The organism is Streptomyces sp. NPDC005931 (assembly GCF_042871235.1).
In the GTDB taxonomy this organism is placed as follows: domain Bacteria; phylum Actinomycetota; class Actinomycetes; order Streptomycetales; family Streptomycetaceae; genus Streptomyces.
Genome location: NZ_JBIAIG010000013.1, coordinates 2,473 through 113,929 on the forward strand (window position 1 = coordinate 2,473; position 111,457 = coordinate 113,929).

Below are 111,457 nucleotides of genomic sequence, written 5' to 3' on the forward strand. Positions count from 1 at the left end.
TGTGCTCGGTGGTCCCCGATGAGCCGCTCCGGGCACCTCTCCTGGACGGCGTGGTGCGGGTGCCGTCTTTGCGGAGAGGGCAGGATTCGAACCTGCGTGGGCTTTTTACGGCCCGACCTCGAGCTGTGCTCGGTGGTCCCCGATGAGCCGCTCCGGGCACCTCTCCTGGACGGCGTGGTGCGGGTGCCGTCTTTGCGGAGAGGGCAGGATTCGAACCTGCTTGGGCTTTTTACGGCCCGACCTCGAGCTGTGCTCAGTGGTCCCCGATAAGCCGCTCCGGGCACCTCTCCTCGTTACCGGCTTTCGCTCTTCCGTGCCGGTCACGTCAACAACATTGGCAGGGTTCCCTGACAGCCCGCTGACGCCTCTCTGACGTGCCGCGGAATTCCTGTCAGGTCTTTCCTCACGGATGGCCTCGGTGCTCTACTCGGGGCGAAAGCAACCGCTCCCGGAAGGGGAAAGGAAATGACCGCGACCACGACCGGAACCCCGGTTCTCGACGCGATACGCACGCACACCGCGAGTGCGAATCCAAGCGCATTCCTGGCGCTCAACAGCGGAAACAGCATTTTCACGATGCCCGGTGAGGACGGCATCGTGGTGTACCGCCGCACGGGCCGGTACGCCGTCCAGTTCGGCGGCCCCTTCGCGGCCGAGGACGCCTATGAACCCCTCCTCGACGGCTTCCGCCGGCACGTGCGCGAGGAGGGCCGCACCCTCGTCGGCATCCAGCTACAGCGCGCCGACGCCGAGCGCTACGCCCGCCGCGGTTTCACCGTCAACCAGGTCGGCGCCTCCTGGGCCGTCAGCCTGCCGGAGTTCACCCTGCGGGGCACCCGCTTCATGCAGCTGCGCAACAAGATCTCCCGGGCCCGCCGCAACGGCCTGGTGGTCCAGGAGGTTCCGGCCGAGGGCTGGCAGCAGGCGATCGCCGCGATCGACGAGGCCTGGCTCGGCTCTAAGGGCGGTGCCCGGCCGCTGGAGTTCCTCGTCGGCCAGATCGGCGGCGAGGTGCAGGGCCACCGCCGGCTGTTCAGCGGCACCATCGACGGCAAGCCGGTCGCGTACATTTCGTACTCACCGGTCTACGGGGACCGCGCCGGCTGGATGCACGACCTGAGCCGTCGCATCCCGGACGACTCGCCGGGCCTGATGGAGGCCATCAACGCGCACGCCATCGAGGTGTTCCGGGCCGAGGGCGTCGAGTGGCTGCACTTCGGCTTCACCCCGTTCACCGGCCTGGACGCCGGCCACGAACTCGACGGGCACAGCCCGGCGTTCCAGTGGCTGATGCACGCGTTGTGGGCCGAGGGGGCCGCGCTGTACCCCGCGCAGACGCAGCTCGCCTACAAGCAGAAGTGGGCCCCGGACCTGGTCATCCCGGAGTACGTCGCGTTCGACGGTCCTCAGGCCTCGCTCCCCGGATTCGCCCACGTCTTCCGTGCCTGCAACGCCTTCTGACGGGCCGGAGCAGGCCGCCTTCCACCCTTCACCGAACAGGAGCCGTCAGCGATGAGCACCATCCCCGAGCACACCACCGAGACCGCCCCCGAACCCACCTCCGGAGCCGCCGGCGAGCCCACGACCGAGACGCTCCAGCACGCCGTCGTCGAGCAGCTCATGGCTGTCATCGGCGCCCCCGACGACCAGGACGTGGCGCGCACCGCGGACGAGGCCGTCCGGGCGCTCGACGAGCGCCTGCGCACGGCCGCCGCCTGAACCGCCGCGTCGGCCACCGGTCAGACCGGTATCAGCGCCACATCAGCGCGGCGTCCCACGCTGGACACACGTTCGCCCGGTGGCCCGGGCGGCGGAGCAGCGCGTGCTCCGGCTGCCCGGGCCACCGGACGGGCATCGCCCGCGCGTTCCTGACCGCCCGCGGGAGCACTGTCGACTCGCGGCGCCCGCAGGTCCGCGGGGCAGCGGCGCCGCCGCCCGAACCGGGTACTTCTCCCAAGGAGAGCAACGCATGCAGCGTCCGCAGACACAACAAGCCGGCGCCGTCGCAGACGCCGGGCAGCGCACCGGGGCCTCGGCGTCCTTCGCCGAACTCCTCAAACGCGTCAAGGCGGAAGGTCTCCTCGACCTCGACCCGCGCTACTACGTGGGCCGCCTGGCCCTGAACACCACACTGCTGCTGATCGGGTTCGCCGCGTTCTTCACGCTCGGCGACTCCTGGTGGCAGCTGCTGACGGCCCTGTGGATGGGCCTGTGCGGTGGTCAGTCGGCCTTCATGTGGCACGACGCCGGCCACAAGGCCATGTTCCGTGGCAAGAAGGCCGCCTCCGCCGTCGGTTACATCCACGCCAATCTCATCAACGGCGTCAGCTACGGCTGGTGGGTGAACCACCACAACCGGCACCACAGCAACCCCAACCACCTGGACATGGACCCGGACATCGGCCGGCGCACCGCGATCTTCGACATCAAGCAGTATCCGAGCCGGCGCGGCACCCAGAAGTTCGTCGTGCGCTACCAGAGCGTGCTGTTCTTCGTGCTGCTCGTCCTGGAGAACTTCAAGATGCTGCGGACGGCCGTGGTGTCCATCGCCCAGGGCAAGACCAAGCGGCCCGTGCTCGAGTCGTTCCTGCTCCTGCTCCGCGCCGCCGTCTACCTCACCCTCGTCTTCACCGTGCTGTCCCCGGGGCTCGCGATCGCCTTCATCGCGGTGCAGCACGCCTGCCTCGGCATCTACTTCGGCATGATCTTCGCCCCCAACCACAAGGGCATGCAGGTCCGCGACGGCGACGAGGAGAGCCTCGACTGGCTGGAGCGCCAGGTGCTCACCTCCCGCAACATCCGCCCCAACCGGATGGTCGACTTCCTCTACGGCGGACTCAACTACCAGGTCGAACACCACCTGTTCCCCGCCATGCCGCAGAAGAACCTGCCGCGCGCCCGGGAGCTGACCCGTGAGTACTGCGCCGAGCGCGGCGTCCCCTACCACGAGGTCGGCTTCTGGGCCTCGTACAAGGAGGTCGCCTCCTACCTGCACGAGGTCAGTGCGCCCGTGCGCCGAGGTGACGTGGAGGAGGAGATCCGGCGGGCCGCCCGGGCCGCCTGACCCGGCTCCCGCCTTCCGCTCCGTGCGCGTTCCCGGCGTCACCTCCTCGCCACAGCCCCGGATCCCCGGGCCGCTCGCCCGGGCCGGCCGGCGGCCCGGGCGGTTCCTCCCCAGGACTCAGCAGTACCAAGGAGCCTCCCCATGTCCCAGACCACCACGGCGCCGAGCGGCCTCGCCGATCCCGCCGCGATCGGGGTCCGGCTGGACCGCATGCCGATCACGCCGATGCACCGCAGACTCACCGCGGTCATCGGTGTCGGCCTGCTCTTCGACACCTTCGAGAACAACCTCTCCGGCACCATCGCCAAGGTGCTCCAGGACGACTTCGCCTTCGGCGCGACCGAGCTCAAGCTCGTCCTGGCCTCCGTGTTCATCGGTCAGTTCATCGGTTCGCTGGTGCTCGGCCGGATCGCCGACCGGTTCGGCAGGCGCCGGGCCTTCCTGATCAACCTCGCGATCTACTCGGGCTTCTCGCTGCTCGGCGCATTCTCCCCGAACGCGACCTGGCTGATCGTCACCCGTTTCCTGGCCGGCGTCGGCATCGGCGCCGAACAGGTCCTGTCCGACTGCTACCTGGCCGATGTGCTGCCCGCCAAGCGGCGCGGCCGGTACATCGCCTGGGCCTACACCCTCGCCTTCTGCGGTGTCCCCGCGGTCGGCTTCGCCGCGCTGTGGCTGGTGCCGCTGACCCCGCTCGGCGTGGACGGCTGGCGCTGGCTGTTCGTCATCGGCGCGCTGGGTTCGGCCGTGGTGTGGGTGCTGCGCCGCGGGCTGATCGAGTCACCGCGCTGGCTGGCGTCCCAGGGCCGCGTCGCGGAGGCGGAGGAACTGGTGCAGCGGATGGAGGCCCAGTCGTCCGTGCGGCACCTCCCCGCCGCGGGCCCCGAGGCGCCGCAGGCCGCCGCCGAACAGCCCCGTGTCAGAGACGTGTTCCGGCCCGGCATGCGCCGGCGCACCGCGGTCCTGTGGATCTTCTGCGTGCTGTCCGTGGTCGGCTACTACGGCTTCGGTACGCTCGCCCCGCAGATCCTCGCCGCCAAGGGCTACGACATCGTCGCCGGCCTCGGCTTCACCGCGTTGTCCTTCCTGGGCTACCCGATCGGCTCGGCGCTGGCCCTGCCGATCGTCGACCGCATGGAGCGCAGGATCCTCGTGGCCGCCTCCGCCACGGCGATGGTCGTGTGCGGTCTGGGCTTCGCCTACGCCGGATCACCCGTCCTCATCGTGGCCTTCGGCATCGCCTACACGCTGTGCAGCAACGTCTTCTCCAGCGTCTCGCACGTCTATCTGTCCGAGCAGTACCCCACCGCCATCCGCGCCACCGCCTCGGGCGCCGCCTACTCGCTGTCCAAGCTCAGTGCGGCCGCCCTGCCGTTCGTCCTGCTGCCCGTTCTCGAGTCCCACGGCCCCGGAGCCCTGTTCGCGGTCATCGCCGTCGCCATGGCCGCCCTCGCCGCCACCGTCCTGACGCTGGGCCAGCGGACCACCGGAGCCCCGATCGCCGAGACCCCGGTCTCAGCTGACTTCCCCGTCCAGAAGAGGAGTTGACGATGGCCTACGTCATCGGTCTGCCCTGTGTCGACGTCAAGGACCGCTCCTGCGTCGACGAGTGCCCCGTGGACTGCATCTACGAGGGCCGCCGTGCCCTGTACATCCATCCCGACGAATGCGTCGACTGCGGGGCCTGCGAGCCGGTCTGCCCCGTGGAGGCCATCTGCTTCGAGGAGGACGTGCCCGCCGAGTGGGGCGACCACACCGGTTCCAACGCCGCCTTCTTCACCGGCCTCGGCTCGCCCGGCGGCGCGGGTGCCCTCGGCGCGCTCGACCACGACTCCCCGCTGGTGCGGGACCTCCCCGAGGCGGTGGCCCGGACATGAGCGGACTCCTCGCAGGCAAGCGCGTCCTGGTGACCGGAGTCGTCACGGACGCCTCCATCGCCTTCCACGCGGCCCGCATCGCCCAGGAGGAGGGCGCCGAGATCGTCCTCACCGGCTTCGGCCGGCTCTCCCTGATCGAACGCGTCGCCGCGCGGCTGCCCAAGCCCGCCCCGGTGATCGAGCTGGACGTCACCGACCAGGGCCACCTGGACACCCTCGCGGACCGGGTCCGGGAACACACCGACACCCTCGACGGCCTCGTGCACTCCATCGCCTACGGGCCGCAGGGCGCCTTCTCCTTCCTCGACGGCGACTGGGCGGACGTGTCGACGGCGGTGCACGTGTCGGCGTACTCCCTGAAGGCGCTCACCACCGCCTGCCTGCCGCTGATGGAGCCGCGCGGCGGCTCGGTGGTCGGGCTCACCTTCGATGCCGCCGTCGCCTGGCCGCACTACGACTGGATGGGCGTCGCCAAGGCCGCGCTGGAGTCGACAAGCCGCTACCTGGCCCGGGACCTGGGCGGACGCGGTGTCCGCTGCAACCTCGTCGCCGCCGGGCCGCTGCGCTCCATGGCCGCCAGGTCCATCCCCGGCTTCCAGGAGCTCGCCCGGGTCTGGGAGCACCGGGCACCCGCCGGCTGGGACCTCAGCGACCCGGACCCGGCCGCGCGCGGGGTGGTGGCGCTGCTGTCGGACTTCTTCCCCCGCACGACGGGGGAGATCCTGCACGTGGACGGCGGCGTGCACATGATGGGTGCGTGAGCCGACCGCATGCACGAAGAGGGGCGGGATCGGGACGGCGTCCCGGCTCCCGCCCCTCTCGCGTCCGTCACCCGGTCGCACCGCCCGGCAGGATCCGGCGGAAACCGGTGTAGGGGACGAGCGCCTCCGGCAGCAGCACCGAACCGTCCTCCTGGACGCCCTGCTCCAGCAGCGCGGCGACCGTGCGGCCGATCGGCAGCGCCGAACCGTTGAGCGTGGCCGCCGGCGTTCTGCGGCCGTTCGGCCGCCTGACCCGGATGTCCGCGCGGCGGGCCTGGAACGTGCCGCAGTCGGAGACGGAGGAGATCTCGCGGTAGGCCCCGCTGCCGGGCAGCCACACCTCGATGTCGTACGTCATCCGCGCCGAGAAGCCCATGTCGCCCGCGGGCAGCAGGACGACGCGGTGGGCGAGTTCGAGACGGCGCAGGCACTCCTCGGCGTGGTCCACCATCAGCTCCAGCTGTTCCTGCGCGTCCTCGGGGGCGCAGACGCGTACCAGCTCCACCTTCTCGAACTGGTGCAGCCGCAGCACGCCCCGGGTGTCCCGGCCGTACGCCCCCGCCTCCGCGCGGAAGCAGGGGGTGCGCGCGGTGAAGGCGTACGGCAGCTCGCGGGCGTCGAGGAGCTGCCCGGCCACCAGGTTGGTCAGCGGCACCTCGGCGGTGGGGATCAGGAACAGCTCCCGGTCGCCGACCCGGGTGCGGAACAGGTCCTCCTCGAACTTGGGCAGCTGCCCGGTGCCGGTCATGGTGTCGCGGCCCACCAGGTACGGCACGGACTGCTCGGTGTAGCCGTGCTCCCGGGTGTGCAGGTCGAGGAAGAAGTCGCCGAGTGCCCGCTCGAGGCGCGCCCCGGCCCCGCGGGCGACGCTGAACCGGGCACCGGACAGCTTCGCCGCCGCCGTGGCGTCCAGGATGCCCAGCGCCTCACCGATCTCGGCGTGGTGGCGGGCCCCCTCCACCGGACGCGGCGCCGGGCCGCCCCGGCGTATCTCCACCGCCTCCTTCTCGGAGTCGCCGTCCGGGACCGAGTCCAGCGGCACGTTGGGGATGGACAGCAGCAGATCGGTCAGCCGGGCGGAGGCCGTACGGGCGGCCTCCTCGGCCTGCTGCACCTCGGCGCGCAGCGCCCGGGCGGCCTCCTTCTCCGCCTCGGGCGGCGGTCCGGAGCGCCGGGCCTTCGCGATGCGGTTGAGCTCGGTGCGCAGCCGTGTCACCTCCGCCTGCGCGTCGGTCCGCTCGCGCAGCGCGCCGGCCAGCGCGGCCGGGTCGAGGTCGTAGCGACGGCGGGCCAGCCGGCGTACCGTGTCCGGCCCGTCCTTCAGCAGCTCGTGGGTGTCGTGCATGGCTGACTCCTGACATGTGGGGCGAGGTGGTTGCGGTGAGGAGGAAGGCGGCCGGCACGCCCGCCGGCCGTCGCCGGGGACGAACGCGAGCGGTCCTGCCGTGGACGAGCGGCAGCCGCCCGCTCGTGATCCGTGCGGGCGGCTGCCGGTGCGTCGCGCCACCGGGGCGCGTGTCCCCCGTCCTAGGCCGGCGCGATGGCCAGCGCCGTGTTCTGGCCGCCGAAACCGAGGGAGTTGCTCAACGCGAGGTCGATCGGCATGGACGTGGGCGTCTGGGCGAGCTTGATCTCGATCCTGGGGTCGGGCATGACGAGACCCGCGATGGGCGGGACGAGGTCGTGCTCGACGCTGAGTACGGTGAACGCGGCCTCGACCGCGCCTGCCGCGCCCAGCAGGTGTCCGGTGACTCCTTTCGTGGAAGTGACCAGCGGATCCCCGCGCAGGGTCCGCCGGATCATGCGCGCCTCCGCCAGGTCGTTCAGCGGCGTCGACGTGCCGTGGGCGTTGACGTGCTGCACGTCGTCCGGGTCGGCGCCGGCGTCGGCCAAGGCCGCGCGGACCGCCGCCTCGATGCCGACGCCGTCCGGATGCGGCGACGTCATGTGGTGGGCGTCGGCGGTGGCGCCGTACCCGATGATCCGGCCGTGGACGTGGGCCCCGCGGGCGCGGGCGTCCGCGATCCGTTCCATGACGAGGATCCCGGCGCCCTCACCGGCGACGAATCCGTCCCGGTCGGCGTCGAACGGGCGGGACGCGGACGCCGGATCGTCGTGCCGCTTCGACAGCGCGCCCATCTGGGCGAAGCCGGCCATGACCAGGGGAGTGACCATGGCCTCGCTGCCGCCCGCCAGGACGATGTCGCAGCGGCCGAGGGCGAGCAGATCCCGGGCCGTCCCGATGGCGGTCGCGCCCGAGGCGCAGGCGGTGGCCACCACCAGGTTGGGCCCGGTGGCACCGAACTCGATGGCTGTCTGCCCGGCCAGCATGTTCGGCAGCTGCATGGGCAGCAGCAGGGGCGAGACCCGGTCGGCGCCCTGGTCGCGCAGCACATGGTGCTGCTCCTCGACCGTGCCCGGGCCGCCGTCGGCGCAGCCCAGCACCACGCCCACCCGTGCCCCGTCCCACGTCTGGGGGTCGAGGCCCGCGTCGGCCACCGCCTCGTGTGCGGCGACCAGTGCGAACTGCACGAACCGGTCCAGACGGTGCGCCCGCCGGGCGCTGAGCAGTCGCTCCGGGTCGAAGCCGGGTACGCGGCAGGAGATACGTACGGGGTTGTCCGCCAGCACCGGATCGAGGGCGGCGGCCGGCCTGCCGTCGCAGACCGCCGCCCAGCTCGGCCCGACCCCGATACCGCCCGGGGTGACCAGGCCGAGCCCGGTGACGGCGATGTCCATGGCGGCCATCAGACCGTCGCGCTCCGCTCCTCCATGAGCCGCACCATGTCGGCCACGGTCTCAGCCTCCATCAGGTCGTCGTCACTGATGTCCAGGTCCAGCTCGGACTTCAGCAGCAGCGACAGCTCCACCACGGCCAGCGAGTCCAGCTCGATGTCCTCCCGGGTGGCCTCCGGGCTGATGGCCTCGGGCGACACCTTGAGCTTGTTGGACAGGATTTCCTTGAGCTGCTCCAGCATGTCGGTTCCTTTCGAAAGTGAACTCGAAGGTGTACGCACCCCGTGTACTGCTCGAGTCGGGCGGGCCCGTGCGGGTGCCTGTCCGCTCGACGGGTGAGCGACGATGTGTCAGAAAACCTGGAGCGCCGGCCAGACCAGGGTGGTAGCGCCCCAGGACAGCCCGCCGCCGAACGCGGTCAGCAGCAGCCGGTGCCCGGCGCCGAGCCGGCCGTCCGCCGCTGACTCGGCCAGCAGCAGCGGCAGGGAGGCGGCCCCCGTGTTGCCGACCCTCTCGATGTTGCTCAGCCGGTGCTCGTCGGGGATGCCCAGCCGCTCCGAAACGGCCTCCAGGATGCGGGCGTTGGCCTGGTGCGCGGCGAACCGGTCGACGTCGGCCGGCCGCCAGCCCGCCCGTTCGGCCGCCTCGGCCGACGTGGCGGCCATGGTCTCCACCGCGTGCCGGTACGTCTCCCGGCCCAGCATCCTGAAGTAGTGGTCCTCCGGTGCCGCCGGCCGCCCGGACGACCGCTGCCGGGAACCCCCCGCGGGCACCTCGATGAGGTGGCTCAGCCCGCCGTCGCTGCCCAGCACCATCGGACCAATGGCCCCGGGCTCGTCGGCCCGGCCGGCGCGCAGCACCACCGCGCCCGCGCCGTCCGCGAAGATCACCGCGGTGGTGCGGTCCTCGGGGTTGATGATCGTGGTGAACGCGTCCGCCGCGATCAGCAGCACACTCGGGACGACCCCGGCCGCGATCAGCCCCGCCGCACTGGCCAGCCCGTACAGGAAGCCCGAGCAGACGGCGGCCACGTCGAACGCGGGCACCTTCCCGAGCCCGAGCCGGGCCGCGACCTGCGGTGCGGTCGCCGGGCACGGCTGGTCCGGGGTGGTGGTGGCCAGCACCACCGCCCCGGCCCGGTCGTCGCCCGCCGACTTCAGCGCCCTCAGGCCCGCCTCCACCGCCAGGTCGCCGGTCGAGGTGCCGGGGGAGACCATGTGGCGCCGGGCGATTCCGGTGCGCGACCGGATCCACGTGTCGGAGGTGTCCAGCCGCCGGGCCAGGTCGTCGTTGGTCACCACGTCGGGCGGGACGTACGACCCGATGCCGCAGACGACGGCGGCCCGGCCGGTGCTCATGCGCCCGCTCCGGGACTGCTGAGGACCTCCAGCGGCAGGCCCATGTACTTCATGCGGGCCTCGGCCATCTCGTCGGTCCACTGTTCGGCCATGTCGTAGCGCTGCTCCGGGGTGGTGTCGAGCATCCGCACACCGGGCCAGATCTCGTAGTCCCCGATCCGGTCGGCGTGCTGGAGCATCCCCTCCTGGAACAGTTCCTCACGGTGGATGACGAACTCACGGTCGGGGATCTCGTCCCACAGCCGCACGCCGGCCCGCAGGATCTCCAGGAGGCGCGGCCGGTACTCCGGGTGCGCCGCCGCGTGATCGCGCAGGATGGTGCTGGCGACGGTCAGATGGCGGATCTCGTCGATGGCGGTGCCCCGGGAGATCTCCCCGGTGGCCGGGGACAGCGGAGTCCACTTGCGCTCGCTCAGCTCCGCCGCCGGGGCCAGCACACCCTCGATGACGATCGCGAACACCGCCACACCGCCGGGGAAGTCGGCCTGGTCGCGGACGATGTCCAGGGTGAAGTCGACCACCGGGTCCAGGACCCGCTTGCGGTAGTCCCCGGCCATCTCGTCGATGTCCTTGAGCAGCGTGTCCGCGGGCATGCCCAGCTCCACCAGGTGGTTGCGGAAGACCCTGGCGTGCCGCGCCTCGTCGAGCAGCTGGGTGGCGTAGAACTCCATCTCCGGGACGCCGGGCGCGATCGACACGTAGTGGCCGAGCAGCCGGGTGGCCAGCTCCTCCGACAGCCCGCGGAAGCCGAACTCCAGCACCAGCGCCTCGCGCAGCGGACCGGGTTCCTTCAGGAAGTCCGGCACGATCGCGTTCTCGTGGTGACCGGTCACACCTCGATCGCGCAGCGTGCCCTGGGCCACCGAGGTGATCCAGTAGGCGAGGTCGCACTCCTCGGGGCCGAGGGTGAGCTCCTTCGCACCGTCCAGCAGACCGGGTGCCTCGTCCCAGTCCGCCTCGGGAGCCACGGGTGCGGTCATGATGCGGTGTCCTCCTTCGCCGGGAGCAGGGAGCCGGCGTACAGGCCGCCGGCATAGCTGAACAGGGGGAGCCCCACGTCCGCCGTGGCGCGCACGACGTGGCCCAGCAGCAGCTCGCTGTCGCCCGCCGTGTGCGCGGAGTGGAAGCGGCAGGTGTAGTGGGCGAGCGCCCCCGTGATCAGCGGGGCGTGCGCGTAGGAGTCCGCCGTCCAGGACAGGCCCGCGAACTGGGCGCTGCCGTCGGGGCGGCCGCTGTCGGCGAACCGGCGTGCCACGTCGGCCTGCTCGGCGCCCAGCACGTTGATCACGAACCGTCCCTCCTCGGCGGCCAGCCGGGCGAACGCCGAGCCCGCCCGCAGCACCATGCCCACCAGCAGCGGCTCGCGCGACACCAGGGTCACGGTGCTCGCGGTGGTGCCGTGCATCCGGTGCTCGGGCCCCGTCGTCAGCACCGACACGGGGGAGGCGAGGTGGTACAGCGCCCGCCGCCGCTCGGCCGGGTCCTGCCGCACGGGGCGCTTCGTCCCCGCCGGGCCGCGGGCCACCGCGGCCGGCGCCGGATGAGCGACCGCGCGCAGGTCCGTTGCCACGCTCATCGCACGGCCTCCCGCTCACGCGCCGGACGCGCCGGGACGTGCCCGACCGGCACCGGGTCCGCCGCGTGCCCGACCGGCTTGGGGGTGGGCAGGCCCAGGTCGTCCAGGAGCCGCAGATAACCGGGCTGGCGCACCGGCTCGAAGGGCAGTGCGAAGGACTTCATGAAGTTGCCGAACAGGCCGCGGTCGCCGAAGAGGTGGAACGGCAGCACCAGCAGTGCCCACTCCGGCTTCACCAGCCAGCACCACAGCGCGGCCACGGCGCCCTGGGTGATCAAGCTGTGCATCACGTTGTACAGGACGTAGTACGCCTTGTGGATCGGCCGCCCGCCGCTGCGCCGGAAGGCGATCGCGCCCGGGATGTAGCCGATGAGGTCGATGTAGAGGAACAGCCCGATCGCCGGGAGCCAGCGGATCTCGTCGAAGTGGGCGATGATCAGACCGGTGGTGACGGCCAGACCCACCAGGTACTCGGCGCGGTGCAGTGAGAACGTCCGCGGTGTCTCGAAGGGGTTCGCCTGGTCCATTGGTCAGCTCCTCGGCGTTCCTAGGCGCCGACGGCGGCGGGCGTGGTCAGTTCGATGCCGCCCTGGATGCGGGTGGCCGGGAACAGGCCGGTCAGTGCCCAGGCGACGGTCTCCTTGATGACCCGTTCGGCGATCGGGTCGAGGATGCCCTCCAGGCTCGGGATGCCGAAGTCGAAGTCGGCGTCGAAGCGGACCGCGACGTCGTCGCCGGCCTGCGTGATCGACCAGGTCCCCGAGAAGGAGTCGAAGTCCCCGTCGCTCTGCTCGAAGCGGATCTCGCCGCGCTCCGGCACGACGGTGTCGTCCTCCGTCCAGCGCAGCAGGCCGCTGCGGAAGTGCAGCTCCCAGCTGGAGGAGGGGTTCGCGTCGGGGTAAGCGGCGTGCACGGTGGTCGCGTTGACGTGGGGCGCCAGGTCCGGGTACCGCTCCCAGCGCCGTACGGCGTGCAGGACCGTTTCGGCCTGCTCCGCGGGTATCAGGGCATCGAGTTCTACGTGCCGCACGATCAGTTACCGCCTTCCGGCATCTTGGCCGCGCCCCGTACGAGGTCGCGAGTGGCCAGGTCGAAGGAGTTGAGGAGGAGCTCCACGTCGGTGTCGCCGAGCACGGCGGGCGGGGTGAACCGCACCACCGAGCTGCCGTTCATGGAGTGGTTGGCGACCACGCCGTGGTTGAACAGTTCGATCAGCAGCTCGCCGGCCAGTCCGGCCTCGACGAGCTCCACGCCGATCAGCAGGCCCCGGCCGCGCACGTCCACCACCAGGTCGGGGATGTTGCGGTGGGCGATCTCGGTGATCCGCGGCAGCAGCCGGGCCCCGAGGTCCATCGCCCGGGTGACCAGGCGCTCCTCCTTCACCGCCCGGATGGCGCCCTGGACCGCGGCCATCAGCACGGGCTGACCGGAGAAGGTGGCGGTGTGGACGTAGGGGTCCTTGTCGAAGGGGCGGAACGCCTTGCGGGTGGCGACGGCCGCGGACACCGGCATCACGCCCCCGCCGAGTGCCTTGCCGGTGAGCAGGACGTCCGGGACGACGCCCTCCACGTCCGCGCCCCACCACTCGCCGAGCCGCCCGAAGCCGGACTGCACCTCGTCGAGGATCAGGAACCCGTCGTACTCGCGGACCAGTTCCTCGACCCGCTTGAGGTAGCCCTTGGGCGGGATGATCACACCGCCCTCGCCCTGGACCGGCTCGAGGATCACACAGACCTCGCCCGGGTGGGCGGACAGCTCCGCCTCCAGGGCCTCGGCGTCGCCGTACGGCAGGTGCAGGAAGTCCGGCACCAGGGGGCGGAACGGCCGCTGGTAGACGTCCTTCGCGGTGGCCGACAGGGCGCCCAGGGTCTTGCCGTGGTAGCCGCCGCGCATCGACACCGTCCGCTTGTAGCCGTTCGCGCGGGCCAGCTTGAGCCCGGTCTCCACCGCCTCCGCGCCCGACAGCCCGAAGTGCACGCGGTCCAGGCCGGGCGGCAGCACGGAGACCAGCGACTCGGCCGCACGGGCCACGGTCGGCTCCAGCAGGATGCGGGTCGCCGTGGGGTGGGTGCGCAGCTGGCGCTCCACCTCCTCCATCACGATCGGGTGGCGGGCGCCCATGACGAACACGCCGTAGCCGCCGGCGTTGAGGAAGCGCTCGCCGTCGCTCGTGGTGAGCCAGGCGCCCTCGGACGCCACCTCCATGTGGCTGCCGAACAGCTCGGCGAGGGTGGCCCGGCCCTTGCTCAGGTGGGCCCGGTACAGTCCGAGGATCTCCGCCTCGGCCTCGGCGGACGATGCCGCGGGTGATTCCTGGATGACGGTCACGTGTCGCTCACTCCAAGGGTGTGGGGAAGTCGGGACGCCCGCTCAGGTCAGGACCAGCGCGTCCCCGGCGAAGTACCGCAGCAGCGGTTCGGCGGCGGCGGCGCGGGACGGCGGGTGGAAGGCGAGGGCGCGCAGCGCGGCGCCGGTCCGGGCGGGCGCGGAGTTGTTGATGAAGTCCGAGCCGCCGAGCAGCTCCAGGGCGCGCGAGGCGATGTCCGGCAGGGCGTTCTGCACGGCGTAGCGGGCCACCAGGACACGGGCCACCGACTCCTCGTCGCCCGGCTCCAGGCCCGTCGCCCGGGCCACGCCCTCCAGCAGCGCGACCGCGGCCTCCATGTCGACGGCCAGGGCGGCCCGTTCCGCGGCGCTGCCGCGCTCCCGGTCCAGCACCTGCTCCACGAGCGCCATCGCGCCGCCCGCGTACCCGGCGGAGATCAGCATCTCGAACCACACGAAGCCGGCCGACTGAAGGTCGTCGAGGCGGTGCGGATCGTCGGCGCCGGCCCGCACCACCATGTCGGCCGGCACGAACACGTCCTCCAGCCGCACCTCCTCGCTCTCCGCGCCCGCCAGCAGCTCGTTGCCCCAGAACGGGTGCACGGACAGTCCGGGCGCGACGGCCGGCACCAGGGCCAGCGCGAGCTCCGGCTCGCCGCCGTCCTCGCCGTGGATGGCGACGCTCGCGGTGAGCAGGCTCATCGAGTGGGCCAGGCTGCAGGGCTTCTTGGCGCCGGTGAGCAGGAAACCGCCCTCGACCGGACGCGCGGTCACCGCCGGCTTGAGGATGTTCTGCGCCGTCCGGCCCTCGGCCCAGCCGGAGGCCATCACCTGCTGGTCGTACACGATCCGGTGCAGCAGCGCGGTCTGCGCGTCGGTGAGCCGGCCCGACTTGACCGCCAGCGCGTAGAGCATCGCGGCGGTGAAGTGGTGCATCGACACGGCCGCGACCAGCGAGGGGGACACCGCGCCCAGCGCCAGCTGCACCCGCAGCGCGTCCAGCGGGGCGGCGCCGTGGCCGCCGTACTCCTCCGGTATCAGCAGACCGACTCCGCCGTGGATGCGGAACAGGTCGATCACCGGGCTGCCGGGCCGCTCGCGCTCGGCATGGGGAATCTGCTCGAGTTCCTTGAGCAGCCCGGGATGGAACTGCTCACAGACGGAACGGGCGGTGTCGAGGGAACGCATGGAAAACCTCCGGAAGGAACGTGCGGGCCCGCCGTCAGGCGCCGAACACCGCGTCGTACGGGCTGACGTCGCGGGCGATGCTGACCCCCTGCACGTGCGACGTCTTGAGCATTGGGTAGTTGGCCTCGCCGAAGGCTCCGCCGGTGCGGCCGGTGCCGCCGTGGCTGGGCAGGTACGGCAGGAAGCCGATGTGGGAGTCGTTCACCTTCAGCAGGCCGCCGTTGACGACCCGGCGCACGAAGGTCTCCACGACGTGGTCGGAGCGCGACCACAGCGAGTTGCGCAGCCCGTAGTCGTTGCTGTTGACGAACTGGAGGAACGCCTCCAGGAGGGCGTCGTCGTTGTCGCGCTCGGCCACCACGACCGGGACGAGCGGGAAGAACGTCTCCTCGCGGACCACGTCGTAGGTACGGGCCCGGTCCAGGCCGTCCACCCGCACCACGGTCGGCTGGAGGAAGACGCCCGTCTCCGACACCGTGCCGTCCAGCTCCATGCGGTTCCCGCCGGTGACCAGCTCGGCGCCGTTGTCCAGGGCCTGGCGCAGCAGCCGGAAGAAGCGCTCGCTGCGCCGCACCGGCGACAGCAGTACGTCCTCCTCCTCGGGCAGGCCCGGCTTGATGCCCTTGACCTGCTCCTTCACCTCGGCGATGAGCTCGTCGGCGACGTCCGGGTGGACCAGCACGTAGTTGGGCACCATGCAGATCTGGCCGGATCCGTAGAACGCCTCCGTGATGGCCTCGGCCGCCCACTTCAGGTCGGCGTCCTTCCACACCACGATGCCGTCGTTGCCCGCGAGTTCGAGGATCGGCTTCTTGCCGTGCGCCACGCACTGCTGCTCGAAGCGCAGGCCCTCCTGGCTGCCCCCGATGTAGAAGATGTCGTTGATCAGCGGATCGGCGATCCAGCGGTCCAGGGTCTGCTTCGGGTTGCTGCACACCGCGTTGAGCACTCCCGCGGGCGCGTCCAGCTCCTCCAGCAGCGGAGCCACGATGTCGCGCAGCAGCCACATGGTGCTCAGCGCGATGCTGCGCGGCGCGCGCACCACCACGGCGTTGCCGGCCATCAGCGCCAGTACGCACAGCGCGGCGCTGGGCAGCGGGGCGTTCTGCGGCGGGTTGAAGGCCACCACGCCGTCGGGCTGGCGGTGCAGCACCAGCGTGCGGCCGGCGTACTCCTTCTCCACCCGCATCTGCTTCGCGTACCAGCGCAGCGAGCCGGGCGCGTAGATCTGGAGCAGGCAGCTCAGTTCCCAGCGGGCCAGCTTCACCGGGTGCGACTCGGAGACCAGCATGCGCAGGAACTCGTCCTGGTGCTTGATCAGCTCCTCGCGGAACCGGATGCCCAGGCGCATCCGCCGCTCCAGCGGGACGGCCGCCCAGTCGGGCGCGGCGGCCGCGGCCGCCTGCGTGGCCAGGTCGATGGCGTTGTCGTCGGCGACCGCGCAACGCCCCACGACGTACGGGTGCCTGGCAGCCTCGGACTCCGGGTCCTGCTCCAGAGCGCGCTTCAGGCTCACGCTGGTGAACACGTCTTCCAGCAGGGACCGGCCGCTGACGGTGTAGACCCACCCGTCCCCGGCGACGTCCTTGCCCGCGACATAGAGGTCGTAACTCTTGAATCGGGAAGGTGCCTCGGCACTCTCCTCCTGCGCGGATTCGCGAAGCATTTTCTGCCTTTCGGATACGGCGAGTGGATTCGGCCAGTGGATTTCTTGGAGCACTGCGAGCCTGGCAGCGGAATCTGACCCCGTGCTGACACCCCGCTGACCGCGCCGATCCGGCCGGCCGCAGCGCCGCCGTGCGCCGTCAGCGGGGCGTCAGCCGGCGCTGCTTGCATGACCGCATGTCACCCGTCGACAGCACGATCCAGCGGCTGCGCGACCTTCCGCGCAGCGAACTCGCCGAGGAAATCGAGACGCTCGTCCTGCAGAAGTTCAGGACCGTCCTGCTCATGGAGGACTCCGAGGACCTCCCCCTCGACATCAGTTACTTCGATCTCGGACTCACCTCACTGCGGCTGACCGAGATACGGCAGAGCCTGGAACAGCTCCTTGACCTGTCGATCAACGTCAACGTGCTCTTCAACGAGCCGACGATCGCCCATCTCGTGGACCACCTGACCCAGGCCATCCAGGAAAGCTGAGGAGTCGCCCCATGCCGCGTACGGAATCAGAGCAGGCGCCCGAGCCGGTCGCGATCGTCGGAATCGGTCTGCGGTTCCCCGGCGGCAGCGGCTCGCCCGACGAGTTCGACGCCTTCCTGCGGGAGGGCCGCAGCGGAATCGGCCCCATCCCCCGGGACCGCTGGGACGTCGAGGCGTTCACGCCCGAGGGGCCCGACGACAAGGGCAAGATCCGCGCCTCGGCCGGAGGGTTCCTGGACCGCATCGACCTGTTCGACGCCGCCTTCTTCAACATCTCCCCGAAGGAGGCGCGCTACATGGACCCCCAGCAGCGGCTGCTGCTGGAGACCGCCTGGCAGGCGCTGGAGCACGCGGGCATCGACCCGGCCCCGCTGCGCCGCGGCAACGGCGGCGTGTACGTCGGAGCCAGCTCCATCGACTACGCCCTGGAGCTCGACTCCCTGCCGTACGAGGAGCTGGACGGTCATCTGGCGTCCGGCATCACCATGTTCCCGCTGTCCGGCCGGCTGTCGTACTTCCTCGGCTGGCGCGGCCCGAGCATGAGCGTCGACACCGCCTGCTCGTCCTCCCTGGTCGCCCTGCACCTGGCCGTGCAGGCGCTGCGCGGCGGCGAGACCGACATCGCGTTGTGCGGCGGCGTCAACGCGCTGCACCACCCGCGCATCCCGGTGATGTTCTCCAACGCCCAGATGCTCTCCCCGGACGGACAGTGCAAGACCTTCGACGAGGCGGCCGACGGCTACGCGCGGGCCGAGGGCTGCGGCGTCGTCGTCCTCAAGCGGCTCTCCGACGCCGAGCGGGACGGCGACCGGATCCTCGCCCTGGTCCGCGGCACCGCCGTGGGCCAGGACGGCGACAGCGCCGGCCTGACCGTGCCCAACGGGCCCGCCCAGGAGAAGGTCATCCGCAGCGCCCTGACCGCCGCCCGCCTCGGCCCCGAGGACATCCAGTACGTCGAGGCGCACGGCACCGGCACCCCGCTGGGCGACCCCATCGAGTTCGGCGCCATCGGCGACGTGTTCGCCGAGTCCCACACCAAGGACCGTCCCGTCGTGGTCGCCTCGGTGAAGACCAACCTCGGCCACATGGAGCCCGCCTCCGGCATCGTCGGCGTCATCAAGACGGTGCTCCAGCTGCGCTCCGGCACGATCTACCCGCACCTCAATCTCGACACCCCCTCCGGGCGCATTCCGTGGGACCTGTACCCGCTGCGGGTGCCCACCGCGTGCGAGCCGTGGGAGGCGGACGTCAGGCGGGCCGTGGTCAACAGCTTCGGGTTCGCCGGGACCATCGGCGCGGTCGTGCTGGAACAGGCTCCCGAACAGGCTCCCGCGACGCACCCCGAGCAGGCTCCCGCGGTGGACGCCACGGAGGCCGCACCGCTGTTCACCCTCTCCGCCAAGAGCGCTCCCGCGCTGCGCGAACTCGCCGCCGCCTACCGCCGGTCCCTCGACGAGCGGCCCGAGCTGCCGCTCGGCGCCCTGTGCCGCACCGCCAACGTCGCGCGCACCCACCACCCCTACCGCGTCGCCGCCCCCGTCGCCGACCGCGCCGCGCTCGCCCGTCTCCTGGACCGGGCCGCCGAGGCCGAGCACGAGGGCCCCTCCGGCCTGCGCAAGACCGCGTTCATGTTCACCGGCCAGGGCTCCCAGTACGCCGGCATGGGCGCCGCCCTGTACGAGGCCCTCCCCGTCTTCCGCGCCCGGGTCGACGAGTGCGACCGGCTGTTCGCCGGGCACCTCGGCCGTTCCGTGCGCGAACTGCTGCTCGGCACCGCCGCCGACCCCGGGGCGATCGACCGCACCGAGTACACCCAGCCGGCCCTGTTCACCCTGGAGTACGCCCTCGCCCAGCAGTGGATGGCCTGGGGCGTGCGACCGAACGTGCTCATCGGGCACAGCATCGGCGAAGTCGTCGCCGCGGCCGTCGCGGGCCTGTTCAGCCTGCCCGACGCCGTCCGGCTGGTCGCCGCCCGCGCCCGGCTGATGCAGGCCGTGCGCGCCGAGGGCGGCATGGCCGCCGTCGCCGCACCCGTCGAGGACGTCGCCCCGCTGCTGCAGGGCCGCGACGACCTGGCGCTGGCCGCGGTCAACGCCCCCGACCAGACGGTGGTCTCCGGTGCCACCGCCGCCCTCGACGAAGTCGTCGACATCCTCACCGAGCGTGGCGTCCGCGTCGACCGGCTCACCGTCTCGCACGCCTTCCACTCCCCGCTCATGGCCGAGGTGTACGACGACTTCCGGGCCGCCCTCGACGGCATCACCTTCCACGAGCCGACGATCAGCCTCATCTCCAACGTCACCGGACGCCTCGCCAGGTTCCGGGAGATCGGCGACCCCGACTACTGGGTGCGGCACATCGGCGAACCCGTCCGCTTCCTCGACGGCATCCGCGCCGTCGCCAAACGCGGCCGGCACGCCCTGATCGAGATCGGCCCGCAGGCCGCGCTCACCGCGCTGGCCCGGCGCGGCATCCAGGCCGAGGACCACCTGTGGCTGGCCAGCCTGCGCCGCCGTGACACCACCACCGCCACGACCCTCACCGCGCTCGCCGACTACTACGCGGCCGGCCTCACCGTTTCCTGGCAGGGCTACCACGCCGACCGCCCGGCACCCGCCCGGGTGGACCTGCCGACCTACGCCTTCCAGCGCAAGCGCTACTGGCTGCCCTCCGCCACTCCCCGCCGGTCCGCCGCCCGGTCCGTCGCCCGGCACCCGCTGCTCGGCACCGAGGAGCGCTTCGCCAGCGGGGTGCGGGAGTTCACCGCGGAGTTCACCGCCGAGGACCTCGGCGCGCTGGCCGACCTCGCCGACGGCGGCCGCACGACCCTGCCCGCCGGTGCCTACGTCGACCTGCTGTTCGCCGTGCAGGACGCCGTCCGCGGCCACACCCGCTCGGCCGTCCGGGACCTGAGGCTGCTCGCCCCGCTGGAGCTGCCCGCCGAGACCGTGACCGCGCTGACCACCCGCTGGCGGCCGCGTCCCGACGGCAGCGCCGAGGCTGAGGTGTTCACCGTCGTCGGCGGCGAGGAGAACCTGCACGCCACCGCCGTCGTCGCGGCGGAACGCGAACCCGTGGTCCCCGTCTCGGAGCTGGCCGAGCTGGACGCCACCCTGCCCCCGGCCGGACAGGAGATCGACGACGAGGACATCTACACCGACCTCGCGTCCGTCGGCCGTCCCCAGGGTCCGCGCATGCGTCTGCTGGTGCGCGCCGCCCGGCACGGCGACGGCCTGGTCACCGGCGAGCTGACCGGCCGCGACGCCACCGCCGTCGAGCACGTCCCGGCGGAGCTGCTGGAGGCCGCCGTCCAGGCCCTGGTCGTCCTGGACCCCGAGGGCCCGGTGTTCGTACCGCGCGAGATCGCCTCCGTACGGCACTTCCGCAAGCCGCGCGGGGAGGCGCTGCGCGTCCTCGCCCGGGTCCGCGGCGAGCAGGACCGGCGTCTGGCCGACGTGATGCTGCTGGAGAACGGCGAGCCCGTCGCCGAGCTGCTCGGCGTCCGCATGGCCCGCCCCGAGGGCCGCACCGGCCGCCGGCAGTTCCTGCACCGTCCCGAGTGGGTGCGCCGCGGTCTGCCCGCCCGCGAGGGCGGCCCCGCCCGGCACGTGGTGCTGCTCGACCCGTCCGCCGCCCGCGCCGCCGAACTCGCCGGTGAGCCGGGCCTGAAGGTGACCTGGCAGGCCGACCTCGCCGACCTCAAGGCCGTCCTGGAGGACCCGACCGTCACCGACGTCTGCCGCGTCTGGCACCGGCGACCCGGGGAGATGTCGGCGGAGCGGCTGCGCGCCGAGTGCGAGGACAACTACCGCGAACTGCTCGTCCTGCTCGGCGCGCTGGAGGCGTCCGGCACGGCCCGGCCGCCCCGGCTGTGGCTGGTCACCGAGGGCGCCCAGTGGCTGCCCGGCGACCCGGCCGGCGACGGCGGCCACCTCGGCGCCGCCACCCTGTGGGGCTTCGGCCGGGTGCTGCTCACCGAGTACCCGCAGTACCGGACCACCCTCGTCGACCTCGCCCCGGGCAGCGGCCTCGCCCCGCTGGCCGACGAGTGGCGCGCCGAGCCGCCCGGCGAGTACCAGGTCGCCCACCGTCCCGGCCGTCGCTATGTGCGCCGGCTGCTCGCCGGGGACACCACCCTGACCTGGAGCGGCGGCTTCGAACTGCGCGCCCCCGAATCCGGCGACCTCTCCGACCTCGCCCTCGCCCCGGCCACCGGCCTGGCCCCGGGGGCCGACGAGGTCCAGGTCCGTGTCCACGCCGTCGGACTGACGGCCGAGGACGCCCGCACCGCCCTCGACTCCGGCCGTGCGGAACGCCTGGAGGACGTCCAGGCCGACGAGGAGCCCCCGCCGCTGCTCGGCAGGCTGGCCCGGGGCACGGTCCTCGCCGCCGCCGACGGCACCGGTTTCGCCCCGGGCGACGAGGTCCTCGTACGCCACGACGGCACGTTCCGCTCCACGCTCACCGTCCCCGCGCCGGCCGTCGTCCACGCCACCGGATCCCCCGACGACGCCGCACCCCGCTTCCGGCTCGACGAGACCGGCGAGGCGCTGCGCACCGCCCTGTCCGACCCCACCGGGCCGGCCTGGGTGACGCTGCCCGACAACCCGGGCGAGGAGCGGGCCGACCACGTCGAGGAGGGCCCGACCCGGCTGCGCGCCGACCGCACCTACCTGGTCACCGGCGGTCTGGGCGGCCTCGGTCTGGTCACCGCCCGCAAGCTGGCCGCCCTCGGTGCCCGGCACCTGACCCTGGTCAGCCGCAGCGGACGGGCCACCGAGGAGGCCGCGCAGGTCCTCACCGACCTCGCCGCGGACACCGAGATCGAGGTCGTGCGCGCCGACATCTCCCGTCCCGAGGACGTACGGCGCATGGTGCGGCAGCTCGCTGCCGGGCCCCGCCCGGTAGGCGGGATCGTGCACGCCGCGGGCTCCTACGACAAGAAGCTGATCTCCGAACTGACCTGGGAGTCGATCGACGCCCAGCTGGCCGCGAAGGCGTACGGCGGCTGGCTGCTGCACGAGGCCGCCGAGTCCTCCTTCCCCGAGCTGGAGTTCTTCGTCGCCTACTCCTCCATCGCCTCCGTCCTCGGCGGCGCCACCCAGGGCCACTACGCCGCCGCCAGCGCGGCCCTCGACGCCCTCGCCGAGTGGCGCGGCCGCCGGGGCGTGCCGGGCCTGTCGGTGAACTGGGGCGCCTGGGCCCGGGTCGGCATGTCGGCCCGCCTGGAGGAGCACCTCAGCCAGGAGATCGAACGCAGCGGTGTGCGCTTCTTCTCCCCGACCCGGGCCCTGGACACCCTCGCCCGGCTGTGGGACCGGCCGCGCACCCAGCGGATCGTCGGCGAGTTCGACTGGGACCGCTACGTCGCGGGCAGCCTCACCGGCGACCTGTTCTACGACCGGCTCGCCCGGCAGGCCGCCGACACCGACGGCACCGGCATCGACCTGGCCGCGCTCCCCCCGGCCGAACGCCTCGCGGCCGTCACCGGCGTGGTCCGCGAGAAGGTCGCCGCCGTCCTGCACCTGGAGGAGGGCGACGAACTGGACCCGAACGCCGAATTCGTCTCGCTGGGCCTGGACTCCCTGATGGCCCAGCAGGTCAGGTCCGGTCTGGAGCAGGCCTTCCGGCTGCCCCTGCCGGCCTCCCTCACCCACGACCACCCCACGGTCCGCGCGCTGGCCCACTTCGTCGACGGGCAGCTCGCCCCGGCGCCGGCCGCGTGACACACGCAAGGGACGGGAGAACCACGATGTTCGACATACCGAGGGAGCGCTGGACGCTCCACCACTCCGCCCGGGCCCACGCCGGAAGCCGCCCGGACCACCCCGCGATCATCTGCGAGGGCCGCGTCACCACCTACGCCAAGCTCCACCGCGACAGCAACCGCGCCGCGCACGCCCTGCGCGCCTCCGGCGTCCGGCGCGGAGACCGGGTCGCCTACCTGGGCCGGGAGTCGGAGAACTACTACCTGGTGATGATCGCCTGCGCCAAGGCGGGCGCGGTGCTGGTCCCGGTCAACTGGCGGCTCACGCCGAACGAGGTGGACCACATCCTGCGCGACTCCGGCGCCGCCCTGCTCTTCGTCGACGACGAGTTCTGGGACACCGTCGCCGCCGTCCGCCACCAACTGCGCGGGCTCCAGAAGGTGGTCCGCGTCGACGGCACCGACGCCGACGGCGAACCCGCCCGCGGTGCGGGGCTCCCCGCCTGGGCCGCCGACCAGCCCGACACCGAGCCCGCTCCCGGGACCGGTCCCGACGACGCGGTCGTCCAGATCTACACCAGCGGCACCACGGGCCTGCCCAAGGGCGCGGTCCTCGCCCACCGCAGCTTCTTCACGCTGCCGCACGCCAGCCGCGAGCACGGCGTGGACTGGATCGACTGGCTGCCCGACGACGTCGGCCTGATCTCCCTGCCCGGCTTCGGTGTCGCCGGCATCGGCTGGTTCCTGCACACCTTCAACGCCGGCGGCACCAATGTGATCATGCCGCAGTTCGATCCGCAGGAGGCCGTGCGGCTCATCCGCGCCCACCGCGTCACCACCACCTTCGCCGCCCCGGCCATGCTCCAGGCGATGGCGGCCGAACGCGGCGCCGGACCCGAGGCGTTCGCCTCCCTGCGCAAGATCGCCTACGGCGCGGCGCCCATGTCGGAGACGCTCCTGAAGCAGTGCCTGGAGACCTACGGCTGCGAGTTCGCGCAGATCTACGCCAGCACCGAGACCGGCAGTGTGGCCGTCTGCCTGCCGCCGGGGGACCACCACCCCGGAAGCACCCGGCTGACCTCGGTCGGCAGGCCCTGCCCCGGAAACGAGATCAAGGTGATCGGCCCGGACGGCGAAACCCTCCCGCCCGGGGCCATCGGCCAGATCTGCGTCCGGGCGCCCTCCCGGATGCTCGGCTACTGGAACCTGCCCGAGGCCACCGCCCGCACCCTGGTGGGGGAGTGGCTGCACATGGGCGACGCCGGCTACCTGGACGAGGACGGCTACGTCCACCTGTGCGACCGCATCAACGACACGATCATCGTCGCCGGGCAGAACATCTACCCGGCCGAGGTCGAGAAGGCGCTGGCCGCCCACCCGTCGGTGGCCGACGCGGCCGTGGTGGGTCTGCCCGACGACCGCTGGGGCGAGAGCGTGCACGCGGTGGTCGTGCTCAGGCCCGGCACCAGCGCGACACCCCGGGAACTCCTGCTGTCCCTGCGCGGCCGGATCGCGGACTACAAGATCCCCGGCACCTACCACTTCACCGACTCCCTGCCCCGCAACCCCTCCGGCAAGATCCTGCGCCGCGCGGTGCGGGAGCGACTGGCGACGCCGGCCAGGGACCCCCTGAAGGCAACGGTCGTCTGACTGCACCGCTCACCGAGAAAGGAAACACGCCGCATGCCTTCCCACTCCGCCGAGCCCCCACTGCAGATCGGCATTCTGCTGCCGACCCGGGAACAAGCCATCAACGGCACCTACGCGGCAGCCCCGCTCCTGGACTTCGCCAGGACCGCGGAAGCGCTCGGCTTCGACTCCGTGTGGGCCGGTGACTCCCTCACCGCCCGCCCCCGCCTGGACCCGCTGGTCGTGCTCTCCGCCGCCGCGGCGGCGACGCGGCGCATCACGGTCGGCACCGCCGCCCTCACCCCCGCCCTGCGCCACCCCCTCATCGGCGCCAACATGATCGCGAGCCTCAGCCACGTGGCCGCCGACCGGCTGATCCTCGGCCTCGGTTCGGGCTTCCCGATGCCGGAGACCCAGGAGGAGTTCGCCTCGGTGGGTGCCAGTTTCGAGGGGCGGGTGGGCCGCCTGGACGAGATCACCGCGCTGTGGCGCACGGCCTGGCGCTCCGGCGAGGAGGGGGAACCCGCCGACTTCCAGGGCCGCCACTGGCAGGCCGAGCGGCTGGACCGCCTTCCCGCGCCCGCCGTCGCCGGCGGTCCGCCCCTCTGGCTCGCGGGCAGCGACACCCCCCGTGTCCTCGCCCGCGCGGCGACCCGCTACGACGGCTGGCTGCCGTTCCTGCCGGACACCGACGCCTACGCCCGCGCCCGGCACCGCATCGGCGAGCTCGCGGAGGAGGCGGGCCGCGGTGCCCACGCCGTCACCCCCGGCCTGTACGCCACGGTCACCGTGAACAGCAGTGAGCGTGCCGCCCGGGACGAACTCGAGCACTACATCAGCCACTACTACGGCCGCTCCCTGGAGCAGATGCGGACGATCCAGGCCTACGCCTGGGGCAGCGCCGAGAAGTGCGCCGAATGGCTCGGCGGTTACGTCCGCGCCGGAGCCCGGCACCTGGTCGTACGGATCGGGTCCCTCGACCCCGAGCCGCAGTTGAAGGAGATCGCCGAGGTGCTGCTGCCCGCGGTACGCGCCCTCGGTCCGTCCACCACCGTTGGGAGTACGCAGTCGTGACCACCGCCATCGGCACCATAGGCCGGCAGATGTCCAGCGCCGGGCAGTGGTTCCACCCCGTGGAGCCCTCGCCCGACGCGTCCGTCCGCCTGTTCCTGCTGCCCCACGCGGGCAGCGGCGCCATCATCTACCGCGACTGGGAACGTCTGCTGCCGCCGGACATCACCCCCCAGGCCGTGACCCTGCCCGGCCGTCACAACCGCCGGGAGGAGCCGACCTACGAGGAGTTCTGGCCGTTGCTGGACGCCCTGCACGAGGCGATCCTCGACGATCTCGACGAGCGGCCCTTCGCCCTCTTCGGTCACTGCCTCGGCGCGCAGCTGGCGTTCCGGCTGGCGATCCGCATGGAGGAGGACGGCGGGCCGACGCCGGTGATGATCGGCATGTCCGGCTGGTCACCCGAGGGCTTCTTCCAGCCGACGGAGGAGCAGAGCCGCATGCCGGAGCCCGAACTCGTCGAGTGGATCAAGAAGTTGGGTTCCTTCCCGGCGGAGATCTACGACAACCCGGAGATGCTCGCCCTGGTCGTACCGGCACTGCGCGCCGACTTGAGGGTCGCCGCCCAGTACGTCGACGACGGAGCCGGAGTCCGCTGCCCGCTCGCCTCCTACGGCGGTCGCTCCGACCCGCTGCAGGAGGCCCCGGACGCCATGACCCACTGGGCCGGGCGCACCCCCGCCTACCTCGGCCACAACGAGTACGAGGGCGGCCACTTCTACATCGACACCCATGCCCAGGCCGTCACCGCGCACTTCGCGCACCGGCTCCAGAAGCTGGCCGCCGAGTCGGCACGCTGACGGACCGCGCCGGCCGGCGCCGCGTCGCCAGGGCGCGGGACGGACCCGAGGACAGTCGTTCCGGGGCCGTCCCGCGCCCTTCCGCGTGCCGGGGACACCCTCCGGTGCGCACCGCCGGTCCGGCCGCCGCCGGTCGGCCCGCCGCCCCGACCGGCAGCAAGCGCCGACGCCTTGGCCGGCATCGGTCGCCCGACGCGTACGGGGCTCGCTCCCACCCCGACGCCTTGGCCGGCATCCGTCGCCCGACGCCTCGACCGGCATCCGTTGTCCGCCGCGTACGGGCATCCACCCCGAGGCCTTGGTCGGCATCGGCCGTCCGACGCGTACGGGGCTCCCACCCCGACGCCTCGACCGGCATCCGCTCCGACCCCTCTACGGGCGTCCGCGACTCCTCGCGGGCGCCCGTCAGTGTCGTATCAGCCACACGTCATTCCCGCCCCCCACGATGGCCCCACCGAAAGAACTCGGCCAATCGGAGGTTGGAGATGACCGGAATCTTGCGTTCCCCCGTGGAGGAGCCGGCGGAGTGGCCCATGGTGCGCACCGACCCCTACTCACCGCCCGACGCCTACGCCGAACTGCGCCAGGGACCGCCGGTCAAGGTGCGCATCCGCACCGGCGAGGCCTGGCTCGTGACCCGCTACGAGGACGTGCGGCGGGTGCTGACCGACGAGCGGTTCAGCTCGGACGACACGCTGCCCGGCTTCCCGGTCCGCATCCAGTTGCCGCCCGCGCCGCGGGTGATGTCCTTCACCCGCATGGACGGCGAGGAGCACAACCGGCTGCGGCGCATGGTGATGCCCGAGTTCACCGCCCGGGCGACCCGTCGGCTGCGTCCTCAGGTGGAGGCGCTCGTGGACCGCCTGCTCGACGAACTGGCCGAGGGGCCCCGCCCCGTCGACCTGGTCGCCCGGCTCTCCCTGCGGCTGCCGTCGCTGGTCATAGCCCGGATGCTCGGCGTCCCGGAGTCCGACGAGGTCGACTTCACCGACCTGAGCCAGGCCGTCCTCTCCCAGGACGCCTCGCCCGAGGAGATACTCGCCGCCTTCGTCCGGATGACGGAGTACCTGGACGGCCTGATCACCGCCAAGCTGAACAGGCCCGCCGACGACCTGTTGAGCCGGCTGGCCACCCAGTACCTGGCGACCGGCGAGCTGAGCCGCGAGGACCTCGTGGCGATGGCCCGGCTGCTGCTCGTGGCCGGTCACGAGACCACGGCCCACCAGCTCAGCCTGAGCGTGGCGGTCCTGCTGCGCCACCCCGAGCAGCTGGCGGACCTGCGCCGCGATCCCTCGCTGTTCGGCAGCGCCGTCGAGGAACTGCTGCGGTACTGGTCCATCACCCAGGACAACCAGGTCCGTGTCGCCGTCGCCGACACCGAGGTGGGCGGCGTGCGGATCCCCCGGGGCGCGGGAGTGATCCTCGCCTACCCGAGCGCCAACCACGACGAGGCCGTCTTCGCCGACGGCGGCCGGTTCGACATCCGGCGCGAGGACGCCTCGCGCCACATCGCCTTCGGTCACGGCCGGCATCTGTGCCCGGGTGCCCCGCTCGCGCGGATGGAGCTGGAGCTGTGCCTGCGGGCCCTGTTCGAGCGCTTCCCCGCACTGCGCCTGGCGGACGTGCCCGAACCGGTGGTGTTCCGGCAGAACACCATCAACTACGGCCTGACCGCCCTGCACGTCACCTGGTAATAGCCCGCCCCACCGGGCAACCGAGAGGGCCGTGCCCCACCGCGGCCCCGCCCCCCACCAGCCGCCGCCGGCCCCGCGACCGGCGGTTTCCTGCTGTCAGCACCCGGTCAGCCGCGCATCAGTTCTCCTTGGCAAAGTCATGACCAAACGCAGCATCCCCCCACCGGCTCGCACGGGACCCCGACCGGGCCCACCCGTGTGTCAGCGCTGCGTCAGTGCCGTGTCAGTGCGCTGCGCGACCGTGGGGGTGGAGCCCGTGTGCGTCACTCAGGGGACGGACCCCCCCGGTGAGCGCGCGAGCCCGCCCGTCCGGTCCGTCAGCGGAGTGAGAGTCGGTGGCGAGCAACACCATTGCCCCCCATCCCTGGAGGACGAGCATGTCTCTCGCGGACCGAACCGACGTCCTGGACTGGCCCTTCGCCCGTACCGAGGACGGCAGCCCGCCTCCGGTCCTCGCCGAGCTGCGCAAGTCGCCCCCCTGCGTGGTGCGCATCCCCGAAGGAGCCGCGGAAGCCCGGCTCGCCTGGCTCGTGACCCGCTACGCCGACGTACGGCAGGCCCTGGCCGACCCCCGGCTGAGCGCCGACGAGACCTTACCGGGCGCCCCCGTGCGCATCCAGGTGCCGCCCGGCGGGAACCCCAGCTCCTTCCTGCGCCTGGACGACCCGGAACACGCGCGGTTGCGCGGCATGATCCAGACCGAGTTCACCGCCCGCCGCGTGAAGCGGCTGCGGGAACCGATCCAGCGGCTGGTGGACGAACTCCTCGACGACCTGGAGGCCCAGCCCCAGCCCGCCGACCTGCACGCCGTCTTCTCCCGGGCGCTGCCCACCCTCGTCGTCGCACGGCTGCTGGGCGTGCCCGACGAGGACTCCCCGTTCTTCATCGAGAAGACCCGCGTCACCATCTCCCAGGAGGACCCGGCCGTCTCCCAGGCCGCGTACGCCGAGATGTCCGAGTACCTCGCCAAGCTCGCGCTGCGCAAGCTCAGCGACCCCGGTGACGACCTGATCAGCCGGCTCGCCGTCGACCACCACGCGACCGGCGCCCTCACCCTGGACGAACTCGTCGGCATCGCCCGCCTCGTGCTGGTCGCGGGCCACGAGACCACCACCAACCAGATCGCCCTCAACATCCTCGCCCTGCTGCGCGACGACGAGCTGCGCGCCCAGGTCACCGCGGACGACGGCGAGCTGATCCCCCAGTTCATCGAGGAGTCGATGCGCTACTGGTCGATCTCCCAGGACGCCATGGTGCGGCTGGCCGTGGAGGACCTCGAGATCGGCGGCGTGACCGTCGAGAAGGGCGACGCCGTCGTCATCTCGGTGCCCGCCGGCAACCACGACGAGACCGTCTTCGCCTGTCCGCACCGGCTCGACCCCCGCCGCGACGCCGGTGGCCACCTCCAGTGGGGCCACGGCCCCCACTACTGCCAGGGCGCCCCCCTGGCCCGGCTGGAGATGGAGCTGTCCCTGCGCTCCCTGCTGCGCCGCTTCCCGGACCTCCGGCTCGCCGCCGACCCCCGCACGCTCTTCCGCCGCGGCACCGTCTTCCACGGTGTCACTCATCTCCCCGTCACGTGGTGACCGCGGGAGCCCGTCCCTCCGGCCGGACACCGGCCGGAGGCACCCAACGAGAGATCAAGGAAACGGAGTCGTCATGACTTCTGAAGCAATCCCGGACATCGCCGTCGAGGAGCGTGCGAGGACGGCCCCGGACGGTGCACCGGCCGCCGCCCCCTCGGCCGGTGCCCTCCTGGTGGTCCTCGTCGGGACGTTCATCACGGTGCTGGACTTCTTCATCGCCAACGTGGCCATTCCGGCCATCAAGGCCGACCTGGGCGCCACCGCCACACAGGCCCAGATGATCGTCGTCGGCTACGGCGTGGCCTTCACCGCCGGCCTGATCACCGGCGGCCGGCTCGGCGACCTCTACGGCCGCAGGCGCATGTTCGCCCTCGGCATGGCGCTGTTCATGCTGGCCTCGGCGGTGTGCAGCTTCGCCCCCTCGGTGACCGTCCTCGTCGTGGCCCGCATCGCCCAGGGAGCCTCGGCGGCCCTGATGGTGCCGCAGGTGCTCGGCATCATCGGGACGGTCTACACCGGCGCGGCCCGCGACCGCGCCTTCACGGTCTACGGCCTGGTCATCGGACTCGCCGGTGTCTTCGGCCAGTTGATCGGCGGGGCCCTGATCACGGTCGACATCGCCGGGCTGAACTGGCGCACGATCTTCGTGATCAACATTCCGCTGTGCCTGCTCTCCCTCGCCTTCACCCGCCGCGTGATCCCGGAATCCCGCGGCGCGGGCGGCACCCGGCTGGACCTGACCGGGGCGCTGCTCGTCACGGTGACCCTCGGCCTGGTGGTGTTCGCCCTGCTCATGGGCGCGGAGCGGGACTGGCCGGTGTGGGTGTGGGAGGCGCTGGGCGGGGCCGCCGTCCTGCTGGCGGCGACCGTGTGGCACCTGCGCCGCCGGGCCGCCGCGGGCCGCAGCCCGTTGATCGCCCCGGGCATGTTCCGCTCCCGGCTGTTCACCGTGGGGCTGATCGCGATGGTGGTCTACTTCCTCGCCATGGCCTCCTTCTTCTTCGTCCTGGCCCTCTACCTGCAACTGGGCCGGGGACTGAGCCCCCTGGACTCCGGGCTGATGTTCCTCTCCGTGGGCGCGGGCTACTTCGGCGCCTCGATCGTCTCCACGCGGGCCGCCGCCACGGTGACGGCCCGCCGGGTGGCCGTCGGCCCGCTGACCCTGGCGGCCGGCTACGGCGCGATCGCCCTGACCGCGAACGGCCTGGACCTGTCAGGCTCCGTACTGTGGCTGCTGCCGGTGCTGCTGGTCGCCGGCATCGGCATGGGCGTGACCACCGGACCGCTCACCAACCTGGTGCTGCGCGGAGCGGTCCCGGAACACGCGGCCGCCGCCTCCGGGCTCCTGAACACCGCCCAGGAGGGCGGCGCGGCCGTCGGCGTGGCGATCGCCGGTGCGGTCTTCTTCCCCGCCCTCGCGGACGCGGGCGGCACGGCGAGCGCCTACCCGCAGGCCTTCGCGGTCACCCTCGTCCCGCTCGTCTGCCTGGGCCTCCTGGCCTCCCTGCTGGTACTGGCGGCCCCCGGCCGCACCGCTCGCACCTGAGCGCCCCGGCCCCGTCGGGCCACCGCGATCACGGGCTCCGGCCACGAGAAGAGAGGCAGGAAGATGCCGTACCTCACCACGCGGGACGGGACGCGGCTGCACTACACCGACTGGGGCGACGGGCGGCCCGTCGTCCTGCTCGGCCCCGCCATGGCGGACTCGCGCATGTGGGAGTTCCAGGCGCCGTTCCTCGCCGGGAACGGGCTGCGGTGCGTCACCTACGACCGGCGCGGCAGCGGCCGTTCGGACATCCCCTGGAGCGGCTACGACTACGACACCCTCGCCGCCGACCTCGCCGACCTGCTGGACCACCTCGACCTCAGGGACACCCTGCTGGTCGGCTACGCGGTCGGCGGCGGGGAATGCGTGCGCTATCTGCACCGGTACGGCTCCGGCCGGGTCGGGAAGCTGGCCCTGGTCGCCTCCACGACGCCGTTCCTGCTGCGCACCCCGGACCATCCCGACGGGCTGGAGTGGGCGCTCTTCGAGGAGATCGAAAGGGCCGTCCGCGCCGACCGGGCCGCCTGGCTGTCCGAGCTGACCGGTCCGTTCTTCGCGGGCCCCGACGCGGACGGGGCACCCATCTCCGAGCAGCTCGCCGCCTGGCTGACCGGCATGTGCCTGGACACCTCGCCCCGGGCCGGGCTCGAGATCTACCGCACCCTGTTCACCACCGACCAGCGCGCGGAGACGGCGGCGGTGCGGGTGCCCACCCTGGTCGTCCACGGCACCGCCGATCTGGCGGCACCGTACGCGTTGTGCGGGACGCGGACCGCCGGGCTGATCCCCGGCAGCACGCTCGTGACGTACGAGGGCGCCGCCCACGGCCTGTTCGCCACCCACGCGGACCGGCTGTGCGACGACCTGCTGGCGTTCGCCAAGGACTGACGTTCGCCAAGGAGCGACATTCGCCAAGGAGTGACGTCCACCGCCTCGCGTCCACCACCCCGCGTGGCGCGGCGGCCCGCGTGCCGGCGCCTCGTCGCCGTGTTCCCGTGCCGCGCCCGGAGCGCGGCGCGCGGGACCACGACGGCAGGACCACGGCAGGACCACGGCGGGACCACGGCGGGACCACGACGACGGGGCCGCGGGGCGGCATCCGCAGGGCGCGGACCGCCCCGGCGCCGTGTCAGCGCCGTGTCAGCGGCCCCCGGCACAGTGGGAGGCGCCGCGGCACCCGGAGCACCACACGGCCCGGACGCTCCGGCGCCGTTGCCGCAGCCGTTGCCGTCAGACGAAGGAGTACGCCCGACATGGCAGAGACCGCAGCCCCGGCTCCCACCCGGGCACTCGTCCTGGGCAACCCCGCGTCCGGCAGCCACTCGCCCCGACTGGTCGAGGAGGTGCGGCAGTTGTGCGCCTCCTGCCTGGAGGGCACCGAGGTGCACCTGACCACCGGGCCGGGCGACGCCACCCTCGCCGTGCGCCGGGCCCTCCAGCGGCCCGACCGCGTCCCGGATCTGATCGTCGTCATCGGCGGCGACGGCACGGTCCGGGAGGCCGTGCAGGGGCTGGTGCCCGCCACCGGTGCCGCCGCGCTCGCGGTGGTGCCCGGGGGCACCGGCAACTCCGGCTACAAGATGCTCTGGGGCGACCGCCCCTGGACCGAATCCCTGAAGGCGATTCTCACCGACTCCGGCATCGGCGGCAGCGTCCGCCTGCGCCACCTCGACCTGGCCCGCCTCGCCGAGACCCGCAACCACGTCTACCTGGGCGCCTGTTCGGGGGTCATCGCGGACGCGCTGATCACCGCCCGCGGGCTGCCGCTGACCGGCCGGGAACGCTACGCCCGCGCCTTCGCCGACACGGCCGCCGGCTACGAGCCGTACCCGGGCCGGGTCACCGTCGACGGCCGGGTCGTGCACGAGGGCCCCACGGTCCTCGCCAACGTCGGCGGCGGACGCTACCGCGGAGGCCGGTTCCTGGTGCTGCCGGACTCCCTGCTCGACGACGGCCTGCTCGACGTCTGTGTCATCGGCGGAGAGGTCGCCGCGGCCGACGTGCCCCGGCTGACCACGACGGCGGAGCACATGACCCACCCGGCGACCGTGTACGCGCGGGGCCGCCGCATCACGGTGGAGCGCACCGACGGGGGCCGGCTCCCGCTCGAGCACGACGGCGAGTACCAGGACGGCATCGGCGCCTCGGCCACCTTCGAGGTGCTGCCCGGCGCCCTCCCGGTCTGGGCGCCGGCCACCCCCGAAGCCACCACGAACCACCTGTCGGAAACAACACAGCACAACACGAGGAGAATCCCCGCATGAGCGACCTGACCACCACCGTCAACCGCTACCTGGCCATCTGGAACGAGGAGGACGCCGACAAGCGCGCCGCGGCCATCGCCGAGCTGTTCACCGCCGACGCCCCGTACATCGACCCGCTCGCCTCGGTGGAGGGCCACGAGGGATTCGCCGCGGTGGTGGCCGGCGCCCGCGACCAGTTCAAGGGTCTGTCCTTCGAACTGCACGGCACGGTCGACGCCCACCACAACCTGGCCCGCTTCCAGTGGGGCCTGGTCACCGAGCCGGGCGCCGAGCCGGTCGCCATCGGCTTCGACGTCCTGGTCACCGACGAGGAGGGCCGCGTCAAGGGCGTCTACGGCTTCCTGGACAAGGTTCCGGCCGCCTGATCCACCCCTGGACGGACCGCGGGAGCACCGACGGCCGGTGCTCCCGCGGCCGTGTCCCGCGACCCGGAGCGTACCCGCCGATGCCGGGGCACACCCGGCCCCGTAGGCAAGGAAGGCACGTCGCGATCATGACCGCTGTACTCGGCGAAAGCGTGGCCCGCGCGTTGTGCGCCGACTGGGGGAGCGCAGCGCCCACCCGTGCCCGCACCTCCTCCGACACCCCGCTGCGCGAACTCTCCCACTGGGCCTCCACCCTGCGCCCCGAGCACATTCCCTGCAGGGTGCTGAAGCTGGCGGCCAGTCAGGTGCTGTCCCAGATCGCCTCCATCCGTGCCGGACTGCAGCACCCCCTCGGACGGCGGCTGGTGGCGGCCTTCGGGCATCCCATGCAGCGCGATCCGCGGGCCGCAGCGGGCGTCTTCGCCGCGCTCGGCTCCTGGCTCAACCTCGACGACACCGCCTACGCCGGACACCTGTCGAACTCCACGGTCGCCGTGCCGCTCGCCTTCGCCTACGCCCGCCGGCTCGACGGACTGTCGCTGTTGACCGCGGTCGTCGCGGCCAACGAGTGCGCGGCCCGGATCACCGCCTCGGCGACCCTCGGGCCGTTGCGCGGTCAGAGCGCCGTGCACACCCACCTGGCCGGCGCGGTGGCCGGCCGGCTGCGCTGCGACCGGGCCCCGGCGGAGGTGTGGGAGAACTCCTTCGGGCTGGCCTTCGGCATGCCCAACTGGCCGCTGATGCGCGCCTTCCTGGCCAGCGACGCCCGCCTGTTCAACACCTTCACGCCGGTGCGCACCGCGATGGACGCCTGCGACGCGGCCTACGCGGGGCTGCGCGGCGCCTCCGACATCATGGAGCACCGCGACGGCTTCCTGGCCCGGTTCGCGACCGTGCCGCTGCCCCAGGCGGTGGCGAAGGGACTGGGCACGCGCTGGCACACCGACACGCTGTCGTTCAAGATGCATCCCGGAGGCCCGGGCATCGACGCCGCCGTGGACTGCGCCACCGAGATCCACAAGGAACTGGGCGGGCTCCGGCCGCGGGACGTGGCCGAGGTGGTGGTGGAGGCGTCCCTGTACACGCTGTTCGCGGGCAGGCGCGCCGCCGGATACGTCACCGGGCCCGGCTCCCCGCTCGGCGCCCTCGTCCTGGACGTGCCCTACCCGGTCGCCACCACGCTCCTGACCGGCGAGTTCACGGTCGACGACTTCTCCTCTCCGCGTCTGGACGACCCCGAGCGCTGGGCGCTGGCCCGGCGCATCCGGCTGGAGCACGACACGGAGATGACCCGCGAGCTCTTCCTGTCCGACGCCCCCTTCGGCGAGGCGGTGCGGGAGGCGGGGGAGGCGGCCGTGCCCTGGCTGCGCGGCTTCGGAGGGGACGAACTGGTCGACCTGCTGGGTCCGCTGAGCTCGGACGGCCGGGACTTCTCCCGGGCGACCAAGGCCACCGGCGCGCGCGTCACCGTCCGGCTGACCGACGGCCGCACGGTCTCCCGCACCCGGCTGGTCCCGGTGGGTGCGGCCGGCCCGGACACCCGGGCCCGGCACGCGGACATGGTGCGCGAGAAGTTCCTGTCGGTCGGTGGTCCCCGTGAGGTGTCCGACTCCCTTGACGGTCTTCACCGCATGCGTCCCCGCGCCGTACGCCGCTGGATAGAGACCGCCTTCCTGGACTGAGCGGCCGGGCCGGCTACGACGCCGGCAGCAGCGCGACGGCCTGCACGATCTCCTCGACCCGCTCCACGATGTCGGCGCGTTCGTTCTGCACCCAGGAGATGTGCTGCGCACCGAAGAAGGACGCCATCAGGACCCTCGCCATCCCCCGGGGCTCGACGTGCTCCGGCAGGCGCCCCGCGGCGCGGCACTCCTGGAGGAGCTCGGTGAGCAGGTCGGTGAAGCCCACGTACGGGACCGGCATCTCGGCCTTGATGTAGGGGCTCTCGATCTGCAGCCGGGCCCCTGCCTGGATGTAGGTGTCGTCGTGGAAACCGTGGGCCCCGCGGATCAGCACGTCGACCACGGTGGCGGGCGAGGAGCGGTCGCCCTCCAGCGCCGGACTGATGAGCTGGGACAGCCGACGGTAGAACTCCTCGGTCACGGCGACCGCGAGAGCCTCCTTGTTGGTGAAGTGGAAGTACACGGCTCCCTTGGTCATGCCGGCGCGGTCGGCGATGTCCTTGATGGTCACGTTCGGGAAGCCGTCCTGCGCGAAGACTTCCGCGGCCGCGTGGAGGATCGTGCGCCGGGTGCGGACGGCTCGCTCCTGCTTGAGGTGTGACGCGTCGTCGTACGGCGTCCCCACCGGAAGGTGCGTGGTCTGCGGTGTGCTGCCTTTGCTCATGACATCCATTTCGCACGTGCGTGACTGTTCCGTGCCGGGCGCCGACGCCCGGTCTGCGTCCATGGGCGGAAGGCGACTCGAGCGTCTCTCGAGCCTTGCAATATTCCTTCCCGAAGGTATATTAATTTTTCGCCGGAAGGCGCCGCACGTCTGATCGATCGCATGGTTCTGGATCTTCCAGTCCGGGGGAGGCGAATCCCAGATGTCAGTTGAGCGCAATCATCTCAGGTACCCGAACCAGCCAGCAATGGCGGCCGCAGGGGACTCCTTGAGCTTTTTGCAACCTGTGATGCGCGAGCTGGTGCATCGCAGTTCGATCGCGGAGGTGTTCATCACCGATGGACTCCGCGTCGACCAGGACGAGTTCGTGGTCGCGGCTCAGTGGCCGCGCGACCACGCCCTCTACCATCCCGACGAGAACCGCCTGAGCGATCCGATGCTGTTCGCCGAGACCCTGCGCCAGGGGATGGGGTACGTGGCGCACCGGTACCGCGGCTTCCGGCTGGGCACCGCCTTCATCGTGCGGGAACTCGGCTTCGAGATCACCGACCACGCACCGCTGCGTGTCGAGGGTGTCCCGCTCGCCGCGGTCCTGGAGGGCCGGTGGGCCTGGGACGGGACGGGCCCGCGGGGGAGGGCCGGGGCGCGCATGGACTTCGGGCTCACGGTGAACGGCCGGGCCTGCGGCCGCGGCAGCGCCAGCATGCTCATGCTCGACGAGCGCCGGTACGGCCTGCTGCGCCGGCTCACCGGGGAGGTCGCGCCCGGCGGCCACGCCGGCGGGCGCGGCGACGCAAGCCGGGTGCCTCCGCACCGGGTCGGACGGCTTCGCTGGCGGGATTGCGTCCTGGAACAGGGCGACGGTGCCGACGACTGGCTGTTGCACGTCGACCGCGGGCACGCGGTGCTCTTCGACCACCCGACGGACCACATTCCGCTGATGGTGCTGATGGAGGGTTTCCGCCAGCTCGGGCACCTCACGGTGCACGAGGCCCACGGCGAGCCGTTCGCCGACCTGTCCTTCGCCCTCTCCGGCGTCACCGTGCAGTGCCATGCCTTCGGCGAGTTCCACCGGCCGACCCGGCTGGTCGTCGAGGAGCGTGAACCGGGAGCCACTCCGCAGGAGGCGTTCCGCCTCCGGATCGCGGCGGTCCAGGACGACACGGTGCTGGCCCGGGCCGAGACGACCTGGGCCTGCGTGGGCACCCGCGCGGCGACGGCGGCCCTGGCGGCCTGGTAGCCGACCGGACGGACCGTCCGCCGGCCGGCGGACGGTCCCTCCCGGACGGCATCGCGGGCCGTCGGAGTCCGCGGCGGCTCACGCCGTGGCTCCGGTGCCCAGGGTGCGGGCCAGAATGTCCCACATCGCGGGCACGCTGGGGCCCGGCCGGTTCCGGTCCGGGTCGACGCCCGCCCAGAACGCCGTGAACAATGCCGCCACGATGAGGTCGGCCAGTGGATCGGCCGGCAGCGTGTCGTCCCACAGGCCGGCCCGCTGCACCTCGCTCACGAGGTGCCGCGCCACCTCCTGGATCCCGGTCAGGACGGGGGCCACACCGCCCGCCGCCCGTGCCGCCTCGACCTCCAGCCGCAGGGCGGCCTGCGCCCTGCGATCCGTCCCGAAGAGCGCGCCGAGCTCGAGCACCAGGGCCTCCAGGCGGCCAGCCGCCGGTCCGGACGACGCCCTGGCCGCGTCCAGCAGGGCGTGCACACCGCGGGACAGATGGTCCGTCAGCGCGGCGGCCAGCTCCTCCTTGCTCGAGAAGTGCCCGTACAGGGCGCCCTTCGTCAGGCCGATCCGGTCGGCGACGCGCTGCAGGTTCGTGTCCGCGTAGCCGAAGCGTGCGAACTCGTACGCGGCGGCGTCCAGGACGCGGTCGTGCGTCCGTAGGGCCCGCGCCTGCTTCGCCACACCGATCACCTCCCTTCATCCGGACACGGCGGTGAGGAGCCGAGCCAAGAAAGATACGTTCACGAAGGAATTCTAGTTGCCGCGCAGGGTCAGTAAAGGAGAAGTGACAGGTGAATGAGCGTCAAACCGCCTCGGCCCAGGGGGCGGGCGAGAGCATGACGGAGGCGCACAGCCGGATCGCGGACGCCGCGACGTCCGCCGGGGCCCACGCGTCCACGGCCGACACCACCGGACGACTGGCCGGGGAGACGGTCACCCTCCTCACCCGGGCGGGATTCGCCCGGCACTTCGTGCCCCGGGCCTGGGAGGGCACCGAGGGCACGTTCACCGAGCTGCTCGCCGCGGTGGCCGCCGTCGGCGAGGGCTGCGCCTCGGCCGCCTGGTGCGCGGCCCTGTGGGCGACGCACGCCAAGTACGCCGCCCACCTTCCTGCCGAGGGACAGCGTGAGCTGTGGGGCCGGTCGCCCGATGTGCGGATCGCGGCGGGGCTGCGCCCCTCCGGCTCGGCCGCACCCCTGCCGGACGGCTGGCTCCTGAGCGGTACCTGGGAGTGCGTCAGCGGGATCACGGACGCCGACTGGCTGCTACTGGCCGCCCCGGTGGCCGGAGGACCCCCGTTGCCGGCTCCCGGGATCCGGCTGTTCGCCGTCCCGGCCGCCTCGGTGCGGATACACCAGTCGTGGTGCAGCACCGGGATGCGCGGCACCGGCAGCCACACGGCGCTCGTGGAGATGCCCGTGGTCGTACCGGAACACCGCACCTGCGCCCTGACGGATGTCATGGCCGGCCTGCCGGGCCCCGGCCGGGCCCACTGCCACACCGCACCGGCGTACCTCGGCGCGGGAGTGCTGATGTGCGCCCCCGCCCTCGGGGCGGCGCGCCGAGCGCTGCGGGAGTGGACCGTCTGGGCTGCCCGGACCCGGTCCCGCACGCGGCCCGACGGGGACCGGGCCGGGCTGCACCTGGTGCTGGCCCAGGTGGCCGACGACATCGAGGCAGCCGAACTGCTGCTGCGGGACGCGGCGCTGCGCGCCGACTCGGGCACCCGCGCCGAGCGGGACGTGGTCCGCAACCGCCGGGTCGCGGCGGCCGCCGCCCAACTCCTCGTCACCGCGGTGGAACGGCTGTTCCGCGAGGCCGGTGTATCCGCCTGCGGCAGCCCGGGACCGCTGGAGCGTGCCTGGCGGGACGTGCACGTCCTCGCCGCGCACCAGGCCCTGCGCCGGGAGACGGCGGCGTTCCAGTACGCGGCTTCGGTCTTCGCCGACCTCGCACCGGCGGACGCGGGTGCGGACGGGGCGGACGCGCTGACACAGGTCATCAGCCAGACCCCCCTGCACGCCGAGGTCAAGGAGACTGCCGGTGTCCACTGAAACGCCCGCCCGCGCGACGCAGTCGCCCGCCCGTGGCACGCACGGCCGGCCCGGCCTTCCCACCGGGCCCGGGCCCGCCGAGCACGGGGACGCGCCCGACCCCCGCCCCCGGACCACCGGTCGCCCGTCCCTGGTCTTCTGCGACGTCGACGAGACCCTGATCCGCTGCAAGAGCGCCGTGGAGTTCCTCCCTCACTACTTCGAGCGGCACCACGGCCCCGACGACGCGCGTCGCGCCACCGAACTGCTCGCGGACCTGACCGGCCGCGTGGCCCGCGGCCTGCCGCGCGAGGAGGCGAACCGCATCTACCACCGGGCATGGCGGGGCTGCCCGGTGGCCCGGGTGGAGGCCGAGGCCCGCCGGTGGTACGAAGAGCGCAGCCGGTCCGCCGACTTCTACATTCCCGCCACGCTCGCCGCACTGCGCCGCCACCAGGCCGAGGGCGCACCCGTCGCCCTGGTCTCCGGCTCCTTCCCTCCGCTGCTGTGGGCCGTCGTGGAGTCGGTCGGGGCGGAGTACGCGCTCGGCGCCCGGCTGGAGCGCTGCGGCCCCGTCCTGACCGGTGAACTGATCGGTGCCCCGGCCATCGGCGAGGGCAAACGCCTCCTGGTCGACCAACTCCTCGCCCGTCATCCGCACGTCGACCCCGCCGACTGCTGGGCATACGGCGACCACCCGTCCGACCTGCCCATGCTGCACGCCGTCGGCCACGCGGTGATGGTCGCCGCCGACGGGTCCCACACACCGGTACGACGCCCTGCCGCCGTGGGCCCCGCCGACGGATGAGGAAGGGACGGCGGGCGGACGGTCGGGTCGGGGCGGCTGCGCCGCCCGCCCCCGGTCCGTCCGGCCGCTGCCCAACCGGCCACGGTCAGCCGTTCCGGACGCACAGGGCTGGTCCGGAGGGCGACGGGGAGGGCCGCGGAGGAGCGAGGTCGCGCGGCGGACGGGGCGCGGGCCCGGCCTTGGGCTCGGACTTCGGCTTCGGTCTCGGCCTCGGTCCCGGTCTCGGCCTCGGTCCCGGCCTCGGTCCCGGTTCCGGCCCTTCGGTCCCGGCCTCGGTCCCGGTCCCGGCCTCGGTCCGGACCCGAGTCCGGGTTCGGCCGTCGGCTCAGGCCGGGCGGGGGCCGCGCCGGTCCCGCCCACGGGACCGCCGGAGCCGGCATCGTGACGCGACGGAGCGGCGAGGGAACTGGTCCGCGTTCGGACGGCGGACATCCGGCGGAGCCCGCCACGCACCTCGGTCAGGGCCGTGGGACGGGCCGGTTCGCTCCCCGGCAGCTCGGCGTGCCGGGCTGCCGGACGGCGACGTACTGCCGAACCCGGTGCGGCCTGGGAGGCCGACGACCGCTGCTGCAGGGCCGATGACCGTGCCATGGCCCCCGGGTGCCGGATTCCTCGAGGCCGCGCCGCCCGCGGCCGGGAAGGTGGTGGGCTTCCGGCGGCGGTGACGGCCCCGAGGCCGACGACGTAACGGTGGCCGCCCGGTCAGAACCCCACACCGCCGTCCGGCGGCGCCCCGCCGGCGACCCGGTCCGTGTCCGCGCCGACGCACGACGGCGTGCCGGCCACCCGGCTGTTCCCGCGTCCGGCAGCCTGAAGGGGACGCGGCACGGGCGGCCGTCGCAGCGGCCGACGGCCCGGTCGGAGGGTGGACGGGCGGCGGAGGCGCTCCGTACCTCCGCTCCCGCGATCCCAGGGTCCGCAGTGGCCACGGATCACAGCAGCCCCGCCTCGCCGAGACGGGCGGCGACCCGCGAGACCGCCGCCCCGTCCAGCGGCACCTGCGGCGCGGCGGTGGCCGCGCAGTCGATGAGGCCGAGCAGCCGGGCCGCGGCCTTGAAGGCGCCGAGCGCGGAGGAACCGGCGCCCATCACGCCCGGATCACCCACCTCGGTCAGTGCGAACAGCGAGGCCAGCCGGTCCTGTTCGGCCCTGGCGGTGTCCCAGTCCCCGGCGAGCGCGGCCTCGTGGAGCCGTACGTACCCCCGGGCGTCGACGTTGCCGAGCCCGGGCACCACTCCGTGGGCGCCCGCCAGCAGGGCGCCGTCCACGGTCAGTTCGGAACCGGTGAGCACAGTGAACGCCGGAACCCGCTCCCGCAGCCCGAGCAGCAGCCGGCGCAGTGAGCCCTCGTCGCCGCTGGAGTCCTTGAGCCCGGCCAGCGTGCCCTCGGCGGCCAGGCCGAGCACCACCTCCCGCGGCAGCTTGGCGTGCACGCTGACCGGGATGTCGTACGCGAACAGCGGTAGATCCGCGCCCGAGCGGATCCGGCGGAAGTGGTCGGCGATCTCAGCGGGATGCGTGCGCATGTAGAAGGGCGCCGTCGCGACCAGCGCGTCGGCACCGGCCCGCACGGCGTCGGCGGCCCGCTCCAGCACGCGCGGGGTGGTGGTGTCGATGACCCCGGCCAGCACCGGGACCCGGCCGGCCACGGCGTCCACCCCCGTCTCCAGCACGGTCCGGCGCTGGGCGTCCGTGAGATGGACGGCCTCGCCGCTGGACCCCAGCAGGAACACGCCGTGCACCCCGGCCACGATCAGGTGCTCGACGAGCCGCCGCAGCGAGAGCACGTCCACGTCGCCGTGCGGAGTGAGGGGAGTGAGGACCGGGGGGACGACGCCGCGCAGGGGCGTGGGCAGGGGCATGGGCTACTCCCTTCCCGCATCGGGGCGGCCGCGAACGCTCCGGCCCCCTGGCGTCCGACCCGGCGTCAGCCGTCCTGCCCGCGGACGCATCAGCCCGCCTGGGCGATCACCGGTGGCGGGCCGCAACACCCGCTCTTAGCTTCGGCACCATGACCAAACGACACTTCGCCTACCTCGCCTGCGCCGGCGCCGTCGTGGCGACCGGCCTCGGGGCCGCCCCGTCGGCCGACCGGCACACCGGACCCACCGTGCACCGGGTGCAGCCCGGTCAGTCCATCCAGAAGGCGGTCGACGCCGCTCGGCCCGGGGACGTCGTCGCCCTCGCCCCCGGCACCTACCAGCAGAGCGTCCGCATCACCGACTCCCGCGTGACGCTGCGCGGCTCGGGCGCCCACCGCACCGTCCTGGTTCCGGCCGCCAACGCCGCCAGGAGCACGGACGCCTGCGCCGCGGCGGGTCACGGAATCTGCGTGGCCGGGACCGACGCCCGACCCGTCGAGCGGGTCACCGTGCGCTCGCTGACCCTGCGCGGCTTCGCCAAGAACGGCCTGTGGGCCACCCGTACCGACCGGCTGACCGTCCAGGCCGTGCACGCCGAGAAGAACGGCCAGTGGGGCATCGCCTCGGAACGCTCCGTGCGCAGCGTGCTCACCCGCAACGTCGTCGAGAAGAACGGCGACGCCGGGCTGTTCGTGTCCAACACCGTCGACACCGAGGAAGGCGCCCGGGACGCCCAGCAGACGGTGATCAGGCACAACCGCATGGCCGGCAACCGTATCGGCGTCACCGTGCGGCGGCTGCGCAACCTCTCCGTCGACCGCAACGAGGCCACCGGCAACTGCGCCGCCGTGTTCGTGGTGGGCGACGAGTCCAAGCCCCGCGCCGGCGCGCTGAGTGTGACCCGCAACCGCATCCACGCCAACAACAAGTACTGCGCCAAGACGGCCCGGCTGCCCTTCCTCCAGGGCTCCGGCATCGTCCTCACCGGTGCCGAGGACACGCTGGTGGCCCGCAACCGGGTCGAGGACAACCGGGGCGCCTCCCCGCTGTCCGGCGGCATCGTGCTGTTCAAGAGCTTCGTCGGCGCCCCCAACGAGCGCAACACCGTCCGCGACAACCTGGTGACCGGCAACAGCCCGGCCGACCTGGCCGACCGGGACACCGCCAAGAGCAACACGTTCAGCGGCAACGCCTGCACGCTCTCCGAGCCCGCCGGAATGTGCTGACCACCACCCACCCCCACCAACGGCACGACAGCAGAAGAAGAGGCACGGATGACGACCGTTGATCCGGCTCCCCCGCCGCCCATGCGGCTGAGGGAGCTCGTTTTCGGGGCGGCGTGCGCCGCCGCCGTACGCGCGGCCGTCCGCCTGGGCGTGGCGGACGCGCTGGACGAGAACACGCCCATGACGGTGGACGACCTGGCCGCGGTGGTGAAGGCACCGCCGCACACCCTGCGCCGGCTGCTGCGCGCCCTGACCTGCCAGGGCGTCTTCGCCGAGAACCCCGACGGCACCTTCTCCCACACGGAGATGTCCCGGCTGCTGCGCGAGGACGACCCGCACAGCCTGCGCTACATCGCCCTGTGGTGCACCGAACCCTGGACCTGGAACGTCTGGCCGCTGCTCGACGAGGCCGTGCGCTCCGGTCGCAGCGTCTTCGAGGACGTGTACGAGCGGGAGTTCTTCGCGTACCTCAACGAGGAGGCCCCCGAATCCGCCCAGGTGTTCAACCGGGCCATGACCACCTCCAGCGAGCAGTCGGCCCGCGACGTGGCGCGCCTGCTCGACCTGGACGACGTGTCCTCGGTCGTGGACATCGGGGGCGGCCAGGGCCATGTCCTCGCCAGCCTGCTGGAGAAGCACCCGCACCTGCACGGCACGCTGCTCGACCTGCCGGGCGTGGTCGAGAACGCTGACCCGCGGCTGCGCGGCATGGGCACGCTCGCCGACCGCGTGAAGCTCGTGGCCGGTGACTGCCGCGAGGACATCCCCGTCCAGGCGGACGTGTACATCATCAAGAACGTCCTGGAGTGGGACGACGACAGCACCCGCAGGGCACTGGCCAACATCCGCCGGGCGGCGCGGCCCGGGGCCCGGGTCGTCGCCATCGAGAACCTGGTGGACGACACCCCGTCGATGCGGTTCACCACCGCCATGGACCTGCTGCTTCTCCTCAACGTCGGCGGTGCCAAGCACACCCGGCAGAGCATGACCGACCGGCTCACCGACGCGGGCCTGGTCCTCGGCGAGGTCCGGCCGGTCAACGCGTACCTGCACGCCTTCGAGTGCAGCGTGCCCGGCTGATCCCCGTCAGTCGGCACGAACCCCGAGGCCGCCGGCCCCGCGACGTACGCGGGACCGGCGGCCTCGAAGGGTGTGCGGCTGTTCCGGGGATCCCCGCTCAGGAACCGGCATCCCGGTCCCAGCGGTAGAAGCACCGGGCCATGGCGTCCGCGGGACTGCGCCACGTCTCCGGGTCGTACGGGCTGACGTAGGCCGCCAGCCGCTCGCTGATGCCCCGGAACTCGGGGTGCCCGGCCACCTTCGCGATGGCGGGCGCCGGGTCCTGCTCGGCCTCGATGAGGTGCAGGTACACGTCGTCACCGAACTGGAAGAGGCTGCGCCGGCGCACGCCGACCAGGTGGGGGAGTTCACCCCGGTCGGAGGCGGCGAACACGTCGGCGATCGCCGGCGCCGAACCGGGCGCCATGCGGGCGACGATCAGGGCGTGGTGCATCGGCTGTCCTTCCTGGACGGTGATGGACGGTGATCAGCGGGAGGAGGCCACGGACGCGGCCTCCTGTTCCCGGGCGGCCTGCTCGATCCGGTCCCGGATCAGTGCCAGCTGGGTGCGTGAATTGCGGTTGATGTTGTCCGTCATCCAGTCGTCGTCGACCGGGGCATCGGGCTTCATCGCGAAGTCCTGCGTCCAGCGCATCTGCACACCGCCCGGGAGCTCGGTGTACTCCCACAGGATGTCCATGAACGCGAAGGGCCCCGTCTCGACGCGGCGCGCGCGCACCGTCCGCTTCTCGCGGTCCGGGGTGCGCTCCGAGACCCAGCTCCACACCTTGCCGTTCTCGTCCGGGTGCATGGTGAGCCGGAAGGTCGTGGTGTCACCCTCGCGGGAGAGCACCTCGACGGAGGCGTACTCGCTGAAGAGGTTCGGCCAGTTCTCCAGGTCGTTGGTCATCTCCCAGACGAGGTCGAAGGGAGCGTCGACGGTGATGCCGTTCTCGGTGTGTCCTGCCACTTCAGGCTCCAGCCGTGAGGGTGGTGTTGACGAGGTCGAGGAATTCGCGGGGCGTCCTGCAGCGCTCGGAGTCGGGGGGAAGCGACCGGCCGTACCGGTTCTCCAGCTCGCCGACGATGCCGAGCAGGCCGAGCGAGTCGAGGCCGAAGGAGTCGAAGGGGGAGCCCGCCGCCTGCTTCAGCTCCTGGGGGTCGACGCTCACTCCGGCCGCCTTCTTCATCAGCGCGGCCAGTTCGTCGAAGGTCACTTCGGTGGTGATCATGAGTGTCTGCTCCTTCCCCGCCCGGTCCTACCGGGCGGATTCGCCACCGCGGCGCACGACCAGCGCCGCGTTGGAGCCCATCAGTCCCCTGCTGAGGACGAGGGCCGTGTTCAGCTCGGCGGGGCGAGCGCGCGACATCACCAGGTCGAGGTCGTGGCAGATGTCGAACACGTTCGGTGTGGGGGGCACCGATCCGTGTTCCATGGCGAGCACCGCGGCGACGGTGTCCAGCACCGGCGCCGCGCAGTAGGCGCGCCCCATACCGGTCTTCGGCGCGGTGACCGGCACCCGCCGTCCGTGCGCTCCGAGGGCGTCGGCGATCGCCAGCGCCTCGGCGCGGTCCGCCTCGGGGACGCCCAGGGCGTCGGCGAACACCACGTCGATCTCCTCGGGCGCGCAGCCCGCCTCGTCGAGGGCGCCGCGGATCGCGCGGGCCAGACCCTCGCGGGACTCCTCCCAGCGGGAGGCACCGGTGAACGTGGCGGCGTGGCCGGCCACCGTGGCGCGAACCGCCACGCCCCGCTCGCGGGCCCGGTCCTCGTCCTCGACGACGAGGACGGCGCCACCCTCCGCGGGCACGAAGCCGCAGGCTGCCTCGGTGAACGGCCGGTAGGCCCGGTCCGGTTCACCCGCCGTGCTCAGCTCGGGGTAGCCGAGCTGGCAGACCATCGAGTACGGGGCCAGCGGAGCCTCCGCCGCCCCCACGATCATCGTGTCGGTGCCGCGCCGCACCGCCCGGGCCGCGTGCGCGAGGGAGTCCAGACCGCCCGCCTCGTCGCTCGCGACCACACCGCAGGGCCCCTTGAAACCGCCACGGATGGAGATCTGACCGGTGCTCGCGGCGTAGAACCAGGCGATCGACTGGTAGGGACCTACGAACTTGGATCCCTGCCCCCAGAGCTTCTGCAGCTCCCGCTGGCCGAATTCGCCGCCTCCGGATCCGGCGGCGGTGACCACACCGATGGAGAACGGCTCCGCGGGGTCACCGCTGCCGAGCCCGGCGTCGTCGACGGCGAGGGCGGCCGCCGCCATCGCGAAGTGGCTGAACCTGTCGGTCTGGACGAGGAACGTCTCCTCGATGAGGGCCGAGGCGTCGAACTCCCTTACCTCACCCGCCACGCGGAGCGGAAGGTGCCCGCAGCCCTCGCGACCGATGCGGTCCAGTACGGTGATGCCCTCGCGGACGGACTTCCAGTAGGCGTCCGTCCGCAGTCCGTTGGGCGCGACCACACCGATGCCGGTGATGGCCGCGCGCCGGGGGCGCTCAGTGTTCATGGTGTCCTCCCGCCCGGCCCGCTCAGCAGCACGGCCGACTGGAAGCCGCCGAACCCGCTGCCGACGGAGAGCACGTTCCTCAGCTTCCGCGGGCGGGCCGTGCGCGGCACGTAGTCCAGGTCGCACTCGGGGTCGGGGGTCTCGTAGTTCGCCGTCGGCGGCACGACCTGGTGCTTCAGGGCGAGGACGCAGGCGACCACCTCGATGGCGCCGATCGCGCCGAGCGAGTGCCCCACCATGGACTTGATGGAGCTCATCGGGGTCTCGTACGCGTGGGCGCCCAGGGACCGCTTCACCGCGGCCGTCTCGTGCCGGTCGTTCTGCCGGGTGCCCGAGCCGTGCGCGTTGACGTAGTCGATCAGCGTGGGGTCGATGCGGGCCTGGTCGAGCGTGGTGTCGATCGCCCGGGCCATCTCCAGCCCCTCGCTGGTCAGACCGGTCATGTGGTAGGCGTTGCCGTAGGTGGCGTAGCCGCTGATCTCGCAGATGATGTCCGCGCCCCGGGCCCGCGCGTGCTCGTACTCCTCCAGGACGAGCACGGCCGCGCCCTCGCCCATCACGAAACCGTCGCGGTGGGCGTCGAAGGGCCGGGAGGCGTGCTCGGGGTCGTCGTTGTTGGGAGAGGTCGCCTTGATGGCGTCGAAGCAGGCCATCGTGATCGGCGAGATCGGCGAGTCCGAGGCGCCCGCGATGCAGACGTCGGCCCGGCCCTCGGTGATGGTGTGGAAGGCGTAACCGACCGCGTCCAGCCCGGAGGTGCAGCCGGTGGAGACCGTCTGCACCGGGCCCCGGGCGCCGAACCGTTCGGCGACGACCGAGGCGAGAGTGCTCGGCGAGAACGCCAGGTGCAGCTGCGGGTCGGCCCGTTCGTGGTCGACGTCCCAGCGCCGTCCGCGCTCGCTGACCAGCACGTAGTCGTGTTCCAGGCGGGTGGTGCCGCCGACCGCGCTGCCCAGGCTGACCGCGGTGCGCCAGGGGTCCTCGGCGTCCATGTCGAGCCCGGCACCGCGCACGGCCTCCCCGGCGGCGGCCACCGCGAACTGGATGTACCGGTCCGCGTGCCGGCACAGGTCCTCGTCGAGGCCGTGCCCGGAGGGGTCGAAGTCGCACTCGGCGGCGATGCGCGAGCGCAGGCCCGCCGGGTCGAACAGGGTGATGCCGCGGGTCGCCGTGCGTCCGGCGGCCAGCAGGTCCCAGAACGCCGTCGCCCCGATGCCGCCGGGAGCGACCACACCGATACCGGTGACGGCCACTCGCCGGGTCATTTTATGGCCCCACTGGGCTCGGACGGCCGGCCGTGCTCCGGCCCGCCGACCGTCAACTGCGGCCCCGGCGGGGCGTCTTCGGTCTCCTCCGTGTCGACGTGACCGAGGCTCGGATGCGGGGCGAGCGGTCCCAGGTGGAAGACCATGCGGGCCTCCTCGTCACCGACGTTGCGGAAGCGGTGCCGCATGTCGATCGGGATCATCAGTCCCTGGTCGGCCCGGAGCGCGAACGGCTCGCCGTCCAGGTCCACCTCGAGCGCGCCGCTGACCACGTACACGAACTCCTCGGAGTACGGGTGATAGTGCTCGCCGATGCGCTCGCCGGGGCCGATGACGGCCAGGCCCATGAAGCCGCTGGTGGACCCGACCGTGGCCGGCGTGAGCAGGGTCCTGAGGTCACCTCCGCGCCGTCGGTTGGGTTCTGTCTCGCTCAGGTCCACGATGCGTGGATGCTGCTTGGACATGGTTGGTACCTCCGGGTGTGGCGGTGACGTCCGCGCGGACACGGCGCGGACGTCACCGCGGTCGACCGTCAGGAATCCGCCGCGCTGCGGTCGGTGACGGGCATCATGTCGGCGTGCGTCAGGAGCCGGTTGAGGGTGCGCTCCGAGTCCAGGGAGCCCTCGACGCCGATCGCTGCACCGTCCAGGAGACGCTCCAGCTCCGCGGCCCTGCCCTCGCCCTTGATGCCGAGGGCGGCGAGGGGATCGAGGTCCAGCTCGCCCGTGACGTCCACGAGGCGGACCACGATGTCGTCGCGCTGGAAGACGGTGCTCGCGTACACCGGGTTGTCCGGATCGTCGGCCGCGGCCTCGTCCTGGTGGGCGAGGAACCGGGCCAGCTCCATGCCGCGGCCCTCGACGGCCGGGTAGTACAGCGCGTGCCGCCGCAGACCGGCGGGTTCCGGCCGCGCGGACGCCACGTGGTGCACGGCCGGCAGCGCGGCCCGGGTGAAGAACACCCGCGCGGAGTCGGGGTCGGTCAGGTCCCTGTCCTGCTCCAGGTAGGGGTTGATGGCCTCCTCGACCGCCCGCACCTCGGGTTGGCGGGCCACGTGGCGCAGGGCCGCCAGCAGGTCGCCCTCGACCTCCACGGCCCGCACGACGCGGTTGCCGTGCATGAACAGGGAGGTGCGGCGCAGCCGCGTGGTGTCGTCGACCTGGGCCTTGGGCGACTTGTACCCGGCCAGCAGTTCGGCGACCTTTGACTCGGAGCCCGGCTTGACGGTGAAGGTGAGGGCGTGACGTGCCACGCCGTCGCCCACCCGGGGCGCCGCCTGGAGCCCGGCCCGCGCCTCCTCGGGAGTGAGGGGCCGGTCCGGCCGGGTCTCACGGATGATGCTGTACCGCATGGAGCGGGTGTCCCGCACGCAGTTGTGCATGGGCCGTACGGTCTCGACGTGCTCCTCGCTGTTCACCCAGGCGAGGAAGGGCGGGGCGCTCTCCCACTCGCTGGTGATCAGCCACTGCGAGGGGTTCTCGATGGACTGGCAGAGCTGGTCACTGATGTGACCGGGGACGGACGCGACCTTGTTGCGCATGTGCTCGTAGGCGTCCAGGAACTCCTGCTGGGCCCCTTCGTACAGGTCGAGCAGCAGGATCACCCGCAGCCTCGAGCCGTCGAACGCCGACTGCGATATGCGTCCCGACGTGGTCATCCGGCGCACCTCTCCTTCTTCCCGGGCCCTGCCCGGAGGTCCTTCACGGAAGGTCAGCAACGACCGCCGTGTCCGAAGGGCCGGGGTCGCCATGGGTCGATCGTCGGCGCGGGCGGCGGGGTGCGCGAGCGACGCGGGGCAGGCGGGTGAACCGCACGCCATCCGGGTGCCGCCGGGACGCGCGGGTGACCGCGCCGGGCGTGCAATGGAAGCCCCCGTTGATCCCTGTCCCCCCGCCCCGTCGCGGGCGACGCTGGAGGCGTTGGCAATGAACCGATCGCAAGAGGCCGACGAGGTCGGGCACCGTACCCCCGTCCTCGTCGTCGGCGGCTCGCTGGTGGGCCTGTCCATGTCGCTGTTCCTGGGCCGCCTCGGCGTGCCGCACACGCTCGTGGAACGCCACGCGGGCACGTCGATCCATCCCCGCGGACGCGGCAACAACGTGCGCACCATGGAGCTGTTCCGTACGGCCGGTGTCGAGCGGCGCATCGTCGAGGCCGCCTCCGTGCTGGCCGGCAACCACGGCATCCTGCAGACCCCGACCCTGGCCGACGACGCCGGCGAGTGGCTGTTCCGGGAGATCGACCCCGGTGGCGGGCTCGCCCGGTTCAGCCCCAGTTCCTGGTGCCTGTGCAGCCAGAACGACCTCGAACCGGTCCTCCTGACCGGCGCCCGGGAGCTCGGCGGGGACCTGCGTTTCTCGACCGAGATGATGTCGTTCGACCAGGACGCCGACGGTGTGACGGCCCGGGTGAAGAACCGGGAGACGGGCGAGCACACCACGATCCGGGCGGACTACCTGGTCGCCGCGGACGGCCCGCGCAGCCCCGTCCGCGAGCGGCTCGGCATCGGACAGAACGGCCCCGGCGACCTGTTCCACAACGTGAGCGTCACCTTCACCTCGCGCGACCTCGCCTCGGTGGTCGGGGACCGGCGGTTCATCGTCTGCTACCTCACCGACCCGGACGCCGACGGCGCCCTGCTGCCCGTCGACAACCGCGAGCAGTGGGTCTTCCACGCCCCCTGGCACCCCGAACACGGCGAGACGCTCGAGGAGTTCACCGACGAGCGGTGCGTCGCCCACATCCGGCGTGCGGTCGGGGTGCCGGACCTCGACGTGACGATCACCGGCCGGGCCGCCTGGCACGCCGCGGAGCGGGTCGCCGAACGGTACGCCGACGGCCGGGTGTTCCTCGCCGGTGACTCGGCCCACGAGATGTCGCCCACCGGGGCGTTCGGCTCGAACACCGGCATCCAGGACGCCCACAACCTCGCCTGGAAACTGGCCGCCGTGCTGGAGGGATGGGCCGGACCCGGCCTGCTGTCCACCTACGACGCCGAGCGCCGGCCGGTGGCCGAGGCGACCAGCGCCCGCGCCTCCTCACGGTCGGTCGAGCACAGCCACCCCGGGTACACCCCCGCGGAGGGCATGGCCGGGGGCCCGGGCGGCCCCGGTGGCAGGAAGGGCGGCATCCTCAACGTGGCGCTGGCCTACCGCTATCCGCGCGGCGCGGTCCTGGGCGCCGACCCGGCGACACCGGTCGTCCCCGACGGCGTGGTGCTGAACGGCGAGCCCGGCAGCCGGGCACCCCACCTGTGGCTGGAACGTGCCGGCACCCGCATCTCCACCCTCGACCTGTACGAACGGTCCCTGGTGCTCCTGTGCTCCGCGGTGGGCGCCCGCGCCTGGTACACGGCGGCGTCGAAGGTGGCGGTGGACCTGGCCGTACCGATCGACGCCTACCGGATCGGCGAGGGCCCCGATGCGGACCTGGTCCCCGAGGACGGCGCGGACTGGGCGGCGGCGCACGGCGTCACCACGGAGGGCGCGGTCCTGGTCCGCCCCGACGGTTTCGTCGCCTGGCGCTGCGAAGGGGCCGAGGCGGACCCGGTCCCGGCGCTGCGGGAAGCGGTCGGGGCGATCCTCGACCGGAGCTGACGGGAGCCGACGGGAGCCGACCGGAGTCGGCCGGGGTGCGGCAGTGCCGGCGCAGGGCGCGCGGTCACGCCCGGCCGGCGCTGCCGAGCCGTCCCCGTTCCGCCTTGTCCCGGTGCTGCTCGAACCGCTGGACCGGATCCCCGTCGACGTTCCACGGCCAGGGCGTGACCGTGCCCTGGAGTGCCTGGAACACATCGTGCGCGTCGGCGGCGCGTCCGGCCGCGCAGAGCGCGTAGGCCAGGACGTTGAGGTCGGCGAGCGTGCCCGCGTGCTGGAAGAAGCCGGGCTTCGCCCAGAGCGAGGCGGCCTGTTCCAGCGCAGCGGCGAGCTGCCCGCTCTGCCACAGCTGACCGGCCGTCATGGCCCGCACACCGCCCTGGGCGAGCAGCCCCTGGTACTGCCGTACGGCGGCGGTCACCTCGATCGCGGCGCACGGCGCGTTCGCCGGGATGCGGGTGCGCACCACGTCGATGAAATCGAGGACGGAAGCGCTCGAACCGCCCTCCTCGGGCGACAGATGGGCGAGCATCTGGAGGTAGGCCTCGCGGTGCCAGCGGTCCCGCGCGGTGGCCTCCCGCCAGAGGGCGTTGACGTCGTTCTGGGCGTAGCGCTCGATCCGTGCCATGCCGAGCAGGACCACCCAGGGCAGCGGGTCCGCGGGCCTCAGTTCGGCGGCACGGTGGCACTGGGACACCAGCCGCGCGGCGTCGTCGAGACGCCGGTGGCGCAGACCGCGCACCAGGGCGACCCAGGAGTGGAACACCAACGCGTCGGCGTCCTGCGGCTGTCTGGCGAGCCACGAGGAGGCGATCTCCGTGTCGGCGGTCGCCTCGGCCAGGACCGACACCCGGTGGCTGCGGCGGTCCCAGTTCTCCCCGGTCTCCTCCAGCAGGGTGGAGACCTGCGCCACCTCCAGGGCCCGGCCGCCCACCCCACGCCTGCTCAACTGGCGCAGGACCCTTGTCAGATCGGCGTCGTCGAGGGCGGGGACGACACGGGAACGCCTGGTGGTACGACCGCTGAAAAGGGGCATGCCCGAAGACTAGGAACTGAACGCTCCACGGCAACCCATGACGGACGATCGTTACCGATCTGCCCCTTGCGCCCGCTGTAAGGGGCCCGTGCGATGATCGGCTCCGCAACGACGTCCGGGGCCGATTCCCCGGGGGAGGAGGACGGCAGGGCATGCCCGGATCACCGGTCGGCACGGCGACGGACGATGCGCAGGAGGTCTCCCCGGCCGTGGGCGGTCCCGTGCCCTGCCGGGTCGTGGTCTGCCGGGACTGCTGTTGCGGCAGCCCCAAGGTGAGCGGTGTGGATCACGCGGCGCAGCTCGCGCGGCTCGGCGAACAGGTTCCGGTGCGCGTCTCCGGCTGCCTGGACGTGTGCGACCAGGCGAACGTGTTCGTGGTCCAGCCCTCCGCCGCGGGACGCGCCGCCGGCGGCAGACCGACGTGGTTCGGGCTGGTCAACGACCCCGACGCGACCGAGGACATCGTCGCCTGGGTGCGGGCGGGCGGCCCGGGCGTCGCCGAACGGCCCGCGATCCTCGACCTGTACGCGCTCACCCCGCGTCCTCGGCGGGGCTCGTCCCGCCCGCCGGGCTGACCCCACCGGGGCGGTCCCGCCCGCCGACGGGCCGGGGCGGGGCCGGACGACCGCCCGGCCCCGCCCCGCGGTTCGACCCCGGTGGGATCGTGCCCGTCCGGATCAGACCGCCGGAGCCGGGTACGTCGGGTACTCCACCCCGGAGACGTGCTGGACGACGCGGACGACCTGGCAGGAGTAGCCGAACTCGTTGTCGTACCACAGGTAGAGGATCGCGTTGTCGCCCTCGACCTTCAGCGCGCCGGCGTCGACGATCGACGCGTGGCGCGAGCCGATGAAGTCGCTGGAGACGGCGTCGGGCGCGCTGATGAAGTCGATCTGGCGCTTCAGCGGCGAGGTCAGGGACACCTTGCGCAGGTAGTCCAGGACCTCCTGGCGGTCGGTGGCGCGGCCGAGCTGGAGGTTGAGGATGGCGATCGAGACGTCCGGCACCGGCACGCGGATCGAGCTGCCGGTGATGGTCGCCTTCAGGTCGGGCAGCGCCTTGGCGACGGCCGACGCCGCACCGGTCTCGGTGATCACCATGTTGAGCGGCGCCGAACGGCCACGCCGGTCCGACTTGTGGTAGTTGTCCAGCAGGTTCTGGTCGTTGGTGAACGAGTGGACCGTCTCGACGTGACCGCGCAGCACACCGTACTCGTCGGCCATCGCCTTCAGCGGCGGCACGATCGCGTTGGTGGTGCAGGACGCGCAGGACAGGATGTTCTCGTCCGGCTTGAGGGTGTCGTGGTTGACGCCGTGCACGATGTTGGGCACGTCGCCCTTGCCGGGCGCGGTCAGCACGACCTTGTCGATGCCGGGGCGCAGGTGCTGCGAGAGACCCTCGCGGTCGCGCCACTTGCCGGTGTTGTCGATGAGGATGGCGTTCTTGATGCCGTACGCCGTGTAGTCGATCTCGGTCGGGTCGCCGGCGTAGATCACCTTGATGGTGTTGCCGTTGGCGACGATCGTGCTGTTCGCCTCGTCGACCGTGATGGTGCCCTGGAACTGGCCGTGCACGGAGTCGCGGCGCAGCAGCGAGGCCCGCTTGACGATGTCCTGCTCCCCGCCCTGGCGGACCACGACGGCGCGCAGCCGCAGGCCGTTGCCGGAGCCGGACTTCTCGATGAGCAGGCGGGCGAGCAGACGGCCGATGCGGCCGAAACCGTAGAGCACGACGTCGCGCGGCTCACGACGGTCGATCTTGTTCGCGCCGGTGGCCCCGGCGACGGCCTCGGCGGTGAACTCCGCGACCGACAGGCCCCGGTCGTCGGCCCGGTAGGTAGCGGCGAGCATGCCGATGTCGATCTGGGACGGGCCGAGATCGAGCGTGGTGAGCGCCTGCAGGAAAGGCAGCGTCTCGGTGACCGACAGCTCCTCGCCGGCGATCTGCCGGGCGAAGCGGTGGGTCTTGAGAATGCTGACCACCGACTTGTTCACCAAGGAGCGGCTGTGCAGCAGGACGGTGACGTCCCGCTCGCGGTGCAGCTTCCCGATGATCGGGATCATCGATTCCGCGATCTCCTCGCGGTGCTTCCAGTTGGTGAACGAGTCTTCGTTGACAGTCACAGGAATTATCTTTCGAGCTAGACGGCGCTCATATGATAACCATGCGTTCACCGGGGCTCGGAGGGGGTCTCCCCCCGGCCGTCGGAGCGCCGCCCGGACACCGTTAAACCAGGGACGCGGGCGCTCCGTCGGGCCCGGCGAGGAAGCTGTCCGGGGAGGGCGGGCCGGCGCCGATTCGGCCGCACGGATGCCGCCACGGGGACGCGGCCGCCGCAGCCCGCCCACCCTCACGGCCGCCACCGGCCCGTCGTCGCGCACCGGGCCGCGCTCACGCAGGGGTGATCACGGTCGACGAGGTGCCGGGCGGCGGGACCCGGCGGCGCCGGACACCGGGAGCCCGTCGGCCGTCCCGCGGGATTGCGCACCGCGCGACCGGGTACGCGTGCAGCACCGTGCCCGGGGCGGGTCCTGTCCCGGGTGGCCGTACGACCGCCGCTACCAGGGAATCTGCCATGGAAACACCTGCGCACGAGAACAACGGCCGCACGCCCGCCCAGCGGGCCCTGGACGTCCTCGCCGAGAACACGGAGGACGCGGCGGCACTGGACGCCCTCGCCCACAGCGACGTCCTGATCCCCGTGCCCGACGACGCGGGTGACGAGGAGGCCGCCGACCCCGGCGCGGTGGCGCTGCCGGTGCTGGAGCAGCCGGGCGGCGCCCACGTCGTGCCCGTGTTCACGTCCGAACTGGAGATGGCCGGGCTGCTGCCGTTCGTCTCCCGGTACCGGCTGGTCCCGCTCGGCGCCCTCGCCGCCCAGTGGCCGGCCGACGACCTGTCGCTCACCATCGACGGCAGCTCCGAGCACCGCCTGACGCTCACCTCGGAGGGGGTGCGCACCCTGCTCGCCCGGCCCTGAGCGGGCCGAGCCGCGTCTACTCGCCCAGCGTGCGGGCCAACGCCGCGCGCTGCAGCGGGAGCACCTGGGCGTGCAGGTCACGGCCCTTCTGCGTCAGCGCGACGTACACCCCGCGCCGGTCCTCCTCGCACATCCGGCGCTCCACCAGGCCGTCCTTCTCCAGCCGGGCGATCAGCCGGGACAGTGCGCTCTGGCTGAGGTGGACCCGGCCCACCAGGTTCTGCACCCGGCACTTGTCGCCCTCCTCGGGCGTGGCCGTGGCGAGCAGGTCCAGCACCTCGAAGTCCGAGGCGCCGAGCCCGTGCGGGTGCAGCGCCCGGTCGATCTCGCACAGGGTGCGCGCGTGTGCCGCCAGGATGTCCCGCCACCGTTCTTCCAGCCGCGCGTCGGCCGTCTTCGCTCCCATAATCGAACGGTAACACCCGTTCGATGTTCAATGAACGGACAAGGAACGCTGCGTCGATGCCGCCCTGCCGGGTCTCGTCGCCGCAGGTCAGGCGGGCGGGTCCTGGGTCAGGCCGATCAGGTTGCCGTCCGCGTCCCTGACGAAGGCGATGAGCTTTCCGCCGCCGACGTCCTGCACGTCGTGCACCGTCTGCGCGCCCGCCCGCACCAGGTCCTCGAGCGTCGCCCCGATGTCGGTCACGGTCCAGTAGGGCACCGGCCCGGTCATGCCCTTGGCGTGGCCGTTGGGGTCGAGCCCGACGTCCTGCCCGGCGGTGCGGAAGCCGACGTAGTAGGGCTCGTCGGCGTACGGCTCCACGCCCAGCAGGGCCCGGAACAGCGGCTTGGTCCGGTCCAGGTCCTTGACGGGGTAGATGATGGTCTTCAGGCCGTCGTTCATGACACGACTCCTCGGGGAGGTGGTCCGGCGCCCGAGTGCGCCGGTCCTGCCACGCTAGGGCGGCGGAGGACGGTCCGGCTTCTTCGATCCTGACCGGCTCGGCCGTCCGGCGCACCGCCGGATCCCGGGGACGCCCCTGGGTCGACTCCCGCTTGACCAGCTCCGTCGGCAGCACCACCGCGGCCGGGTCCTCGCCGCCGATCTGCGCCAGCAACACCCGCACCATCTCCGTGCTGATGCGGTCCCACGGCTGGCGGACGGTGGTGAACGCGGGGCCGGCGGCCACTGCGGCGGGGGAGCCGTCGAAGCCGCCGACCGCCACGTCCTCGGGCACCCGGCGTCCCGCGCGGTGCAGTGCCGCCAGCACGCCCTGGGCCATCAGGTCCGACGCCACGAACACGGCGTCCATGTCCGGTGCCCGGGCCAGCAGCCGCTCGCCGCCCGCCTCGCCGCTCGCCCGGCTGTAGTCGCCGGAGACGATGAGCCGCTCGTCGACCCCCGCCTCGGTGAGCACCTCCTCGTATCCGGCGAGACGCTCCACACCGCCCGGGGTGTCGAGCGGGCCGGTGACCACACCGATCCGCCGGCCCCCCAGGGACAGCAGGTGGCGCACATGTCGCGGGCGCCGTCCCGGTCGTCCGCGGCCACGTAGCTCACCCTCGCGCCCAGCCCGATCGGCTTGCACGCCACCAGCGGCACACCGCACCTCCTCGGCCACGGGAATGCCGGAGCTGGAGAACAGCAGCACCCCGTCGACGTGCCCGGCGGTTATGTACTGCGTGAGGCCCCGCCTTTCGTCCTCTCGTCCTCGGTGCCGGCCAGCATCAGCAGCAGCGGTATGTCGTGCTGGGCCAGCGCCTGCGTGCAACCTCGCAGCAGCACGTTGAAGTTGGGGTCCTCGAAGAACCGCTCCTGGGGCTCGGTCAGCAGGAAGCCCACCGAGTCCGAACGGCCGGTGATCAGCGAGCGGGCGTGCGGGTTGACGACGTAACCGGTCTTGCGGATCGCGGCGTTGACCGCCTCGGCCGCCGCCGGGCTCACATAGTGACCCCCGTTGAGCACCCGCGAGACCGTGCCGCGCGAGACACCGGCCTCGCGCGCCACGTCGTGGATCGTCGGCGGTCTGCGCCTGCCCCCGGTGTTGCTCATGGTCGTGATCGACCACACCGACGGCGACGCCAAGGTGCCGCTGGACTCCCCCCGGCACCGAACTGCTCACCGGAGAACGGGCCGCGGGCCGCCTCCCCGTCCCGGCGGGCACCGTCCGGGTCGTGAGCTCGACGGCTGAACCGCCCGGCCGCAGCCGCCGGGGCCGTTCCCCGGCGGCTGCCCCGGACCCGGTGGATGAACGACGTGGCCGGCATCGTCGAGGCCGTCCCGAACGGGCGGGGCCCGGGCGTCTTCCACTGGGAGGCGACCTGGACCGCCGTCGCCGGCAACGGCTGGGACCGGCCGGCCCCGGCTCGGGCAACGGCTGGGACCGGCCGGCCCCGGCTCGGGCAACGGCTGGAACCAGGCCCTGTTCGGCTACGACGACCGGGCGCGCCGGCGTCGACGGCGCGGTGTTCCGTCACAGGTGAGCCCGCTGGGTCCGGCCGCACCACACGGCGGCCGGACCCCGCCCGTCGGCTCCCGGACAAGCGTGCCGATGCGCGGGACAGGCCGTTCGGGCTGCGGGACAGTGAAGGGGCCCGGAGCGAGCGGCCCGGGACGGAGGTGGACGCCATGCCGAGGACTCCCGTCGACAGGACACGGCTGCACATCCTGCACTGGCTCGCGGAACCCGGCCCCGCCGCGACCGGCGTCACCGCGGACGCCGTGGCCGCTCGCTTCGGCCTGTCGCTGCCGGTCGCCCTGGCCCACCTCCGGCTGCTGACGGCGCTCGGCGTGGTGAGCACCGACCGCCGCGCCGGGCAGGTGTACCACCGGCGCGACGACAGGCGCATCGCCGAGGTGGCGGAGCTGTTCGAAAAGGGCTGGTGACGGCACGGGGCGGGCAGCCCCGGCGGGCCCCCGAAGTGACCCCTCCCGCTCCCGGCGCTACCCTGTTGCCCGGCCGCGGGCACGCCCCGCGGCGCGGCGGTGGGGCCCGCCGTACCCGAACCGCGGCATCCGTGCCGCCGACGGTCCCTATTCGTGACGGCGCGTGCCCCCCCGTCCGGGCCGCTCGGCGAGTAGGAGACGCACCACCATGACAGCCTCGCACTCCCGGCCCCTCCGCGCCCGCCCCGCCCGGCGCGCCCGGGTGCCCGTCGTCGCGGCGGTGTCGCTCGGCGGGGGAGTGGGGGCCGCCGCCCGCTACGCCGCCTCGCTGGGGTGGCCGACAGCGCCGGGCGCCTTTCCCTGGACGACCCTGTGGGTCAACGTCACCGGCTGCGCGGTGATCGGCGTCCTCATGGTGACCGTCACCGAGCTGCGACCCGTCCACCCCCTGGTGCGCCCCTTCCTCGGCACCGGTGTCCTCGGCGGATTCACCACGTTCTCGACGTATGCCGTCGACGTCCGGGCACTGCTCGACGGCCGTCACGTCGGGACCGGACTGACCTACCTGGTCATCACCCCGCTCGCGGCGCTGGCCGCCGTGTGGGCGACCGCATCCGCGACCCGCCGTGCCCTCGGAAGGAGCTGGGCATGACATGGCAGACCGGCGGCTCCCTGCGCCTGACCGTGTTCGTCGGTGAGAACGACACCTGGCACCACAGGCCCCTCTACTCGGAGATCGTCCACCGCGCCCACGCGGCCGGTCTGGCGGGCGCCAGTGTGTTCCGGGGCATCGAGGGCTTCGGCGCGTCGTCCGTCGTGCACACGTCGCGCCTGCTGTCCCTGAGCGAGGACCTGCCCGTGGCCGTGGTGATCGTCGACACCGAGGAGCGCGTGCGCGCCTTCCTGCCGCAGCTCGACGGGCTGGTCGCCGAGGGACTGGTGACCCTGGACCGCTGCGAGGTGGTCCGGTTCACCACCGGTGACGCGGAGACGAGCGGCAGGGAGAACGGCGGCAGGGAGAACGGCGGCACGGAGAACGGCGGTACGGCGAAGGGGACGGGAGGGGCGGACAGGCGGTGAACTGGCTGCTGGTCGTCGCCGGTGCCATGGCCGGTGCTCCGCTGCGCTATCTGACCGACCGCGCGGTGCAGTCCCGGCACGACTCCGTGTTCCCGTGGGGCACCTTCGTCGTGAACGCCATCGGCAGTCTCGTCCTCGGCCTCCTCACCGGCGCGGCGGCGTCCGGGGCCGCCGACTCACGCCTCCTGCTGCTGCTGGGCACCGGCCTGTGCGGGGCCCTGACCACGTACTCGACCTTCTCCTACGAGACGCTGCGCCTGGCCGAGACCGGGGCGCGCGGGTACGCCCTGCTCAACGTCGCCGGGAGCGTGGCCGCCGGGCTCGTGGCGGCCTTCGCCGGGGCGGCGCTGGGGCACGCGCTGTGGTCCTAGGCGCCCGGCCCGGCCGCCGGGCTTGACAGCGCCCGTGTCCCCACCCGACCATCACCCGTGTGGACCTGTCAGACAGCCAGACAGGTGGGACGGCGCCCCGGCGCGTCAGCGCCATGGAGGCGGTGCTCTCCCACCTCCGCGGCGCCATCGAACGCGGCGAGTACGCGATCGGCGACAAGCTGCCCTCCGAGGCGGAGCTGTGTCGCACCTTGGAGGTCTCCCGGCCCGTCCTGCGCGAGGCGCTGCGCGCCCTCCAGACCATGGGCCTGACCGTGTCCAGGACCGGCAAGGGCACCTTCGTCGTGGCGGACGGCGTGCAGGAGCCCACGTTCGGCGACTACGCGGCCGGCGACCTGATGGAGGTCCGGCGCCACATCGAGATCCCGGTCGCCGGATACGCCGCGCTGCGCCGTACCCCGGACGACCTCGACCAGCTGACCCACCTGCTCGACCGGATGGAACGGGAGAGCGACACCACCGCCTGGGTCGCGATGGACACCGTCTTCCACCTCGCCGTGGCCGAGGCCGCCCAGAACCCGGTGTTCCGCCGGGTCATCGAGGAGATCAGGGACGCGCTGGCCCGCCAGTCGGCCTTCCTCAACGAGCTCGGCGGCCGTCGTGAGCAGTCGGACCGCGAGCACCGCGCCATCGTCGAGGCGCTGACGGACGGCAGCGAGCAGGACGCGGTGCGGGCCATGACGCACCATCTCGACCGCGTCGAGACGACCCTCACCGACATCGTGCGCTCCGCGCGCCCGGCCCCGACCACCCGATCCGAGTGAACCAGGCAGTCATGCACACCAGCCCCGTCGCGCAGGAACCCCCGGTCCGCGAGCCCCGCCACGTCCCCGTCGCGCATCTCGTACGCGGCGGGATGGTGGAGGGCGTCCACCACGGTTCCGTCGTCGTTCTCGGCGCCGACGGCGAGGTCGAGTTCCGGCTCGGCGACATCGAGGCGGCCTTCTACCCCCGCTCCGCGCTCAAGCCCGTCCAGGCCGTGGCGATGGTGCGCGCCGGGCTCCCGCTCGACGGCGAACTGCTGTCGCTGGCCGCGGCCAGCCACTCCGGCGAGGAACGCCACCTCGCCGCCACCCGCCGCATCCTGCGGACGGCCGGGCTCACCGAGGACCGTCTGCGCAACGTTCCCGACCTGCCGTTCGACCCGGTGGTCAGGGACGCCTGGGTGCGCGAGGCCCGCCCGCCCTCCCGGCTCGCCCAGAACTGCTCCGGCAAGCACGCCGCCATGCTCTACACCTGCGTCCTCAACGGCTGGTCCCTCGACGACTACCTCGACCCGGCCCACCCCCTCCAGCAGGCGATCGCCGAGATCGTCGAGGACCTCACCGGGCAGCGTGTCGCACGGGTGACCGTCGACGGCTGCGGAGCCCCCCTGTTCGCGGTCTCCCTGCACGGCCTGGCCCGCTCCGCCGCCCGGATCACCACCGCCGCGCCCGGCACTCCCGAGGCCAGGGTCGCCGACGCCGTGCGCGAACACGCCGCCATGGCCTCCGGCTCGGGCCGGGACGTCGCCGGGCTGATGCGGGCCGTGCCCGGGCTGCTCGCCAAGGACGGCTTCGAGGGCGTCCAGGTCGCCGCCCTGCCCGACGGCCGTGCCGTCGCCGTGAAGATCGCCGACGGGGCGAACCGGGCCCGTGTCCCGGTGACCGCCGCCGCCCTCGCCCGGGCCGGCGTCGAACCCACCGCGCTCGCCGCCTTCGCGGGGGAACCGCTGCTCGGCGGCGGCCGCCCGGTCGGCTCGGTCCGCGTGACCTCCGCCCTCGACCCGCACGCCTGCGTCGTCCCGGCCTGAGGCCGCCCCCCTGCCGATCGGGAAGCCGCCGGACCGGCCGGCGAGGAAGAATGGTGATCATGACGTCGTCGGAGACGTTCCGGCCGGTCCTCGAGCGCATCGCGGAGGAGATCTCGCGCACTCCCGGCCGTGGCCGGCCCGCCGACTACATCCCGGCGCTCGCGGCCTGCGACCCGCGCCGGTTCGGCATGGCGGTCGCCGAGCCGGACGGCACGGTCCACGGCGTGGGGGACTGGCGGCAGCCGTTCTCCGTCCAGTCCGTCACCAAGGTGTTCACCCTCGCCCTGGTCCTGGCCCGCGAGGGCGACGACCTGTGGGACCACGTGGGCCGCGAGCCGTCCGGCAACCCCTTCAACTCCCTGGTGCAGCTGGAGTACGAGGACGGCATCCCGCGCAACCCGTTCATCAACGCCGGCGCCCTCGTCGTCACCGACCGCCTGCACACCCGTAGCGGTGACGCGTCCGGTGCGTTGCTGGACTTCCTGCGCGCCGAGAGCGGCAACCCCGGTCTCGGCTTCGACCAGGAGGTCGCCGCCTCCGAGGCCGCGCACGGCGACCGCAACGCCGCCCTCGCCCACTTCATGGCGTCCTACGGCAACATCGACAACCCGGTGCCCGTCCTGCTCGACCAGTACGTCCGGCAGTGCTCGGTCGCCGCGTCCTGCGCTGACCTCGCCCTTGCCGCCTCGTTCCTGGCCCGGCACGGCGTCCGCGCCGACGGTACCCGGCTGCTCACCCGCAGCCAGGCCAAGCAGGTCAACGCCGTGATGCTGACCTGCGGGACGTACGACGCGGCCGGCGACTTCGCCTACCGGGTCGGCCTGCCCGGCAAGAGCGGCGTGGGCGGCGGGATCGTCGCCGTCGTCCCGGGACGCTGCACGCTGTGCGTGTGGAGCCCCGGTCTGGACGAGCGCGGCAACTCGGTCGCGGGTGTCGCGGCGCTGGACCGCTTCACGACCCTGACCGGTCTGTCGGTGTTCTGAACCCGGCCCGCCCGCCGGTCAGCTCCTGGGCATCGGGCCTCCCACGAGCCGCAGGAACACTGCGACGACCGCCCCGCCCAGCAGCGCCGCCCCCGCGACGGCCCACGCCACCGGCAGGCCCGGCGTGCCCGGCCGTGCCACCGGGACCGGTGCCGGTACGTCGTCGGGCGCCGCCTGCGGGCCGGACAGGGAGGAGACCCGCCGGGCGTCCAGCGATCCCACCGCGTCGACCCGTCCGGCCGCGCCGAACCCCCAGTCCAGCAGCGAGCGCGCCTCCTCGTAGACGGCGTGCCCGCCGCCCGCCCGGGGATTCATCACCGTCACCACGAGGGTGCGCCCGTCGCGGCGCGCCGCCGCCACGAGCGTGTGACCGGCGCCGCTGGTGTAGCCGTTCTTGATGCCGACCAGGCCCCGGTACGGGGCCACGCCGTCGGCCCCGGTGAGCAGCCGGTTGGTGTTGCGGATGCCGTACGTTCCGCCGTCGCGGCCGGGGAAGTGGGCCACGGTCCTGGCGCAGTACCGTGCGAAGTCGGGGTTGCGCAGCCCGGCCCGGCCGAACACGGCCAGGTCGAAGGCCGAGGAGACCTGGCCCGGGGCGTCGTAGCCGTCGGGCGAGCGCACCCGGGTGTCGTGGGCTCCCAGGGAGCGGGCCTTGGCCTGCATCCGCTCCACCGCCGCCCGTCGCCCGCCGCTGAGCGCGGCCAGGACGTGCACCGCGTCGTTGCCGGAGTTGAGGAAGACGCCGTTCCACAGGTCGGAGACCCGGTACGTACGGTCCTCGGCGATCCCGACGAGACTGCTGCCGGGGCCGACGTCCCGTAGCTCCGCCTCGGTGACCTCGTGGCGGATGCCGCCCGGCAGGGCGGGCAGCACGGCCAGGGCGAACAGCGTCTTGAGGGTGCTGGCGGGCGGCAGCCTGCGGTGTGCCTCGTGCGCCGCCAGGACCTCTCCGGTGCCGGCGTCGGCCACCAGCCACGACCGTGCGGAGACCTGCGGCAGCCCGGGCGCCCCCGCGCGCGGACGCACATGGGTGCCGGAGCGGTGCAGCAGCGACGCCGGCGGCGCGGCGGCGCCCGGTCCGCCGTCGCGCGGTGGTCCGGGATCCGCGACCGCAATGGCGGTCGCCGCGCCGGGCGCAAGCACCGCCAGGCCCACCGCGCAGAGCAGGGAAGCGGACACGGCAGCCCGCACAGCCAATCCGATGGTCATACCGCCAACGTAGGAAGGCGCGCACGGATCGCCGCGCTGCCCGGGCCGGACGGCGCCCGCGAGCACCCGGATGCCACACCGCCGCCGTCGCCCGCGACCGGTGCGGCACGCTCCCGGTGTCAGCGGCCGGGCAGGGGCGGCCGGATGCGCCGCAGGGGCGTCGCGTTGTCCCGTGTCGCGTGCATCCGCTCCAGGCGTGCCTCCAGGGCTGCCCGCCCGCCCCGGGACCGCAGCGCTCGCCGAACGCCCTGAGCGGTGGCCGACTTGGCCGGTCTCGGCGGCGGTTCCTCACGGCGCGTGCCGGAGGCGGTGATGCCACCGCCGGGAACAGCCGACGGTCGGCACGGCTCAGCCGGAGTTCCGTGTGCCGGTGGTGAAGGGCCCGCCGGTGACGAGCGGCGGGCCCTGGGTGATGCGCTGCGGGGGGCTGCGATCCCGGTCAGGCCGTGCGTTCCCCGGCCTCCCGGGCGATCTGCTCGAAGCGCGCCCCCATGGCCCCGGCCAGCGCCTGCGCGCCCGACAACGGCCGCACCATCACGGTGAGTTCCTCGATGCGGCCGTCGTCGCCGACGTGGATGAAGTCACAGCCCTCGATCTGGCGGTCGCCCACGCGCGCAGTGAACACCAGTGCGTGATCGCGGCCTTCGACGTCGTTGATCTCGCGCACATAGCGGAAGTCCTCGAACACCTCCGCCACGGCGCGCAGGATCGCCGCGGTGATCGGCCTGCCCGTGTACGGCTTGAACACCGCCGGGCTGGTGAAGACGACGTCCTCGGTCAGCAGCGCTTCGACGGCGTCGAGGTCGTTGGCCTCGACCGCTTCCCGGAATGCCCGCATCGCACCCCTCCATAGTCAACTAATTGAATAGGTGCGGGAGACCCTACTCACCCGCTGTTAACGTGTCCACATGTCCCTCAAGTACGCCGTCCTGGCCGCTCTCCTGGAGGGGGAGGCCTCGGGCTACGAGCTGTCCAAGATCTTCGACGTCTCGTTCGCCAATTTCTGGGCCTCTACGCCGCAGCAGCTCTACCGGGAGCTGGAACGGCTGGCCGGGGACGGGCTGATCGAGGCCAGGGTGGTCCGGCAGGAGCGGCGGCCGGACAAGCGCATGTTCTCCCTCACCGAGGCAGGCCGGCGCGATCTGGACGCCTTCGCCGCCGAGCCGCCCCGGCGGCCCACCGCCATCCGTGACGAACTCCTGATCAAGATCCAGGCCATGGACGGCGTGGACCCCGAAGCGACCCGGGCCCTGGTCGAGGAGCGCATGGCCTGGGCACGCGGCAAGCTCGACCGGTACGCGCGCGTGCGCGAACGCCTGCTGGACGGCCGGACCGAGGAGGAGTATCTGCGCAAGGCCGATCGGGTGGGGCCGTACCTCACCCTGCTGGGCGGCATCGCCTTCGAGGAGGAGAACCTGCGCTGGTGCGAGCGCGTTCTCGCCGTCCTCGAGCAGCGCGCCCTCCTGGGAGGCTGACCGTGTTCGGTCCCGGAGGCCCCAGCCTGCGCGAACTCGCCGTCCAGGCGCTGTCGTCCGTGGAGCGCGGCTACGACCTCCTCGCGCCCAAGTTCGACCGTACTCCGTTCCGCACGCCCGACGCGGTCCTCGACGCCACGGCGTCGGCACTGCGCCGCGCGGGGCCCTTCGGCACCGGGCTCGACCTGTGCTGCGGCACCGGGGCGGGCGTGGAGGTACTGACCCGGGTGTGCCGGGAGCGTGTCACCGGCGTCGACTTCAGCGCGGGCATGCTCGCCGTCGCACGGGAGCGGGAACGCGCGCGGGTCCGGACCCGGCCGGGCGGTCCGCGGGTCTCCTGGGTGCGTGGCGACGCGCGGGCGCTGCCGTTCGGGCCGGCCTTCGACCTGGTGGTGAGTTTCGGGGCGTTCGGGCACTTCCTGCCCCGTGAACTGCCGGGTCTGTTCGCGCAGGTGCACTCCGTGCTGCGGCCCGGCGGATGCTTCGCCTTCCCCGTGGTCGCCCCGCCGCGGGCGAACTCGGCCGGGTACTGGATGCTGCTGGGCTTCGACGCGGTGATGCGGGTGCGCAACGCGGTGTGGCGCCCGCCGTTCGTCATGTACTACCGGTCCTTCCGCCTCGCCGACGTCCGGCGCGAGGCCGCTCGGGCCGGCTTCCTGGTCGAGCTCCTCCCTCTGCCCGAGTTCGGGCGGCGCAGCGACGGCAGTCCACGGGTCCGGCTGGTGCTTGCGCGGCGGCCCGGCTGAGGGACCGGTGAGGGCCGGATTCCCGAACTCGGCGGAGCCAGTGCGTTGGTTTTTCCAACTTACCTGGTTAGTGTGGGCGCCGTGACCATGACTACGCATGACGAGACCCGCATCGACCCGCTGTGGTGGTCCTGGGAGGGGGCGCACGGCGGCCGGGTCGCCGGCGCGGCCCTGGACGCCGTACGGGGTGGATTCGGTGGTGCCGCCCAGCCGGTCCGCTCGCTGACCACCCACTTCCTGGCGCCCGTCGGCACCGGCCCGTTGCGTTTCTCCGGGACCGCACCCGCCACCGGCCGCCGCACCGCCACCTGTCTGTTCACCGGGTACCAGGAGGGGGAGCCCGTCGTGCTCGGCTCCGTTCTCCTGGGCCCGGGCCGCACGGGTCCCGGCCACGAAGGACTTCCGCCGCCCCGGGTGCCGGGGCCGGACGACTGCGTCCCGCTCCACCTGCCGGTCGAACTCGCCCCCTTCGCCCGGCAGCTCGACATTCGTCCCGCAACGGCCGATCGCCCGCTCGCCGGCGGCCCCCGTGCCGAACTCGTCGCCTGGGTCCGCTTCCGTGACGGCCGGGCCCTCGATGCCGCCGCGGTCGTCATCCTCACCGACGTCCTGCCGCCCGCCCTCTACGCCCGCTGGCGCACCCCACGCCCGGTCCCCACCGCCGAACTGACCGTGCACTTCACCGACGCCCTGGACGGCGAGGCGCCCGCGGGGTGGACCCTGGTGCGCATCCGTACCGAGCACGCGGGCGGCGGCTGGGCCGTCGACGACGCCGCGGTGTGGACGGCCGACCGCCGCCTGCTGGCCCTGGGCCGGCAGGCCAGGGTGGTGCGGGCGGGAGCGGAGTGAGGCTCGGTGGCGGGCGCCGGCCGGCCGGCGGCGTCCGCCGCGCGCCGGCCCGCCACGGGCCACGGGACCTCCGATGCCCCGTCAGACGGCGGCCGGCAGCGTGAACTCGTAGACCAGCGCGTCCTGCTGCGCGTCCACCACCAGCTCCGTGATCTCCAGCGGCCGGGCGTACTGGTCGTGCACCTGCCGGGTGACCCGCACCGAGGGCGTCGTCGCCAGCCGGGTGATCGAGTCCCGGTGGTGCAGCGTCAGGCCCGCCCGGCGCATCCAGTCGTAGGCCCGCCGCAGCTCCGCCGCCGCCGAGCCGTCGGCGCGGTCGCGGTACCGTGCCAGCTCCTCGACCTCCGCGAGCGCCACGGCGGAAAACGATGTCACGGCCGTGCGCAGTCCGCGCCCGTCCGCGGCTGCCGACCGGTACCGGTGCACCAAAGTGGGCCGGCCCGGCGCCAGGCCCAGGGCCTCGGCGTGCCCCGGGGGTGGAGGCTCCCAGGTGACCGTGGCCCGGGCCGCGGCGTCGGGCACGGCGCACCGGGCGCCCACCGGGAAGATGAGCGAGGCCGGTGTCTCCCGGGGCAGGCACGGCAGGGTGGCGTGGCTGCCCCGCCGGTCGGTGGCGACCAGTCCGTCACGGCGCAGCAGTTCCAGCGCCTGGCGTACGGTCTCCCGGCTGACCCCGAAGTGTTCGGCCAAGTGCCGTTCTCCCGGCAGTCGTTCGCCCGGCGGGATGCCGCCGTCGCGCAGCTCGCCGAGCAGCTGTGCCGCGATGCGCCGGTAGAGTGGCTCCCCTTCGGCGCGTGGTGGTGCGGGGGGAGTGGTGCGGGCCATGCCGCGCCTCCTGTTGGTGACGTTCCGTGTGCGTGCGGGTTCAGTGCGCCACCACTTCTAACATTGGTCTACACCAGCAGGGAAGAGCGGGCGGCCGGTTCGGCCGAAACGGGCCGCCCGCGCCCCGGTCAGAATGCGCCGTACAGGGCGTCGATCAGTGACATCTTGCGCGGGTCGTCCGCGATGTGAGGCCCCATCCGGTTCATCGTGTAGCCCAGCGACACCCCCGCCTCGGGGTCGGAGAGGCCGCAGGAGCCACCGAAGCCGTCGTGTCCGAAAGCCCTCGGGTTCGGGCCGTACGACCCGTTTGCGCCGCTCAGCCACAGACCCAGGCCGACCTCGGTCTCGTGCCGGAACCCGGCGCCGAGGACCAGGTCGCGGCAGGCGCCCTGTCCCTCGCGCACTCGCTCGGCGGCCTCCGGCGACAGGAGGCGCCGGCCGCCGTACGAGCCACGGCCGGCGAAGATCCCGTACAGGGCGGCGACCGCGCGGGCGGTGCCGTGCCCGTTCGCCGCCGGAATCTCGGCGGCCCGCCACTCGGCGGTGTTGGCGCCCACCGCGCCCACCGCCGGATTGGTCAGTGCGGCGATGGCCTCCGGCGCCAACCGGCTGAAGACCGCGGCCTGTTCGCTGCCGGTCCGGGCCGGCGGCTGGACCAGCTCGGCGACCCGGGCGGTGTCCCGCTCCGGCAGGCCGATGGTGAAGTCGACCTCCAGCGGACCGGTCACCTCCCGGGCCAGGAACGCCCCGGGCAGCAACCCCGACACCCGGCGCACCACTTCCCCCACCAAGTGGCCGTACGTCAGCGCGTGATAGCCGGACCGGGTGCCCGGCTCCCACCACGGCTCCGTGGCCGCCAGCCGCTGGGTGGTCAGCTCCCAGTCGCACAGCTGCGCGAGCGAGTGCGGCTCGCGCAGTCCGGCCAGTCCGGCGCGGTGCGAGAGCAGATGGCGCACCAGCACCTTCTCCTTGCCGGCCGCGGCGAACTCCGGCCAGTACGCGGCAACCGGAGCGTCCAGGTCGAGCAGCCCCCGGTCCGCGAGCACGTGCGCGCACAGCGCGACCGGCCCCTTCGAGGTCGACCACACGTTGACCGTCGTGTCCCGCTCCCACGGCCGGGTGCGGTGCGCGTCGGCCCAGCCGCCCCACAGGTCCACCACGGTCGTGCCGTCCACGGTCACGGCCACCGCGGCGCCCAGCTCCTCCCGCTCCCGGAAGTTCTCCTCGAACGCCGCGCGCACCGCCGCGAAACGCGGGTCGCAGTAACCGTGGACTGGTGCCTCGTGCTCGGACATGGGCCCTCCGTCGACCGTTCGGAAAAGCCCGGACCACCGCGCCGCGGTCCGGGCCCTCAGAACGTACCGACTGGTCGGATCGTGCGGAAGGCCGTCGGCACGGGAGAGGCCGCCGTCGGCCGCCGGACGCTCCGGTGGATGTCCACCTGCCCGCGGAGCCGAGCGCCCCGGGCGGGTTCAGGCGCGCGAACGCATCCAGCGCAGCTTGGCCGCCACCTGGAACGGGCCACCGCCCTCGTGGTCGTTGAAGTCGTACACCTCGATCGCCTTGTCCTCGTGCGCCCATGCGTTGAAGGCCGCGAAGACCGTCGAGGGCGGGCAGGTCTGGTCCTCCAGAGCGGCGGAGAACAGCGCGGGGGCTCGGCCGCGGGCGGCGAAGTGCACCCCGTCGAAGTAGGACAGGGTGCGCAGGGCGTCCTCGGTCCGGCCGCGGTGCGTCTTCAGGTACAGGCCGATCTCCCGGTACGGGTGCCGGTCGGTGAGGGTGGCCGCGCGCGGGAAGTCGCACAGGAACGGCACGTCGGGGGCGACGCCCGCGAGGTCCGGGACCAGGCCGCCCACCGCGAGCGTGATGCCGCCGCCCTGACTCGCGCCCACGGCGACCGTGCGCGACGCGTCCGTCAACGGGTGCGAGCGGGCCGCCTCCACCGCGCGCACCGCGTCCGTGAACGCCCGGCGGTAGTAGTAGTTCTCGGGCGCGTCGATGCCGCGCGTCATGAAGCCGGGGTACGCCGGTGCGCCGCCGACCGGGTCCGCGGTGCCTCCGCCGGCGCCCCAGGCGCTGCCCTGGCCGCGGGTGTCCATCACGAAGTGCGCCCGCCCCGTGGACGCCCACAGCAGATGCTCGTGCGGCAGCCCGCGGCCGCCCCCGTACCCGAGGAACTCCACCACCAGCGGCAGCGGGGCGTCCGCTCCGGCGGGCAGCGTCAGCCATCCCTTGACCGGGTGACCGCCGAACCCGGCGAAGGTCACATCGAGCACCCGCACCGTGGACAGTTCCGTGTCGACCGGGTCGAACCGGGCGTCCAGGTCGTGGGCGCGCGCCTCGTCGAGCGTCTTGGACCAGAAGGCGTCGAAGTCGTCGGGCGCGGCGGATTCGCTGCGGTACTCGCGGAGTTCGTCGAGCGGAAGGTCGAACAGTGCCATCGGGAACCGCCTTGGTGAAGGGACAGCACAGGTGATCTCACGGTACGGGGATCATCGGATGTATCGCCAGAGTCCTGCGGCTGCTCCGGACCCAGGGAGGTCCTCCGAGTGGACCTGCGGAACGCAACGCCGGGAAGGCGGAAAGCGGTTGTGCGGCGGTTCCGGGGCGGAGCGTCGAGGCCGAGGCCGAGGGCCCGGTGATCGGGTCACCGGCGGTTCAGGAGAAGGGGCACACGGGCGGCCGGGGGCGCCCCGCGGACGGCCGGAGGCATGCTGCGAAGACGGTCGTGGGGATGCCGCGGGGACGGTCGTGGAGGTGCTGCGGGGACGGCGGCGGGAGCGCCGGGGCAGCGCTGACGGTCACACGCCGCGGTGCGACCACCGTGGTTCCGTGCGGGCCCACTCCCGCTCCCATTCGGCCAGCCGTCGGCGGAGCGCCGCCTGACGCACCACCCCGTGGGCGAGGAGCACCGCCCCGGCCGCGCAGCCCGCGGCGCACGCGCCGACGCCGAGGCTGTGCTGCCGGACCGACTCGCTGTCCACGGGGGGCGGCACACTGCGTTCCCGTGCGTCGAACCACACCTCCACCGCGTCGCCCGGGCGCGCGTCCACCGGGACGTAGGCGTCGCTGGTGCGCGGTCCCTCGCCCCACTCCGTCCAGCGCACGGTCGCCCGGTACGCATGCTGCCCGCCCACCCGCGCCGGGGACGGCGCACGGGGAGAGGGGCCGAGGACCTCGGCCCGCACCTGATGGCGCTCGGCGCGCTGCCGCACCATGGCCGCCCTCGCCTCGTCGTACGCCCACCACGCCGCGAACGCGCCCACCAGCGGCGCACCGACCGACAGCAGGACGGCGACGACCAGCACCGTCCACGCCTCCACGACGTCGGACCGGCGCCGCAGCGGACTGCGCCGCCAACGCCATCCGAGCACGCGGGTTCGCATGTCGATCTCCTCGCACGTGCACCCCGGCCTCGGGCAGGGGTGCCCGCGCGTGCCGGCACGAAACGGCCGTGCCCCGTACCGGGCCGGAGGGCCGTGCGCACCCGGGTGATCAGCCGAAGCGCTCGATGCGGATCCGCTCCACGGGCTGCCCCGCCGCCACGAGCAGGCGCGAGGCGTGCTCGGCGAAGGCATTGGAGCCGCACACATAGGCCTCCCACCCACCGGGAGGCTGCTCCGCCACGAGCGGCGCCACATGTGCGGCTGCCATACGTCCCACGGCCACATCCGGCGGCGCGCTGCGGGTGAACACAGGAGTGGTCTCGCTGCCGAGCTCCCGCGCGTAGATCAGCTCCTCGGGGCTGCGCGCCGAGACCAGCATCCGCAACGGCACGGACAGGCCCCGCGCCCGGTGGTGCCGCACCATCGACATCAGCGGGACCACTCCGGATCCCGCGCCGAGCAGCAGCGCGGGCCGGTCGCCCGGCCAGGCGAAGAAGCCGCTCAGCGGGCCGCGCACCTCGATCCGGTCGCCCGGCCGGGCCACGGTGTGGAACCAGCCCGAGACCTCTCCGTCCGTGACGTGGTCGAGGGTCAGCTCGAGGTGCCCGGAGTCGTCCGGCGCGGACGCGATCGAGTAGTGCCGCTGGGCCGTGTAGCCGTCCTCCGCGGTCAGCCGCAGCATCAGGTGCTGCCCGGGCACGTGCCCCGGCCAGCCGGGCACGACGAACCGGAAGGTCGCGGCCCGCGGCGTCTCGCGGCGGATCTCGGTCAGTGCGGCCGTTCGCCAGGTGGCGGCCGTCTGCTCACTCACCCCGATGCGCCCGGGCACGGCGAATCGGGTCGGCGCGACGAAGGACTCCGGCTCCGGCACGGACTCCGACGGCGTGCTCGTCATCCTCTCAGTCACCGGAGTACCGCTGCTCCTCCCACGGATTGCCCCGCGCGTGATAGCCGTTGCGCTCCCAGAAACCCGGGTCGTCGTGGTCGAGGATCCGCAGCCCCGCGATCCACTTGGCGCTCTTCCAGAAGTACAGGTGCGGAACCAGCAGCCGGGCCGGGCCGCCGTGCTCGGGCGGGAGCGGCTCCCCGTCGAACTCCCAGGCGATCCATGCCCGGCCGCCGGTCAGATCCGCCAGCGGCAGGTTCGTCGTGTAACCGGTGTGCGAGTAGGCCACGGCATGTGTCGCGGCCCCTTGGGGTCGGACCACATCCAGGAAAGCGTCCAGCGAGACGCCGCCGAAGCGCACTCGGAACTTCGACCAGCCCGTCACGCAGTGGATGTCGCCCCGGTACGCGGACGCCGGCAGACGGTGTGCCTGGTCCCAGTCCCAGGTCCGGGGCTCCTCCACCAGGCCGTCGATCCGGAAGGTCCAGTCGGCGGGCAGCAGGTCGGGGGTCACCTCGGCGGACAGCACGGGCCAGTCCTCGCCCGCGTCGTACTGACCGGGCGGCAGGCCGGGGTTGTCCACACGCGGCCGGCCGGTGAAGCCTCGGGTGATGTTCACGTGATCAGCGGTTTCCGTTGCGTCTGGTGCTCGGGCGATGGCGCGTTCCACCGTACGCGACCGGTCCGCCGGCCCGGGCGGCGAGATCATCGGGTAACGTTGCGGTCCGGCTGCGGACGGACCCAGCCATGGAGAACCGAGGGGGTGAGACCCATTCCGCTGTGTCAGATCGGGTGCTCTCACCTCCGAGCGACGCGGGTCACCGGCGACAGGTGACCCCGGGAGCGCCCTTCGCCTGCTCGAAAGGCCCTTGCGTCCATGCCGTTCCCCTCTTCGTCCTCCCCCTCGCCCGTCCCTGACGTTCCGCGCCTCGCACCACCCGCCTCGGGCGCCGTGCCGGCCTCCCCGGCGGAGCTGGTGGCCACCCTCCGGGCCGCCGGGTGCGTCTTCGCCGAGGACGAGGCCGCCTTGATCCTCGCCACCGCGGGCAGCCCCCTGGAGGCCGCCGCGATGGCCGGCCGCCGGGCCGCCGGGCTGCCCCTGGAACTCGTCGTGGGCTGGGCCGGGTTCCGGGGCCGGCGGGTCACCGTGGAACCCGGAGTCTTCGTGCCCCGGCGCCGGACCGAGTTCCTGGTCGACCAGGCCCTCGCCCGGGCGCCCCACGCCGCCGTCGTGGTCGACCTGTGCTGCGGTTCCGGCGCCGTCGGTGCGGCCCTGGCCGCGGAGCTGGGCGGGGCGGAACTGCACGCGGCCGACATCGACCCGGCCGCCGTGCGCTGCGCCCGCCGCAACGTCGCGGACGTCGGCGGCGTGGTCCACACCGGCGACCTGTTCGCGGCGCTCCCGGCCGGGTTGCGCGGCCGGGTGGACATCCTCGCCGCCAACGTGCCCTACGTCCCGAGCGGCGAGATCGGTCTGCTCCCCCCGGAGGCGCGCGACCACGAGCCGCGCGTCGCCCTCGACGGCGGCGCGGACGGCCTCGACGTACTGCGCCGGGTGGCCGCCGGAGCGCCCCGCTGGCTGGCGCCCGGCGGCTGCGTCCTGGTCGAGACGAGCCGGCGGCAGTCGGCCACCGCCGTCGCCGCCTTCACCGCGGCGGGCCTGCGCGCCCGCCCGGCCGTCTGCGAGGAGCAGGACGCCCATGTGGTGATCGGCGTCCTGCCGTGACGTCCCGCCGGCGACCTCAGCCCGGCGGTGTCGCCCGGGCGATGAGCAGCGCCACGTCGTCGAAGTTGTCGGGCTCGTGCAGCGTGCGCAGCAGGAGGTCGCAGACTTCCTCCAGCGGGCGGTCGGGCCCGTTGAGCAGGCTGAGGAGACGGTCGAGGCGTTCGTCGAGCGTGTGCCGCCGGGTCTCGACGAGGCCGTCGGTGTAGAACACCAGCCGGTCGCCCGGCGCCAGATCGACGGTGGTCGTGGAGAACGCGACCCCGCCGACCCCCAGTGGCACGCCGGTGGGCAGGTCGAGCAGTTCCGGGGCGTGCCCGGCCCGCACCCGGACCGGCGGCAGATGCCCGGCGTTGGCGATCCGGCACTGCCGCAGCCCGGGGTCGTGGACGGCGTAGACGCAGGTCGCGATGGCCTGCTCCAACCCGCCGGTGATCCGGTCGAGGTGCTCCAACAGCCGGGCCGGGTCGAGGTCGAGCGAGGCCAGGGTGTTGGTCGCGGTGCGCAGCCGCCCCATGGTCGCCGCCGCGGGGATGCCGCTGCCCATCACGTCCCCCACCACGAGGGCGGTCTTGCCGCCGTCGAGCGGGATCACGTCGAACCAGTCGCCGCCGACCTCGCTGGTGGCGCCGGCCGGCTGGTAGCGGGAGGCGACCTCCAGTCCGCCGGTCACGGGCGGATGGCTCGGCAGCAGGCTGCGCTGGAGCGTGAGCGCGGTGCCGCGGGCGTTCTGGTACCAGCGGGCGTTGTCGATCTGCACGGCCGCGCGGGACGCCAATTCCCGGGCCAGCAGCAGATCGTCCTCGTCGAACGGCAGCGGGTTGTTGGTGCGCTTCAGGTCGAGCGCGCCCAGCACCTCGCCGCGCGCGATCAGCGGCACGGCCAGGTACGAGTGGACGCCCGCCCGGGCCAGCAGCTCCGCGCCCTCCGGTGACCGTGCGATGCGCGCCAGGTCCTCGTCCTTGACCCGCGGCACCATCACCGGCCGGCCGCTGCGCACGCACTCGGTGACCAGCCGGTCCGGGCCGTACCGGGCCACCTGCCCCGGCGGATCGGCCGCCCGCACCGCCTCCACCGCGTCGTGGCCCTGCACCGCCAGCGCCCGGATCACCGCCGGCTCGGCGGGGCCGAGGGCGCTGCGCCGGCCCTGGACCACCGCGTCCAGCAGATCCACCGCCACCACGTCGGCCAGCTCCGGCACGGCCACGTCGGCGAGCTCGCGTGCGGTGCGGTCCAGATCGAGCGTGGTGCCGATCCGGGCCGACGCGTCGGCGATGACGGCCAGTCGGCGGCGCGCGGCCTCGGCCTCGACGGCCGCCCGGTACTGCTCGGTCACGTCGACCACGGAGACGGCGACGCCGAGCACCGTGCCGAGCGCGTTCTCCAGCCGGTACAGGGACACCGACCAGGCGTGGTCCTCGTCCGGGTCGGCCGGGGTGCGGCCCATGGTGGACTGGTCGACGACCGGCCGCCCGGTGTCCAGCACCCGGCGCGCGGCGGCCTCCAGGGCCCCGGCGTCCAACTGGGGCAGCACTTCGCGGACCGTGCGGCCCAGGTGCTCCTCCGCCGGGATCCCGTTGATCTGTTCCAGCGCGGGATTGACCGAGACGTACCGCAGGTCGGTGTCCAGCACCGCCAGCCCGATCGGGGACTGCGCGACGATCCGCGTGGACAGCGCCACGTCCCGCTCCAGCCGGCGCACGGTCGACTGGTCGACGGCGAGGCCGAGGGCGTAGACGTCCCCCCGGTCGTCCAGCAGACGCATGTTGCGGAACTCCACCAGCCGGGTCGTGCCGTCCTTGCGCCGGATGGGGAAGGCCCCGGCCCAGCTCTGCCCGGTGCTCATGACGTCGGCGAACAGTTTGACCACCAGGTCCAGGTGCTGCTCGTGGACCATGATCCGGGCCGCGTACTGGCCGAGCGCCTCCTGGGCGCCGTATCCGAACAACTCCTCGGCCTGGGGGCTCCACAGGACGATCCGTCCCTCGGTGTCCAGCACCACGGAGGCCACGCGCAGCACGTCGAGCAGCCCGCTGGGGCCGACCGGCCCGCGGGGCGGTCCGCCGTCCTCGGCCAGGGGTGACCCGGCTGCACTCATCCCACGCCCCGCCTTCGCCGATCCTCGCGGCACGCCGTCGCCGTGCCCACACCCCCTTTGTTCTACCGCGCGCGGGGGCGATTTTCCGCCGGTCGTGCCGTCTCCTTTCACGTTCCCCCCACTCGGATGCGGGTGCTTTTCGACCTGATGCCACGGCGGCCGCCCGCGGGTAGTGCTCCCCGGCGGGTGGTGCTTTGCTGGGGGAGGGGCGGGGCAGCGCGACCGAGAGGAGCGACCACGATGGGCAGCGAGCGACCGCACCCGGAATCCGTGTCCGTGGAGATCAGCGGATGCAGCAAGCACGACGCCCGGATCGTGTTCGACACGCTGTGCGCCTGCTTCGCGTCCGACCGCTGCTCCGACGACGTCCCTGAGGAGTTCTCCGACACCCGGCCCACCGTCTGGCTCGGCACCTTCGACGTGGCCGACGTGCACGAGGGCGTGCGCCCGGCCCGGCTGTCGTCCTCGGTCGACGCGGACGCGCACGGCGGCTACTGGGCCATCGACCGGTTCCGGACCACCCTGGACTCCCTGTTCACCGTGCACGACCTGAGCAAGGTCCCCGGTGACCAGGAGGAGGAACTGCACGTCCGCCTCGAGAGCCGCTGAGCCGCGCCGCGCCCCGGCACGGCCGGGGCGCGTCACCGCTGTGCCCTCCGTCACGCTTATGCAACTAGTTGCATAAAGCGGTGTCCGTCCTCTACAACAGAGGAACCACACCGCGCACGGAGGGCCCGATGAGCCGTTACCCGCACCTGCTGACCCCTCTCGACCTGGGCTTCACGACCCTGCCCAACCGGGTCCTCATGGGCTCCATGCACGTCGGCCTGGAGGAGGCCGAAGGCGGGTTCGCGCGCATGGCCGAGTTCTACGCCGCACGGGCACGCGGCGGAGTGGGCCTCATCGTCACCGGCGGCATCGCCCCCAACGACGAGGGCCGGCCCTACGAGGGCGGCGCCAAGCTCACCCACGAGGCGGAGGCCGAGCAGCACCGGGTCGTCACCGACGCCGTGCACGAGGCGGGCGGCCGCATCGCCCTGCAGATCCTCCACTTCGGCCGATACGCCTACCACCGGGACCTGGTCGCGCCCAGCCCCCTCCAGGCGCCGATCAGCCCCTTCCCGCCGCGCGAGCTCACCGACGCCGAGGTCGAGCGCACCATCGACGACTACGCCCGCACCGCCCGCCTCGCGCGGCTGGCCGGCTACGACGGCGTCGAGATCATGGGCTCCGAGGGCTACCTGATCAACGAGTTCATCGCCACGCAGACCAACCGCCGCACCGACCGCTGGGGCGGCTCCTACGAGAACCGGATGCGCTTCCCCGTCGAGATCGTGCGCCGGGTGCGCGAGGCGGTCGGCGAGGACTTCATCCTCGTCTACCGGCTCTCCATGCTGGACCTCGTGCCCGGTGGTTCCACCCTGGACGAGGTGATCACCCTGGCCAGGGCGGTCGAGGCCGCCGGGGCGACGATCATCAACACCGGCATCGGCTGGCACGAGGCCCGCATCCCGACCATCGCCACCTCCGTGCCGCGCGGCGCCTACACCTGGGTCACCAAGCGGCTCATGGGCGAGGTGTCGATCCCGCTCGTCACCACCAACCGCATCAACACCCCGGAACTCGCCGAGCAGTTGCTCGCCGAGGGCACGGCCGACATGGTGTCGATGGCCCGCCCGATGCTCGCCGACCCCGACTTCGTCGCCAAGGCCGCGGACGGCCGGCCCGAGGCCATCAACACCTGCATCGGCTGCAACCAGGCCTGCCTCGACCACACCTTCAGCGGGCAGATCACCTCGTGCCTGGTCAATCCGCGCGCCTGCCACGAGACCGAGCTCGTCCTGTCCCCGACCCGGCGCCGCAAGCGCGTCGCGGTCGTCGGGGCCGGGCCGGCCGGGCTCGCCTGCGCGGTGAGCGCCGCCGAACGCGGCCACGACGTCACGCTGTTCGACGCCGCGAGCGAGATCGGCGGCCAGCTCAACGTCGCCCGCAAGGTGCCCGGCAAGCAGGAGTTCGACGAGACCCTGCGCTACTTCCGCACCCGGCTCACCGAACTGGCCGTCGACGTACGCCTCGACACCACCGTCACGCCCGACGACGTGGCCGGACACGACGAGATCGTCGTCGCCACCGGCGTCACCCCGCGCGTCCCCGACATCCCCGGCGTCGACCACCCGAGCGTCCTCGGCTACCTCGACGTGCTCCGTGACGGAGTCCCCGTCGGCGACCGTGTCGCGATCCTCGGCGCGGGCGGCATCGGCTTCGACGTGGCCGAGTTCCTCACCGACGGCGGCGACAAGGCGCACGAGAACCCCGAGACGTACTTCCGCCAGTGGGGCGTCGACCTCGACTACCGTGCCCCCGGCGGCCTGGCCGCGCCCGAGCGCCCCGCCCCGCCGCGCACCGTGCACCTGCTCCAGCGCAAGACCTCCAAGGTCGGCGCCGGTCTCGGCAAGACCACCGGCTGGATCCACCGCACCGAGCTCAAGCACCGCGGCGTCACCATGGTCCCCGGGGTGAGCTACGACCGGATCGACGACGCCGGGCTGCACATCACCGTCGGCGGCGAGAGCACCGTTCTCGAGGTCGACACCGTCGTCCTGTGCACCGGGCAGGAGCCGCGCCGCGACCTGTACGAGGAGCTGGTCGCCGCCGGGCGCCCCGTCCACCTGATCGGTGGTGCCGACCTGGCCGCCGAACTGGACGCCAAGCGCGCCATCAAGCAGGGCACCGAGCTGGCGGCGGCGCTGTAGGGCACCCGGGGCCCCTCCCTAGGATGAGCCCATGTCACTCCCGCACGCGATCCTCACCGCCCTGCTCGAGAAGCCGTCGTCGGGGCTGGAGCTGACCCGCCGGTTCGACAAGTCGATCGGCTACTTCTGGTCCGCGACGCATCAGCAGATCTATCGCGAGCTGGGGAAGCTGGAGGCCGAGGGCCTCATCCGGGCCCTGCCCACCGAGCAGCCGGCCCGCGGGCAGAAGAAGGCCTACGAGGTCCTGCCCGCGGGCCGCGCCGAACTGGCCCGCTGGACCGCCGCGTCCCAGGAGCCGAAGCCCATGCGAGACACGCTGCTGCTGCGGCTGAGGGCGGCGGCCGTGGTCGGCACGGCGGGTCTCGAAGCCGACCTGCGGCACCATCTGGAGTTGCACCTACGGCAGTTGGCGGAATACCGGGAGATCGAGCGGCGCGACTTCCCGCCCGGCAAGGACGGTCCGCAGGACCGGCTGCGGCACCTGGTGCTGCGGGCCGGCATCGACCTGGAGACCTTTTGGACCCAGTGGCTGGAGCACGCGCTGACCGAGTTCGGGCACCTGCCGGAACCCGGGGACGAAGCCCGGCCGGAATCCGGGCACTTGCCGGAACCCGGGGACGAAGCCCGGCCGGAATCCGGGCACTTGCCGGAACCCGAGGCGCAATGACGCCGGCCGCCCGACCGGAGCGCGTCGGACGAGGGCGGCCGGCGCCGGATCAGAGGCGGTGCGGCCTGCTCCGCCGCTTCAGGTACCAGGCCGTGGCGAGCAGCCCGGTGCCGACCAGCGCGCCGCCGGCCACCAGCGTCTCGGTCCCGTAGTCCTCCGCGGCCCCGCCGACGCCGCCCATGACGCCCCGCGACGGCGACGCCGTGGGGGTGACCGTCGGGGTGGGGGCGGTGGAGACGATGACGGACTGGGTGCCCGCGGTGCTGCCGTTGGAGCACACCACGATGACCGTGTACGTGCCCGCGGCGACGTTCGACCAGGCGGCGGACTGGCCCGCACTCGTCCCCACCAGGGCCACCTGACGGCCCTGGGCGAAGCTCGACTGGCCGCTGCCGAGCAGGGAGGCCGTGCCCCAGTTCCCGTTGATCTGGGCACACGCACTGGTGGTGACCGAGACGGTGGATCCGGTGGTGCTCACGGAGATCCCCGGTCCCGCGGCGGCCGTACCGGCGGCCGTGGCGAGTGCGAGCGCGGCGGCGGCCGCAACGGTCGCACCGGAGCGGAGCGGTGGTGATGAGGTGCGCATGTCGACTGCCTTCCGGCGGCACGGTCGGCGGTACATCCTTGCGCCGCCGGAATCGGGGAAGCCCCGTGCTGCCTCGGGGCCCAGCCAAGGCGCACCCGGTCCGCCGCGCACTCCGGCCGCCGCCGGCCAGGTGACGCCCGTGCACCGCCGACCGACCCGGGCGTGCGGTCAGTCCCGGCCGCCCGTCGTCACCGTGCGCTCCGCCGAGTAGCCGCCCCAGGTCCCGTCCGGCAACTTCGCCCGGATCCTCACCCGGTGGGTGACCCCGGACTTCCGCCCCACGTAGAAGCTGTGGGTCGCCCGGTCGCGCGGCGCCCGCGCGCCGAAGACGAGCGAGGTGGCGGCACGGCCGTCGAGGTGGATCTGGTACTCGGTGACCACCCCGTCCACCCGGGGCGGAACCCAGGCGAGTTCGAGGTGGTACGCGCCGTCGCTCCTGTGGCTCCCGGCCCGGAACGCCGTGGGCGCGCCGGTGACGTCCTCCTTGCCGCCCGTGGTGGTGAGGAGGACCGGGGCGCCGGCGGGGGAGAGGTTGTCGGCGGCGTCCCTGGCCCGGACGGTGAAGGCGTAGCGGGTGCCCGGCCGCAGCCCGGTGACCACGGTGGCCGTCCGGCTCCCGCCCACACTGTGGATCTTGGTGCCGGCCTGGTAGACGTCGTACGACACCACCCCCCGGTCGTCCGTGGAGGCCGACCACGCCAGGTGGGCCGCCCGGCCGCCCGCCGCCCGGCCCCGCAGCCGTGCTGGAGGACTCGGGGCGGCGAGATCGGCCACCGTCGTCCCGGGTGTCCTCGCCCGGACCGCCCGGCTCGGCGGTCCCAGCCGGCCCTCGGTGTCCCGGGCGCGCACGGTGAACACATAGGCGGTGGAGGGCCGGAGCCCGGTGACGTCCACCATGCGCTGCGGACCGGGCACCTCCTTGACCTTCGTGGAGCCCCGATACACCTCGTAGCCGTCGACCTCGGCCGCCGAGGCGGCGACCGCGTTCCACATGACGTGCACGCTGGTGGCGCTGCCGGCCTCGGCGGTCACGCCGGTCGGCGCTCCGGGAGGCCGTTCGCCCCCTGTGCCGTCCGCGCCGCCCCCGCCGCACGAGGCGACGAGCGCGAGCGACCCGCACAGCAGGGCACAGCGGCGCACGGACAGGGCACGGGGAACGACTCGCACGACTCTGCCTCCCGGGTGGGGCGCGGGAATGGTCCGGACCAATATGACCTGCTGACGCGATCACATCAAGAGGGTGAGCGTTGGTCGGCACCGTGCGGGGTTACGTATGCTGAGTTCCTGAACGGCTGAACTGCCCTATGAGGACTGGGGAGTTCATGCCTGTGGCGCGGACCGCTGTCGTCGCAGATGCCGCGCCGGCGTGAGCGCCGGGGGCAGCCGGAGCGGGCACCCGTTCCGGCCGCCCGGCGCCCGTCGGGACGTCCCGGGGGCCCGCGCCACCCGGCCGCCGCCCACCGCCCGTCCGTGTTCCGCCACCCGGCCTCCGCGGGGCGTCCGTGCGTGTGGACCGTCCGGCCCTGCCGGGTTGCCGCCGGGCCGGCCGGGGGTCTAATGAGGCCGCGTGCCCGTCAGCGTCCCCGAGGAGAGGCCCTTCCCATCGTGTCCTGTGTCCAGTCGCTCACCCTGGCCGTGGCCGGGGCCGCACTGCTCGCCCCCACCGCACTCCCCGCCCGCCCGGCGCAGCCCCGCACGGAACCGGCCGTGTCCCGCGAGAACTCCGTCACCGCGGCGGACCTGCTGGCCCGGGTGCGCGAGTGCACCCCTGTCTCCCACGGCCGCTACCGCAAGGACCACGGTGCACGAGCCACCGTCCCGGTGTGCGGCACCCGTGACGCGGTGTACTGGAAGGCCGACATGGACATCGACTGCGACGGCCGCCCGGGTCCCCGCTGCAACGCCGCCACCGACCCGTACTTCTCCCCCTCCACCGCGTTCGCCCAGTCCGACGGCCGCCCGCTGAGCTCCGAGCGCCTCCCGTTCGTGGTCGTCCCCGCGCCGAGCGCCGTGTGGAACTACTGGGCCGCCGGCATCAGGGGCGGATCGGTCGCCGCGGTCGTGTACCGCGACCGGGTCCAGTACGCGGTCGTCGGCGACGTCGGCCCGGCCGGGGTCATCGGCGAGGCGTCCCACGCCACGGCCGACGCCCTCGGTATCGACCCCGACCCGCGGGCCGGCGGCGCGCCCTCCGGCGTCACCTACATCGTGTTCAAGGGGGAGCGTGCGACGCCCATCGAGGACCGTGCGGCGGCGGTGACGACGGGGGAGCGGCTGGCCCGGCAGTTCGTCGACGGCGGCTGAACGGACCGGTGCGCCCCGTGGCAGCCCCGCACGGGCTCCACTGGGCGCGTACCGGGGGCCGGGATGCGGGTCCCGCCCCGGAACTCACGCCTTCCGGTACGTGTACGCCTCCGCGGCTGCCGCCTCCACCGCGGCCAGGTCGGCTCCCGTCGCCGCCGTGACCACCGCGGCCACCGCGCCCTCCACGAACGGCGCGTCCACCAGCCGGGTGTTCTCGGGGAGTTCGTCGCCCTCGGCGAGCAGCGCCTTCACGGTCAGCACCGCGCTGCCCAGATCGGTGAGCACGGCGACACCCGCCCCCCGGTCGACCGACGCCGCCGCCGCCGAGATCAGCTCGGCGCTCGTCCCCAGGCCGCCGCTCTCGGTGCCGCCCGCGGGGGCGACCGGCACGGCGGCACCGGCTCCCGACAGACCCCGCGCCAGCTCGGCCACCGAGGCGGCCACCTCCGCACTGTGGGACACCAGCACGATCCCCACCCGCTTCTCGTCACTCATCGCCGGCCCCCTCGCCCGCCGCGGCCTCGACGAGCCCGGCGATCAGCAGCGCCGCCGAGGTGGCCCCCGGATCCTGGTGCCCGATGCTGCGCTCGCCCAGATAACTGGCCCTGCCCTTGCGGGCCTGCAGCGGCGTCGTGGCCACCGCGCCCTCCTCGGCGGCGGCACGGGCCGCGGCGAAGGAGTCGCCGAGCGCGTCCACCGCGGGCACCAACGCGTCGATCATGGTCTTGTCGCCCGGTGCCGCCCCACCGAGCTGCATGACCGCCTCCACCCCGGTGCGCAGGGCCTCGGCCAGCTGCGCCTCGCCGACCTCGGCGGCGTCGCCGAGCGCCTTGCCGGTGCGGCGCAGCAGCGTCCCGTACAGGGGCCCCGACGCGCCGCCCACGGTGGAGATGAGCAGGCGCCCCGCCCGGATCAGCACCGCCCCGGGCGTGGCGGGCGGCTCCTTCTCCAGCGCGGCCGTCACGGCCGTGAAACCGCGCTGGAGGTTGCTGCCGTGGTCGGCGTCCCCGATGGGCGAGTCGAGGGCGGTCAGCCGTTCCGCCTCGCGATCCACGGACGCGGCGGTCGCCGTCATCCAACGGCGGAAGAAGTCGGCGTCGAGCACTGGATCTCCTTGCGTGGTAGGTGTTCGTGCGCCCGGGATCCCGGTGGCCGTCACATGCCCCAGCGCAGCCCCGGCGTGCCGACCGGCGCGTCCCACAGCCGCAGCAGCTCCTCGTCGACCTGGCACAGGGTGACCGAGGCGCCCGCCATGTCGAGGGACGTGACGTAGTTGCCCACCAGGACACGGGCCACGGCGACGCCGCGCTCGGCGAGCACCCGCTGCACCTCGGCGTTGAAGCCGTACAGCTCCAGCAGCGGTGTCGCGCCCATGCCGTTGACCAGCACCAGGACCGGATTGCGCGGACTGAGGTCCTCCAGGATCACGCCCACGGCGAACTCGGCGATCTCGCCCGAGGTCATCATCGGGCGCCGCTCACGCCCCGGCTCGCCGTGGATGCCGATGCCCAACTCCAGCTCTCCGGGCGGCAGATCGAAGGTGGGAGTGCCCTTGGCGGGCGTGGTGCAGGCGCTCAGGGCCACGCCGAAGCTGCGCGCGTTCTCGTTGACCTGGCGCGCGACGGCCTCCACCCGTTCCAGCGGCTGCCCCTCCTCCGCGGCGGCGCCCGCGATCTTCTCCACGAACAGCGTCGCGCCGGTGCCGCGCCGGCCGGCCGTGTACAGGCTGTCGGTCACCGCCACGTCGTCGTTGACCAGCACCCTCGCCACCTGGATGCCCTCGTCCTCGGCCAGTTCCGCGGCCATGTCGAAGTTCAGGACGTCACCGGTGTAGTTCTTCACCACGAACAGCACCCCGGATCCGCTGTCCACCGCCGCCGCGGCCCGCGCCATCTGGTCGGGCACGGGGGAGGTGAACACCTCTCCGGGACAGGCCGCCGAGAGCATCCCCGGTCCCACGAATCCACCGTGCAGCGGCTCGTGCCCGGAACCTCCGCCGGAGACCAGGGCCACCTTCCCGGCGACGGGAGCGTCCCGCCGTACGATCACCCGGTTCTCGACGTCCACGGTGAGCTCGGGATGGGCCGCCGCCATACCGCGCAGGGCGTCCGCCACCACGGTCTCCGGAACGTTGATGAGCATCTTCATGGGTACCTCCTGGGGAGCTGTGCGGGTCGGCCCTCCGGCGTGTGATCCAGCTGGTCAGGCGGGTTTCGGGTTGTCGATCAGGATGGTCGGCGGCGCCCGGACGCCGGTTCCGGGCGGTACCGGTCCTGCCTGGAAGTATCGGCCCTGTGGCCTCGAAGGTCACGCGGGACGGCACCGCGGGCCGGTCCGGCCGGGGCCGCTGCGCACCGGTGCGCGCCAGAGCGTACGGTCGTACGCTTCGGGTGTACGATCGTACGCATGCCGACGACGGACCACTTCGCGCAGGACCCCCGCACCAACCTCGAGCGCATGGAGGCGGGCGATCTCTACATCGCCGACGACCCCGAGATCGCCCGCAGGCAGCAGGAGGCGGTGCGTCTGGCCGCCCGCTACCAGGCCGCCTACGCCGAGGACGCCGACGCCGCCCGGCCGCTCCTCGCCGGACTCCTCGGCTCGCTGGGGGAGGAGGCGCACGTGCGGCCGCCGCTGTACGTCGACTACGGCAGCAACATCACCATCGGGGCGCGCACCTTCGTCAACTACAACCTCACCGCGTTGGACGTCGCGGCGATCACCATCGGCGCGGACTGCCAGATCGGCCCGGGCGTCCAGCTGCTCACGCCCACCCACCCCCTGGAGCCGCAGCCCCGTCGCGACAAACTGGAGGCCGCCCGGCCGATCACCATCGGTGACAACGTGTGGCTCGGCGGCGGCGCGATCGTGCTGCCCGGCGTGACCATCGGCGACAACTCCGTCATCGGTGCCGGCGCCGTCGTCACCCGTGACATCCCCGCGAACGTGGTCGCCGTGGGCAACCCCGCCCGCCCGGTGCGGAGTCTGTGAGGCCACGGACGTGGCCACGGGACACACGGACCCCGAGCGCCGGGACCGCATCATCGCCTCGACCCTCGACCTGATCGCCGAGGAGGGCATCGCCCGGGTCTCGCACCGCAGGATCGCGGCGCGGGCCGGGGTTCCCCTGGGGTCGATGACCTACCACTTCGACGGCATCGACGCACTGCTGCACGAGGCGTTCCGCCGGTTCACCGATCACATCGTCGCGGTGTTCGACGAGCGCCTGTCCGCTCCGGTCGACGCCGAACAGGCGCGGGAAGCGGTGGTCGACCTGGTCCACAGCCTCTCCGAGGGAAGCCGGCGCGACCTCGTGCTCACCCAGGAGCTGTACACGCTCGCCGCCCGCCGGCCGGCCTTCCGTGACCTCACCCACGAGTGGATGCGCCGCAGCCGCGTGCACCTCGAGAGGCACTTCGACCCGGACACGGCCCGCCAGCTCGACGCCCTCATCGAGGGCCTGACCCTGCACCGGGCACTGGCCGCCGAGCCCCACGCGCGGTCCCTGACCGTGGAGGCCGTCTCCCGCATCACGGCGCCCGGCCGCCGGCGGGACTCCTAGCCGCCCGTGCGGCATGGGCCTGACCCCCGTGCCGCACGGGCATCGCCCGCCCGGCACCCCGGTGCCGGGGTCACGTCCCCGGGCGCAGCACCCACCCCGCGGCACTACGGTCCAGGCCCAGCAGGCCCCCGGCGTACGGATGGAGGGACGCGTCGGGGCCCGGGGAGTCCTCAATGTGCAGCCGGCTGGGGACGTCGGCCCGCCACAGCGCGCGGCCCCCGGCGGTGAGGTCGTACGCGTACAGCGTCGCCTGCTCGCCGTCCGGCACCCACGGCAGCACATGGGCGACCGTGTCGGTGAGCACCGCCTGGACGTGCGGGGCCGGCAACGTGATCCGCAGCGGGGCGTCGGCCAGTGCCGGTGTGTCGCCCCAGACCGTGAGGACGCGACCGGAACGGTCGTCGTCCTCCACCACCGCGGCCATGACGCCGTCGGCGGCGCGGACGACGTGCTCGAGCTTCTGGCGTGCCCCGTCCGCGGCCGCCGGGACCGGCCGGGTCCGCTCGATGCCGCGCGGGCCGGTGAAGGCCAGTCCGCCCCGGTGGTGCACGAGGGTCCGGCCCTCTCCCAGCGGGTGGACCGACTGCACCCGGCCGGGGAGCCCGCCCCGCCAGAGCCGTTCGCCGGTGGCCGTGTCCAGCGCCGTCACGGTGCCGTCCGCCGCCTGGACGAGAAGCAGGTCCCCGGCCGGGAACAGCGGCTCGGACACCCCCTTGCGGGGGTCCCCGAGAGAGGTCCCGGTGTCGGTGCGCCACACCTCCCGGCCGCTGCCCGCCTCGTACGCGAACACCTCCGACCCCAGCCGCCCGTAGACGCGGGCGCCGTCCCGCGCGTGGTCGGTGGCGCGCGCACGGACCAGCCGCTCCCCGGTGGCCGTGGAGAAGATCTCGACATGGCGGTCCGCGACGGCCGACGAGCCGTTCACCCGTGGCTTCTTCGTGGTGCGCGTGGCGACGAGCACCCTGCCGTCTGCAGACAGCTCGACGTGCTCGGCCGCGTCGTAGGGGCGCCAGGTGCAGCGCAGCATTTCCTCGCCCGCGCCCGACAGCAGCCGGAACTCCGAGCGGCGGTCCTTCCCATGCTGGTGGTGGGCGGCCGCGAGCAGCGGACCGTCGTCGCCCGCCGGGGTGGAGAGGGTGACGAGCGCCTCCGCCGGACGGAACGCCGCACCGAGCGGAGTGCGCCACCGCCGCGCGACACCGTCGCCCTCCAGCCGGCCGGACACGAGGTCGCCCTCGGGATCCACCCGGTACACGCGCGGTGCCCCGCCACCGGCGCCGGGGAGCACCAGGGACGGCCCGCCCGGCAGCGCCGCGACCGAGCGGGGCCGCTCCCGCAGCCCCGGCGCCGCCCGAGGGGGCAGACCGGTGCGGGCGGCCGGCACGTCCACCGCGGCGGCACCCGCGCAGTCGAGCGCCGCCGCGGGCGGCTTCCGCGTCGTGCACCCCGTCAGGGCGACCAGCAGACCGGCCGAGGCCGTCGCCACCCGCCGAAGGCGGCCTCCGCGCACCCGTGCCTCCATGACATCCCCCTCTTCCACGAGCCCCGTCTCTCCTCACGGCGTCGCGCGGCCGGCTCGTACCGGACCCGGCCGTGGCGGCCCCCGCCCGCACAGCCTGGCCGAGGACACCGGCAGCGAGCTGGGAGCGAGGTCCCAGCCGGTTCCCAGGTGATTTCCAGCCACCGGTGGGACGGTCGCTCCAGAAGGCGGCCGGTGCCGCACGAGTTGACGCTTCGTCACCCGGGTGGCGGCGGCCTCTCCATGAGCACCGCCGCCCCGTGTCGATCCGACCGGCGGCGGACCGCCGGTCCTCAGGGGGAGCCCTTTTCATGCGCGTTCAGCGTTCCACCGCCCTGACGGCGGCCGTGCTCGGCCTCGTTCTTCTGAGCGGGTGCCGGACCGACGACGTCGAGGGCGTTCCCGTCGCCCCGTCCGGCTCCGCGTCCGTCGCGGAGTCGACCGCGAGCGCCGAGCCCGCGGAGACCGGAGAGAGCGACCCGATCCCCGACGCGGCCGGGCGGCGCGTGGTCGACGCGGCGACGGCGGGCGGCCTGTCCAGGGCGACCGGCGCGGGGGCGCCGAGCGACGTGGTCATCGACCCGGGCGAGATGCGGGACGGCATGAACCTGGTGATGAACAACTACGCGCTCGCCGGCGGGGACCCCGTTCTCGTCGTCGCGGTGGACAACGTGCCGGAGGAGACCACCGAGCGGCGCGAACACCTCTGGCGGGGCATGCTCGAGCACATCGAGTGGGACTACGAGCTGGGCCGGCCCGAGGCCCAGCCGGTCGACGACGCGGGCCCGCTGGGCGGCTCCGTCGAGTGCATGCTGGCCTCGCTCGCCGAGGACGGCGACGTCGTCTGCGGCTGGGCCGACGACTCCACCGCCGGCGTGGCCCACTTCCCGAACAGCACCCTGCCGAAGGCGTCGGAACTGTTCGTCGCGATGCGGGCCGACCTGGAGAAGTGAGCCGGCGCTTCCCGGCGCCGCCCCCCGCGCGGCGCCGGGAAGCCCACTGGGACAGCGGCGCCGCACCCCGAGCTTCCCCCTGGGGCTCGAGGTGCGGCGCCGCGTGCCGTGCCCCGAGGATGCGGGCGCGCTCTGGGAGAACGCTGGGAAGCACCGCCGGAAACGGAAGGTCCACTTCCCAGCCGGTTCCCAGCGAACTCCCGGCCGTGCCCCCGTCTCTGTACCCCGAAGCGAGCCTGAACAGGGGGAACCACCCTCCCGCCTCCGTGCGTGTCCGGATAGCGACGCCGTTTCCGGCGTATACGACTGGTCTGGCACGCTTGCCTGCCATGAGAGGGGGTGGGGCATGTCAGAAGGGCTCCGCATCGGTGTTCTGGGCCCCATGACGGCCACGGTGGACGGCCGGGACGTGGCACTCGGCGGACCGCGGCAGCGTGCGGTGCTCGCCGTGCTGGTGGCGGCGCGCGGCCGGCTGGTCACCCAGGAGGCGCTGATCGCCCAGGCCTGGGACGAGCGGCGCCCCCCTTCCCCCGCCACCCTGCACTCCTACGTCGCCGCGCTGCGCAGGGCACTGGAGCCCGGCCGCGAGGCCGGACAGACCGCGGGCGTCCTGGTACGCGAGCACATCGGCTACGCCCTGCGGATCAGCCGGGAGGCCCTGGACGCGGAGCACTTCACCGTGCTGGCGGCGCGCGGCGAGGAGCTGCTGCGCGGCGGTGACGCCGAACGGGCCGCCACCGCGCTGGGCGAGGCCCTGGCCCTGTGGCGGGGACCGGCCTACGCCGAGTTCGAGGGGCACGCCTTCGCGGCACCCGAGAGTGCCCGGCTGCACGGCCTGCGCCTGTCCGCCCAGGAGAGCCTGTTCGCCGCGGAACTCGCCCGCGGACGGCATGCCGCGCTCATCGGCGACCTGGAGAAACACACCACCGAGGAGCCCCTGAGCGAGCGCGGCTGGGAACTGCTCACCCTGGCCCTGTACCGGTCGGGCCGTCAGGGCGACGCCCTGGCGGCCCTGCGCACCGCCCGCCGCACGCTCGCCGAGGAGCTGGGCATCGACCCCGGCCCCTCGCTGCGCCGGCTGGAGGCGGCGGTGCTGGCCCAGGACGACACCGCCGCTCCGCCCGTCCCCACCACGGACGGCGACCTCACGTACGGGACCGCCGCGGCGGGCCTCCCGCGGGGCCGCAACCTGCCGTTCGCGCTGACCGGACTCGTCGGGCGCGAGGACGAACGCGAGCGTGTCGCCGTGCTGCTCGAGGAGCACCGGCTGGTGACGCTGACCGGCCCGGGCGGTATCGGAAAGACCCGGCTGATGCTGGAGGTGGCGCATGCGCGCACCGACGAGGACGGGCCCTGGCTGGTGGAACTGGCGGATCTGGAGGAGCCCGATCCACAGCTGGTCGCCGTGAGTATCGCCGACGCGCTCGGCATCCGCGACGGGGCGAGCGCGGCCCGCCTGGCGGCGGTGCTGGGCGAGCGCAGGACGCTCCTGGTCCTCGACAACTGCGAGCATCTGCTCCCGGCCACGGCCGGGATCGTCGCGCAGTTGCTCTCCCGGTGCGGCGGGCTGCGGGTGCTCGTCACCAGCCGGGAGCCGCTGGGCATCACGGGTGAGGCGGTCTACGAGGTGCCGCCGCTGACCGCCGGGGCGGGCGGCGAGCTCTTCCTGGCCAGGGCCCGCGCCGTCGCGCCGGGCTGGGTGCCCGAGGAGAGCGACGTGGAGACGGCCGAGCGGATCTGCGAGGAGCTCGACGGCCTGCCCCTGGCCATCGAACTGGCCGCCGCGCAGTGCCGGATGCTGTCGGTCGAGCAGATCTCCAGGGCCCTGAACGACCGGTTCTCCGTGCTGGTGGGCGGCCCGGGGACCGGGCCGGCGCGGCACCGCGCGCTGCGGGCCGCGATGGAGTGGAGCTACCGGATGCTGGAGCGCCCGGAGCGGGAGACCTTCCACCGCCTCAGCGTGTTCGCGGGCTCCTTCGACCTGGACGCCGCCACCGCCGTCTGCGGCGGCCCGGTCCTCGCCGAGCTGGCCGCCCTGGTACGCAAGTCCCTGGTCACCGCGGAGACCGGCACCACCCCGCGCCGCTACCGGATGCTGGAGACGCTCAAGGAGTACGGCCGCAAGCAGGCCGACCCCGCCGACCTCGCCGCCGCCCAGGCCGCGCACCGCTCCTGGGTGCTGGCCCGCGCCGCGGCGGCCGCACGCTGGATGGAAGGCCCGCACGCGGCCCGCGCCACCGAGCAGACCACGCGCGACCAGCCGGAGATCCGGGTGGCGTTCACCTCGGCGCTGCTGGCCCGCGACGGTGCCTACGCACTCCAGCTCGGCGGCGCGCTCATGCGGTTCTGGTACCGCAGCGGCCATGTCGCCGAAGGGCTCGGCTGGCTGAGCGCCGCCCTCGAACTCACCCCGGAGGGCATGCCAGGCCCGCGGGCGCGCGCGCTGATCGCGACGAGCGCGCTGAACTACCTCAAGGGGGACTTCGCCACGGCCGCGCGGGCGGCGACGGACGCCGCCCGGCACGCCCGCGACGCGGGCGACACGGTGATCGAGGCGCAGGGGCTGTCCTACCGGGCACTGTTCGAGGGAATGGGCGGCACGCCGGGCACCGCGCGGCGGGCCGAGGCCGCGGTGGAGCTGGCCCGTATCTCGGGGGAGCCCTGGCTGGAGGCCGAGGCCCTCATGGTCCTCGGCATGCTGCTGCGCATCGACGGGGAGGGCGAGCGCGCCCGCGAGGTGCTGACCCACTCCCTCACCCTGGCCGTCGCCTGCGGGCACCGCTTCGTGCAGGCCTCGTCGTCCTGGCTGGTCATGAAGAGCGACCTCGACCTGGGCCGGGTCCGGCAGGCGCTCACGACGGGCCTCGCGACCCTGCGGGACCTGGAGGAGGACCAGGACGTCACCGGGTGGCTGGTCATCGCCCACACGACCGCCGCCGCCCTGGCGCTGGCCGGGCAGGCCGAGGAGGGGGCGCTGCTCCTCGGGGTCGTGGAGTCGCGCGCCGCGCGGGTGGGCTTCTCGCCGATGCTCATGGACCCGGTGGACGGCGCCCGGCAGAGCGCCCAGGTCCGTGAGGCCCTGCCGGCGCGCGAGCTGGCCCGCTGCCTGGAGCGGGGCGGACGGATGACGCCGGCCGAGGTGACGGCCCTGCTGGCCGGGCCGGCGGCCGACCGCGGGGAGTACGACGCCGCGGGAGCGGACCGCCGGTCCCACCGGGACAGCTCCTCGCCCGCCGACCTGTAGGGCACGCGTCGCCGCCCGGGGGCGCGGCGACCCGGTGGCCAGCCGGAACGCGCCCCGGACATGGGGGAGAAGGAAGGGAGTCGATCACCCAGCGGGGTGACGGTGACGACCGCACCGGGGCGTCGCCCCTGGCGCACGGCGCACGGCCGGCCAAGGCCCCATGGACTCCGGTCACCGCCCGGCGACCGCGCGGACCCGAGGGGCCCGCGCCCGCGCCCTACGGCACGCCCAGCTCGAACAGGACGTACCCCGCGTACGACCCGGAGGCCAGGGCCGCCGTGCCCAGCACCGTGATCAGCGCGGGCAGGCGCAGCCGGCGCAGTCCCAGGGCGACGGGGACGAACAGCGGGAACAGCGGCAGCAGGTAGCGCGAGACGTTGCCGAAGTACTGCTGGGTGCCCATCACCATCAGGTAGGACAGCACCGTGTACACCACCAGCACGGCCGGCGGGCGCAGCTGGGCGAGCACCACCGTCAGTACCGGAACCAGCAACACCACCCCGACACCGATGACGTCCTCGACGGGCATCGCGAAGTGGTAGTCGAAGTGGCCCACCGGGACCGAGGTGAGCACGTCCAGGCTGTGCCGGCCCCAGTCGAACTTGTGGGCCCACGCCTTGTCCTGGAGCTTGTTGTAGCCGCCCCAGTCGCCCATGCGGTAGCCGACCCAGGCGAGGTAGCCGACGGCGCCCAGCGGCGCGACGGCCACCGCGAACAGCGGCCTGCGCAGCTTCTCCTCGCGGCGGAGCACCGCGAGGAGCCCGGCGACGGCGATGGCGGCGACCAGGGTGACGGCGGTGGGCCGGGCGAGCCCGGCGGTGAACGTCAGCACTCCCGCGGTGAGCCAGCGGCGCGTCATGACGGCGTAGCAGGCCCAGGCGGCGAGAGCCGTGTACACGGACTCCGAGTACACCGCCCACTCCGCGCCGGAGCCGGGCCACACCGCCCACAGGCCGGCGGCGATCAGACCGGCCCGGCGCCCGCCCAGGTGGGCCGTCACGGCGTAGATCCCGAGCGCCGCGACGAACGAGCAGACGACGGAGACGGTCATCCCGGCCCCGTACGGACCGAGCCCCGTCACGTCGCACACCAGCCGCATCAGGGCCGGGTAGAGCGGGAAGAACGCCGCCGAGTTCCCCTTGAGGGTGATCATGCCCGTGGCGCCGGGGACCGGCTCCAGCGCGGGGTCGTAGCCGTTGAGGACGATCTGCTGGTACCACCAGCCGTCCCAGCTGCCGAGGACGTCCCAGGGATGCTCGCCGCCGCCGAAGCGCAGGTGCTTGTCGCGGAAGTCGCCCGCCGAGTCCAGCAGATACATGAAGACGGCGAAGCCCGCCAGCTTCAGGACCCCGTACGTCGCGAGGACGGGGCCCCAGTGCGCGGCGGCGCGGCGCAGCCGCTCCCGGTGAGCCGGCTCCGCCGGAAGCGGGTCCGCGGGCGCGGCGGGGGGCGGCGGGGTCAGATCGTCCGGGTCGGTCCGAACGGTGCTCATCAGTCGGAGGGTCCTGTCGTACGGCGGGAGCGTCGGCCGGGGAACACCCAGGCCCGGAACAGCAGGAAGCGCAGCAGCGTGGCCGCCAGGTTGGCGAGCACCAGCACGACCACCTCCACCTGCGGGTTCGCGTCCGGAGCGGTGCGGTGCAGAACCACCAGCGAGCCGCTGGTGAGGGTGAGACCGACCAGGAAGGCCGCCAGGCCCTTGAGCTGGTGCCGCAGCATGCCGCCGCGTCCCCGCACCCCGAAGGTGAGCCTGCGGTTCGCGGCGGTGTTGGCGACCGCGCTGGCCAGCAGGGCGAAGGCATTCGCGGCCTGGGCTCCGGCCGTGGGCCGCAGGGCCGCGTAGAGCAGCAGGTAGCAGACGGTGCTGGCGACACCCACCGCCGCGAACCGCATCAGCTGGCTCACCAGACGGGGCGGCAGGTCCGCGGTCCGGTCCAGGTCGGTGGGGCGGCGCAGCGCGGTCAGTGGCAGCCGGCCGCAGGCCAGGGCGCGCCCCAGCCGGACGATGCCCCGGAGGTCCGCGAGCGCCGTGGCGAGGATGTCGACACGGCTGTCGGGGTCGTCCACCCAGTCGACCGGAACCTCGTGGATGCGCAGCCCGGCCCGCTCGGCGATCACCAGCAGTTCGGTGTCGAAGAACCATTCCCGGTCCTGCACCAGCGGCAGCAGCCGCTCGGCCACGTCCCGCCGCACCGCCTTGAACCCGCACTGCGCGTCGGAGAACCCCACGGCGAGGGTGCCGCGCAGCAGCCCGTTGTAGCAGCGGGAGATGAGCTCCCGCTTCGTGCCGCGGACCACGCGCGAACCACGGGCCAGCCGGGTGCCGATCGCGATGTCCGAGTGCCCGGAGATCAGTGGCGCCACCAGCGGCAGGAGCGCCGCGAGGTCGGTGGACAGATCCACGTCCAGATACGCGAGCACGGGGGCGGTGGACCGGGACCAGGCCGTGTGCAGCGCCCGGCCGCGGCCCTTCTCGTCCAGCCGTATCCAGTCCGTCCCCGGCAGCTCCCCGACCAGGCGCGCGGCGATCCGCGGAGTGCGGTCGGTGCTGGCGTTGTCGGCGATGGTGATGCGGAAGGGGTACGGGAAGGTCTCCGCGAGATGCGCGTGCAGCCGCCGGACGCACGGTTCGAGGTCGTTCTCCTCGTTGTACACGGGGACGACCACGTCCAGCACGGGCTCCGGGTGGTGCGCGGGCAGCGGCGCGCGACTCGGCAGGGCGGCGAGTGACGCGGAGGCGGGCGGGGACGGGGCGGGTATGTGGCGGTCGAGCGGTGTCGACCGCCTCACGGTTCTCATGGCTGGGTCACGGTCTCTTTCCGGCGGACGACATGGACGACCTCCTGGTGCGGAACATCCAGACGGTACCTGTGGCATTTCGGTGCTGAGCGGTCCGGGTCCCTGCCTCCTAGTCGCTCGCGGGCGCCGTCGTGGTTCTCCCGTGCTCGGGAACCGTGGCGGAGGGCGGGGCGGACGTCCCGGTTCCGCCGCGCGCGGGCGCCGTGGTGGCGCTGCCGGGCGTCGTGGCGGGGGCCGACGGTGTCATGGAGGTGACCGGTGGCGTCGTCGAGGGGGCCGACGGGGGAGGCGACGTGCTCGGACCGCGGCTCGGGGCCGGCCCGGTGGCCGGCGGGACGGCGCGTTCCGTCGGGCTGGCCGCCGGCGCCGGCAGGTGATCGGCGGGCCCGGGCCCGGACCCGGCCCCAGGACCGGGCAGCAGGGCGAGCCCCACGCTGATCCCGGCCACCGCGAGCGCCGAACCGCCGGCCCGCCAGAGCGCCCGTGCCCGGTGCCGGGCGCGGACACCCTCGTACAGGCGCGCCCGGTGACGGGACTCGAAGGCGGCCTGCTGACGGCCGTCGCGCATCATGCGCGCCAGTTCCCGCTCGAAGTCGTCCATCGCCTCTCCCTCACCCCACCGGCCTGACGGCGTCGGACAGGATCTGCCGCAGCCGCGCCACACCGCGCGACGCGTGCGACCGTGCGGTGCCCACCGGACAGCCCAGTGCCTGCGCCACCTGCGCCTCGGGCAGGTCCTCGCAGTAGCGCAGCACCACCGCCGCCCGCTGCCGCGGCGACAGCAGGGCCAGCGCGGCCTCCAGCCGCGAGCGTTCGGCGACGACCGACGAGACGTCGCCGGGCTCCGGCCGGTCGGGCAGTTCACCCACCGGCCGCTCACCCCACCAGCGCCGCCGTGCCGAACGGGCCGCCAACCGCACGAGCACCCGCCGGACGTACGCCTCCGGTGCCTGCTCGGCGACCTTCGGCCAGGCGAACCACAGCTTCACCAGGGCCTCCTGCACCAGATCCTCGGCACGCTGCCGGTCGCCGCCGGTGAGGAGGCGCGCGACATGGAGCAGCGCCGGCCAGCGCGCGGCCACGAACTCGTCGAAGCCGTCGGCCCGAAACCGCTCCATTCCCACCGCTGTCACCGCCCCGCGTCCGTGCTCCCCTTGCACTGGGAGAAAGACGCTGGACCACCCCCCACGATGCGGTCCGGCCCTGTGATCCACCTCACCCGCGCCGGGAGGCCGCGCGGGCATGCCGAAGGGCGGGTCACGAACCCCTCACGCGCGACGGCGCGACGGTGGGCTCGTGACCCGCCCCGGAAGGACCCGCGAGCGGGGTCGGTGGTGGTGCCGGCTCCGTTCGGGGCCGGCACCGTCATCCCTGCGTCCTGAGCCGAACGACGGCCCCTAGGTGCGGCGGTCGCCCTTCGGCTTGCCCCGTTGGTCCGGGGTGCCGTGCGGCGGCGGGCTGAACGGTTGGGGGGAGGTGGCGGGCGAGACGGGCGAGCCGCCGTGGCCCTCGCCCTGTTCGGGCCGCACGGCGCCGGGGTCGCCGGACGTGGGCTCGGCACCCGACCGCAGCTGCTCCAGCCGCGCCGTCAGCACCTCGGTCACCGGGAGGCGGTCGGCGTGCGAGCGCTCGTACGCCAGCAGTTCCTCGACCTCCTCCGCGGACAGCGACCGCACCCGGCTCTCCAGGCCGCCCAGCGGCAGATGGTCGTAGTCGGGCAGCGGCAGGGTGTTGCGGGCAGGATCGGCCATGGTTCTCACTTCCCTGTGTTACGACGTCTGCGGGGCCCGCCGGACGTCCGCCGGCGCGCCCGGGTCAGCGGCTGCCCGGCCCGCCGCTGCCGAAGGAGCCGCTGCTGCCCTCGTCCCAGCGGGGGCGCTCCTGCGAGGCGCCGGTGCGGGTCCCGGCGTTGCCGTGGCCCTTCAGCTCGTGCGGCGTCAGACGGTGGTCGCTTCTGGGCACCTCGTCGGCCTCCCGCTGCTCCCGGACCTCGCGGACCGGGCCGCCCTCGGGCATCCGGGGCTGCTCCTCGGGGCGTGGCCGCCGTGAGTCCCGCCGCCTGACGCGCCGGCTGCCGAGCGCGAAGGCGCCGATCAGCAGCGCCACGACCACGAGACCCGCCACCACGAGCCCGATACCGACGCCGCCCCGGCTCGCGGCGAGGTCGGCCGTCTCCATCCAAGAGGTATTGGTCATGGGTCGCGGGTACCCCCGGTCCCCCCGATGAACCGACTCGCCGCAGGGCGTGACGAGCACCGGCGACGGCGGGTTTGACCGCGCGGGGCCGGGGCTACCCGCGCGGTGTGACGACGACATCCCAGGAGGAGCTGTTCCGGTTCCTCGAGGACCGCTTCGCCTGCGCCCAGGCGTGCACCGAGTGTGCGCGTGCCTGCGCGCTCCGCGCGAGCCTCGTGGACCCCGACGGCGGAGAGCAACAGGAACTCGTACGGCGCAAGGGCATCATGTGCGCGGAGGTCTGCGACGCGACCTGCCGAGTGCTGTCCGAGCAGAATCAGGTGGACGAGGCGACGATCCGCGTCCAGGTGGAGTGGTGCCGGCAGGTGTGCCTGGAGGGCGCGCAGGTCTTCGACACCCAGCCGGACGCGGAGCGCACGGCCGAGGCGTGCCGTGAGTGCGCGAAGGCCTGCACGGAGTTCCTCGCCACGCTGAACTGACGGACGCCGCGGTGCGTGCCGGGCGGTGCACGGGTACGCCCGCGCCCGCGCAGCGCCCGTGCACCGGCGTGCCCGCGTTCGCGCACCGGCGTGCCCGCGTCCGCCGGGGAACCGGCCCGGAGGGGTCCGCAGGCGAGCCCGCGGCGTTGGCACCGCGGCGCGCTCGGCACCGTACCCAGGCGGGCGGTATGTCGCCATACTGGACGGGCCAGGGGAGGGCGCGGCGGACAGTGACGGGGGCGTGCGGGGGAGATGGGGGACATCGGGCTGATCCACGGCCGGTACCGGCTGCTGGATCCGATCGGGCGCGGCGGCATGGGAGAGGTGTGGCGGGCGCGCGACGAGTCGCTGGGTCGGCACGTGGCGGTGAAGCGCCTGAAGCCGCTCGGCCGGCACCATGACGAGTCGTCCGGCCGGGTGCTGCGCGAGCGGTTCCGCCGTGAGGCCCGGGTGGCGGCGGCCCTGCAGCACCGCGGGATCACGGTGGTGCACGACTTCGGCGAGTCCGACGGCGTGCTGTACCTGGTCATGGAGCTGCTCCGGGGCCGCAACCTCAGCCGGCTCCTCGAGGACAACAAGCACGATCCGCTGCCGGTCGACGAGGTCGTGGGGATCGCCGAGCAGGTCGCCGCGGCCCTGGCCTACACCCACGACCAGGGGGTGGTCCACCGGGACCTGAAGCCCGCCAACATCGTGCGGCTCGACGACGGCACCGTGCAGATCTGTGACTTCGGCATCGCCCGCCTCGGCCACGACATCGGCTTCGCCTCACGGCTGACCGGCACCGGCATCGCGCTGGGCACCCCGCACTACATGTCCCCGGAGCAGATCGGCGGCGACGAGGTCGACCGGCGCAGCGACCTGTACTCCTTCGGGTGCGTGCTGTACGAACTGGCCACCGGTGTACCGCCGTTCGACCTCGACGACGCCTGGGCGATCCTTTTGGGCCACCGGGACACACCTCCCCCGCCCCCGCGCCGCCGTCGCGTGGACCTGCCCGAGCCGCTGGAACGGGTCATCCTCGACCTGCTGGCCAAGGAACCCGGCCGACGTCCGGACAACGCCCGCGAGGTGGCCGACCGGCTCGCCGCGCTGCGGACGCCCTCGGCACCCGTGTCCGCGGCCGCGGCCCGCCCGCCGTCCACCGCCGCGGCTGAGCGGACGCGCCGGCTGCCGTCCTGGACCCGCGGCATGACCTCCGGGCACGAGGCGGCCGGCACCGCGGTGGGCACCGCGCCGCCCGGCCCCGTGGCCGGCCTGTCCGCGGAGTGGATCGCGCGCCCCGCGACCGGCCGGAGCGAGGAGCCCGCACCACGGGAGCGGCCCACCCCGCCGCCCGAGGCACTGACCGCACTGGCCGGGCGGCACCACGCGGGACTCGGCCTGGGAAGGCTCGGCCGCTGGGCGGAGGCGGGGGAGGTGCACCGGGCGGTGGCCGCCGGGCGCGAGCACCTGCTCGGCCCGGACCACCCCGACACCCTCGCCAGCCGCTACGAGGTCGCCTTCACCCTCAGCCGCACCGGCCGCGCCGCCGACGCGCTGGCCGTGTACGAACAGGTGGCCGGGGCCCGCATCCGCACGCTCGGTGCGGACCACCCCGACACCCTGGCCGCCCGGCAGGAGATGGCGTACGCCCTCGCCCGGTCGGGCCGCCCCTTCGACGCGCACCAGGTCTACCTGTCGGTGCTCGCCGCCCGGGAGCGCACCATGGGGCCGGACCATCCCGACACACTGCGCTGCCGGCACAACCTCGCCTTCAACCTCGGCAGGCTCGGCCGCCTGGAGGACTCGTACGCCATGGCGTGCCAGGTGGCCGCCGCCCGTGCCCGCGTCCTCGGGCCCGAGCATCCCGACACCCTCGTCACCCGCTTCGAGGTCGCCCACGCCCTGGGCCGGCTGGGCCGCTGGACGGAGGCCCTGGAGAGGTACCGCGAGGTCGCCGAGGCCCGCACCGGGGCGCTCGGACCGGATCACGTCGACACCCTCGCCGCCCGCCACGAGGTCGGCATCGGCCTCGGCCGGCTGGGCCGCACCGGGCAGGCCCTGGAGCTCTACCGGGAACTGGTCCGGGACCGCACCCGGGTCCAGGGCCACGACCACCCCGACACGCTGCGCGCCCGGCACGGGACCGGCGTCAACCTCGGCAGGCTCGGCCGCTGGAAGGAGGCGCTGGCCGAGTCCCGTGAGGTGTGCGTCCTGCGCGCACGCGTCCTCGGCGCCGACCATCCGGACACCCTGGTCAGCCGGCGCGAGGTCGCCGTCGGCCTGGGCCGGCTGGGCCGCTGGGCGGACGCGCTGACCGAGTACCGCCGGGTCACCGCGGTCCGCGAGCGGGTGCTCGGCGCCGGCCACCCCGACACCCTCGCCGCCCGGGACGACGAGGCCCACTGCCTGGAACGGCTCGGCCGGGGAGCCGAGGCCGCCGAGCTGTACCGCACAGTGGCCGCACAACGGCAGCAGCGGGCCGCCGGACGTCCGTGACGTCACGGGCGGCCCGGCCCGCCGTGCACGCTCTGGCCGATCCGGATCACCGCGTGCTACCCAAGAACCATGACCGCACCCGAGGGATCCAGGAGCTACGACGCCGTCATCGTCGGCGCGGGCCACAACGGCCTGGTCGCCGCCGCCTACCTGGCCCGGGCCGGGCGCTCCGTGCTGGTGCTGGAGCGGCTGGACCACACCGGCGGGGCGGCGGTGTCCACCCGGCCGTTCACCGGCGTCGACGCCCGGCTGTCGCGGTACTCCTACCTGGTCAGCCTGCTGCCCGCGAAGATCGTGCGGGACCTGGGGCTGGACTTCCGGGTGCGCGCCCGCACCGTCTCCTCCTACACGCCCACCGAACGCGACGGTCGGCCCACCGGGCTGCTCGTCGGCGGCGGCGAGCAGCGGACCCGCGCGGCGTTCGCCCGGCTCACCGGCTCCGACCGCGAGTACCGGGCCTGGCGGCGCTTCCACGGCAGGACCGGCCGCGTCGCCGAACGGGTCTTCCCCACGCTCACCGAGCCGCTGCCCACCCGGGAGGAACTGCGCCGCACCATCGACGACGAGGACACCTGGCGCATGCTGTTCGAGGAGCCGATCGGCGTCGCCGTCGAGCGGCACTTCACCGACGACCTGGTGCGGGGCGTGGTCCTCACCGACGCGCTCATCGGCACCTTCGCCGACGCCCACGACCCCTCGCTGGTCCAGAACCGCTGCTTCCTCTACCACGTCATCGGCGGCGGCACCGGTGCCTGGGACGTGCCCGTCGGCGGCATGGGCGCCCTCACCGACGCGCTCGCCGACGCCGCGCGCCGTGCCGGCGCCGTCATCGCCACGGGCCACGAGGCGGTACGCGTCGACACCGACGGCCGCACCGCCGAGGTCACCCACCGCACGGCCCACGGCGAGGGCGTCGCCGTCGCCCGCCACGTCCTGGTCAACGCCTCCCCGCAGGAACTGGCGAGGCTGACCGGGGACGCGCCCCCCGAACCGGCCGAGGGCGCCCAGCTCAAGGTGAACATGCTGCTCGAGCGGCTGCCGCGGCTGCGCGACGCCTCCGTCGACCCGCGCGAGGCCTTCGCCGGGACCTTCCACGTCGCCGAGGGCTACGAGCAACTGGCCGCCGCTCACGACCAGGCCGCCGCCGGTGACCTGCCCGCCGCCCCGCCCTGCGAGATCTACTGCCACTCGCTGACCGACCCCACGATCCTCGGCCCCCACCTCGCCGCACGGGGCTGCCAGACACTCACCCTGTTCGGCCTGCACACCCCGGCGCGGTTGTTCGAGCGGGACAACGACGCCGTGCGCGAGGAACTCCTCGTCTCGACGCTCGCCCAGTTGGACGCCCATCTGGCCGAGCCGCTCGCCGACTGCCTCGCCACCGACGCGGACGGGCGACCGTGCATCGAGGCCCGGTCCCCGCTTGACCTGGAGCGCGACCTGAGACTGCCCGGCGGCAACATCTTCCACCGTCCACTCGCCTGGCCCCACGCCCAGGACGGCACCGGCCGCTGGGGCGTGGAGACCCGGCACGCCAACGTACTGCTGTGCGGCGCCGGCGCGGTGCGCGGCGGCGGTGTGAGCGGAGTACCGGGCCACAACGCGGCCATGGCGGTGCTGGAGACGACGGCGGGAGGCTGACGCCCGCCCGACCGCCACGGCGCCCCGAACCGGCTCAGCCGGTCTCCCGGGTCCACCCCGTCGCCCGCACGCGCGCCGCGTCCGCCGGGCGCGCCCCGTCGAAGAGGACACCGCCGGCCGTCTCGACCCGCACCGCGTCGACGTAGGCACCACGCCCCACGTACAGCCGGTCCGTCGTGTACCGCCAGCGCAGGGCGAGGTCCCGCGCGGCCGGCAGCGCGGCGGCCAGCCGGTGCCAGACCCGGCCCGAGAAACCGCTGACCGTGCCCGAGGGGTGCTCCTCGGGGTCGGCGCCCCGGCGGGCCGTGGTGAACGGCACCGGCCGCCAGGTCGTTCCGCCGTCCGCCGTGGCCTCCAGCACGAGCACGTCGGAGCGCGGCTCGGTGTCCCACCACAGGGCGCAGCGCAGGCGCGCGGTGCCGGACGACGTGTCCAGCGTGGGCAGTTCCAGCGTCGCGTCGGCCGAACCGGCCATCCCCGAGAACCACGCGGTACGGCCCCGCGCGGGACGCACCGGCACCGCACGGGCCAGCCGGTTCGCGACGGCCACGCGCGGAGCGGACCCCGATCGCCAACTGCGCACCGGGTGCACCGAGTTGCCGAGCAGGACCAGGAACGAGTCGGTGGTCGGATCGAGCACCAGGGACGTTCCGGTGAATCCGGTGTGGCCCGCGCTGCGCGGCGTCGCCATCGCTCCCATGTACCAGTGCTGGTTCAGCTCGAAGCCCAGACCGTGCTCGTCCCCGGGGAAGGCGGTGTTGAAGTCGGTGAACAACAGTTCGACGGACCGGGGTTCGAGGATCCGTACCCGGCCGTACGCCCCGCCGTTGAGCAGCGTCCGCCCGAGGACGGCCAGGTCCCACGCACAGGAGAACACCCCCGCGTGGCCCGCGACGCCGCCCAGGCTGCAGGCGTTCTCGTCGTGCACCTCGCCCCACACCAGGCCCCGGTCGAGACCCGACCACGGTCTGCGGGCGTCCTCGGTGGCGGCGATCCTCGGTCTCCACGACAGGGGCGGGTTGTAGCGCGTGCCCTCCATGCCGAGCGGGCCGGTGATCTCCTCGTGCAGCAGGGTGTCCAGGGTGCGGCCGGTGACCTCCTCCAGGACCAGCTGCAGCGAGATCAGGTTCAGGTCGGAGTACAGGTACGCCGTGCCCGGTGCGGTGACCGGAGCCTCGTCCCAGATGAGCCGCAGCCGCCCTTCGTGCGTCGGAGCGTCGTACAGCGGGAGCCAGGCGCGGAGCCCCGAGGTGTGGGTGAGCAGCTGGCGGATGGTGATGTCCTGTTTGCCCGCGCGGCCGAAGTCCGGGAGGTGCGCCGCGACCTTCCCCTCCAGCTCCAGCGCCCCCCGCTCGATCTGCTGCACGGCCAGGAGCGAGGTGAACAGCTTGGACACCGAGGCCAGGTCGAACACGGTGTCCTCGGCCATCGGGATCTGCTGCTCGGCGGGGAACTCGATGCCCGTGTCGGTCCGCTCGTCGTACGCCCGGTAGCGCACCGCCATGCCGATGGGCCGGTGCAGCGCCACGGTCCCGCCGCGTCCGGCGAGCAGCACGGCGCCCGCGTACCAGGGGCGCCGGGGCGAAGGAGCGAGGAACGCCTCGGCGTCGGTGACGAGGTGACGCAGGTGCTCGGGAAGCAGTCCGGCCCGCCCGGCGGAGCCGTGCCGCAGCGTCGTGCGGCCACTGCCCGGCGGGGCCGCCGCTGCCGTGCCGACCGGCAGCGAGGCGAAGGCGAAACCTCCGCCCAACGCCGCCGCGCCCCGGTTCAGTTGGCGCCGGGTGATTCCTCTCGCTCCCTCGTCCGTCATGCAGTCCTCCCGGGTCGGGGCCCGCGGTCTGAAGGATTCTTTCGGGATCTCCGTGCCGGAATGAAACTTTCCTGTCAGGCGTGCGGCGTGTCAATGGGGCGCGCGCCCTCCGCGTACGGACCGCATCCGACGGGTCGTCACACAGCGCTGCCGCCAAACCGTCGGCGCGGCGGGACCCGCCCGGTGACGCACCGGACGGGTCCCGCGGACGGCAACCCCGACGGGGGCTCAGCGTTCGCGCACACGCACCACCCTCAGCACCGGGGAGGACCGGATCTCCTCCTCGCAGAACCGGGACGTCACCCACCGCTCGTCCGAGAACAGCCGGGTCTGGTCGGCGTGGTGGGGCGAGTACGGGTTCGAGGACTGCGAGTACGTCAGCAGCGTCCTGGCCACCGGGCAGCGCCCGCCGCCCCAGCCGACGGCCTGGACGTAGCTCGAGCCCGTGGACACCTCCGTGTACCCGCGCGCCGGGTCCCAGACCGGCTCGATCTTGTTCCACACGCCCAGCGACTCCGTACCGCCCGGAACGGGGACCGGCGCACCGCCGCGCACCACGAACTGGTGCTCCCCGAGCCGGGAAGCGAGCGGGATCCCGGCCGCCCGCAGCTCGGTGACGGCGTCCGCGAGCGCCGTGGCGAAGCCCGGCGCCGCCGTGTCGAGCCCGCGCGGCGTGCCGACCGGGTCGGCGGGCGAGAACGGCACCTTCCACAACCGCGCCGCCGGCACCGCCGACGTCAGCCTGCGCCAGAACCGGTCGAAGAGCAGCGCGCCCCGGCTGCCGGTGTCCATGGTGCGGTCCCACGCGGCGAGCACGTCGCACGCCTCCCGCACGTCGGCGCCCTTGCCGTCACTGCCCGTCGCCGTACCGCCCGGCAGCGCGGCACACGCCCGCGCCACGTCCCACGCGGCGAGGTCGGCGGCCGGCACACGGTTGGCGAACTGCTGCCGCTGGAGGTCGCGCACGGTCAGACCGCCCCGCTCCGCCATGCCGGCGACGTCCTCGATCGCACCCCGCGTCCGCATCGACCGCTGGGTGCCGATCGTGCCGAAGATCCGCTCGTAACCGGTCAGCGGCCGGTCCGCGTTGGACAGCCATGCGCTGTCGTTGGAGTTCTCCGCGTACGGGGCGTCCCGCAGCGTCGGCATCCTGGCTGGACCGAAGATCCCCGGCTGCACGGCGCCGGGATCGCCGCCGAGCGCGCAGTCGGCGCGCGAGCCGTCCAGGACCGCCAGCCCGGACGCGGGGTAGGTTGCCCTGCCCAGCGGGGTGGAGCAGCGCTGTGCCAGCTCGTCGGTGATCCGGGGGAGCACCTGGGACTGGGTGAACAGGGTGCCGCCGCGCGCGTCGGCCGCGATCGTGTTCACCCACGGCAGCCCCTGGGTGCGCCGCAGCGAGGCGAGGACGTCGCCGACGTCACGGGCGGTGCCGAAGCCGAGCCCGGTGTCGGAGGCGCGCAGGTTGCCGGCGTTGGGATCGTGGAGCGCGTACGCCGTCGTGGGCGTCCAGGGCAGCGGGAGCGAGGGGCCGAGCGAGGTGACCACGGGGCCGTAGCGGGTCCACCACTGGGTCCGGGTGACCGGGGCGCCGTTCGTCACCGGCACGGTGACGGTGCGCTTGCGCATCCGCTCCGGCCTGCCGTCGGCCCGATACACCGTCGGGTCGGACGGATCGAGCGTCAGCTGGTGCAGGTTGAGCGGGACACCGGTGGCCACGGTGTGGCTCCAGGCCACACGGGCGTTGTGACCGATGGACACCGTCACCGTGCCGAGGAGCGAGCCGCCCGACACGTTCAGCTTCCCGGGGATCGTCTGCTGGGCCTGCCAGAAGCGGCGACCGCCCTGCCAGGGGTAGTGCGGGTTGCCGAGCAGCAGGCCGCGGCCGTTCGCCGTGGTGGCGCCGCTGAAGGCGACCGCGTTGGAGCCCATGCCGGCACCGTCGCCGGAGAACAGCTCGCGCGCGGCCCGCGCGGTCCTTCCGGCGGAGGTGCCGCGCACGCCGGATCCGCCGGAGGCCGTGGTCCCGGCCGCCGCGTCCGAGGCCGCGGACGCACCGTTCGCAGCGCCGTCCGCGGCCGTCGGTGGCTGCGCGGCCGTGATGCCGTCCACGGCCCGGCCCTGCCCGCCGAGCACGGCGAGGGCCAGCCCGCGCGCCGCCACGTCCTGCACGGTCACCGGATGGACCCACGCGGCATCCCGGCAGGCCGGATCGGTGATCCGGTTCTGCCGCAGCCAGGCGTTGTAACCGGCGGCGAAGCCCGACATCATCTCCTTCGCCGCTCGGCTCGGGCCCCGCGGGGCCGGCTGCGCGAGCAGCCTTTCCACAGTGCGGGAGTCCCGCACCCCACGGAAGTACAGGTCGCTGGAGAGGTTCGTGGTCGCCGAGGACAGCGAGAAGCCGGGAGCCTTCTCGGGCCCGAGGAAGCGCGAACGGTCACCGCGCACGGTCAGGAAGCCGTCGGCGAGCGTGCACACCTGGTCGGCGGCCTGCGCCCAGCCGGTGCCGAAGCCGAGGCTCTCGTGATCCTCGGCGACGATGTGCGGTATGCCGTACTCGGTGTAGCGGATCACGGCGGACAGACCACCATCGGCCGGCCGCTCCCGGCGATCACCGTGCCGCTCGGCCGCCGTGGCCGGAAGCGTGGCGCCCGCGGTCAGCAGCACCACGGCCGCGACGCCGAGCCGTCTCAGGCGGATGCGCATCGTGTCTCCCAACGTCACTGGGGGAAGAAGCGGTTGAGCGTATCAGCGGATATTTCGCCCGTCAGTGCCACGTCCCGAACGTTTCTGACGCCCTTCCGGTGCTCGACCCGGGCCCTTACTTCCGCCCCCCCGGGAGCCTGCCCCCGCCCCGCCCGGCGTCTTGACCCTCCACGGCAGGGGAACCGAGGATCGTCCGTCTCCACCCGGGAACTGTCCCGCAACGTCGGCGGCAAGATCCTGAAACGCGCACTGCGCGAGCGCTTCGGCAGGTCGGCACCCCCAGCACCCCCAGCACTCCCCGCTGCGGCAGGGACCTGCCGACGCGAGCGCCTCCCGGGAGAACGCCGTTGCGTGCCGGCACGGTCGCGCCCGAGGATCGGCGGTATGCCCAACTTCATTGCCCAGGACGGGACCCGGCTCGCCTACCACGTGCGGGGCCGGGGAGAGCCGCTGGTCGTGCTGCCCGGGGGCCCGATGCGGGCCAGTGCCTATCTCGGTGGCCTCGGCGGGCTCGACGCCCACCGGCGGCTGATCCTTCTCGATCTGCGCGGCACGGGACGGTCGCAGGAACCGGCGGACCCGGCCACGTACCGCTGCGACCGCCTCGTCGACGACGTGGAGGACCTGCGCGTGCACCTGGGCCTCATGGACATGGACGTGCTGGCGCACTCGGCCGGAGGCAGCCTCGCGATGCTGTACGCGGCGCGTCACTCCGAGCGCGTGGCGCGCCTCGCCCTGATCGCCGCGAACCCCTGGGCGCTGGGCACGCCGGCGACGGCCGAGCAGCGGTTGGCGGCGGCCCGGCTGCGCTCGGACGAGCCGTGGTTCGCGGACGCCTTCCCGGCGTTCGAGGCCTGGCTGTCGGGCGCCGCCGGATTCGACCCCGTGATCGCCCCCTTCTTCTACGGACGCTGGGACGACGCGGCCCGGGCGCACGACGCCCGGGGCGACGAGGAGACCAACGAGGAGGCGGCCGACCGCTACGGCTCCGAGGGCGCCTACGACCCGCCCGCGACCCGAGCCGCGCTGGCCCGCCTCGAGGCCGCAGTCCTCGTCCTCGCGGGCGAACTCGACGGCGGCCCCCGTCCCGAGGTGGCCCGCCGCACCGCCGCTGCCTTCCCCACGGCGGAGTTCGCCGTGCAGCCGGGGGCCGGGCACTACCCGTGGCTGGACGAACCCGCCTGGTTCGTGCGCCGGGTCACCGCCTTCCTCGACGGCCGCGGCTGAATCCCCGACACCCCCGACACTCCGGACATCCCGGCGTCCGGGCGTCCGTGGTGCCCGTGGCGTCCGGATGTCCGGCACCGGGAACGCGGCGTCCGACGCGCGCTCACCCCGTCGGCGACGCGGTCGCCCCCGTGCCGCCGCCCTGCGGACCGTACGCCCTCATGAAGCGGTCGCGGAACTTGTCCATGCCCCAGCGCGGAGCGTCCGGCGCGGGCTTCAGACCCTCGGTCCAGCCCCAGCCGGCCACCCGCTCCAGCACGCTCCGGTCGCGCGCGACGATCGTGACCGGCACGTCCTTGCCGGCGTTCCCACCGGTGACGGTGGGCACCGGCTGGTGGTCCCCGAGGAAGACCAGGACCGTGTTCATGTCGCCGTACCGCTCGACCCACTCGGTCAGACTGCGCACCGAGTACTCGATGGCCCGCCGGTACTCGGTGCGCACCCGCTCCGGGTCCTTCCAGACCTCCTTGGGGTTCGTGCCCTCCTTCTTGATCTCGTGGAACACCGAGCCGTCCCCCAGGTCGTCCCAGTCGATCATGCGGGCGAGGGGGGACCAGGGGTTGTGGCTGGAGGCCAGGATGATCTCCGCCATGATCGGCCGCCGGTCCTTCCTGCCGTGCTCCAGACGCTCGAAGGCCTCCAGGCTGAACTGGTCCGGCACCGGCGTCCAGCTGAAGTACGGCCCGTGGTAGCCGAGGTGCTCGGAGTCGTAGATGTGGTCCAGGCCGAAGAACTTCCCCTCCGGCCAGGCCCGCCGCACCCCTGGCACGATGCCGACCGTGCGCCAGGCGCCGGACTTGCGGAAGTAGTTGGTCAGCGTCATGCGGTCGCTGGTGGTGAGACTGCGGTACCGCTGCTGGTTCTTGATCCACAGCCCGGACAGGAACGTCGAGTGCGCGAGCCAGCTCCCCGCTCCCGTCACCGGCGACTCCAGCCAGCCGCTGCGTGCGGTGAACCCGGCGGCCTTCAGCCGGGCGGTGCCCTCCTCGAGCGCCGCCCCGACCGGTTCCGCCATCGCCGGGTCGTCGATCGCGACCCGCCCGTAGCTCTCGATGAAGGTGAACAGGACGTCCTTGCCGCGCAGTCCGGTGAGCAACCGGTCGGGCGGGGTTTCCGCGAAGGCGTCGACCGCCGCCTGCCGCTCGAAGATCCGCCCGTCGCGCAGGCCCGCGCGCACCTGGTCGACCCGGTTCTCGAGCAGCTCCGCGTTGCCCTTGGTGGCCACCGGCATGCCGCCGAACCGCAGGCCCAGGGTCACGCACGTGATCCACACGACGCCGAGGATCAGCGTGGTACGGGCGGCGACGGGACGGTGACGTACCATCAGGCCGGTCAGCCGCACCGCGGCCAGCGTCATCAGCACCAGCACGGCGGCGAACAGGACGATGACCCCGATCACGGCGAGCACCTGCCCGCTGCGGCCGAACGACTCCCGGACGAAGTCCGCCGCGTCGTCGAGCAGGATCCAGTCCAGCACCAGGTCGAAGGGCCGGGCCAGCACCTGGTAGAAGCCCATGTCGACGACCTTCAGGACGGTCAGCAGCCCGAGGAGGATCCCGGAGACCACCGCCGCGACGCGCCGGGGCCGCGGCGGCAGCGCGAGCAGCAGCGTAGCGAGCAGGACGCCCTCGGCCGGAATGCGCACGAACGCGTCGAAGGTGAGCCGCTCGACACGGTTCGGCAGCAGCAGCGCGAACAGCAGGAGCGCTCCCGCCAGGACGGTCGTCCCCACGGTCACCCCCCGGGCCGTGCGGGGCCACCGGTGGCGCCAGCCGAACCAGCCGCGCGGACCGGAGCCCGGCGCCCGCTCGGCGGCGCTGTCGTCCGTGTCCGGAGCGTCGGTCGTGTTGGCGTCGGGTGCGTTGTCGTCCGTGTCCGGAGCACGGTCGGTGTTGGCGTCGGGTGCGTTGTCGTCCGTGTCCGGGGCACGGTCGGTGTTGGCGTCGGGTGCGTTGTCGTCCGTGTCCGGGGCACGGTCGGTGTTGGCGTCGGGTGCGTTGTCGTCCGCGTCCGGGGCACGGTCGGTGTTGGCGTCGGGCGGGCTGTCGTCCGCGTCCGGGGCACCGTCCGGGTCCGCTGCGCTCCCGTTGGTGTCCGGCAGCTGACGGGAGCGAGTGAAGAGCGACACCCGGCGGTCCTTCCGTGCGGTCCTGCGATGGCATGGCAAACCGGGCCCGGGACGGGCCTGCCCCCACCAGTACGGCCCGACGTCGCCCTCCGTTCAACACCTTCCGTCCGCGATCCACCCGTCCGCCGCGCCAAGGGACCGCTCACACGGCCTGTCGGGGCCCGGTGCCGATCGCTAGGCTGGCCGCGGACGACGACATCGGGAGGAGCACGGACGTGGCCGAGAGCACCACCCAGCAGCGCCCGCTCACGGGCTGGGACAAGCCGGACCTGGACCTCAGCAACGCGCAGTGGCAGTCCAGCAGCCGCGGCCTGGGAGATGTCCAGATCGCCTTCGTGGAAGGGTTCATCGCCATGCGCAACAGCGCCCGCCCGCAGAGCCCCTCGCTGATCTTCACCCCGGACGAGTGGGGCGCGTTCGTGTCGGGGGCCCGGGAGGGTGAGTTCGACCTGACCTGAGCCCTGCCGCGGAGGAGTCCGCACCGGCCGCCGCCCCCGCGAGGGGTGCATGCCGTTCCGGCGGGTGTTCCCTCCGATTTTCCGGACACGCGACCTGGAGCGCCTTCGCGGTGTCACGCCTGAGCCAGGCTGACCTTCGAAGGTGAAGGTCGCATAGGAGGCGAGGAACATGAGCACCCAGCCGGTAGTCGCCGCGGTCGACGGCTCGGACGACAGTCTGCGCGCCCTGGAATGGGCCCTGGACGCCGCACGCGGGCGCGCGGTTCCGCTGCGCGTGGTGCACGTACGCCAGTACGCCGCCTGGGCCCAGCCGGAGATCCTGGCCGCCGGGCCGCCCGACCCCGACGAGGACCCGGTGCTCGACCGCGTCCGCGATCACCTCAAGGGGCGTGGCGACCTCCCGGCCGTCGAGTACGCCGCCCTGGAGGGCGCCCCCGGCGCGGTCCTGCCCGAGCTCGGGGCCACCGCCGCACTGCTGGTGCTCGGCTCCCGCGGCCGCGGCGGCTTCGCCAGCCTGCTCCTCGGGTCCAACTCCATGGCCGCCGCCCGTGACGCCGAATGCCCGGTCGTGGTGGTACCTCGGCCCGGCAAGGAGGTCGACGCCGAGCCGGCCGCCGAGCCGGGGCGGCGAGTGGTCGTCGGCCTGAACGCCGACAGCCCCGACGAGGCCACCCTCGACTTCGCCCTCACCGAAGCCGCCCTGCGGGGCGCCCGGCTCGTGGTGGTCGCCGCCTACCCGTGGCCCCTCCAGACCTGGATGCTGCCCGGGGAGATGCCCCAGCCGCAGATCGACCAGGACGCCGTCGAGCACGAGACCCGCACCCTCGCCGAGGGCTTCCTCGCCCACCACCGCGAACGGCACCCCGAGGTCGCCGTCGAGACCCGCGTGACCCCGGGCGACGCGGCCGGACACCTCGTCGCGGCCTCCAGGGGCGCCGAACTCGTCGTCGTCGGCCGCCACCGGCGCCGGCTGCTGGCCCCCGCACGCATGATGGGCTCCGTCACCCAGGCGGTCCTCCTCCATGCCGCGAGCCCCGTCGCCGTCGTCCCGCCGACCCCGCCGGAGGAGTAGCGGCCGCCACCGTGGCTGTTCGCCGTGACCATCCGCCGTTCCGCGCAGGGCAGTTCCTCGCCGGGCGGCCGCGCACCGGGTGCCGGGAGGTGGCCGGGCGGCCCGGCACGGTGCGCCCGCCGCGGCGGGCGGGAGCGGGTGGCCCGGGGTGCGGCGACCGGCGGCGCCCGGGCATCCGCCGAAGGGCCCGGGCACGTACCATGGCGGCATGTCGTTCCTCCGCCGCCGCAGTGCCACACCCGCCGGGCCCGACTTCGACGTACTGGCCATGGACCCGGGTGACTGGCCCGGAAACCTGGGCGCCGGGCTGCTGCCCGCCCCCGACGGAACCTGCCAGGGTGTCTTCCTGCGCTACGACCTGTTCGGCGGCCGCGGCCCCGCGATGATCATCGGAAACCTCCCCGAGGGCTCCCCGGCCCGGGAGGTCCCCGAGGGCGAGGTCCCCTTCGAGGTGGCCCAGCTGCTGCTGGCGCTGGAGAACGACGAGGAGGTCACCGTCGTCGGCACCGAGGACGTGCCGGTGATGCAGGGCGACAACCTGCTGATCGTGCGACGCGTCAAGCTCTCCGAGAGCCGGATCTCCTGCGTGCAGTTCGACCGGAGCGACAACGTCCTGGTCACGATTGCCGCCTGGGACCGCCCCATCACCGACGACCTCTACGCCCTCCTCAAGCCGCTGCCGGCCGAGCTGTTCCAGCAGGGTTGACCGGACCACGGCCGCCCCGGCGCCACCACGACCTCGTCGTCACGTCGGCCGCCGGCACGAAGGCGACCCGGTGGCCGTATGGGTCTCGGAATCCGCACGGTGACGTACTGCTGCCCCTTCGGCAGGGTGCACGGCAGTGGGGACACCGTCTGGACCGGGCTCACTCCGGGCAGGCCGGCTCCACCGTCCACGCCGGTCGTCGGGGCCTGGACCAGGCCCACCTCCCGAGAACGGGCACCGGCGGGCGAAGGCCCGCGGCATGCGCC

Annotated in this window: 101 protein-coding genes and 5 pseudogenes; 54 read left to right on the forward strand and 52 right to left on the reverse strand. The window is 73.5% G+C overall.

Going from position 1 to position 111,457, the window contains the following annotated elements; all coding sequences use genetic code 11:
- Positions 1-71 precede the first annotated feature (71 nt).
- Together ACFYOV_RS25980 and ACFYOV_RS25985 are read right to left on the reverse strand one after the other, a co-directional pair.
- Positions 72-166: pseudogene (locus ACFYOV_RS25980) on the reverse strand.
- A gap of 29 nt (positions 167-195) precedes the next feature.
- A pseudogene (locus ACFYOV_RS25985) lies at positions 196-290 on the reverse strand.
- Positions 291-465: 175 nt separating this feature from the next.
- On the opposite strand from ACFYOV_RS25985, the gene ACFYOV_RS25990 reads away from it, so the two are divergent.
- From ACFYOV_RS25990 to fabI, 6 genes are all read left to right on the forward strand, one after another.
- A complete protein-coding gene (locus ACFYOV_RS25990) occupies positions 466-1,461 on the forward strand; it encodes a DUF2156 domain-containing protein (protein WP_389091270.1) in 996 nt (331 codons plus the stop codon).
- A 51-nt stretch (positions 1,462-1,512) separates the two neighbouring features.
- Positions 1,513-1,719, forward strand: a complete 207-nt coding sequence (locus ACFYOV_RS25995; protein ID WP_389091272.1) for a hypothetical protein — start codon at positions 1,513-1,515, stop codon at positions 1,717-1,719.
- A gap of 250 nt (positions 1,720-1,969) precedes the next feature.
- Positions 1,970-3,064, forward strand: coding sequence for a fatty acid desaturase family protein (locus ACFYOV_RS26000; protein ID WP_389091275.1), 1,095 nt, complete (start codon positions 1,970-1,972; stop codon positions 3,062-3,064).
- 141 nt (positions 3,065-3,205) lie between these two features.
- Entirely contained in the window at positions 3,206-4,612 is a 1,407-nt protein-coding gene (locus ACFYOV_RS26005; protein WP_389091277.1) for an MFS transporter, read from the forward strand.
- A gap of 2 nt (positions 4,613-4,614) precedes the next feature.
- Positions 4,615-4,941: a ferredoxin gene (fdxA, locus tag ACFYOV_RS26010; protein ID WP_389091279.1), complete on the forward strand. Its 327-nt coding sequence runs from the start codon at positions 4,615-4,617 to the stop codon at positions 4,939-4,941.
- Positions 4,938-5,702 carry an enoyl-ACP reductase FabI gene (fabI, locus tag ACFYOV_RS26015; protein WP_389091281.1) on the forward strand — a complete coding sequence of 255 codons (765 nt, stop codon included), beginning with the start codon at positions 4,938-4,940 and terminating at the stop codon, positions 5,700-5,702. The genes fdxA and fabI overlap by 4 nt, the downstream gene beginning before the upstream one ends.
- A gap of 67 nt (positions 5,703-5,769) precedes the next feature.
- On the opposite strand, the gene serS is transcribed toward fabI, so the two are convergent.
- The 11 genes from serS to ACFYOV_RS26070 form a co-directional block, all read right to left on the reverse strand.
- Positions 5,770-7,047 (reverse strand): serine--tRNA ligase, encoded by a 1,278-nt coding sequence (serS, locus tag ACFYOV_RS26020; RefSeq protein ID WP_389091283.1) that lies wholly within the window; start codon positions 7,045-7,047, stop codon positions 5,770-5,772.
- A 182-nt stretch (positions 7,048-7,229) separates the two neighbouring features.
- A complete protein-coding gene (locus ACFYOV_RS26025; RefSeq protein ID WP_389091285.1) occupies positions 7,230-8,450 on the reverse strand; it encodes a beta-ketoacyl-[acyl-carrier-protein] synthase family protein in 1,221 nt (406 codons plus the stop codon).
- A complete protein-coding gene (locus ACFYOV_RS26030; RefSeq protein ID WP_389091288.1) occupies positions 8,450-8,680 on the reverse strand; it encodes a phosphopantetheine-binding protein in 231 nt (76 codons plus the stop codon). The genes ACFYOV_RS26025 and ACFYOV_RS26030 overlap by 1 nt, the downstream gene beginning before the upstream one ends.
- Before the next feature lie 108 nt (positions 8,681-8,788).
- On the reverse strand, positions 8,789-9,796 hold the full coding sequence (locus ACFYOV_RS26035; RefSeq protein WP_389091289.1) for a beta-ketoacyl-ACP synthase III: 1,008 nt from the start codon (positions 9,794-9,796) through the stop codon (positions 8,789-8,791).
- Positions 9,793-10,776, reverse strand: coding sequence for a VlmB-like protein (locus ACFYOV_RS26040; RefSeq protein WP_389091292.1), 984 nt, complete (start codon positions 10,774-10,776; stop codon positions 9,793-9,795). The genes ACFYOV_RS26035 and ACFYOV_RS26040 overlap by 4 nt, the downstream gene beginning before the upstream one ends.
- Positions 10,773-11,372, reverse strand: a complete 600-nt coding sequence (locus tag ACFYOV_RS26045) for a flavin reductase family protein (RefSeq protein ID WP_389091294.1) — start codon at positions 11,370-11,372, stop codon at positions 10,773-10,775. The genes ACFYOV_RS26040 and ACFYOV_RS26045 overlap by 4 nt, the downstream gene beginning before the upstream one ends.
- Positions 11,369-11,899, reverse strand: a complete 531-nt coding sequence (locus tag ACFYOV_RS26050; protein ID WP_389091297.1) for a hypothetical protein — start codon at positions 11,897-11,899, stop codon at positions 11,369-11,371. The genes ACFYOV_RS26045 and ACFYOV_RS26050 overlap by 4 nt, the downstream gene beginning before the upstream one ends.
- 20 nt (positions 11,900-11,919) lie before the next feature.
- Positions 11,920-12,402 (reverse strand): type II toxin-antitoxin system RatA family toxin, encoded by a 483-nt coding sequence (locus tag ACFYOV_RS26055; RefSeq protein WP_389091298.1) that lies wholly within the window; start codon positions 12,400-12,402, stop codon positions 11,920-11,922.
- Between the two features lie 2 nt (positions 12,403-12,404).
- Positions 12,405-13,700, reverse strand: coding sequence for an aspartate aminotransferase family protein (locus tag ACFYOV_RS26060; RefSeq protein ID WP_389091301.1), 1,296 nt, complete (start codon positions 13,698-13,700; stop codon positions 12,405-12,407).
- A 42-nt stretch (positions 13,701-13,742) separates the two neighbouring features.
- Entirely contained in the window at positions 13,743-14,885 is a 1,143-nt protein-coding gene (locus ACFYOV_RS26065) for an acyl-CoA dehydrogenase family protein (RefSeq protein WP_389091304.1), read from the reverse strand.
- A 34-nt stretch (positions 14,886-14,919) separates the two neighbouring features.
- On the reverse strand, positions 14,920-16,551 hold the full coding sequence (locus ACFYOV_RS26070) for an aldehyde dehydrogenase family protein (protein WP_389091306.1): 1,632 nt from the start codon (positions 16,549-16,551) through the stop codon (positions 14,920-14,922).
- 176 nt (positions 16,552-16,727) lie between these two features.
- Here ACFYOV_RS26070 and ACFYOV_RS26075 point away from each other — a divergent pair, with 176 nt between their 5' ends.
- The 12 genes from ACFYOV_RS26075 (at position 16,728) to ACFYOV_RS26130 (ending at position 35,371) form a co-directional block, all read left to right on the forward strand.
- A complete protein-coding gene (locus ACFYOV_RS26075; protein WP_389091308.1) occupies positions 16,728-17,027 on the forward strand; it encodes an acyl carrier protein in 300 nt (99 codons plus the stop codon).
- A gap of 11 nt (positions 17,028-17,038) precedes the next feature.
- The gene (locus ACFYOV_RS26080) at positions 17,039-22,753 is read left to right on the forward strand and encodes an SDR family oxidoreductase (RefSeq protein WP_389091311.1); all 5,715 of its coding nucleotides are present in this window, start codon (positions 17,039-17,041) and stop codon (positions 22,751-22,753) included.
- A gap of 26 nt (positions 22,754-22,779) precedes the next feature.
- Positions 22,780-24,384, forward strand: coding sequence for a fatty acid--CoA ligase (locus tag ACFYOV_RS26085; RefSeq protein ID WP_389091314.1), 1,605 nt, complete (start codon positions 22,780-22,782; stop codon positions 24,382-24,384).
- 33 nt (positions 24,385-24,417) lie between these two features.
- Positions 24,418-25,437 (forward strand): LLM class flavin-dependent oxidoreductase, encoded by a 1,020-nt coding sequence (locus tag ACFYOV_RS26090; RefSeq protein WP_389091316.1) that lies wholly within the window; start codon positions 24,418-24,420, stop codon positions 25,435-25,437.
- A gap of 29 nt (positions 25,438-25,466) precedes the next feature.
- Positions 25,467-26,234 carry a thioesterase II family protein gene (locus ACFYOV_RS26095; protein WP_389091689.1) on the forward strand — a complete coding sequence of 256 codons (768 nt, stop codon included), beginning with the start codon at positions 25,467-25,469 and terminating at the stop codon, positions 26,232-26,234.
- A 485-nt stretch (positions 26,235-26,719) separates the two neighbouring features.
- Positions 26,720-27,928, forward strand: coding sequence for a cytochrome P450 (locus tag ACFYOV_RS26100; RefSeq protein WP_389091319.1), 1,209 nt, complete (start codon positions 26,720-26,722; stop codon positions 27,926-27,928).
- A gap of 377 nt (positions 27,929-28,305) precedes the next feature.
- Positions 28,306-29,514, forward strand: a complete 1,209-nt coding sequence (locus tag ACFYOV_RS26105) for a cytochrome P450 (RefSeq protein ID WP_389091321.1) — start codon at positions 28,306-28,308, stop codon at positions 29,512-29,514.
- A gap of 73 nt (positions 29,515-29,587) precedes the next feature.
- Positions 29,588-31,060 (forward strand): MFS transporter, encoded by a 1,473-nt coding sequence (locus ACFYOV_RS26110; protein ID WP_389091324.1) that lies wholly within the window; start codon positions 29,588-29,590, stop codon positions 31,058-31,060.
- A gap of 63 nt (positions 31,061-31,123) precedes the next feature.
- Positions 31,124-31,948 (forward strand): alpha/beta fold hydrolase, encoded by an 825-nt coding sequence (locus ACFYOV_RS26115; protein ID WP_389091326.1) that lies wholly within the window; start codon positions 31,124-31,126, stop codon positions 31,946-31,948.
- Between the two features lie 365 nt (positions 31,949-32,313).
- A complete protein-coding gene (locus ACFYOV_RS26120; protein WP_389091329.1) occupies positions 32,314-33,324 on the forward strand; it encodes a diacylglycerol/lipid kinase family protein in 1,011 nt (336 codons plus the stop codon).
- Positions 33,321-33,689, forward strand: a complete 369-nt coding sequence (locus ACFYOV_RS26125) for a nuclear transport factor 2 family protein (RefSeq protein ID WP_389091330.1) — start codon at positions 33,321-33,323, stop codon at positions 33,687-33,689. The genes ACFYOV_RS26120 and ACFYOV_RS26125 overlap by 4 nt, the downstream gene beginning before the upstream one ends.
- 128 nt (positions 33,690-33,817) lie before the next feature.
- Positions 33,818-35,371, forward strand: a complete 1,554-nt coding sequence (locus ACFYOV_RS26130; RefSeq protein WP_389091333.1) for an MmgE/PrpD family protein — start codon at positions 33,818-33,820, stop codon at positions 35,369-35,371.
- A gap of 13 nt (positions 35,372-35,384) precedes the next feature.
- Here ACFYOV_RS26130 and ACFYOV_RS26135 read toward each other — a convergent pair whose 3' ends face one another.
- Entirely contained in the window at positions 35,385-36,035 is a 651-nt protein-coding gene (locus ACFYOV_RS26135) for a ScbR family autoregulator-binding transcription factor (protein ID WP_389091336.1), read from the reverse strand.
- 289 nt (positions 36,036-36,324) lie between these two features.
- Between ACFYOV_RS26135 and ACFYOV_RS26140 the strand changes: the two genes are divergently transcribed.
- Positions 36,325-37,275, forward strand: coding sequence for a ScbA/BarX family gamma-butyrolactone biosynthesis protein (locus ACFYOV_RS26140; RefSeq protein WP_389091338.1), 951 nt, complete (start codon positions 36,325-36,327; stop codon positions 37,273-37,275).
- 78 nt (positions 37,276-37,353) lie between these two features.
- Here ACFYOV_RS26140 and ACFYOV_RS26145 read toward each other — a convergent pair whose 3' ends face one another.
- On the reverse strand, positions 37,354-37,947 hold the full coding sequence (locus ACFYOV_RS26145) for a TetR family transcriptional regulator (RefSeq protein ID WP_389091340.1): 594 nt from the start codon (positions 37,945-37,947) through the stop codon (positions 37,354-37,356).
- 110 nt (positions 37,948-38,057) lie between these two features.
- Here ACFYOV_RS26145 and ACFYOV_RS26150 point away from each other — a divergent pair, with 110 nt between their 5' ends.
- Positions 38,058-39,320: an acyl-CoA dehydrogenase family protein gene (locus ACFYOV_RS26150; protein ID WP_389091342.1), complete on the forward strand. Its 1,263-nt coding sequence runs from the start codon at positions 38,058-38,060 to the stop codon at positions 39,318-39,320.
- A complete protein-coding gene (locus tag ACFYOV_RS26155) occupies positions 39,310-40,107 on the forward strand; it encodes an HAD family hydrolase (protein ID WP_389091345.1) in 798 nt (265 codons plus the stop codon). The genes ACFYOV_RS26150 and ACFYOV_RS26155 overlap by 11 nt, the downstream gene beginning before the upstream one ends.
- A 932-nt stretch (positions 40,108-41,039) precedes the next feature.
- Here the strand turns inward: ACFYOV_RS26155 and ACFYOV_RS26160 are convergent.
- Positions 41,040-41,969, reverse strand: coding sequence for a dihydrodipicolinate synthase family protein (locus ACFYOV_RS26160; RefSeq protein ID WP_389091346.1), 930 nt, complete (start codon positions 41,967-41,969; stop codon positions 41,040-41,042).
- A 149-nt stretch (positions 41,970-42,118) separates the two neighbouring features.
- Between ACFYOV_RS26160 and ACFYOV_RS26165 the strand changes: the two genes are divergently transcribed.
- Positions 42,119-43,195, forward strand: a complete 1,077-nt coding sequence (locus ACFYOV_RS26165) for a nitrous oxide reductase family maturation protein NosD (protein WP_389091349.1) — start codon at positions 42,119-42,121, stop codon at positions 43,193-43,195.
- A 48-nt stretch (positions 43,196-43,243) separates the two neighbouring features.
- Complete coding sequence (locus ACFYOV_RS26170) at positions 43,244-44,275, forward strand: methyltransferase (protein ID WP_389091351.1); 1,032 nt, start codon at positions 43,244-43,246, stop codon at positions 44,273-44,275.
- Positions 44,276-44,372: 97 nt separating this feature from the next.
- Here the strand turns inward: ACFYOV_RS26170 and ACFYOV_RS26175 are convergent, their stop codons facing one another.
- The 7 genes from ACFYOV_RS26175 to ACFYOV_RS26205 form a co-directional block, all read right to left on the reverse strand.
- The gene (locus ACFYOV_RS26175) at positions 44,373-44,708 is read right to left on the reverse strand and encodes a TcmI family type II polyketide cyclase (protein ID WP_389091352.1); all 336 of its coding nucleotides are present in this window, start codon (positions 44,706-44,708) and stop codon (positions 44,373-44,375) included.
- Between the two features lie 33 nt (positions 44,709-44,741).
- Positions 44,742-45,224 carry an SRPBCC family protein gene (locus ACFYOV_RS26180; protein ID WP_389091354.1) on the reverse strand — a complete coding sequence of 161 codons (483 nt, stop codon included), beginning with the start codon at positions 45,222-45,224 and terminating at the stop codon, positions 44,742-44,744.
- A 1-nt stretch (position 45,225) separates the two neighbouring features.
- On the reverse strand, positions 45,226-45,486 hold the full coding sequence (locus ACFYOV_RS26185) for an acyl carrier protein (protein WP_389091357.1): 261 nt from the start codon (positions 45,484-45,486) through the stop codon (positions 45,226-45,228).
- Between the two features lie 27 nt (positions 45,487-45,513).
- Positions 45,514-46,761 carry a ketosynthase chain-length factor gene (locus ACFYOV_RS26190; RefSeq protein ID WP_389091359.1) on the reverse strand — a complete coding sequence of 416 codons (1,248 nt, stop codon included), beginning with the start codon at positions 46,759-46,761 and terminating at the stop codon, positions 45,514-45,516.
- The gene (locus ACFYOV_RS26195; protein WP_389091362.1) at positions 46,758-48,026 is read right to left on the reverse strand and encodes a beta-ketoacyl-[acyl-carrier-protein] synthase family protein; all 1,269 of its coding nucleotides are present in this window, start codon (positions 48,024-48,026) and stop codon (positions 46,758-46,760) included. Before ACFYOV_RS26195 ends, ACFYOV_RS26190 begins: the two co-directional genes overlap by 4 nt.
- Complete coding sequence (locus ACFYOV_RS26200) at positions 48,023-48,490, reverse strand: cupin domain-containing protein (protein ID WP_389091364.1); 468 nt, start codon at positions 48,488-48,490, stop codon at positions 48,023-48,025. Before ACFYOV_RS26200 ends, ACFYOV_RS26195 begins: the two co-directional genes overlap by 4 nt.
- A gap of 68 nt (positions 48,491-48,558) precedes the next feature.
- Entirely contained in the window at positions 48,559-49,683 is a 1,125-nt protein-coding gene (locus tag ACFYOV_RS26205; protein WP_389091366.1) for a SchA/CurD-like domain-containing protein, read from the reverse strand.
- Positions 49,684-49,951: 268 nt separating this feature from the next.
- Here ACFYOV_RS26205 and ACFYOV_RS26210 point away from each other — a divergent pair, with 268 nt between their 5' ends.
- Positions 49,952-51,622, forward strand: a complete 1,671-nt coding sequence (locus ACFYOV_RS26210; RefSeq protein ID WP_389091368.1) for an FAD-dependent oxidoreductase — start codon at positions 49,952-49,954, stop codon at positions 51,620-51,622.
- 64 nt (positions 51,623-51,686) lie between these two features.
- Here ACFYOV_RS26210 and ACFYOV_RS26215 read toward each other — a convergent pair whose 3' ends face one another.
- Complete coding sequence (locus ACFYOV_RS26215; protein ID WP_389091370.1) at positions 51,687-52,655, reverse strand: hypothetical protein; 969 nt, start codon at positions 52,653-52,655, stop codon at positions 51,687-51,689.
- Positions 52,656-52,807: 152 nt separating this feature from the next.
- Here ACFYOV_RS26215 and ACFYOV_RS26220 point away from each other — a divergent pair, with 152 nt between their 5' ends.
- Positions 52,808-53,230: a (2Fe-2S) ferredoxin domain-containing protein gene (locus ACFYOV_RS26220; protein ID WP_389091372.1), complete on the forward strand. Its 423-nt coding sequence runs from the start codon at positions 52,808-52,810 to the stop codon at positions 53,228-53,230.
- A 102-nt stretch (positions 53,231-53,332) separates the two neighbouring features.
- Here the strand turns inward: ACFYOV_RS26220 and ACFYOV_RS26225 are convergent, their stop codons facing one another.
- Entirely contained in the window at positions 53,333-54,778 is a 1,446-nt protein-coding gene (locus tag ACFYOV_RS26225; protein ID WP_389091375.1) for a glyceraldehyde-3-phosphate dehydrogenase, read from the reverse strand.
- 452 nt (positions 54,779-55,230) lie between these two features.
- Here ACFYOV_RS26225 and ACFYOV_RS26230 point away from each other — a divergent pair, with 452 nt between their 5' ends.
- Positions 55,231-55,635, forward strand: a complete 405-nt coding sequence (locus tag ACFYOV_RS26230) for an SseB family protein (RefSeq protein WP_389091377.1) — start codon at positions 55,231-55,233, stop codon at positions 55,633-55,635.
- A 16-nt stretch (positions 55,636-55,651) separates the two neighbouring features.
- On the opposite strand, the gene ACFYOV_RS26235 is transcribed toward ACFYOV_RS26230, so the two are convergent.
- The 3 genes and pseudogenes from ACFYOV_RS26235 to ACFYOV_RS26245 all read right to left on the reverse strand — a co-directional run.
- Positions 55,652-56,041, reverse strand: a complete 390-nt coding sequence (locus ACFYOV_RS26235; protein WP_389091380.1) for a MarR family winged helix-turn-helix transcriptional regulator — start codon at positions 56,039-56,041, stop codon at positions 55,652-55,654.
- 87 nt (positions 56,042-56,128) lie between these two features.
- Positions 56,129-56,479 (reverse strand): VOC family protein, encoded by a 351-nt coding sequence (locus ACFYOV_RS26240; RefSeq protein ID WP_389091382.1) that lies wholly within the window; start codon positions 56,477-56,479, stop codon positions 56,129-56,131.
- A gap of 139 nt (positions 56,480-56,618) precedes the next feature.
- Positions 56,619-57,628 (reverse strand): annotated as a pseudogene (locus tag ACFYOV_RS26245) (LacI family DNA-binding transcriptional regulator); the annotation flags it as partial.
- On the opposite strand from ACFYOV_RS26245, the gene ACFYOV_RS26250 reads away from it, so the two are divergent.
- The 9 genes and pseudogenes from ACFYOV_RS26250 to ACFYOV_RS26290 all read left to right on the forward strand — a co-directional run bounded on the left by ACFYOV_RS26250 (position 57,534) and on the right by ACFYOV_RS26290 (position 62,706).
- A complete protein-coding gene (locus ACFYOV_RS26250) occupies positions 57,534-57,767 on the forward strand; it encodes a hypothetical protein (RefSeq protein ID WP_389091384.1) in 234 nt (77 codons plus the stop codon). The pseudogene ACFYOV_RS26245 and the gene ACFYOV_RS26250 sit on opposite strands and share 95 nt — an antisense overlap.
- A gap of 5 nt (positions 57,768-57,772) precedes the next feature.
- Positions 57,773-58,022 (forward strand): annotated as a pseudogene (locus ACFYOV_RS26255) (glycosyl hydrolase 53 family protein); the annotation flags it as partial.
- A gap of 182 nt (positions 58,023-58,204) precedes the next feature.
- A complete protein-coding gene (locus ACFYOV_RS26260; RefSeq protein ID WP_389091386.1) occupies positions 58,205-58,462 on the forward strand; it encodes an ArsR/SmtB family transcription factor in 258 nt (85 codons plus the stop codon).
- A 208-nt stretch (positions 58,463-58,670) separates the two neighbouring features.
- Positions 58,671-59,114 (forward strand): fluoride efflux transporter CrcB, encoded by a 444-nt coding sequence (crcB, locus tag ACFYOV_RS26265; protein ID WP_389091388.1) that lies wholly within the window; start codon positions 58,671-58,673, stop codon positions 59,112-59,114.
- On the forward strand, positions 59,111-59,542 hold the full coding sequence (locus ACFYOV_RS26270) for a DUF190 domain-containing protein (protein ID WP_389091389.1): 432 nt from the start codon (positions 59,111-59,113) through the stop codon (positions 59,540-59,542). Before crcB (ACFYOV_RS26265) ends, ACFYOV_RS26270 begins: the two co-directional genes overlap by 4 nt.
- Positions 59,539-59,913 carry a fluoride efflux transporter CrcB gene (crcB, locus tag ACFYOV_RS26275; protein WP_389091391.1) on the forward strand — a complete coding sequence of 125 codons (375 nt, stop codon included), beginning with the start codon at positions 59,539-59,541 and terminating at the stop codon, positions 59,911-59,913. Before ACFYOV_RS26270 ends, crcB (ACFYOV_RS26275) begins: the two co-directional genes overlap by 4 nt.
- 59 nt (positions 59,914-59,972) lie before the next feature.
- On the forward strand, positions 59,973-60,695 hold the full coding sequence (locus ACFYOV_RS26280; protein ID WP_389091392.1) for a FadR/GntR family transcriptional regulator: 723 nt from the start codon (positions 59,973-59,975) through the stop codon (positions 60,693-60,695).
- Between the two features lie 11 nt (positions 60,696-60,706).
- Positions 60,707-61,723, forward strand: coding sequence for an asparaginase (locus ACFYOV_RS26285; protein WP_389091691.1), 1,017 nt, complete (start codon positions 60,707-60,709; stop codon positions 61,721-61,723).
- A gap of 50 nt (positions 61,724-61,773) precedes the next feature.
- Positions 61,774-62,706 (forward strand): glutaminase, encoded by a 933-nt coding sequence (locus ACFYOV_RS26290; protein WP_389091395.1) that lies wholly within the window; start codon positions 61,774-61,776, stop codon positions 62,704-62,706.
- 18 nt (positions 62,707-62,724) lie between these two features.
- Here ACFYOV_RS26290 and ACFYOV_RS26295 read toward each other — a convergent pair whose 3' ends face one another.
- Positions 62,725-63,915, reverse strand: coding sequence for a D-alanyl-D-alanine carboxypeptidase family protein (locus ACFYOV_RS26295; RefSeq protein WP_389091396.1), 1,191 nt, complete (start codon positions 63,913-63,915; stop codon positions 62,725-62,727).
- A 439-nt stretch (positions 63,916-64,354) separates the two neighbouring features.
- On the reverse strand, positions 64,355-64,753 hold the full coding sequence (locus ACFYOV_RS26300) for a nuclear transport factor 2 family protein (RefSeq protein WP_389091399.1): 399 nt from the start codon (positions 64,751-64,753) through the stop codon (positions 64,355-64,357).
- Positions 64,754-64,823: 70 nt separating this feature from the next.
- Here ACFYOV_RS26300 and ACFYOV_RS26305 point away from each other — a divergent pair, with 70 nt between their 5' ends.
- The 3 genes from ACFYOV_RS26305 to ACFYOV_RS26315 all read left to right on the forward strand — a co-directional run bounded on the left by ACFYOV_RS26305 (position 64,824) and on the right by ACFYOV_RS26315 (position 66,985).
- Complete coding sequence (locus ACFYOV_RS26305) at positions 64,824-65,390, forward strand: PadR family transcriptional regulator (protein ID WP_389091401.1); 567 nt, start codon at positions 64,824-64,826, stop codon at positions 65,388-65,390.
- A 2-nt stretch (positions 65,391-65,392) separates the two neighbouring features.
- On the forward strand, positions 65,393-66,136 hold the full coding sequence (locus tag ACFYOV_RS26310; protein ID WP_389091404.1) for a class I SAM-dependent methyltransferase: 744 nt from the start codon (positions 65,393-65,395) through the stop codon (positions 66,134-66,136).
- An 87-nt stretch (positions 66,137-66,223) separates the two neighbouring features.
- Positions 66,224-66,985, forward strand: coding sequence for an acyl-CoA thioesterase (locus tag ACFYOV_RS26315; RefSeq protein ID WP_389091694.1), 762 nt, complete (start codon positions 66,224-66,226; stop codon positions 66,983-66,985).
- An 81-nt stretch (positions 66,986-67,066) separates the two neighbouring features.
- Here the strand turns inward: ACFYOV_RS26315 and ACFYOV_RS26320 are convergent, their stop codons facing one another.
- The 6 genes from ACFYOV_RS26320 to ACFYOV_RS26345 form a co-directional block, all read right to left on the reverse strand.
- Positions 67,067-67,810, reverse strand: coding sequence for a GntR family transcriptional regulator (locus tag ACFYOV_RS26320; protein WP_389091405.1), 744 nt, complete (start codon positions 67,808-67,810; stop codon positions 67,067-67,069).
- 128 nt (positions 67,811-67,938) lie between these two features.
- The gene (locus tag ACFYOV_RS26325) at positions 67,939-69,105 is read right to left on the reverse strand and encodes a serine hydrolase domain-containing protein (RefSeq protein ID WP_389091406.1); all 1,167 of its coding nucleotides are present in this window, start codon (positions 69,103-69,105) and stop codon (positions 67,939-67,941) included.
- 177 nt (positions 69,106-69,282) lie between these two features.
- Complete coding sequence (locus tag ACFYOV_RS26330) at positions 69,283-70,251, reverse strand: acetylxylan esterase (protein WP_389091409.1); 969 nt, start codon at positions 70,249-70,251, stop codon at positions 69,283-69,285.
- A 360-nt stretch (positions 70,252-70,611) separates the two neighbouring features.
- Positions 70,612-71,196, reverse strand: coding sequence for a hypothetical protein (locus ACFYOV_RS26335; protein ID WP_389091411.1), 585 nt, complete (start codon positions 71,194-71,196; stop codon positions 70,612-70,614).
- Positions 71,197-71,305: 109 nt separating this feature from the next.
- On the reverse strand, positions 71,306-72,091 hold the full coding sequence (locus tag ACFYOV_RS26340) for a ferredoxin reductase (protein WP_389091697.1): 786 nt from the start codon (positions 72,089-72,091) through the stop codon (positions 71,306-71,308).
- A gap of 4 nt (positions 72,092-72,095) precedes the next feature.
- A complete protein-coding gene (locus ACFYOV_RS26345; RefSeq protein WP_389091414.1) occupies positions 72,096-72,701 on the reverse strand; it encodes a sulfite oxidase-like oxidoreductase in 606 nt (201 codons plus the stop codon).
- Between the two features lie 357 nt (positions 72,702-73,058).
- Here ACFYOV_RS26345 and ACFYOV_RS26350 point away from each other — a divergent pair, with 357 nt between their 5' ends.
- Positions 73,059-73,808, forward strand: a complete 750-nt coding sequence (locus tag ACFYOV_RS26350) for a putative protein N(5)-glutamine methyltransferase (protein WP_389091416.1) — start codon at positions 73,059-73,061, stop codon at positions 73,806-73,808.
- A gap of 16 nt (positions 73,809-73,824) precedes the next feature.
- On the opposite strand, the gene ACFYOV_RS26355 is transcribed toward ACFYOV_RS26350, so the two are convergent.
- The gene (locus ACFYOV_RS26355) at positions 73,825-75,903 is read right to left on the reverse strand and encodes a SpoIIE family protein phosphatase (RefSeq protein WP_389091419.1); all 2,079 of its coding nucleotides are present in this window, start codon (positions 75,901-75,903) and stop codon (positions 73,825-73,827) included.
- 240 nt (positions 75,904-76,143) lie between these two features.
- On the opposite strand from ACFYOV_RS26355, the gene ACFYOV_RS26360 reads away from it, so the two are divergent.
- From ACFYOV_RS26360 to ACFYOV_RS26370, 3 genes and pseudogenes are all read left to right on the forward strand, one after another.
- Positions 76,144-76,512, forward strand: coding sequence for a hypothetical protein (locus ACFYOV_RS26360; protein WP_389091421.1), 369 nt, complete (start codon positions 76,144-76,146; stop codon positions 76,510-76,512).
- A 128-nt stretch (positions 76,513-76,640) separates the two neighbouring features.
- Complete coding sequence (locus tag ACFYOV_RS26365) at positions 76,641-78,656, forward strand: FAD-dependent oxidoreductase (RefSeq protein WP_389091423.1); 2,016 nt, start codon at positions 76,641-76,643, stop codon at positions 78,654-78,656.
- 31 nt (positions 78,657-78,687) lie between these two features.
- Positions 78,688-79,230, forward strand: a pseudogene (locus tag ACFYOV_RS26370) (PadR family transcriptional regulator); the annotation flags it as partial.
- 142 nt (positions 79,231-79,372) lie between these two features.
- On the opposite strand, the gene ACFYOV_RS26375 reads toward ACFYOV_RS26370, so the two are convergent.
- Together ACFYOV_RS26375 and ACFYOV_RS26380 are read right to left on the reverse strand one after the other, a co-directional pair.
- Positions 79,373-79,909, reverse strand: coding sequence for a hypothetical protein (locus ACFYOV_RS26375; protein ID WP_389091425.1), 537 nt, complete (start codon positions 79,907-79,909; stop codon positions 79,373-79,375).
- Between the two features lie 168 nt (positions 79,910-80,077).
- Entirely contained in the window at positions 80,078-81,076 is a 999-nt protein-coding gene (locus ACFYOV_RS26380) for a fibronectin type III domain-containing protein (RefSeq protein WP_389091427.1), read from the reverse strand.
- Positions 81,077-81,466: 390 nt separating this feature from the next.
- On the opposite strand from ACFYOV_RS26380, the gene ACFYOV_RS26385 reads away from it, so the two are divergent.
- Positions 81,467-82,213 carry a glycoside hydrolase family 75 protein gene (locus ACFYOV_RS26385; RefSeq protein WP_389091429.1) on the forward strand — a complete coding sequence of 249 codons (747 nt, stop codon included), beginning with the start codon at positions 81,467-81,469 and terminating at the stop codon, positions 82,211-82,213.
- Positions 82,214-82,297: 84 nt separating this feature from the next.
- Here ACFYOV_RS26385 and ACFYOV_RS26390 read toward each other — a convergent pair whose 3' ends face one another.
- The 3 genes from ACFYOV_RS26390 to dhaK are packed head-to-tail and all read right to left on the reverse strand — an operon-like array spanning position 82,298 to position 84,361.
- The gene (locus ACFYOV_RS26390) at positions 82,298-82,708 is read right to left on the reverse strand and encodes a PTS-dependent dihydroxyacetone kinase phosphotransferase subunit DhaM (RefSeq protein WP_389091431.1); all 411 of its coding nucleotides are present in this window, start codon (positions 82,706-82,708) and stop codon (positions 82,298-82,300) included.
- Positions 82,701-83,318, reverse strand: coding sequence for a dihydroxyacetone kinase subunit DhaL (gene dhaL / locus ACFYOV_RS26395; protein WP_389091433.1), 618 nt, complete (start codon positions 83,316-83,318; stop codon positions 82,701-82,703). Before dhaL ends, ACFYOV_RS26390 begins: the two co-directional genes overlap by 8 nt.
- Positions 83,319-83,368: 50 nt before the next feature.
- A complete protein-coding gene (gene dhaK, locus ACFYOV_RS26400; RefSeq protein ID WP_389091435.1) occupies positions 83,369-84,361 on the reverse strand; it encodes a dihydroxyacetone kinase subunit DhaK in 993 nt (330 codons plus the stop codon).
- A 258-nt stretch (positions 84,362-84,619) separates the two neighbouring features.
- Here dhaK and ACFYOV_RS26405 point away from each other — a divergent pair, with 258 nt between their 5' ends.
- Complete coding sequence (locus tag ACFYOV_RS26405; RefSeq protein WP_389091437.1) at positions 84,620-85,204, forward strand: sugar O-acetyltransferase; 585 nt, start codon at positions 84,620-84,622, stop codon at positions 85,202-85,204.
- Positions 85,205-85,214: 10 nt separating this feature from the next.
- Positions 85,215-85,775, forward strand: a complete 561-nt coding sequence (locus ACFYOV_RS26410) for a TetR/AcrR family transcriptional regulator (protein WP_389091440.1) — start codon at positions 85,215-85,217, stop codon at positions 85,773-85,775.
- 70 nt (positions 85,776-85,845) lie between these two features.
- On the opposite strand, the gene ACFYOV_RS26415 is transcribed toward ACFYOV_RS26410, so the two are convergent.
- A complete protein-coding gene (locus tag ACFYOV_RS26415; RefSeq protein ID WP_389091442.1) occupies positions 85,846-87,315 on the reverse strand; it encodes a PQQ-binding-like beta-propeller repeat protein in 1,470 nt (489 codons plus the stop codon).
- A 290-nt stretch (positions 87,316-87,605) separates the two neighbouring features.
- On the opposite strand from ACFYOV_RS26415, the gene ACFYOV_RS26420 reads away from it, so the two are divergent.
- Positions 87,606-88,247: a hypothetical protein gene (locus ACFYOV_RS26420; RefSeq protein WP_389091445.1), complete on the forward strand. Its 642-nt coding sequence runs from the start codon at positions 87,606-87,608 to the stop codon at positions 88,245-88,247.
- Positions 88,248-88,593: 346 nt separating this feature from the next.
- The gene (locus tag ACFYOV_RS26425; protein WP_389091447.1) at positions 88,594-91,491 is read left to right on the forward strand and encodes a BTAD domain-containing putative transcriptional regulator; all 2,898 of its coding nucleotides are present in this window, start codon (positions 88,594-88,596) and stop codon (positions 91,489-91,491) included.
- A 217-nt stretch (positions 91,492-91,708) separates the two neighbouring features.
- On the opposite strand, the gene ACFYOV_RS26430 is transcribed toward ACFYOV_RS26425, so the two are convergent.
- The 6 genes from ACFYOV_RS26430 to ACFYOV_RS26455 all read right to left on the reverse strand — a co-directional run bounded on the left by ACFYOV_RS26430 (position 91,709) and on the right by ACFYOV_RS26455 (position 96,486).
- A complete protein-coding gene (locus ACFYOV_RS26430; RefSeq protein WP_389091449.1) occupies positions 91,709-92,983 on the reverse strand; it encodes a hypothetical protein in 1,275 nt (424 codons plus the stop codon).
- Positions 92,983-94,290, reverse strand: coding sequence for a glycosyltransferase (locus ACFYOV_RS26435; RefSeq protein WP_389091451.1), 1,308 nt, complete (start codon positions 94,288-94,290; stop codon positions 92,983-92,985). The genes ACFYOV_RS26430 and ACFYOV_RS26435 overlap by 1 nt, the downstream gene beginning before the upstream one ends.
- A gap of 109 nt (positions 94,291-94,399) precedes the next feature.
- Positions 94,400-94,891 carry a cellulase gene (locus tag ACFYOV_RS26440; protein WP_389091453.1) on the reverse strand — a complete coding sequence of 164 codons (492 nt, stop codon included), beginning with the start codon at positions 94,889-94,891 and terminating at the stop codon, positions 94,400-94,402.
- Between the two features lie 10 nt (positions 94,892-94,901).
- On the reverse strand, positions 94,902-95,408 hold the full coding sequence (locus ACFYOV_RS26445; RefSeq protein ID WP_389091455.1) for a SigE family RNA polymerase sigma factor: 507 nt from the start codon (positions 95,406-95,408) through the stop codon (positions 94,902-94,904).
- Between the two features lie 279 nt (positions 95,409-95,687).
- Positions 95,688-96,041: a hypothetical protein gene (locus ACFYOV_RS26450; protein ID WP_389091457.1), complete on the reverse strand. Its 354-nt coding sequence runs from the start codon at positions 96,039-96,041 to the stop codon at positions 95,688-95,690.
- A 64-nt stretch (positions 96,042-96,105) separates the two neighbouring features.
- Positions 96,106-96,486, reverse strand: a complete 381-nt coding sequence (locus tag ACFYOV_RS26455; protein ID WP_389091459.1) for a DUF6479 family protein — start codon at positions 96,484-96,486, stop codon at positions 96,106-96,108.
- A 107-nt stretch (positions 96,487-96,593) separates the two neighbouring features.
- On the opposite strand from ACFYOV_RS26455, the gene ACFYOV_RS26460 reads away from it, so the two are divergent.
- From ACFYOV_RS26460 to ACFYOV_RS26470, 3 genes are all read left to right on the forward strand, one after another.
- On the forward strand, positions 96,594-96,965 hold the full coding sequence (locus ACFYOV_RS26460) for a ferredoxin (RefSeq protein ID WP_389091462.1): 372 nt from the start codon (positions 96,594-96,596) through the stop codon (positions 96,963-96,965).
- Positions 96,966-97,217: 252 nt separating this feature from the next.
- Positions 97,218-99,446, forward strand: a complete 2,229-nt coding sequence (locus ACFYOV_RS26465) for a tetratricopeptide repeat protein (RefSeq protein ID WP_389091464.1) — start codon at positions 97,218-97,220, stop codon at positions 99,444-99,446.
- Between the two features lie 69 nt (positions 99,447-99,515).
- Entirely contained in the window at positions 99,516-101,087 is a 1,572-nt protein-coding gene (locus ACFYOV_RS26470; RefSeq protein WP_389091465.1) for a phytoene desaturase family protein, read from the forward strand.
- A gap of 34 nt (positions 101,088-101,121) precedes the next feature.
- Here the strand turns inward: ACFYOV_RS26470 and ACFYOV_RS26475 are convergent, their stop codons facing one another.
- The gene (locus tag ACFYOV_RS26475) at positions 101,122-102,897 is read right to left on the reverse strand and encodes a serine hydrolase (protein WP_389091468.1); all 1,776 of its coding nucleotides are present in this window, start codon (positions 102,895-102,897) and stop codon (positions 101,122-101,124) included.
- Between the two features lie 228 nt (positions 102,898-103,125).
- The gene (locus tag ACFYOV_RS26480) at positions 103,126-105,600 is read right to left on the reverse strand and encodes a penicillin acylase family protein (RefSeq protein WP_389091470.1); all 2,475 of its coding nucleotides are present in this window, start codon (positions 105,598-105,600) and stop codon (positions 103,126-103,128) included.
- Between the two features lie 384 nt (positions 105,601-105,984).
- Here ACFYOV_RS26480 and ACFYOV_RS26485 point away from each other — a divergent pair, with 384 nt between their 5' ends.
- Positions 105,985-106,827 (forward strand): alpha/beta fold hydrolase, encoded by an 843-nt coding sequence (locus ACFYOV_RS26485; protein WP_389091473.1) that lies wholly within the window; start codon positions 105,985-105,987, stop codon positions 106,825-106,827.
- Positions 106,828-106,930: 103 nt separating this feature from the next.
- On the opposite strand, the gene ACFYOV_RS26490 is transcribed toward ACFYOV_RS26485, so the two are convergent.
- Positions 106,931-108,955 carry a sulfatase gene (locus tag ACFYOV_RS26490; RefSeq protein ID WP_389091476.1) on the reverse strand — a complete coding sequence of 675 codons (2,025 nt, stop codon included), beginning with the start codon at positions 108,953-108,955 and terminating at the stop codon, positions 106,931-106,933.
- Between the two features lie 215 nt (positions 108,956-109,170).
- Between ACFYOV_RS26490 and ACFYOV_RS26495 the strand changes: the two genes are divergently transcribed.
- The 3 genes from ACFYOV_RS26495 (at position 109,171) to ACFYOV_RS26505 (ending at position 111,191) form a co-directional block, all read left to right on the forward strand.
- The gene (locus tag ACFYOV_RS26495) at positions 109,171-109,413 is read left to right on the forward strand and encodes a DUF397 domain-containing protein (RefSeq protein WP_389091478.1); all 243 of its coding nucleotides are present in this window, start codon (positions 109,171-109,173) and stop codon (positions 109,411-109,413) included.
- Positions 109,414-109,582: 169 nt separating this feature from the next.
- On the forward strand, positions 109,583-110,485 hold the full coding sequence (locus ACFYOV_RS26500) for a universal stress protein (RefSeq protein WP_389091480.1): 903 nt from the start codon (positions 109,583-109,585) through the stop codon (positions 110,483-110,485).
- A 208-nt stretch (positions 110,486-110,693) separates the two neighbouring features.
- On the forward strand, positions 110,694-111,191 hold the full coding sequence (locus ACFYOV_RS26505; protein WP_033309560.1) for a hypothetical protein: 498 nt from the start codon (positions 110,694-110,696) through the stop codon (positions 111,189-111,191).
- Positions 111,192-111,457: the final 266 nt, after the last annotated feature.

What these genes read in the sequence shown, in the direction of transcription:
- ACFYOV_RS25990 (WP_389091270.1), top strand. Translation starts at nt 466, where the DNA reads ATGACCGCGACCACGACCGGAACCCCGGTTCTCGACGCGATACGCACG.
- ACFYOV_RS25995 (WP_389091272.1), top strand. Translation starts at nt 1,513, where the DNA reads ATGAGCACCATCCCCGAGCACACCACCGAGACCGCCCCCGAACCCACC.
- ACFYOV_RS26000 (WP_389091275.1), top strand. Translation starts at nt 1,970, where the DNA reads ATGCAGCGTCCGCAGACACAACAAGCCGGCGCCGTCGCAGACGCCGGG.
- ACFYOV_RS26005 (WP_389091277.1), top strand. Translation starts at nt 3,206, where the DNA reads ATGTCCCAGACCACCACGGCGCCGAGCGGCCTCGCCGATCCCGCCGCG.
- fdxA (WP_389091279.1), top strand. Translation starts at nt 4,615, where the DNA reads ATGGCCTACGTCATCGGTCTGCCCTGTGTCGACGTCAAGGACCGCTCC.
- fabI (WP_389091281.1), top strand. Translation starts at nt 4,938, where the DNA reads ATGAGCGGACTCCTCGCAGGCAAGCGCGTCCTGGTGACCGGAGTCGTC.
- serS (WP_389091283.1), bottom strand. Translation starts at nt 7,047, where the DNA reads ATGCACGACACCCACGAGCTGCTGAAGGACGGGCCGGACACGGTACGC.
- ACFYOV_RS26025 (WP_389091285.1), bottom strand. Translation starts at nt 8,450, where the DNA reads ATGGCCGCCATGGACATCGCCGTCACCGGGCTCGGCCTGGTCACCCCG.
- ACFYOV_RS26030 (WP_389091288.1), bottom strand. Translation starts at nt 8,680, where the DNA reads ATGCTGGAGCAGCTCAAGGAAATCCTGTCCAACAAGCTCAAGGTGTCG.
- ACFYOV_RS26035 (WP_389091289.1), bottom strand. Translation starts at nt 9,796, where the DNA reads ATGAGCACCGGCCGGGCCGCCGTCGTCTGCGGCATCGGGTCGTACGTC.
- ACFYOV_RS26040 (WP_389091292.1), bottom strand. Translation starts at nt 10,776, where the DNA reads ATGACCGCACCCGTGGCTCCCGAGGCGGACTGGGACGAGGCACCCGGT.
- ACFYOV_RS26045 (WP_389091294.1), bottom strand. Translation starts at nt 11,372, where the DNA reads ATGAGCGTGGCAACGGACCTGCGCGCGGTCGCTCATCCGGCGCCGGCC.
- ACFYOV_RS26050 (WP_389091297.1), bottom strand. Translation starts at nt 11,899, where the DNA reads ATGGACCAGGCGAACCCCTTCGAGACACCGCGGACGTTCTCACTGCAC.
- ACFYOV_RS26065 (WP_389091304.1), bottom strand. Translation starts at nt 14,885, where the DNA reads ATGCGTTCCCTCGACACCGCCCGTTCCGTCTGTGAGCAGTTCCATCCC.
- ACFYOV_RS26070 (WP_389091306.1), bottom strand. Translation starts at nt 16,551, where the DNA reads ATGCTTCGCGAATCCGCGCAGGAGGAGAGTGCCGAGGCACCTTCCCGA.
- ACFYOV_RS26075 (WP_389091308.1), top strand. Translation starts at nt 16,728, where the DNA reads ATGTCACCCGTCGACAGCACGATCCAGCGGCTGCGCGACCTTCCGCGC.
- ACFYOV_RS26080 (WP_389091311.1), top strand. Translation starts at nt 17,039, where the DNA reads ATGCCGCGTACGGAATCAGAGCAGGCGCCCGAGCCGGTCGCGATCGTC.
- ACFYOV_RS26085 (WP_389091314.1), top strand. Translation starts at nt 22,780, where the DNA reads ATGTTCGACATACCGAGGGAGCGCTGGACGCTCCACCACTCCGCCCGG.
- ACFYOV_RS26090 (WP_389091316.1), top strand. Translation starts at nt 24,418, where the DNA reads ATGCCTTCCCACTCCGCCGAGCCCCCACTGCAGATCGGCATTCTGCTG.
- ACFYOV_RS26095 (WP_389091689.1), top strand. Translation starts at nt 25,467, where the DNA reads ATGTCCAGCGCCGGGCAGTGGTTCCACCCCGTGGAGCCCTCGCCCGAC.
- ACFYOV_RS26100 (WP_389091319.1), top strand. Translation starts at nt 26,720, where the DNA reads ATGACCGGAATCTTGCGTTCCCCCGTGGAGGAGCCGGCGGAGTGGCCC.
- ACFYOV_RS26105 (WP_389091321.1), top strand. Translation starts at nt 28,306, where the DNA reads ATGTCTCTCGCGGACCGAACCGACGTCCTGGACTGGCCCTTCGCCCGT.
- ACFYOV_RS26110 (WP_389091324.1), top strand. Translation starts at nt 29,588, where the DNA reads ATGACTTCTGAAGCAATCCCGGACATCGCCGTCGAGGAGCGTGCGAGG.
- ACFYOV_RS26115 (WP_389091326.1), top strand. Translation starts at nt 31,124, where the DNA reads ATGCCGTACCTCACCACGCGGGACGGGACGCGGCTGCACTACACCGAC.
- ACFYOV_RS26120 (WP_389091329.1), top strand. Translation starts at nt 32,314, where the DNA reads ATGGCAGAGACCGCAGCCCCGGCTCCCACCCGGGCACTCGTCCTGGGC.
- ACFYOV_RS26125 (WP_389091330.1), top strand. Translation starts at nt 33,321, where the DNA reads ATGAGCGACCTGACCACCACCGTCAACCGCTACCTGGCCATCTGGAAC.
- ACFYOV_RS26130 (WP_389091333.1), top strand. Translation starts at nt 33,818, where the DNA reads ATGACCGCTGTACTCGGCGAAAGCGTGGCCCGCGCGTTGTGCGCCGAC.
- ACFYOV_RS26135 (WP_389091336.1), bottom strand. Translation starts at nt 36,035, where the DNA reads ATGAGCAAAGGCAGCACACCGCAGACCACGCACCTTCCGGTGGGGACG.
- ACFYOV_RS26140 (WP_389091338.1), top strand. Translation starts at nt 36,325, where the DNA reads ATGCGCGAGCTGGTGCATCGCAGTTCGATCGCGGAGGTGTTCATCACC.
- ACFYOV_RS26160 (WP_389091346.1), bottom strand. Translation starts at nt 41,969, where the DNA reads ATGCCCCTGCCCACGCCCCTGCGCGGCGTCGTCCCCCCGGTCCTCACT.
- ACFYOV_RS26165 (WP_389091349.1), top strand. Translation starts at nt 42,119, where the DNA reads ATGACCAAACGACACTTCGCCTACCTCGCCTGCGCCGGCGCCGTCGTG.
- ACFYOV_RS26170 (WP_389091351.1), top strand. Translation starts at nt 43,244, where the DNA reads ATGACGACCGTTGATCCGGCTCCCCCGCCGCCCATGCGGCTGAGGGAG.
- ACFYOV_RS26175 (WP_389091352.1), bottom strand. Translation starts at nt 44,708, where the DNA reads ATGCACCACGCCCTGATCGTCGCCCGCATGGCGCCCGGTTCGGCGCCG.
- ACFYOV_RS26185 (WP_389091357.1), bottom strand. Translation starts at nt 45,486, where the DNA reads ATGATCACCACCGAAGTGACCTTCGACGAACTGGCCGCGCTGATGAAG.
- ACFYOV_RS26190 (WP_389091359.1), bottom strand. Translation starts at nt 46,761, where the DNA reads ATGAACACTGAGCGCCCCCGGCGCGCGGCCATCACCGGCATCGGTGTG.
- ACFYOV_RS26195 (WP_389091362.1), bottom strand. Translation starts at nt 48,026, where the DNA reads ATGACCCGGCGAGTGGCCGTCACCGGTATCGGTGTGGTCGCTCCCGGC.
- ACFYOV_RS26200 (WP_389091364.1), bottom strand. Translation starts at nt 48,490, where the DNA reads ATGTCCAAGCAGCATCCACGCATCGTGGACCTGAGCGAGACAGAACCC.
- ACFYOV_RS26205 (WP_389091366.1), bottom strand. Translation starts at nt 49,683, where the DNA reads ATGACCACGTCGGGACGCATATCGCAGTCGGCGTTCGACGGCTCGAGG.
- ACFYOV_RS26210 (WP_389091368.1), top strand. Translation starts at nt 49,952, where the DNA reads ATGAACCGATCGCAAGAGGCCGACGAGGTCGGGCACCGTACCCCCGTC.
- ACFYOV_RS26215 (WP_389091370.1), bottom strand. Translation starts at nt 52,655, where the DNA reads ATGCCCCTTTTCAGCGGTCGTACCACCAGGCGTTCCCGTGTCGTCCCC.
- ACFYOV_RS26220 (WP_389091372.1), top strand. Translation starts at nt 52,808, where the DNA reads ATGCCCGGATCACCGGTCGGCACGGCGACGGACGATGCGCAGGAGGTC.
- ACFYOV_RS26230 (WP_389091377.1), top strand. Translation starts at nt 55,231, where the DNA reads ATGGAAACACCTGCGCACGAGAACAACGGCCGCACGCCCGCCCAGCGG.
- ACFYOV_RS26235 (WP_389091380.1), bottom strand. Translation starts at nt 56,041, where the DNA reads ATGGGAGCGAAGACGGCCGACGCGCGGCTGGAAGAACGGTGGCGGGAC.
- ACFYOV_RS26240 (WP_389091382.1), bottom strand. Translation starts at nt 56,479, where the DNA reads ATGAACGACGGCCTGAAGACCATCATCTACCCCGTCAAGGACCTGGAC.
- ACFYOV_RS26260 (WP_389091386.1), top strand. Translation starts at nt 58,205, where the DNA reads ATGCCGAGGACTCCCGTCGACAGGACACGGCTGCACATCCTGCACTGG.
- crcB (WP_389091388.1), top strand. Translation starts at nt 58,671, where the DNA reads ATGACAGCCTCGCACTCCCGGCCCCTCCGCGCCCGCCCCGCCCGGCGC.
- ACFYOV_RS26270 (WP_389091389.1), top strand. Translation starts at nt 59,111, where the DNA reads ATGACATGGCAGACCGGCGGCTCCCTGCGCCTGACCGTGTTCGTCGGT.
- ACFYOV_RS26285 (WP_389091691.1), top strand. Translation starts at nt 60,707, where the DNA reads ATGCACACCAGCCCCGTCGCGCAGGAACCCCCGGTCCGCGAGCCCCGC.
- ACFYOV_RS26290 (WP_389091395.1), top strand. Translation starts at nt 61,774, where the DNA reads ATGGTGATCATGACGTCGTCGGAGACGTTCCGGCCGGTCCTCGAGCGC.
- ACFYOV_RS26295 (WP_389091396.1), bottom strand. Translation starts at nt 63,915, where the DNA reads ATGACCATCGGATTGGCTGTGCGGGCTGCCGTGTCCGCTTCCCTGCTC.
- ACFYOV_RS26300 (WP_389091399.1), bottom strand. Translation starts at nt 64,753, where the DNA reads ATGCGGGCATTCCGGGAAGCGGTCGAGGCCAACGACCTCGACGCCGTC.
- ACFYOV_RS26305 (WP_389091401.1), top strand. Translation starts at nt 64,824, where the DNA reads ATGTCCCTCAAGTACGCCGTCCTGGCCGCTCTCCTGGAGGGGGAGGCC.
- ACFYOV_RS26315 (WP_389091694.1), top strand. Translation starts at nt 66,224, where the DNA reads ATGACTACGCATGACGAGACCCGCATCGACCCGCTGTGGTGGTCCTGG.
- ACFYOV_RS26320 (WP_389091405.1), bottom strand. Translation starts at nt 67,810, where the DNA reads ATGGCCCGCACCACTCCCCCCGCACCACCACGCGCCGAAGGGGAGCCA.
- ACFYOV_RS26325 (WP_389091406.1), bottom strand. Translation starts at nt 69,105, where the DNA reads ATGTCCGAGCACGAGGCACCAGTCCACGGTTACTGCGACCCGCGTTTC.
- ACFYOV_RS26330 (WP_389091409.1), bottom strand. Translation starts at nt 70,251, where the DNA reads ATGGCACTGTTCGACCTTCCGCTCGACGAACTCCGCGAGTACCGCAGC.
- ACFYOV_RS26335 (WP_389091411.1), bottom strand. Translation starts at nt 71,196, where the DNA reads ATGCGAACCCGCGTGCTCGGATGGCGTTGGCGGCGCAGTCCGCTGCGG.
- ACFYOV_RS26340 (WP_389091697.1), bottom strand. Translation starts at nt 72,091, where the DNA reads ATGACGAGCACGCCGTCGGAGTCCGTGCCGGAGCCGGAGTCCTTCGTC.
- ACFYOV_RS26355 (WP_389091419.1), bottom strand. Translation starts at nt 75,903, where the DNA reads ATGAGTGCAGCCGGGTCACCCCTGGCCGAGGACGGCGGACCGCCCCGC.
- ACFYOV_RS26360 (WP_389091421.1), top strand. Translation starts at nt 76,144, where the DNA reads ATGGGCAGCGAGCGACCGCACCCGGAATCCGTGTCCGTGGAGATCAGC.
- ACFYOV_RS26365 (WP_389091423.1), top strand. Translation starts at nt 76,641, where the DNA reads ATGAGCCGTTACCCGCACCTGCTGACCCCTCTCGACCTGGGCTTCACG.
- ACFYOV_RS26375 (WP_389091425.1), bottom strand. Translation starts at nt 79,909, where the DNA reads ATGCGCACCTCATCACCACCGCTCCGCTCCGGTGCGACCGTTGCGGCC.
- ACFYOV_RS26385 (WP_389091429.1), top strand. Translation starts at nt 81,467, where the DNA reads ATGAGGCCGCGTGCCCGTCAGCGTCCCCGAGGAGAGGCCCTTCCCATC.
- ACFYOV_RS26390 (WP_389091431.1), bottom strand. Translation starts at nt 82,708, where the DNA reads ATGAGTGACGAGAAGCGGGTGGGGATCGTGCTGGTGTCCCACAGTGCG.
- dhaK (WP_389091435.1), bottom strand. Translation starts at nt 84,361, where the DNA reads ATGAAGATGCTCATCAACGTTCCGGAGACCGTGGTGGCGGACGCCCTG.
- ACFYOV_RS26405 (WP_389091437.1), top strand. Translation starts at nt 84,620, where the DNA reads ATGCCGACGACGGACCACTTCGCGCAGGACCCCCGCACCAACCTCGAG.
- ACFYOV_RS26420 (WP_389091445.1), top strand. Translation starts at nt 87,606, where the DNA reads ATGCGCGTTCAGCGTTCCACCGCCCTGACGGCGGCCGTGCTCGGCCTC.
- ACFYOV_RS26425 (WP_389091447.1), top strand. Translation starts at nt 88,594, where the DNA reads ATGTCAGAAGGGCTCCGCATCGGTGTTCTGGGCCCCATGACGGCCACG.
- ACFYOV_RS26430 (WP_389091449.1), bottom strand. Translation starts at nt 92,983, where the DNA reads ATGAGCACCGTTCGGACCGACCCGGACGATCTGACCCCGCCGCCCCCC.
- ACFYOV_RS26435 (WP_389091451.1), bottom strand. Translation starts at nt 94,290, where the DNA reads ATGAGAACCGTGAGGCGGTCGACACCGCTCGACCGCCACATACCCGCC.
- ACFYOV_RS26440 (WP_389091453.1), bottom strand. Translation starts at nt 94,891, where the DNA reads ATGGACGACTTCGAGCGGGAACTGGCGCGCATGATGCGCGACGGCCGT.
- ACFYOV_RS26445 (WP_389091455.1), bottom strand. Translation starts at nt 95,408, where the DNA reads ATGGAGCGGTTTCGGGCCGACGGCTTCGACGAGTTCGTGGCCGCGCGC.
- ACFYOV_RS26450 (WP_389091457.1), bottom strand. Translation starts at nt 96,041, where the DNA reads ATGGCCGATCCTGCCCGCAACACCCTGCCGCTGCCCGACTACGACCAT.
- ACFYOV_RS26455 (WP_389091459.1), bottom strand. Translation starts at nt 96,486, where the DNA reads ATGACCAATACCTCTTGGATGGAGACGGCCGACCTCGCCGCGAGCCGG.
- ACFYOV_RS26465 (WP_389091464.1), top strand. Translation starts at nt 97,218, where the DNA reads ATGGGGGACATCGGGCTGATCCACGGCCGGTACCGGCTGCTGGATCCG.
- ACFYOV_RS26470 (WP_389091465.1), top strand. Translation starts at nt 99,516, where the DNA reads ATGACCGCACCCGAGGGATCCAGGAGCTACGACGCCGTCATCGTCGGC.
- ACFYOV_RS26475 (WP_389091468.1), bottom strand. Translation starts at nt 102,897, where the DNA reads ATGACGGACGAGGGAGCGAGAGGAATCACCCGGCGCCAACTGAACCGG.
- ACFYOV_RS26480 (WP_389091470.1), bottom strand. Translation starts at nt 105,600, where the DNA reads ATGCGCATCCGCCTGAGACGGCTCGGCGTCGCGGCCGTGGTGCTGCTG.
- ACFYOV_RS26485 (WP_389091473.1), top strand. Translation starts at nt 105,985, where the DNA reads ATGCCCAACTTCATTGCCCAGGACGGGACCCGGCTCGCCTACCACGTG.
- ACFYOV_RS26500 (WP_389091480.1), top strand. Translation starts at nt 109,583, where the DNA reads ATGAGCACCCAGCCGGTAGTCGCCGCGGTCGACGGCTCGGACGACAGT.
- ACFYOV_RS26505 (WP_033309560.1), top strand. Translation starts at nt 110,694, where the DNA reads ATGTCGTTCCTCCGCCGCCGCAGTGCCACACCCGCCGGGCCCGACTTC.